The organism is Wolbachia endosymbiont (group A) of Norellia spinipes (assembly GCF_964273535.1).
This window is the reverse complement of the sequence record NZ_OZ187006.1, coordinates 115,343-230,685: the sequence shown is the minus strand read 5'-3', so window position 1 is coordinate 230,685 and position 115,343 is coordinate 115,343. Positions and strand designations below refer to the sequence as shown.

The 115,343-nt window shown below is 34.8% G+C and carries 107 protein-coding genes, 3 tRNA genes and 9 pseudogenes (2 of these 119 running past the window's edge); 75 read left to right on the top strand and 44 right to left on the bottom strand.

What is annotated here, in order from left to right; all coding sequences use genetic code 11:
- The 3 genes in view from ACFZP3_RS01165 to ACFZP3_RS01155 are tightly spaced (at most 16 nt apart) and all read right to left on the bottom strand, a layout consistent with a single transcriptional unit that may run on beyond the window.
- On the bottom strand, nt 1-585 hold the 5' portion of the coding sequence (locus ACFZP3_RS01165) for a TatD family hydrolase (RefSeq protein ID WP_253307176.1). The gene continues 225 nt to the left of window position 1, outside the view; only the first 585 of its 810 coding nucleotides appear in the window; the start codon lies at nt 583-585; its stop codon lies beyond the left edge, outside the window.
- Between the two features lie 16 nt (nt 586-601).
- Nucleotides 602-1,087: an RNA pyrophosphohydrolase gene (locus ACFZP3_RS01160; protein ID WP_253307175.1), complete on the bottom strand. Its 486-nt coding sequence runs from the start codon at nt 1,085-1,087 to the stop codon at nt 602-604.
- The gene (locus tag ACFZP3_RS01155) at nt 1,080-1,697 is read right to left on the bottom strand and encodes an AAA family ATPase (RefSeq protein ID WP_386086657.1); all 618 of its coding nucleotides are present in this window, start codon (nt 1,695-1,697) and stop codon (nt 1,080-1,082) included. The genes ACFZP3_RS01160 and ACFZP3_RS01155 overlap by 8 nt, the downstream gene beginning before the upstream one ends.
- 180 nt (nt 1,698-1,877) lie before the next feature.
- On the opposite strand from ACFZP3_RS01155, the gene rsfS reads away from it, so the two are divergent.
- From rsfS to ACFZP3_RS01135, 4 genes are read left to right on the top strand one after another with little or no spacing between them, the layout of a single operon-like run.
- Nucleotides 1,878-2,204, top strand: coding sequence for a ribosome silencing factor (gene rsfS, locus ACFZP3_RS01150; RefSeq protein WP_253309997.1), 327 nt, complete (start codon nt 1,878-1,880; stop codon nt 2,202-2,204).
- A complete protein-coding gene (locus tag ACFZP3_RS01145) occupies nt 2,195-2,392 on the top strand; it encodes a hypothetical protein (protein ID WP_265017553.1) in 198 nt (65 codons plus the stop codon). Before rsfS ends, ACFZP3_RS01145 begins: the two co-directional genes overlap by 10 nt.
- Before the next feature lie 60 nt (nt 2,393-2,452).
- A complete protein-coding gene (gene tyrS, locus ACFZP3_RS01140; protein ID WP_253307173.1) occupies nt 2,453-3,703 on the top strand; it encodes a tyrosine--tRNA ligase in 1,251 nt (416 codons plus the stop codon).
- Between the two features lie 54 nt (nt 3,704-3,757).
- Nucleotides 3,758-4,318, top strand: coding sequence for a hypothetical protein (locus ACFZP3_RS01135; protein ID WP_253307172.1), 561 nt, complete (start codon nt 3,758-3,760; stop codon nt 4,316-4,318).
- Between the two features lie 98 nt (nt 4,319-4,416).
- On the opposite strand, the gene ACFZP3_RS01130 is transcribed toward ACFZP3_RS01135, so the two are convergent.
- Nucleotides 4,417-4,638 (bottom strand): hypothetical protein, encoded by a 222-nt coding sequence (locus ACFZP3_RS01130; RefSeq protein ID WP_264688003.1) that lies wholly within the window; start codon nt 4,636-4,638, stop codon nt 4,417-4,419.
- A gap of 203 nt (nt 4,639-4,841) precedes the next feature.
- Between ACFZP3_RS01130 and ACFZP3_RS01120 the strand changes: the two genes are divergently transcribed.
- Nucleotides 4,842-5,309, top strand: coding sequence for an SWIM zinc finger domain-containing protein (locus ACFZP3_RS01120; protein WP_253309578.1), 468 nt, complete (start codon nt 4,842-4,844; stop codon nt 5,307-5,309).
- Nucleotides 5,310-6,060: 751 nt separating this feature from the next.
- Here ACFZP3_RS01120 and ACFZP3_RS01115 read toward each other — a convergent pair.
- Together ACFZP3_RS01115 and grxC are read right to left on the bottom strand one after the other, a co-directional pair.
- The gene (locus ACFZP3_RS01115; protein ID WP_264688001.1) at nt 6,061-6,933 is read right to left on the bottom strand and encodes a hypothetical protein; all 873 of its coding nucleotides are present in this window, start codon (nt 6,931-6,933) and stop codon (nt 6,061-6,063) included.
- A 115-nt stretch (nt 6,934-7,048) separates the two neighbouring features.
- On the bottom strand, nt 7,049-7,399 hold the full coding sequence (gene grxC / locus ACFZP3_RS01110) for a glutaredoxin 3 (protein ID WP_164224674.1): 351 nt from the start codon (nt 7,397-7,399) through the stop codon (nt 7,049-7,051).
- Nucleotides 7,400-7,467: 68 nt separating this feature from the next.
- Here grxC and ribF point away from each other — a divergent pair, with 68 nt between their 5' ends.
- Genes ribF through ACFZP3_RS01090 form a run of 4 tightly spaced genes read left to right on the top strand, consistent with a single transcriptional unit; the run spans nt 7,468 to nt 11,540 of the window.
- Nucleotides 7,468-8,400 (top strand): riboflavin biosynthesis protein RibF, encoded by a 933-nt coding sequence (gene ribF / locus ACFZP3_RS01105; RefSeq protein ID WP_264687999.1) that lies wholly within the window; start codon nt 7,468-7,470, stop codon nt 8,398-8,400.
- A complete protein-coding gene (gene lspA / locus ACFZP3_RS01100; RefSeq protein WP_096617753.1) occupies nt 8,397-8,873 on the top strand; it encodes a signal peptidase II in 477 nt (158 codons plus the stop codon). Before ribF ends, lspA begins: the two co-directional genes overlap by 4 nt.
- A gap of 29 nt (nt 8,874-8,902) precedes the next feature.
- Nucleotides 8,903-10,243, top strand: coding sequence for a M16 family metallopeptidase (locus ACFZP3_RS01095; protein ID WP_253309575.1), 1,341 nt, complete (start codon nt 8,903-8,905; stop codon nt 10,241-10,243).
- Entirely contained in the window at nt 10,230-11,540 is a 1,311-nt protein-coding gene (locus ACFZP3_RS01090) for a M16 family metallopeptidase (RefSeq protein ID WP_265016709.1), read from the top strand. The genes ACFZP3_RS01095 and ACFZP3_RS01090 overlap by 14 nt, the downstream gene beginning before the upstream one ends.
- 2 nt (nt 11,541-11,542) lie before the next feature.
- Here the strand turns inward: ACFZP3_RS01090 and purN are convergent, their stop codons facing one another.
- Nucleotides 11,543-12,109 (bottom strand): phosphoribosylglycinamide formyltransferase, encoded by a 567-nt coding sequence (purN, locus tag ACFZP3_RS01085; RefSeq protein ID WP_187297655.1) that lies wholly within the window; start codon nt 12,107-12,109, stop codon nt 11,543-11,545.
- Nucleotides 12,110-13,417: 1,308 nt separating this feature from the next.
- Between purN and ACFZP3_RS01080 the strand changes: the two genes are divergently transcribed.
- A complete protein-coding gene (locus ACFZP3_RS01080) occupies nt 13,418-15,211 on the top strand; it encodes a reverse transcriptase/maturase family protein (protein ID WP_386086651.1) in 1,794 nt (597 codons plus the stop codon).
- A gap of 85 nt (nt 15,212-15,296) precedes the next feature.
- On the opposite strand, the gene ACFZP3_RS01075 is transcribed toward ACFZP3_RS01080, so the two are convergent.
- A protein-coding gene (locus tag ACFZP3_RS01075) for an IS630 family transposase (RefSeq protein WP_386086489.1) occupies nt 15,297-16,158 on the bottom strand; the annotation gives its coding sequence in 2 pieces (ribosomal slippage) (nt 15,297-15,834 and nt 15,833-16,158; 864 coding nt in all).
- A 392-nt stretch (nt 16,159-16,550) separates the two neighbouring features.
- On the opposite strand from ACFZP3_RS01075, the gene ACFZP3_RS01070 reads away from it, so the two are divergent.
- A complete protein-coding gene (locus tag ACFZP3_RS01070) occupies nt 16,551-16,967 on the top strand; it encodes a hypothetical protein (protein ID WP_253309572.1) in 417 nt (138 codons plus the stop codon).
- Here ACFZP3_RS01070 and ACFZP3_RS01065 read toward each other — a convergent pair.
- The gene (locus tag ACFZP3_RS01065; RefSeq protein WP_253302098.1) at nt 16,960-17,481 is read right to left on the bottom strand and encodes a Na+/H+ antiporter subunit E; all 522 of its coding nucleotides are present in this window, start codon (nt 17,479-17,481) and stop codon (nt 16,960-16,962) included. The genes ACFZP3_RS01070 and ACFZP3_RS01065 overlap by 8 nt on opposite strands.
- Nucleotides 17,482-17,579: 98 nt before the next feature.
- Between ACFZP3_RS01065 and smpB the strand changes: the two genes are divergently transcribed.
- The 5 genes from smpB to ACFZP3_RS01040 all read left to right on the top strand — a co-directional run bounded on the left by smpB (nt 17,580) and on the right by ACFZP3_RS01040 (nt 22,350).
- Nucleotides 17,580-18,029, top strand: a complete 450-nt coding sequence (gene smpB / locus ACFZP3_RS01060; RefSeq protein ID WP_253309571.1) for an SsrA-binding protein SmpB — start codon at nt 17,580-17,582, stop codon at nt 18,027-18,029.
- 6 nt (nt 18,030-18,035) lie between these two features.
- Nucleotides 18,036-18,827: a prolipoprotein diacylglyceryl transferase gene (lgt, locus tag ACFZP3_RS01055; protein ID WP_253309570.1), complete on the top strand. Its 792-nt coding sequence runs from the start codon at nt 18,036-18,038 to the stop codon at nt 18,825-18,827.
- A gap of 1,071 nt (nt 18,828-19,898) precedes the next feature.
- Nucleotides 19,899-20,471, top strand: a complete 573-nt coding sequence (gene ruvA, locus ACFZP3_RS01050) for a Holliday junction branch migration protein RuvA (protein ID WP_253309569.1) — start codon at nt 19,899-19,901, stop codon at nt 20,469-20,471.
- Nucleotides 20,468-21,442 (top strand): Holliday junction branch migration DNA helicase RuvB, encoded by a 975-nt coding sequence (ruvB, locus tag ACFZP3_RS01045; RefSeq protein ID WP_386086648.1) that lies wholly within the window; start codon nt 20,468-20,470, stop codon nt 21,440-21,442. Before ruvA ends, ruvB begins: the two co-directional genes overlap by 4 nt.
- A gap of 398 nt (nt 21,443-21,840) precedes the next feature.
- On the top strand, nt 21,841-22,350 hold the full coding sequence (locus ACFZP3_RS01040; protein WP_253309568.1) for a DNA-3-methyladenine glycosylase: 510 nt from the start codon (nt 21,841-21,843) through the stop codon (nt 22,348-22,350).
- Between the two features lie 19 nt (nt 22,351-22,369).
- Here ACFZP3_RS01040 and purF read toward each other — a convergent pair whose 3' ends face one another.
- The 3 genes from purF to ACFZP3_RS01025 are packed head-to-tail and all read right to left on the bottom strand — an operon-like array spanning nt 22,370 to nt 26,396.
- Nucleotides 22,370-23,755, bottom strand: coding sequence for an amidophosphoribosyltransferase (gene purF / locus ACFZP3_RS01035; RefSeq protein WP_265016499.1), 1,386 nt, complete (start codon nt 23,753-23,755; stop codon nt 22,370-22,372).
- A 25-nt stretch (nt 23,756-23,780) separates the two neighbouring features.
- Nucleotides 23,781-24,884 carry a rod shape-determining protein RodA gene (gene rodA / locus ACFZP3_RS01030; RefSeq protein ID WP_253309566.1) on the bottom strand — a complete coding sequence of 368 codons (1,104 nt, stop codon included), beginning with the start codon at nt 24,882-24,884 and terminating at the stop codon, nt 23,781-23,783.
- Nucleotides 24,885-24,929: 45 nt separating this feature from the next.
- On the bottom strand, nt 24,930-26,396 hold the full coding sequence (locus ACFZP3_RS01025) for a proton-conducting transporter membrane subunit (RefSeq protein WP_253309565.1): 1,467 nt from the start codon (nt 26,394-26,396) through the stop codon (nt 24,930-24,932).
- Between the two features lie 64 nt (nt 26,397-26,460).
- Here ACFZP3_RS01025 and ACFZP3_RS01020 point away from each other — a divergent pair, with 64 nt between their 5' ends.
- The 3 genes from ACFZP3_RS01020 to virB9 all read left to right on the top strand — a co-directional run bounded on the left by ACFZP3_RS01020 (nt 26,461) and on the right by virB9 (nt 28,206).
- Entirely contained in the window at nt 26,461-26,775 is a 315-nt protein-coding gene (locus ACFZP3_RS01020) for an NADH-ubiquinone oxidoreductase subunit NDUFA12 family protein (protein WP_253309564.1), read from the top strand.
- Between the two features lie 2 nt (nt 26,776-26,777).
- Nucleotides 26,778-27,233 carry an outer membrane lipid asymmetry maintenance protein MlaD gene (gene mlaD / locus ACFZP3_RS01015; RefSeq protein ID WP_264688362.1) on the top strand — a complete coding sequence of 152 codons (456 nt, stop codon included), beginning with the start codon at nt 26,778-26,780 and terminating at the stop codon, nt 27,231-27,233.
- A 187-nt stretch (nt 27,234-27,420) separates the two neighbouring features.
- The gene (gene virB9, locus ACFZP3_RS01010; RefSeq protein ID WP_386086643.1) at nt 27,421-28,206 is read left to right on the top strand and encodes a P-type conjugative transfer protein VirB9; all 786 of its coding nucleotides are present in this window, start codon (nt 27,421-27,423) and stop codon (nt 28,204-28,206) included.
- A 14-nt stretch (nt 28,207-28,220) separates the two neighbouring features.
- On the opposite strand, the gene ACFZP3_RS01005 is transcribed toward virB9, so the two are convergent.
- The 9 genes from ACFZP3_RS01005 to der form a co-directional block, all read right to left on the bottom strand.
- Nucleotides 28,221-28,817, bottom strand: a complete 597-nt coding sequence (locus ACFZP3_RS01005; RefSeq protein WP_010082329.1) for a ribonuclease HII — start codon at nt 28,815-28,817, stop codon at nt 28,221-28,223.
- A 6-nt stretch (nt 28,818-28,823) separates the two neighbouring features.
- Complete coding sequence (gene mraY, locus ACFZP3_RS01000; protein WP_253309561.1) at nt 28,824-29,804, bottom strand: phospho-N-acetylmuramoyl-pentapeptide-transferase; 981 nt, start codon at nt 29,802-29,804, stop codon at nt 28,824-28,826.
- 114 nt (nt 29,805-29,918) lie between these two features.
- Entirely contained in the window at nt 29,919-31,247 is a 1,329-nt protein-coding gene (locus ACFZP3_RS00995) for a hypothetical protein (protein WP_386086641.1), read from the bottom strand.
- A 4-nt stretch (nt 31,248-31,251) separates the two neighbouring features.
- Nucleotides 31,252-33,744: a hypothetical protein gene (locus tag ACFZP3_RS00990; protein WP_386086639.1), complete on the bottom strand. Its 2,493-nt coding sequence runs from the start codon at nt 33,742-33,744 to the stop codon at nt 31,252-31,254.
- Nucleotides 33,660-35,570 (bottom strand): hypothetical protein, encoded by a 1,911-nt coding sequence (locus ACFZP3_RS00985; protein ID WP_386086637.1) that lies wholly within the window; start codon nt 35,568-35,570, stop codon nt 33,660-33,662. Before ACFZP3_RS00985 ends, ACFZP3_RS00990 begins: the two co-directional genes overlap by 85 nt.
- Complete coding sequence (locus ACFZP3_RS00980; RefSeq protein WP_386086635.1) at nt 35,564-36,136, bottom strand: hypothetical protein; 573 nt, start codon at nt 36,134-36,136, stop codon at nt 35,564-35,566. Before ACFZP3_RS00980 ends, ACFZP3_RS00985 begins: the two co-directional genes overlap by 7 nt.
- Before the next feature lie 195 nt (nt 36,137-36,331).
- Nucleotides 36,332-36,874: a demethoxyubiquinone hydroxylase family protein gene (locus ACFZP3_RS00975; RefSeq protein ID WP_253309557.1), complete on the bottom strand. Its 543-nt coding sequence runs from the start codon at nt 36,872-36,874 to the stop codon at nt 36,332-36,334.
- The gene (locus ACFZP3_RS00970) at nt 36,849-37,379 is read right to left on the bottom strand and encodes a disulfide bond formation protein B (protein WP_253309556.1); all 531 of its coding nucleotides are present in this window, start codon (nt 37,377-37,379) and stop codon (nt 36,849-36,851) included. Before ACFZP3_RS00970 ends, ACFZP3_RS00975 begins: the two co-directional genes overlap by 26 nt.
- Complete coding sequence (gene der / locus ACFZP3_RS00965) at nt 37,376-38,701, bottom strand: ribosome biogenesis GTPase Der (RefSeq protein ID WP_253309555.1); 1,326 nt, start codon at nt 38,699-38,701, stop codon at nt 37,376-37,378. Before der ends, ACFZP3_RS00970 begins: the two co-directional genes overlap by 4 nt.
- A 126-nt stretch (nt 38,702-38,827) precedes the next feature.
- Between der and ACFZP3_RS00960 the strand changes: the two genes are divergently transcribed.
- The 3 genes from ACFZP3_RS00960 to ACFZP3_RS00950 all read left to right on the top strand — a co-directional run bounded on the left by ACFZP3_RS00960 (nt 38,828) and on the right by ACFZP3_RS00950 (nt 41,586).
- A complete protein-coding gene (locus ACFZP3_RS00960; protein WP_386086633.1) occupies nt 38,828-39,073 on the top strand; it encodes a hypothetical protein in 246 nt (81 codons plus the stop codon).
- A gap of 42 nt (nt 39,074-39,115) precedes the next feature.
- Nucleotides 39,116-39,952, top strand: a complete 837-nt coding sequence (locus ACFZP3_RS00955; RefSeq protein ID WP_386087094.1) for a hypothetical protein — start codon at nt 39,116-39,118, stop codon at nt 39,950-39,952.
- Nucleotides 39,953-40,059: 107 nt separating this feature from the next.
- Entirely contained in the window at nt 40,060-41,586 is a 1,527-nt protein-coding gene (locus tag ACFZP3_RS00950) for an acyl-CoA carboxylase subunit beta (protein WP_253309552.1), read from the top strand.
- A 53-nt stretch (nt 41,587-41,639) separates the two neighbouring features.
- Here ACFZP3_RS00950 and ACFZP3_RS00945 read toward each other — a convergent pair.
- Nucleotides 41,640-41,712 (bottom strand) — tRNA-Thr (locus ACFZP3_RS00945).
- 13 nt (nt 41,713-41,725) lie between these two features.
- Here ACFZP3_RS00945 and ACFZP3_RS00940 point away from each other — a divergent pair.
- The 3 genes from ACFZP3_RS00940 to pdxH are packed head-to-tail and all read left to right on the top strand — an operon-like array spanning nt 41,726 to nt 43,396.
- Nucleotides 41,726-41,953, top strand: coding sequence for a hypothetical protein (locus ACFZP3_RS00940; protein WP_386086631.1), 228 nt, complete (start codon nt 41,726-41,728; stop codon nt 41,951-41,953).
- A 17-nt stretch (nt 41,954-41,970) separates the two neighbouring features.
- On the top strand, nt 41,971-42,786 hold the full coding sequence (mutM, locus tag ACFZP3_RS00935) for a bifunctional DNA-formamidopyrimidine glycosylase/DNA-(apurinic or apyrimidinic site) lyase (RefSeq protein ID WP_253309550.1): 816 nt from the start codon (nt 41,971-41,973) through the stop codon (nt 42,784-42,786).
- Nucleotides 42,787-42,802: 16 nt separating this feature from the next.
- Nucleotides 42,803-43,396: a pyridoxamine 5'-phosphate oxidase gene (gene pdxH, locus ACFZP3_RS00930; RefSeq protein WP_253309549.1), complete on the top strand. Its 594-nt coding sequence runs from the start codon at nt 42,803-42,805 to the stop codon at nt 43,394-43,396.
- Between the two features lie 401 nt (nt 43,397-43,797).
- On the opposite strand, the gene ACFZP3_RS00925 is transcribed toward pdxH, so the two are convergent.
- A complete protein-coding gene (locus ACFZP3_RS00925; RefSeq protein WP_253309548.1) occupies nt 43,798-44,517 on the bottom strand; it encodes a helix-turn-helix domain-containing protein in 720 nt (239 codons plus the stop codon).
- A 55-nt stretch (nt 44,518-44,572) separates the two neighbouring features.
- Between ACFZP3_RS00925 and ACFZP3_RS00920 the strand changes: the two genes are divergently transcribed.
- Together ACFZP3_RS00920 and ACFZP3_RS00915 are read left to right on the top strand one after the other, a co-directional pair.
- The gene (locus tag ACFZP3_RS00920) at nt 44,573-45,103 is read left to right on the top strand and encodes a DNA-methyltransferase (protein WP_386086628.1); all 531 of its coding nucleotides are present in this window, start codon (nt 44,573-44,575) and stop codon (nt 45,101-45,103) included.
- Complete coding sequence (locus ACFZP3_RS00915) at nt 45,100-45,594, top strand: DNA methyltransferase (RefSeq protein WP_386086626.1); 495 nt, start codon at nt 45,100-45,102, stop codon at nt 45,592-45,594. Before ACFZP3_RS00920 ends, ACFZP3_RS00915 begins: the two co-directional genes overlap by 4 nt.
- Before the next feature lie 755 nt (nt 45,595-46,349).
- Here the strand turns inward: ACFZP3_RS00915 and ACFZP3_RS00910 are convergent.
- Nucleotides 46,350-46,426, bottom strand: a tRNA-Met gene (locus ACFZP3_RS00910).
- A 59-nt stretch (nt 46,427-46,485) separates the two neighbouring features.
- On the opposite strand from ACFZP3_RS00910, the gene ACFZP3_RS00905 reads away from it, so the two are divergent.
- The 3 genes from ACFZP3_RS00905 to ACFZP3_RS00895 are packed head-to-tail and all read left to right on the top strand — an operon-like array spanning nt 46,486 to nt 51,510.
- Nucleotides 46,486-48,669, top strand: a complete 2,184-nt coding sequence (locus tag ACFZP3_RS00905; RefSeq protein WP_386086624.1) for a ComEC/Rec2 family competence protein — start codon at nt 46,486-46,488, stop codon at nt 48,667-48,669.
- Nucleotides 48,670-48,703: 34 nt separating this feature from the next.
- Nucleotides 48,704-50,554: a hypothetical protein gene (locus ACFZP3_RS00900; protein ID WP_253309546.1), complete on the top strand. Its 1,851-nt coding sequence runs from the start codon at nt 48,704-48,706 to the stop codon at nt 50,552-50,554.
- A complete protein-coding gene (locus tag ACFZP3_RS00895) occupies nt 50,545-51,510 on the top strand; it encodes an RluA family pseudouridine synthase (protein WP_253309973.1) in 966 nt (321 codons plus the stop codon). Before ACFZP3_RS00900 ends, ACFZP3_RS00895 begins: the two co-directional genes overlap by 10 nt.
- A 177-nt stretch (nt 51,511-51,687) precedes the next feature.
- On the opposite strand, the gene ACFZP3_RS00890 is transcribed toward ACFZP3_RS00895, so the two are convergent.
- Complete coding sequence (locus tag ACFZP3_RS00890; RefSeq protein ID WP_353281511.1) at nt 51,688-52,068, bottom strand: EndoU domain-containing protein; 381 nt, start codon at nt 52,066-52,068, stop codon at nt 51,688-51,690.
- A 59-nt stretch (nt 52,069-52,127) separates the two neighbouring features.
- On the opposite strand from ACFZP3_RS00890, the gene ACFZP3_RS00885 reads away from it, so the two are divergent.
- The 9 genes from ACFZP3_RS00885 (at nt 52,128) to ACFZP3_RS00845 (ending at nt 57,906) form a co-directional block, all read left to right on the top strand.
- Complete coding sequence (locus ACFZP3_RS00885) at nt 52,128-52,226, top strand: hypothetical protein (protein ID WP_386086621.1); 99 nt, start codon at nt 52,128-52,130, stop codon at nt 52,224-52,226.
- 109 nt (nt 52,227-52,335) lie between these two features.
- Nucleotides 52,336-52,491, top strand: coding sequence for a hypothetical protein (locus tag ACFZP3_RS00880; RefSeq protein WP_353276151.1), 156 nt, complete (start codon nt 52,336-52,338; stop codon nt 52,489-52,491).
- Between the two features lie 7 nt (nt 52,492-52,498).
- On the top strand, nt 52,499-54,610 hold the full coding sequence (locus ACFZP3_RS00875; protein ID WP_386086619.1) for a phage tail tape measure protein: 2,112 nt from the start codon (nt 52,499-52,501) through the stop codon (nt 54,608-54,610).
- Nucleotides 54,610-54,957 (top strand): phage tail protein, encoded by a 348-nt coding sequence (locus tag ACFZP3_RS00870; RefSeq protein ID WP_039950887.1) that lies wholly within the window; start codon nt 54,610-54,612, stop codon nt 54,955-54,957. Before ACFZP3_RS00875 ends, ACFZP3_RS00870 begins: the two co-directional genes overlap by 1 nt.
- On the top strand, nt 54,954-55,163 hold the full coding sequence (locus ACFZP3_RS00865) for a tail protein X (RefSeq protein ID WP_006015620.1): 210 nt from the start codon (nt 54,954-54,956) through the stop codon (nt 55,161-55,163). The genes ACFZP3_RS00870 and ACFZP3_RS00865 overlap by 4 nt, the downstream gene beginning before the upstream one ends.
- Nucleotides 55,164-56,108 carry a contractile injection system protein, VgrG/Pvc8 family gene (locus tag ACFZP3_RS00860; RefSeq protein WP_108783958.1) on the top strand — a complete coding sequence of 315 codons (945 nt, stop codon included), beginning with the start codon at nt 55,164-55,166 and terminating at the stop codon, nt 56,106-56,108.
- A gap of 52 nt (nt 56,109-56,160) precedes the next feature.
- Nucleotides 56,161-56,694 carry an ankyrin repeat domain-containing protein gene (locus ACFZP3_RS00855; RefSeq protein ID WP_155968672.1) on the top strand — a complete coding sequence of 178 codons (534 nt, stop codon included), beginning with the start codon at nt 56,161-56,163 and terminating at the stop codon, nt 56,692-56,694.
- Nucleotides 56,695-56,761: 67 nt separating this feature from the next.
- Entirely contained in the window at nt 56,762-56,983 is a 222-nt protein-coding gene (locus ACFZP3_RS00850) for a hypothetical protein (RefSeq protein ID WP_108783956.1), read from the top strand.
- 8 nt (nt 56,984-56,991) lie between these two features.
- Entirely contained in the window at nt 56,992-57,906 is a 915-nt protein-coding gene (locus tag ACFZP3_RS00845; RefSeq protein WP_386086614.1) for a patatin-like phospholipase family protein, read from the top strand.
- A 95-nt stretch (nt 57,907-58,001) separates the two neighbouring features.
- On the opposite strand, the pseudogene ACFZP3_RS00840 reads toward ACFZP3_RS00845, so the two are convergent.
- The 4 genes and pseudogenes from ACFZP3_RS00840 to ACFZP3_RS00825 form a co-directional block, all read right to left on the bottom strand.
- Nucleotides 58,002-58,987 (bottom strand): annotated as a pseudogene (locus tag ACFZP3_RS00840) (helix-turn-helix domain-containing protein).
- A 46-nt stretch (nt 58,988-59,033) separates the two neighbouring features.
- Nucleotides 59,034-59,942 carry a helix-turn-helix domain-containing protein gene (locus tag ACFZP3_RS00835; RefSeq protein ID WP_006013992.1) on the bottom strand — a complete coding sequence of 303 codons (909 nt, stop codon included), beginning with the start codon at nt 59,940-59,942 and terminating at the stop codon, nt 59,034-59,036.
- Nucleotides 59,943-60,028: 86 nt separating this feature from the next.
- Nucleotides 60,029-61,225, bottom strand: a complete 1,197-nt coding sequence (locus tag ACFZP3_RS00830; RefSeq protein WP_386086611.1) for a hypothetical protein — start codon at nt 61,223-61,225, stop codon at nt 60,029-60,031.
- Nucleotides 61,226-61,387: 162 nt separating this feature from the next.
- Entirely contained in the window at nt 61,388-62,008 is a 621-nt protein-coding gene (locus ACFZP3_RS00825; RefSeq protein ID WP_386087093.1) for a RadC family protein, read from the bottom strand.
- Between the two features lie 18 nt (nt 62,009-62,026).
- Here ACFZP3_RS00825 and ACFZP3_RS00820 point away from each other — a divergent pair.
- The 11 genes and pseudogenes from ACFZP3_RS00820 to ACFZP3_RS00770 all read left to right on the top strand — a co-directional run.
- Nucleotides 62,027-62,494 (top strand): annotated as a pseudogene (locus tag ACFZP3_RS00820) (ankyrin repeat domain-containing protein); the annotation flags it as partial.
- Nucleotides 62,495-62,527: 33 nt separating this feature from the next.
- The gene (locus ACFZP3_RS00815) at nt 62,528-64,795 is read left to right on the top strand and encodes a tetratricopeptide repeat protein (protein WP_386087092.1); all 2,268 of its coding nucleotides are present in this window, start codon (nt 62,528-62,530) and stop codon (nt 64,793-64,795) included.
- A 120-nt stretch (nt 64,796-64,915) separates the two neighbouring features.
- The gene (locus ACFZP3_RS00810; protein WP_182183378.1) at nt 64,916-65,665 is read left to right on the top strand and encodes an NTP transferase domain-containing protein; all 750 of its coding nucleotides are present in this window, start codon (nt 64,916-64,918) and stop codon (nt 65,663-65,665) included.
- A 125-nt stretch (nt 65,666-65,790) separates the two neighbouring features.
- Complete coding sequence (locus ACFZP3_RS00805; protein ID WP_386086609.1) at nt 65,791-66,744, top strand: NAD-dependent epimerase/dehydratase family protein; 954 nt, start codon at nt 65,791-65,793, stop codon at nt 66,742-66,744.
- Entirely contained in the window at nt 66,701-69,028 is a 2,328-nt protein-coding gene (locus tag ACFZP3_RS00800; protein WP_386086607.1) for a glycosyltransferase, read from the top strand. Before ACFZP3_RS00805 ends, ACFZP3_RS00800 begins: the two co-directional genes overlap by 44 nt.
- Nucleotides 68,989-70,665 (top strand): WG repeat-containing protein, encoded by a 1,677-nt coding sequence (locus ACFZP3_RS00795; protein WP_386086605.1) that lies wholly within the window; start codon nt 68,989-68,991, stop codon nt 70,663-70,665. The genes ACFZP3_RS00800 and ACFZP3_RS00795 overlap by 40 nt, the downstream gene beginning before the upstream one ends.
- Nucleotides 70,666-70,669: 4 nt before the next feature.
- A complete protein-coding gene (locus tag ACFZP3_RS00790; protein WP_264687711.1) occupies nt 70,670-71,659 on the top strand; it encodes a phytanoyl-CoA dioxygenase family protein in 990 nt (329 codons plus the stop codon).
- The gene (locus ACFZP3_RS00785) at nt 71,660-73,435 is read left to right on the top strand and encodes an ABC transporter ATP-binding protein (protein ID WP_264687712.1); all 1,776 of its coding nucleotides are present in this window, start codon (nt 71,660-71,662) and stop codon (nt 73,433-73,435) included.
- Between the two features lies 1 nt (nt 73,436).
- Nucleotides 73,437-74,486: a threonine aldolase family protein gene (locus tag ACFZP3_RS00780; protein WP_264687713.1), complete on the top strand. Its 1,050-nt coding sequence runs from the start codon at nt 73,437-73,439 to the stop codon at nt 74,484-74,486.
- The gene (locus ACFZP3_RS00775; RefSeq protein ID WP_264687714.1) at nt 74,483-75,526 is read left to right on the top strand and encodes a threonine aldolase family protein; all 1,044 of its coding nucleotides are present in this window, start codon (nt 74,483-74,485) and stop codon (nt 75,524-75,526) included. Before ACFZP3_RS00780 ends, ACFZP3_RS00775 begins: the two co-directional genes overlap by 4 nt.
- Before the next feature lie 95 nt (nt 75,527-75,621).
- The gene (locus ACFZP3_RS00770; RefSeq protein ID WP_386086602.1) at nt 75,622-76,812 is read left to right on the top strand and encodes an MFS transporter; all 1,191 of its coding nucleotides are present in this window, start codon (nt 75,622-75,624) and stop codon (nt 76,810-76,812) included.
- A gap of 17 nt (nt 76,813-76,829) precedes the next feature.
- Here ACFZP3_RS00770 and ACFZP3_RS00765 read toward each other — a convergent pair whose 3' ends face one another.
- The 3 genes from ACFZP3_RS00765 to ACFZP3_RS00755 form a co-directional block, all read right to left on the bottom strand.
- Nucleotides 76,830-78,137: a UDP-glucose dehydrogenase family protein gene (locus ACFZP3_RS00765; protein WP_265017298.1), complete on the bottom strand. Its 1,308-nt coding sequence runs from the start codon at nt 78,135-78,137 to the stop codon at nt 76,830-76,832.
- A 47-nt stretch (nt 78,138-78,184) separates the two neighbouring features.
- Nucleotides 78,185-79,084 (bottom strand): DMT family transporter, encoded by a 900-nt coding sequence (locus ACFZP3_RS00760; protein WP_264687717.1) that lies wholly within the window; start codon nt 79,082-79,084, stop codon nt 78,185-78,187.
- A 306-nt stretch (nt 79,085-79,390) separates the two neighbouring features.
- Nucleotides 79,391-79,588, bottom strand: a complete 198-nt coding sequence (locus ACFZP3_RS00755) for a hypothetical protein (RefSeq protein ID WP_155968442.1) — start codon at nt 79,586-79,588, stop codon at nt 79,391-79,393.
- 867 nt (nt 79,589-80,455) lie between these two features.
- Here ACFZP3_RS00755 and ACFZP3_RS00750 point away from each other — a divergent pair.
- Genes ACFZP3_RS00750 through uvrC form a run of 4 tightly spaced genes read left to right on the top strand, consistent with a single transcriptional unit; the run spans nt 80,456 to nt 86,023 of the window.
- Entirely contained in the window at nt 80,456-81,214 is a 759-nt protein-coding gene (locus ACFZP3_RS00750) for a phosphatidylglycerophosphatase (protein WP_253307312.1), read from the top strand.
- Nucleotides 81,215-81,258: 44 nt separating this feature from the next.
- On the top strand, nt 81,259-82,098 hold the full coding sequence (locus ACFZP3_RS00745; protein WP_386086599.1) for a glycine--tRNA ligase subunit alpha: 840 nt from the start codon (nt 81,259-81,261) through the stop codon (nt 82,096-82,098).
- Between the two features lie 3 nt (nt 82,099-82,101).
- Nucleotides 82,102-84,195: a glycine--tRNA ligase subunit beta gene (gene glyS, locus ACFZP3_RS00740; RefSeq protein ID WP_253307314.1), complete on the top strand. Its 2,094-nt coding sequence runs from the start codon at nt 82,102-82,104 to the stop codon at nt 84,193-84,195.
- A 7-nt stretch (nt 84,196-84,202) separates the two neighbouring features.
- Complete coding sequence (uvrC, locus tag ACFZP3_RS00735; protein WP_253307315.1) at nt 84,203-86,023, top strand: excinuclease ABC subunit UvrC; 1,821 nt, start codon at nt 84,203-84,205, stop codon at nt 86,021-86,023.
- Between the two features lie 50 nt (nt 86,024-86,073).
- On the opposite strand, the gene ACFZP3_RS00730 is transcribed toward uvrC, so the two are convergent.
- From ACFZP3_RS00730 to ACFZP3_RS00720, 3 genes are all read right to left on the bottom strand, one after another.
- Nucleotides 86,074-86,679 (bottom strand): CvpA family protein, encoded by a 606-nt coding sequence (locus ACFZP3_RS00730; RefSeq protein ID WP_253307316.1) that lies wholly within the window; start codon nt 86,677-86,679, stop codon nt 86,074-86,076.
- Nucleotides 86,680-86,736: 57 nt separating this feature from the next.
- Entirely contained in the window at nt 86,737-87,333 is a 597-nt protein-coding gene (locus ACFZP3_RS00725) for a riboflavin synthase (protein ID WP_264687809.1), read from the bottom strand.
- 201 nt (nt 87,334-87,534) lie between these two features.
- Nucleotides 87,535-89,361 carry a hypothetical protein gene (locus ACFZP3_RS00720; protein WP_386086595.1) on the bottom strand — a complete coding sequence of 609 codons (1,827 nt, stop codon included), beginning with the start codon at nt 89,359-89,361 and terminating at the stop codon, nt 87,535-87,537.
- 145 nt (nt 89,362-89,506) lie between these two features.
- On the opposite strand from ACFZP3_RS00720, the gene pheS reads away from it, so the two are divergent.
- The 11 genes from pheS (at nt 89,507) to ruvC (ending at nt 97,481) form a co-directional block, all read left to right on the top strand.
- Complete coding sequence (pheS, locus tag ACFZP3_RS00715) at nt 89,507-90,550, top strand: phenylalanine--tRNA ligase subunit alpha (RefSeq protein WP_386086593.1); 1,044 nt, start codon at nt 89,507-89,509, stop codon at nt 90,548-90,550.
- The gene (gene glmU / locus ACFZP3_RS00710) at nt 90,551-91,843 is read left to right on the top strand and encodes a bifunctional UDP-N-acetylglucosamine diphosphorylase/glucosamine-1-phosphate N-acetyltransferase GlmU (protein ID WP_386086591.1); all 1,293 of its coding nucleotides are present in this window, start codon (nt 90,551-90,553) and stop codon (nt 91,841-91,843) included.
- A 71-nt stretch (nt 91,844-91,914) separates the two neighbouring features.
- On the top strand, nt 91,915-92,382 hold the full coding sequence (locus tag ACFZP3_RS00705; RefSeq protein WP_264687812.1) for a P44/Msp2 family outer membrane protein: 468 nt from the start codon (nt 91,915-91,917) through the stop codon (nt 92,380-92,382).
- 330 nt (nt 92,383-92,712) lie between these two features.
- Complete coding sequence (rplU, locus tag ACFZP3_RS00700; RefSeq protein ID WP_096617066.1) at nt 92,713-93,015, top strand: 50S ribosomal protein L21; 303 nt, start codon at nt 92,713-92,715, stop codon at nt 93,013-93,015.
- 10 nt (nt 93,016-93,025) lie between these two features.
- The gene (gene rpmA, locus ACFZP3_RS00695) at nt 93,026-93,295 is read left to right on the top strand and encodes a 50S ribosomal protein L27 (RefSeq protein WP_386086589.1); all 270 of its coding nucleotides are present in this window, start codon (nt 93,026-93,028) and stop codon (nt 93,293-93,295) included.
- A 9-nt stretch (nt 93,296-93,304) separates the two neighbouring features.
- Nucleotides 93,305-93,381 (top strand) — tRNA-Ile (locus tag ACFZP3_RS00690).
- Nucleotides 93,382-93,444: 63 nt separating this feature from the next.
- Nucleotides 93,445-94,617, top strand: a complete 1,173-nt coding sequence (gene metK, locus ACFZP3_RS00685; RefSeq protein WP_265016733.1) for a methionine adenosyltransferase — start codon at nt 93,445-93,447, stop codon at nt 94,615-94,617.
- 125 nt (nt 94,618-94,742) lie between these two features.
- Nucleotides 94,743-95,417: a TenA family transcriptional regulator gene (locus tag ACFZP3_RS00680; protein WP_264687814.1), complete on the top strand. Its 675-nt coding sequence runs from the start codon at nt 94,743-94,745 to the stop codon at nt 95,415-95,417.
- Nucleotides 95,418-95,457: 40 nt separating this feature from the next.
- The gene (locus tag ACFZP3_RS00675; protein WP_386086586.1) at nt 95,458-96,117 is read left to right on the top strand and encodes a TenA family transcriptional regulator; all 660 of its coding nucleotides are present in this window, start codon (nt 95,458-95,460) and stop codon (nt 96,115-96,117) included.
- A gap of 47 nt (nt 96,118-96,164) precedes the next feature.
- The gene (locus tag ACFZP3_RS00670; protein ID WP_265017353.1) at nt 96,165-96,992 is read left to right on the top strand and encodes a cytochrome c oxidase subunit 3; all 828 of its coding nucleotides are present in this window, start codon (nt 96,165-96,167) and stop codon (nt 96,990-96,992) included.
- Entirely contained in the window at nt 96,993-97,481 is a 489-nt protein-coding gene (ruvC, locus tag ACFZP3_RS00665) for a crossover junction endodeoxyribonuclease RuvC (RefSeq protein WP_253309367.1), read from the top strand.
- Between the two features lie 44 nt (nt 97,482-97,525).
- Here the strand turns inward: ruvC and ruvX are convergent, their stop codons facing one another.
- Nucleotides 97,526-97,993, bottom strand: coding sequence for a Holliday junction resolvase RuvX (gene ruvX, locus ACFZP3_RS00660; protein ID WP_253309368.1), 468 nt, complete (start codon nt 97,991-97,993; stop codon nt 97,526-97,528).
- Nucleotides 97,994-98,367: 374 nt separating this feature from the next.
- Between ruvX and gatB the strand changes: the two genes are divergently transcribed.
- Both gatB and ACFZP3_RS00650 read left to right on the top strand, forming a co-directional pair.
- Nucleotides 98,368-99,792: an Asp-tRNA(Asn)/Glu-tRNA(Gln) amidotransferase subunit GatB gene (gene gatB, locus ACFZP3_RS00655; protein ID WP_264687817.1), complete on the top strand. Its 1,425-nt coding sequence runs from the start codon at nt 98,368-98,370 to the stop codon at nt 99,790-99,792.
- 132 nt (nt 99,793-99,924) lie between these two features.
- Nucleotides 99,925-101,451, top strand: a complete 1,527-nt coding sequence (locus tag ACFZP3_RS00650; RefSeq protein WP_386086583.1) for a hypothetical protein — start codon at nt 99,925-99,927, stop codon at nt 101,449-101,451.
- Nucleotides 101,452-101,640: 189 nt separating this feature from the next.
- Here the strand turns inward: ACFZP3_RS00650 and ACFZP3_RS00645 are convergent.
- Nucleotides 101,641-102,656, bottom strand: a pseudogene (locus ACFZP3_RS00645) (IS110 family transposase).
- A 223-nt stretch (nt 102,657-102,879) separates the two neighbouring features.
- Here ACFZP3_RS00645 and ACFZP3_RS00640 point away from each other — a divergent pair.
- Nucleotides 102,880-103,425, top strand: a pseudogene (locus ACFZP3_RS00640) (IS256-like element ISWpi15 family transposase); the annotation flags it as partial.
- 200 nt (nt 103,426-103,625) lie between these two features.
- Here ACFZP3_RS00640 and ACFZP3_RS00635 read toward each other — a convergent pair.
- Nucleotides 103,626-104,009 (bottom strand): annotated as a pseudogene (locus ACFZP3_RS00635) (transposase); the annotation flags it as partial.
- A gap of 419 nt (nt 104,010-104,428) precedes the next feature.
- Between ACFZP3_RS00635 and ACFZP3_RS00630 the strand changes: the two are divergent.
- The 4 genes and pseudogenes from ACFZP3_RS00630 (at nt 104,429) to ACFZP3_RS00615 (ending at nt 106,847) form a co-directional block, all read left to right on the top strand.
- Nucleotides 104,429-104,983, top strand: coding sequence for an AAA family ATPase (locus ACFZP3_RS00630; RefSeq protein ID WP_386086581.1), 555 nt, complete (start codon nt 104,429-104,431; stop codon nt 104,981-104,983).
- Nucleotides 104,984-105,004: 21 nt separating this feature from the next.
- Complete coding sequence (locus ACFZP3_RS00625; RefSeq protein WP_264687725.1) at nt 105,005-105,307, top strand: hypothetical protein; 303 nt, start codon at nt 105,005-105,007, stop codon at nt 105,305-105,307.
- 31 nt (nt 105,308-105,338) lie between these two features.
- A pseudogene (locus ACFZP3_RS00620) lies at nt 105,339-105,936 on the top strand (hypothetical protein); the annotation flags it as partial.
- Nucleotides 105,937-105,985: 49 nt separating this feature from the next.
- A protein-coding gene (locus tag ACFZP3_RS00615; RefSeq protein WP_386086489.1) for an IS630 family transposase occupies nt 105,986-106,847 on the top strand; the annotation gives its coding sequence in 2 pieces (ribosomal slippage) (nt 105,986-106,311 and nt 106,310-106,847; 864 coding nt in all).
- Between the two features lie 107 nt (nt 106,848-106,954).
- On the opposite strand, the pseudogene ACFZP3_RS00610 reads toward ACFZP3_RS00615, so the two are convergent.
- The 3 genes and pseudogenes from ACFZP3_RS00610 to ACFZP3_RS00600 form a co-directional block, all read right to left on the bottom strand.
- Nucleotides 106,955-107,171 (bottom strand): annotated as a pseudogene (locus ACFZP3_RS00610) (transposase); the annotation flags it as partial.
- A 63-nt stretch (nt 107,172-107,234) separates the two neighbouring features.
- A pseudogene (locus tag ACFZP3_RS00605) lies at nt 107,235-108,060 on the bottom strand (transposase family protein).
- Between the two features lie 85 nt (nt 108,061-108,145).
- On the bottom strand, nt 108,146-109,129 hold the full coding sequence (locus ACFZP3_RS00600; protein WP_386086579.1) for an IS481 family transposase: 984 nt from the start codon (nt 109,127-109,129) through the stop codon (nt 108,146-108,148).
- Between the two features lie 25 nt (nt 109,130-109,154).
- Here ACFZP3_RS00600 and ACFZP3_RS00595 point away from each other — a divergent pair.
- Nucleotides 109,155-109,738, top strand: a pseudogene (locus ACFZP3_RS00595) (transposase); the annotation flags it as partial.
- A gap of 433 nt (nt 109,739-110,171) precedes the next feature.
- Here ACFZP3_RS00595 and purD read toward each other — a convergent pair.
- Complete coding sequence (gene purD, locus ACFZP3_RS00590) at nt 110,172-111,443, bottom strand: phosphoribosylamine--glycine ligase (RefSeq protein WP_386086577.1); 1,272 nt, start codon at nt 111,441-111,443, stop codon at nt 110,172-110,174.
- Nucleotides 111,444-111,477: 34 nt separating this feature from the next.
- The gene (gene serS / locus ACFZP3_RS00585) at nt 111,478-112,755 is read right to left on the bottom strand and encodes a serine--tRNA ligase (RefSeq protein WP_264687727.1); all 1,278 of its coding nucleotides are present in this window, start codon (nt 112,753-112,755) and stop codon (nt 111,478-111,480) included.
- Nucleotides 112,756-112,898: 143 nt separating this feature from the next.
- Between serS and ACFZP3_RS00580 the strand changes: the two genes are divergently transcribed.
- Both ACFZP3_RS00580 and dusB read left to right on the top strand, forming a co-directional pair.
- The gene (locus ACFZP3_RS00580; protein ID WP_386086575.1) at nt 112,899-114,179 is read left to right on the top strand and encodes a hypothetical protein; all 1,281 of its coding nucleotides are present in this window, start codon (nt 112,899-112,901) and stop codon (nt 114,177-114,179) included.
- Between the two features lie 28 nt (nt 114,180-114,207).
- Nucleotides 114,208-115,170 (top strand): tRNA dihydrouridine synthase DusB, encoded by a 963-nt coding sequence (gene dusB / locus ACFZP3_RS00575; protein WP_264735904.1) that lies wholly within the window; start codon nt 114,208-114,210, stop codon nt 115,168-115,170.
- 6 nt (nt 115,171-115,176) lie between these two features.
- On the opposite strand, the gene ACFZP3_RS00570 is transcribed toward dusB, so the two are convergent.
- A protein-coding gene (locus tag ACFZP3_RS00570; protein WP_386086572.1) for a DNA-directed RNA polymerase subunit beta/beta' crosses the window boundary here: on the bottom strand, nt 115,177-115,343 show its end. It continues 8,347 nt past the right edge of the window; 167 of the gene's 8,514 nt are visible here — the last part of the coding sequence; its start codon lies beyond the right edge, outside the window; its stop codon occupies nt 115,177-115,179.

Sequence of the window (115,343 nt, the reverse complement as noted above, 5' to 3'; positions counted from 1 at the left end):
TGGTACACCTTGTGCAATTCCTCTGAGTAAGCTCGCATTTTTAAAAGTAATGATTCCAGAAAATGAAATATATAACCCTAAATCTATAGATTGATAAGCAAGCTCTTTAGAGGAAGCAAAGCAGTGCATTACTCCACTAAAAGCACAGGTTTTCATTTCTGACTTTAACATATCGATCATCTCACTATCAGCACTCCTAGTGTGAATAACTAAAGGTAACCCTGTTATTCTTGCTGCTTCTATGTGTGATGCAAAACTTTTTTTCTGATTGTCTTTGTTGTCAGATTTATAAAAATCTAACCCGGTTTCACCGATACTAATTACCTTTTGATTCTTAGTAAATTCAACTAATTCATCAGCATGTATACACTCACCGTTTTCTATAGCAGCATCAAGTGGATGTATACCAACAGAGAAGTAGACTTGATCGTAGGATGAAGAAATTTTTAATAATTTAGGGATATCATCAATGCTTACGCATATGTTATGCAAAATTTTTACACCATTTTGCTCTGCCCTTGAAATTACTTTTGGTATTTCATCATCGGAAAAATAAATCAAGTGGCAATGAGAATCTACTATCATGAGCTTATTGTAAATTTTACTCAATAATAGAGGTTTTTATTATAGAAGAAAACTCTTCTATCACTGTCTTATAAACTTCTTTTTTAAATGATATAGCATTGGCTACTAAATCATCTATACTTTGCCAACGCCACTCTTTGAACTCTGGATGATCAGTATAATTAATATCAATATCCTTATCCTCTCCATAAAATTTCATTAAGAACCACCTTTGCTTTTGACCAGAATATTTCCCATTCCAGCACTTTGGTATAACTTCTTCAGGCAAGTTGTAGTATATCCAATCCTTGCTTTTAGTTATAACCTTTACTTTATTAGTACCAACTTCCTCTAGCAACTCACGTAACGCTGCTTGTTCCAGTTCCTCACCATCATCAACACCTCCTTGTGGCATCTGCCAGTAAGAGTCGCTATCAAAGCGTTTTCCAATAAAGGCATGTCCTTGTCTGTTAAATAGCATTATGCCAACACAAGGACGATACTTATCTTTCTGCTCAACCACGAGTACGCTCTGTTTTTAAATGATTTGTTACAGAAGTTTTAATTAATTTTCCATTTTTTTCTTCCTTCATCTCTTCAACAATTTTCTTTGCAACTTCCTTTGCACTTAAGTTTGAGTTATCAATTTCAAGTGTACCTTCCGGTATAAATAGCCTTTTCCCTTCAATTCTTTTCATAACAAAATCCGAATCAATAATTTTATTTTTCCGGCATCTCTCCTTTGAGTGAATACGCCTTGCTAGTTCTTCGTCATTACAATATAACACTACAGGAAGAATTTCCATATCCATTTTTTTACTTAAATTTACCACAGAGTTGTATATTCTCTGATCATAGGGGTCACCCTCTATCAATTCATTTGTAAATATATAATGTTTTGATTTTATGTAGTGTTTTTCTAGTATTGCTAATATATTTTCCCTAACTGCAAAAATTTTTTCCCATAGTTCATCTGGAACTTCAGCATCCTGCAATTTAACAATATCAAATATAATATTATTGAATAGATTATTGCTTACTATTACTGCATCAATGATTTTACACAGTTCCTTTGCAGTAGTAAACTTACCACTGCCTGGAAAGCCGATTAAGTAGATGAGAGTCTTGTCCATAATGAATACTAGTAGAAAGCTATTTTCAATTATATATAAAAGTATATCATTGTACATGCTAAAAACATGATGATAAAATAGATGCAGGTAATACCTTTTTAACGAACAGTCGCGTTGAAAATAGTTCATATTTAGAGATTTTGAGTGTATAATTATAAGTAAATTAAATAATTTAAGATGATGACTAATGTATCCAGTGATACAGAATCAATAAAAAGCATGATTGTAAGTATAATAGATCAAAATAAAGGTCACGATATAGTTACTCTCGATGTGCAGAATAGAACCATTATTGCAAAATATATGATTATTGCATCTGGTGATTCAAGTCGCCATGTGAAAGCGTTAGCTGAACACGTAATAAAAAGTCTCGAGCGACATGATAAAATAGATGTAGAAGGTATGGATGAAGGCAATTGGGTGATTTTGAATTTTCAAGGCATAATGGTTCACATATTCAGGTCAGAAGTAAGGGAGTATTATAAAATAGAAGAGTTATGGAACTGATTGCCTGGATAGCTGGTGCACAACTGCACAAACGTTGTAATTTTGAAGGCAACTCCTGCACAGGTAGTGGTGTCATGAAAGTAGCTGACACTGGAATCCAGTTTTTCATGCAATTTCATCGAAAACGTTGTATAGTGTGCTTGTTTATAATTAAGTTTTCTGGATCCCAGTGTTGGCTACTTGGATGACATCTTTCCCTATTAGGGTTACCTTCGGCATTAATGACAGGATAGACTGGGGTTTATAAAATGAAACACAAGTCCGAGTTTTTAAATTTTATCCAAGAAAGAGGGTACCTATACCAATGTACAAATATTGAAGAGTTAGATCAGCTATTATCCGAAAATAATCATATAGTCGCATACATTGGGTTTGATTGCACAGCACCAAGTCTTCATGCTGGTCACCTAATTCAGATTATGATGCTCCGTCACCTGCAGAAATTTGGTTATAAGCCGATAGTCTTACTTGGAGGTGGCACAACAAAAATTGGTGACCCATCCTTCAAAGATAAAGCAAGAAGCATCTTGCCCGTAGAGAACATCAATCAAAATACATCCAGCATAAGGAGAATATTAGAGAAAATGGTGTCTTTTAATGACAGCAAGACTGGTGCAATGATAGTAAATAACGCAGATTGGTTGGATAACATAAAATACATAGATTTTTTGCGTGATATAGGAGCTTATTTTTCTGTAAATCGTATGCTAAGTTTTGATAGTGTGAAAACCAGGCTGGATAGAGAGCAAACCTTAAGCTTTCTGGAATTTAATTACATGCTATTGCAGGCTTATGATTTTGTTGAGTTGAATAAAAAGCATGGCTGTCGTCTGCAGATTGGAGGGTCAGACCAGTGGGGAAATATAGTAAACGGAATTGAGCTTGGAAAAAAGTTGAATTTACCTGAGCTGTTTGGCCTTACTGCCCCTCTTTTATTGAATGCTCAAGGGGTAAAAATGGGCAAAACTGAAAGTGGAGCAGTGTGGCTTGATGATAATATGCTAAAGCCTTACGACTACTGGCAATATTTTCGCAACGTTGATGATCAAGATGTTGGACGTTTTTTGAGATTGCTCACTGATGTGTCAATTGATGAGATCAAAAAGTTAGAATCCTTAAAAGATCAGGAAATAAATGAAGCAAAAAAAGTTTTAGCAACAGAGGTGACAAAAATATGTCATGGTGACAAAGAAGCGGAACTTGCACTATCTGCTGCAGTCTCTGCTTTTGAGAATGAAGATAGCTCACTACTTCCTGATTACATCATAAAAAAAGCACAAGTTGCAAGCGGCATATCCTTAGTAAACCTACTGCGTGACACCGGTTTTGAACCTTCAAAAGGCGCAGCAAAGCGTTTAATACAGGGCAACGGGTGCAAAGTTAATGATAATATTATAAATGACGTTAACTATATAATAAATTTCGAGAGCTTTAAAGGTCAGCCATTTATAAAATTATCTGCAGGAAAGAAGCGCCATATTAAAGTTGTGGTAGATTAGGTCTCGAAGTAAGAAAACAAATTTTATACAAGTGAGAAATTAGATAATGATGATATGAATGACTTAAATCAAATATATTTATCTAATCATAAGCCTATATCGAATCTCTTTTTAAATTTGGATATTATTACGTTACGTGAAGCATTAGAATATGTACATGAGCTGCCTTATGGACGCAATTTTGACCGCACAGATTGTATATCAGTATTCAATGAAAGACGAGGAACGTGTAGTACAAAACATGCTCTGATTTATAAGTTAGGTTGCGAATGTGAAATCGACATAACGCTACACATAGCTGTCTTTATGATGAATAAAGTGAACACTCCGAAAGCTTCTGCAATTCTAAATGAGTATAACTTACTACACATTCCAGAAATGCATTGCTATCTTCGTTACGAAAGCCGAATTATTGACATAACTTTTCCAGGAAATAACATGTTATTAAAACTGACAGAGGAAGAAAAAATTGAGCCAGAACACCTTGGAAGCTATAAAATAGAAAAGCATAAACAATTTATTGAGAGCTGGCTGATCAGTAACCCAACCATACCGTATAACATGGAGCAAATTTTCAAAATTCGAGAATTATGTATAAAGCGATTGGAAAGATAGTAGAAAGCGAAATTCTATTATATATAGCTAAAGTGGCTTAGGTTTACCTACAATTTGAAAAACAACAAATTCGTCATTCCGCTACTCGTTAGCGGAATCTATGCTGAGATACCGCGAATGAATCCATAGCTGTACGAACATTCATTTTTGAAGGTAAATTGCACAGCAAATGGTGTCATTCCAGTGCTTGACACTGGAATCCAGGAATTTTGCTTATAACTGAGCTGATGAGCTAAAGGTAGTTGTCTTACGCTAAAACAAACGTTTTTAATTAAGTTGCATAGAAGCTGGATCCCAGTGTCTGGGCACTGGGATGACACCCCACTAGTGGCCCAAACTACAACGTTCGTACAGTTGTGGAATGAATCGCGGTATGACGTAGGGAAACCTTTCTTGAGTTAGCTATAGCACTATAAAGTTGTCCGCAGGGCCATATAAAAGTTGTGGTGGGTTAATAAATTTTTATGGAAGAAAGGATATATTAGAAAATTGAGGGCTTTATATATGAAATAAGGAGGCAAAAATGAGACTGTATTATAAAGATATCACAGGTCTTATCAAAGAACCCTACCTCTCTAGCGGAAGAGATTATTTTAACAAAGGAAAGGTACAGATTATATCTGTTAATGAATCTCAAGCTAAATCAAAGGTAGTTGGATCAAATGTATATCGAGTAACACTAAAGCACGATGGTCCTCTTTTCAGTGGAACATGTTCCTGCCCTGCATTCTGTTACTTTGGTCCATGTAAGCATATGGCTGCAACAGGTTTTGCTTTGATTGATCTTGACAGAGAGGAGTATCGGTCGTCTGCGCGCCCAGATGAACAGACTCTCTTTGAAAGGTTTTTACTTAAAAAAACAAAGCAAGAGCTAATTTCAATAATTACTCGTTCCAGTGAACATTATCCTGAGATTTTTGAAGAACTAGAGGATAAAGAATATGAGCAATTCACTCAAAGTAAGTTTTCAAAATCCGAGAATTATGTATAAAGTGATTGGAAAGATGGTGAGATCAGGTAATCTATAGCTGATCCAAGGAAGACATCATACCGCCGCGGCGCTAACAAGTAGCGGGATGACGAGGTTATCGTCATGCCACCGCGAACCGTCATACCGCCGCGGTATCTCTTAGCCGCTAACACGTAGCGGGATGACGGTTGTCGTTTAGCCATAAATGTTTAAGAAATTTACCAAACGAAAAAAAAGGCAAAAGAAGCCTTAGTCATTGTCTATTTTCAGTATTGGCGTTTTTTAAGTCTTAAACACTGCAATTTAGCTGCTTTTAAATGCAACTCACCTTTGTTTAAATGTTTAAGAAATTTACTAAGCAGAAAAAAAGGCAAAAGAAACCCCGTGTTAGCTAGTTGTCACTTTCTAATCCTGCAAATTGGCGTTCTCTACTGTCTTAAACGCTTTGTAAGCGCGTTTCGGCTTATATAGCTAGAAATGTTGTGAAGACATAAGGTGCACATAGTGCGAAAAATTAAAAATAAGACGCCAAGTACGTTGTTTTTTTGCTGTTTAATCTGCACAGATGAAGATAACTGAATACCTTCAGTACCATGATAAGGGGGCTGGCGAAGGGTGTCAAGTAAGTTTTTTCGTTTCTGAGGGCTACTGAATAACGGCTACAATGTTTGTACAGCTATGTACATAGTGCTGGAACCAAAAAAAGAACCAAGTAGCTTGGCTACTTGGATGACAAAAGGTAATACAAGAAATCTATTGGCTCTCGTATACCTTAGTGAAACTTAACAAGTTTATCTATAGTTTTAGTGATGATTCTTGGAGTATCCGGAGAAACTGCTGAGCTCAGCCTATTTAACCGTTCTATAGCAAACTCGCTGTTCTCATTTGCTATGAAATCACATAAAATATTTTCTATATCCTTAGTAACACTTTCATGCTTCCTCAGAGGATGATTATGTGGATACCTATTGATGGTTCTGATGCTAGAATACTCAACAAAAGCTTGATCCTTAAAAGCAAGTTGTCTCAATTTCTCTTTGAATTTTCCTTCTTCCTCTTTTGCTAAAAGGCGGGACTTTATCAGTGATTTTATAATCAAATTTATAGCTTGATGTATTTCAGAATGCACTATAACTTTAATAGTATTTTCCTCTACTATACAATCATAAATACTTTTTTCGCTCTTTAATGACTCTATAAGCGTTCTGCTATTTTGTGAATTCAATTCCAAATTCTCTTCACTCATAGGAGTTATTATAAAGGTATTCTTATTTACTCTGATGTTAAATTGTGGAGAGCCTTCAGAAAAAGAAAATGCTACATTCTTAGATTCAAGTGCGTGATTGTATGCAGCAAAAAGGGTATGTGCTATAACACTGCTGGGCACCTTCATTTCATGTTTACTCAGGTGGTTCAATACATTTTCAACCTCATGATATGTAAAGTCTGTATCTTTTAGCAATTCAACAACTTCTCCGCCGTTGTGCTGTTTATACTCTATTCTCACTTCTTCTGTAAAAAGTGTTTTAGCTGCTATATGTTTATCAAGCACTGTGAAAATCTTGATGAAATTCTCTAAATCTTGTTTGTTAACTAATTCGATACTAATTAAGTTTCTGCTAATAATTGAAATATTTTTTGTCATTTTTTCCCACTAAAAAAACTCACTAAATGAATTGTATTTTTAATTCATTAAGAATTGTTTAAAGTGAGCATACTAGTTTTCATTTACGTATTACACGACAAAACAAGATAAAAAGTTACATAAAATCATCATGTGGTATAACACACTCTCCACATTCATCATTGCTGTTTGTGTAGGTTGTGACATCAGTGTGATTGTCATTATTATTTAGCATATCATCCAACTTTCCTTCTTTTTCAAGATCCATCAATTTGTCACACCCCCCAATGTGCTTATCGTTAATAAAGATCTGTGGAACTGTTCTAACGTTATACTTTGATTTTATGTCGTTAAATAGATCTGAGTTTTTGAGCACATCGATTTCTTCATATTTCACCCCTTTTTTATCCAGTAACTCTTTTGCTTTTTTGCAGAATGGGCAGTGATGCTTTACATATATTATAACTTTTCCTTTAGTATTTTTCACAATTTATCTCCGTAGCTTGCTAAAATATAGTTATTATATATAAGAAACATGTAAAAACATCAAATTGTATGAAAATTATTTATAATTGTGAGCAAGGGATAGAAAATAATATAGCACTAACCTTCGGAAATTTCGATGGCATTCATTTAGGACATGAATTTGCAATTTCCACTCTAAAGAAGGTAGCACAAGAAAGAGGATTACCCTCTGCAGTTTTAACTTTTGAGCCTCACCCATCAACTGTTTTATTTGGTAGAAACAATTTTAGGTTAATAGACCAAGAACAAAAAAAGGAACTAATCAGCAGCTATGGTATAGATTACTTGTATATTATTAATTTTAGTAGAGGTTTTTCTGAGGTTAGCTGCGATGACTTTATCAGTGAGATTTTAATAGATAAATATGGCGCTAAACACATAATTGTCGGAGAAAATTGTACTTTTGGTCATAAACGATTGGGTGATATATTAACTCTAGAGAAATATTCTGAAACATATGGATACTCTTTGACTAAATTAGAGCCATTAATAATTGACGGCAAAATTTGCTCTTCTTCTTCAATCAGAGAGTATGTACAGAAAGGTGAAATAGACATTGCTAATAAATTACTTGGTAGACCTTATCAAGTTTCTGGTGTTGTGACAAAGGGTGCGTGTAGAGGTAGAGAAATAGGATTCCCAACCATAAATATTCCTATAGAAGATTGCATGATAAAACCAAAATTTGGTACATATTACGCTAAAGTGATGTTTTCTTATAATAACCCAAACTGGTTATATGGAGTAGTCAATATTGGTATGAGACCTACATTTAAGGATCTGAAAAAGCCTATAATAGAAATGCACATATTCGATTTTGATGAAGACTTATATAATCATAAAGTTAATATACAACTTTTAAAATTCATAAGGTCAGAAAAAAAATTCCATAGTATTGAGGAGTTAACAAAACAGATAAATTATGATATACTTAAAATTTATAGGTTAAAGGCAAATTTATGAAAAAGTTATGCTTAATTGTTATATTAATTATAGTATTGATTGACCAAACGAGCAAATTGTACATAAACTCATTGATTGATGAGGGAGAATCAATTGAGATCGCTAGCTTTATAAAGCTAGTTGAAGTTTGGAATTCAGGCATTAGTTTTGGAATGTGTAGCGCTTTACCGCATGGCGGTTTCTTTTTTTCAGCATTTTCAATACTAATAATTGGTATACTTGCATACTTGATATACAAGTCTGATGATCAGTCAACTTACCTTGGGTTTTCTCTGATGATTGGTGGAGCAATCGGAAACGTAGTTGATAGGATTTATTGGGGAGCTGTATATGATTTCATATATTTTCATATTGATGATTGGTATTGGCCAGCTTTTAATTTAGCGGATTTATCTATAGTTTGTGGAATGTTTACATTGTTATATAAGTGGTATATATACGATATGTTTATTTCCAAACAAAATGAGGAATAAAATAATTGTTTTTATATTAGGTCGAAATAATGCTTCATAAGTTTTTTAGTTTTCTTATACTACCTGCACTCTTTTTTACTTACCCAATTTCTTTGAAGGCTTTAAGCATAGAGCACGACATAAAACATGCTAAACTCAGTAACGGACTAGATGTCTATGTTGTTCCTAATCATCGGATTCCAGCCGTTTTACATGCAGTAATATACAAAGTTGGGGGAATGGATGATCCAATTGGCAAAGCAGGATTGGCTCACTACTTTGAACATTTAATGTTTGAAACTACAGGGAAGTTCACAGATATAGAAGCCACTATGAGTAGCATTGGGGCCCAGTTTAATGCGTTTACTACTAAGGAATATACCTGTTACTACGAATTAGCCCTTAAAAATGACTTACCACTGGCAATGGAAGTTGAAGCAGACAGAATGGGCAATTTTAATGTTACTCAAGATAAAATAGAAAGAGAAAAAAACATTGTACTGGAAGAGAGGAAGATGAGATTTGATAATCATCCTAACAACTTATTACGGGAAGAAATGAATAGTGCATTTTACCGTAATGGCTATGGTAGATCTGTTATTGGCTGGGAGAGCGATATTAAAACTTACAATCAGGATGACATAGTGAGGTTTCATAATAACTATTATCACCCCGGCAATGCAATATTATTGATTGTTGGTGATGTGGAATTTGATGAAGTTGTGAAGCTAGCAGAAGAAAAATATGGTGACATTAAGTCTAAGGCAGTAATTAGGCATTATCCAAATCAGGATCCAGTGCATAATGCAGGCTTATCGGTGATTTTAGAGAGCACTGAAGTAAAAGAACCAGTTTTATATTTTCGTTATCGTGTTCCCTTATTTGATCACATAAATGAAGCCTCTGCTGCTCATTTAGCGGTTGACATTTTAGGTGGCGGCAAATCCAGCAAACTGTATAAAGATTTGGTTCTAGATAAAGATGTGGCAGTATCAGTATCTGCTTATTACAATAGTTTAACTTTTAGTGATGGCTATATTGATATTCAGGTCATTCCAAAAAGTGGGGTTAATTTAGGCACTGTTGAAAGAGAATTAGAAAATTCTATTAATAATTTTATGTCCACAGGAATAACAAGCGAGGAATTGCAAAACTCGAAGTATAGGTACAAGGCAGCACAGTTTGACAATTTATCCAGTTTAAATAGTATAGCATTTTTTTATGGCTCACACTTAGCGCTTGGTATTCCACTTGATGAAATAGATATTTCATATAGCAAGATTAATGATGTCAATCTAGAGGATGTAAATAATAAAATCTGTGCTATTTTTTCTGCTAATAAGTTAATTGGTCGTTTGTTGCCAAAAGGAGATGATAATGAGAATAAGTAAATTTGTACTCCTATTTTTTTTCTGTCTAGGCTTTAATTTACAAGCAAGTGGTAACCTAAATATAGAGGAGGTCACTACCCGTAAAGGATTTAAGTTTCTATTTGTTGAAAACCACGATTTACCAAAAATTTCACTTAATATATCATTCAAAGATGCAGGTTATGCATATGAAAATGTAGAAAAACAAGGACTTACCTGGTTTACTTCTCTTATAATTCAAGAAGGGGCAGGAAAAAATGATGCCAAAGATTTTGCAAAAAGGCTAGAAGATAAAGGGATTAGTTTAAATTTTATTGCTGGTTTAGAAGCATTTAGAGTTTCATTAGATGCTTTATCAGAAAATCTTGAAGAAGGTATTTCATTATTGAGCGACGCTATAATGCGTCCTAAAGTTGACCCTGAAGGGTTGAATAGAGTTTTCGAGAAAGCCAAAGTTGATTTTAATAATCTTGAAAAAAATCCTTTTTTTGTTGCTGGAAAAGAATTGAATACATTATTGTTTAAAAAACATCCTTACTCAAAAAGTGAATATGGAACTCTTGACACTGTAATGAGCATTACTAGAGATGATGTTTTAACATACATAAAGCGTAATTTTGCTAAAGATAACATAGTTATCAGTGTTGCTGGTTGTGCAAAAAAAGAAGAAATTATTACATTATTAGATAAATATTTATCTAAATTGCCGTCAAAAAGATCAAAAGTTAGAAAAATACCTGTGAAAAATGATTTTGGTCCTGCAGAGAATAAAAACATTTTTATGGATATACCACAGAGTGTAATATTTTTTGCTCAAAAAGGCATAGCTTATGAAGATCCAGACTACTATAATGCTCAAGTCTTGATTAATGCGCTTGGCAGCATGGGGCTGAATTCAATATTAATGAAAGAACTGAGGCAAAACTTAGGCATTACTTATGGTGTTTATGCGAGTATTATTCTCAATAAACATGGGAACATTATGATTGGAAGTCTTAGTACTGATAGTTCTACTGCCAGTCAATCAATATCAGCGGTAAAAGATACATTTAGCAGGATAAAAAAGGAAGGAATTGATGAGCAGTTGTTTCGGGATACAAAAATTAGTATGGTAAATTCCTATGTTTTCTCTATGTTTAATAATAACAACATAGTTGCAAAACTAAATAATATTCAGACAAACAACCGCGATATTAACCATATAAATGATTTTGTGAGCTATATTAATGACGTTAAATTAGAGAAAGTAAACGAACTGGCAAGCTCTTTACTGGAACCCGAAAATTTATTTTTTGTTGAAGTTGGGAGAAACACTTAAGGTCAATAATTAATATTTTCTGCTATTGATCTTACTGCTTCTACATAACACTTATGCTCCTCAGCTAGAATGCGTTCTGAGAGGCTTTGAATATCATCAGCTGGTAACACTGGCACAGCAACTTGAGCAATTATGGCTCCAGCATCAATTTCAGGAGTGACGTAATGTACAGTACAGCCTGCGATTTTTACTCCTGCTTTTAGAGCTTGCTCTTGAGCATTTAGGCCCTTAAAGGACGGAAGTAGAGAGGGATGAATATTTATCACCTTGTTATTCCATTTACTGAGAAAATTAGCTTGCAGGATTCTCATAAACCCTGCAAGGCAAATTAAATCAACCTTATGTTGAACAAATATTTCGTGAATTTTATCAGCATCAAGTGGTTTATCTCTAACAATAAACGCTGGCACTCCTGCTTGTTCTGCTATTTTTAGGCCAGCAGCTTCGCTATTATTTGTGATAGCGCACACAACTTCTGCAGGAAAATTACGATTTTGACATGCCTCTATCAAGGCCTGCATATTTGATCCCCTGCCTGAAATTAGTATCCCAAGTTTCACCTTTTTCATTTTGTGCAATTGATTTAGTGTAATAATTAATGTTAACAAAATAACTCAAAAAGTAAATCTATACCTAAAGTGACTTAGGTTTACCAACGATTTGAAAAACAACAAATTCGTCATTCCGCTACTCGTTAGCGGAATCTATCCTTGGCGGTATGACGTAGGAAAACCTTTCTTGGGTTAGGTGTGCCGTAGAGACACAAAGAATGTTCAAGTAAGAGCAAACTAAGTGCAAAAGCTACGCAATAGATGAGGGTGGGCCCCTCGGAGCCGGTTTACAAGAGCAGGCTTCAAACAACTATAAGCTGCTTTGGCAAGGTAGTGAGCGTTATGGAAAAGGCACAATTATATGTCATGTAAGGAATGGAGAGATGAACGAAAGTGAACCACTGATGAAGTGTCGAAACCTTTTAAATGACGTCAAAACCAGGGGTCTAACTTAACCTGGGATAAATCTATCGGGAGCTTGTTTACCGGATAGGTGGCGTCCGGCATAGAGGTGGCGTGAATCTATTTTGGGCTATTGCGTGGAACTGCGGGAACCTGTCGTTTCGATGATAAGGGAGAAATCCAAGGAGCTAAACTCCAAGGGTGAGAGTACCGATGCGAAAAACAGGGGCGCGTAGTAGTGAAGAAGTCTCTGTAATGGAAATGGAGCGAAGGGATTTAGTTTTAATTGTTTTGTCAACCAGAAATGGGATGAGCAATTGATTAAAACAGAGTCCTTGATTATGCTATAATTAGTAGCAAGGGCCGAATAATGGGAGCTGTGTGAGTCGAGAGTGTGCGCCGTGGTACGCATTAAGAAATACTTAGCAGAGCTAAGCGGGGTTCAGAATAAATGGCCTCGAGGTGAACAACTAACTTTAACCCGAAAGGGAAGGAGGACAAGAGCATGTATGTAAAGCGAGAGTTATCTGAAGATGTGTAAGATAACGGCTTGCAACACCTGATCAATATGGTTAAAGCTAAACTGCTTGAATTCTAATCTTCAGGGGTGGGACTTCACATCCATGGGTATCGCATTTAAAACCCCATGTCTACGGTAAGCACAGATTAAACTTTCGTTTGTGTGACATTCTGGCTGTAGAACGATAAGTAGTGAACTTATTTAAGAGGATGAATGGAAAACCTAAGTTGATCTAGAACAGTTCTTAGTGACGGAACATGGGATGACCTAAGGAACGCGAGTTCTATGGTTACGGAGTCATCGTAGTAGTCGTGAAAGTAACGAATCACCGGGGAGCGTGGGAAAGCCACATACAGGGCAAAGGGTGACAGATAATTGAATGTTGAAATTGGGAGGTACGCAAGATGCGGAAAGCTGAAACAATACTTAACATTATACGTGAACGTGGACAAAGAAATTTGCCGGTTAAAAACGTATATCGCCTACTTTATCAGCGTGATCTTTACCTTCGAGCGTATGGCAAACTTTGTCGTAATAAAGGTGCTATGACAGAAGGTGTGACAACTGAAACAGTTGATGGTATGTCTTTGGAGAAAATCGATAAAATCATAGAGGATTTACGCTATGAGCGATATCGGTGGACACCAGTAAAACGTATCTATATTTTAAAGAAGAGTGGTAAACGCAGGCCGTTAGGATTGCCAACATGGTCAAATAAGTTACTTCAAGAAGTAATCCGATTAATATTGGAAGCCTACTATGAGCCTAAATTTAGTGAATGTTCACATGGATTTCGACCAAAGCGTGGATGCCACACTGCATTAAGAGCAGTAATGCAAAAAGGCAGAGGTACAAAATGGTTTATAGAGGGAGATCTCAGTGCATGTTATGACTCAATTGATCATACTATGTTGTTGAAAATACTGAGTGAAAGCTTCCAAGATAACCGTTTTATTCAGCTAATCAATCGACTGCTAAAAGCAGGATATATGGAAAATTGGAAGTACAATAAGAGTCATAGTGGGGTACCACAAGGTTCTATTATTGGTCCAATTTTGAGTAACATATTACTCGATCGGTTAGATAAACATGTGGAACATATACTAATACCATCAAATAACCGAGGTAAGCGAAGAAAGACAAATCCAAAATATTTAAGGTTAACCATGCAAGTATCGATGATGAGAAAACAAGGGAACTGGGATCAAGCAAAACAACTGCGTCAATTAGTGCAGGGTATGCCATCTAAGGATTCTTGTGATCTAAATTATCGACGTCTTTGGTATGTTAGGTATGCTGATGATATTCTGGTAGGGTTTGCAGGACCAAAAAATGAAGCTGAACAAATTAAAAATGAGATTGCTAAATTCCTCAATGAGGAGCTCAAACTTATGCTTAATGAAGATAAAACGCTTATTACACACGCGTGTGATAGCAAAGCCAATTTTTTAGGTTATAAAATACACGTCTTGCATGCAGATGATAAACATGATCATCGGACACAACGATGTATTAATGGTAGTATTGGGTTACGTGTACCACATCATATAAAGCAGAAAAAGTGTTCTGAATATATGCGTTGTGGAAAGCCTATACATTTACCTCAACGTACACTTGATACAGCTTACAGTATTGTTGCTCAGTATCAAACTGAATATCGAGGAATTGTACAATATTACAAAATGGCCTACAACCTTCACACACTAAGTTATTTGAAGTATGTGATGGAAGTATCATTAGTAAAGACTTTAGCATCTAAATACAAAACAACTTGCAGGAAAATTTATAGAAAATTTGGTGCAATGATTGAAAACGACGAAGGTGAAAAACGAAAAGTCATCCAAGTCAGAGTAGATCGTTTACCATCAAAGATACCATTAATTACACACTTTGGTGCTGTGTCACTAAAATGGAATAAATGGGTAAGTATAAGTGATAACCTTATACCAATATGGAATAAGCGTAGTGAAATAGAGCAAAGACTATTGGCACAAACTTGTGAATTATGTAAATCACAAGAGCAGATTGAAGTACATCACGTACGTAAACTTGCTGATTTGCTAGGTAAACGTAATACTGAGCTACCGAAATGGAAAAAGAGAATGATTGAACGACAGAGGAAGACTCTTGTTGTTTGTCATGAATGCCATAAGAAAATCCAATATGGAAAATATGATGGTGACTCCTTAAAACGTTAGATTATTGGAGAGCCACGTGATACGGAAACGATCATGCGTGGTTCGGAGAGGGGTTGTTGGAAAAGTATAGCTCTTCTCATAATAGTCAGAATAAAAAAGCAGAATCAACAGCTTGACGGAAAGACTTAAAAATAGGGATATTTTTTCTAGCTCTATTCTTTATAGCAAACCAATTATGCTCAATTTCGTTAAAGTCTGGAGAATATGGAGGAAGATAAAGAATTTCAGCACCAACTCCTCTAGCAAGATTATCTATTTTTTTAGATTTATGGAATGTAGCGTTATCAAGAATTACAGTTTGGCCAGACCTTAAAATTGGAGTTAAAAACTGCTCAAACCAAGCCTCGAAAACATCCTTATTGCAGTATCCTTCAAAGGTCAATGGAGCAATGATCTTCCTTTTATTTAGAGCTGCAATCATACTGACACGCTGAGTTTTTTTACCTGATTTTAATGAATGAAACCTCTCTCCTTTTCTGCAATATCCGTATGGGTAGTCTTCTGTATTATCTATTCCAGATTCATCAATATATACAAGATTTTCATGACGTTTTGTTGCTATAACCTTTAAAAATTGAGCTCGCTTTCCTTCATTTCTTTCTTTATATCCGTAGGTCTTTTTTTCTTGTAAATCCAATATTTTTAAGTGCGCGGTGAATCGTTTGTCGACTGATATTACCCCAGAGTTTAGCCATCTCTGACTGAGTTTTGCCACCATGGTTTTTTGCAAATTTGGTAAAAACATTCCAGTCAGTAATTTTATGGTTATATCCTACGCTTCCAGGCTTTTTTGACTGAAAATCTCCCGTTTCCTTACGCCTTTTCTGCCACTCATATAGAGTCGTTTTTCCAATTTTAAATCTCTCTGCAACAGTTGCTCTACTTTCTCCTTCATCCAATGCCTCCATTGCTTTTTTCCTTAAATCGTAACTATACGCTGCTGGCATACAAACCCCACTACCATAAATCCATATCTTAACTTGTTTGGATTATTATGAGAAGAGCTATACTTAACAAGTAACTCGCTGGCTGCCCACTCTACTTCATGCACAGTTCTGTGAGAGGCTGGCGGGGAAGGTCCGCCGGTCTACTCTCCCTATATTTCAGAGTGCTCCTGTTATGAGCTGATGTCCAACTGTCATTTTACAGCTTAGCTTGCTTAGGTAATGCAGAAATAAGAGGTGCCCAATATAAACCAGCCTAAATCAACTTTAATGTCTGGATATCGTACTATTTTACATAACATGCCATTATGAATATATATTTTTATGATTGCGTTATCATTTATTTAACAAAGTATTAGTATAATCTATCTACTGGATTAAATGGAGAAAGTTGAATGAGTAAATTACCGAACAATGCAAAAATAGGTAAATCCCAGGTTACTCAGTGGGAGGTAATAAAAAATTGTGAATATGCTGATAATTGCTTATCAAAAATAGTAACTTTATACGTTATTAGAATAACTCAGCTATCAGATTTTTATACAAATGACGAACCTGAAATTAACACTGTTTTAGCAAGAATAAGCGTGACAAGTGAAAATGTATTTTTAAACAAGGCTACTACTATTGAAGTTATGGAAGGTATTTTTCCGTATAAATTCAACAGCAAGAAGAGAAATAACATACTAAGGTTAGAAGATTTACATAATTATTTATGTTCTATTGTTAACAATAGCCTTCCAAAAGAGATGCTTGAAAGTCTTGTAAGGGAATATAAGGATGCTGTTAACTTATTTAAAGCAATTACTTAACTGAACGTAGTATTTTTAAGATTTTATTTTCTATTTCAGAAATGCCGCTTTCAAGATCTTTATCTATCAGATACATGGTAGAGAAATATGTTTTCTGCTTACTTTCAACATTGATAGTTAAAGTTCCAGGAGTGATTGTAACCGAATTGGCAAATAACGCAATGCTTTCATCATTATGCCCTTTGCATTTTCTTAGGATAATGATTGGCTCAAGCTTAGATTTGAGTCGTAGCACCTTTTTTGTTACATAAACACTTGATAAAATGATTTGGTACATTAACCATGGTATATAACTTACTAACTTATAAAACGACAGTCTACTCGTACCATTTAAAATCTGGCTAAGAGCTCTTTCAGCGTTTATCAACCTTCTAAAGATAAATAATGTGAATATAGAGGAAAACACTCCACAAAAAATAAAAAATGGCTCAAAATAACCAGACAATACAGTCCATAGAGAAAATAAAATTACAAATGATAGAGAAAAAAACTTGATTTTTTGCCTAAGGTTCATGGTTTGCAGTATAACTTAAATGATTTTTTAAGGAAAGATATATTATGAATTAAGTCAAAAACTCTGTAATATATTGAAGCTTAAAGATATCTTTAGATATGGAAGTTATTGCAGAAAATAGGAAAGCAAGGTTTGAATATTTCATCTTAGAAGAATTTGAAGCGGGTATGGTCTTATTAAGCAGTGAAGTTAAATCGCTAAGAGAAAGAAAAGTAAATATTTCCGACGCCTACGTTATCGAAAAGAATAGCGAAATATGGCTGCACAATATGCATATTGCAGAATATAAAGCTGCAAACCGAAAAAATCATAAACCAAAAAGGGAACGTAAACTGCTTTTACATAAAAAAGAGATAAACAAACTAATTGGTCAAATCAAAACCGCTGGGATAACTGTTGTGCCGCTTTCGATCTATTTTAATGATAAAGGATTTGCAAAAACTAAAATTGCCATTGTAAAAGGAAAAAAACTCTACGATAAGAGAGCAACCATAAAACAGAGAGAGTGGGATCGTGAAAAAAGTAGATTGTCTAAGAATAATTTATAGCAAAATATGTCTTTAAATCCAGTAATTTTCAGCATCGGTCCTGTTTCTATATATTGGTATTCCTTAGCTTACGTTTTGGGTATAGTGTCTGCATATTGGTATTTACACAAGCTAGACGACCAAAAAATATTTACTAAGAATTTTTACGATTCATTATTAACAGCCACTATTGTAGGCATTATCCTTGGAGGTAGACTTGGCTACGTATTGATATATGATCCAGTTCTTTATATAAGCAACCCTATCGAGATATTGAAGACCTGGGAAGGAGGAATGTCATTTCATGGTGGTGCTATAGGAGTTTTGCTTGCAGTAATAATTTCGTGTAAAAGACATAACATTCCTATATTTTATGCACTGGACCTAGTTTCTTGCGGAGTTCCCATAGGTTTATTTTTAGGTCGCATAGGCAATTTTATAAACGGAGAGTTATTTGGCAGAGTTACAACTATGCCATGGGGTATGGTATTTCCAGAAAGTGGTGATAATTTGCTGCGTCATCCAAGCCAGCTTTATGAGGCACTTTTTGAAGGACTGCTACTTTTTGCAGTTGCAAATTCACTGTTTTTCTTGACTAGAATAAGACTGTATCACGGTGCGTTAACTGGTATTGCAGTTATGTGGTATGGAGTAGCACGTTTTTTCGTTGAGTTTTTTCGCGAACCAGACTATCAAATTGGCTATTTGTGGCTTGATTTAACTATGGGGCAGTTGCTTTCTATACCTATGGTTTTGCTAGGAATGCTTGTATATCTAGGCGCATTAAATTTAAAATTTAATACGAAATCTGTTACATAGAGGAAAGGTGAGTTTAATAGAAAAATGTAGCCAGAAACCCTACATCATGCACAATTGTACGAATTTTCTGCGTTGCAGTAGAATGAATGTGAGATCCGGTGTCATTCCAGCGTGTGACGCTAGGCCATAAAACTTGCTTGACAAACTCCGCCAGCCCCCTTATTATGACAATAAGGGTATTTATGACTCAAAACTTGTTTTTGACCTGCAGGCTCAATGACAAAATTCAGTAAAAAACTCAGGGTATTTTTTGGCGGATTACATAAAATTATAGCGGCTGCATGTCTTTTTTATTTTTTCTACATTCAGCCAAATCGCGCTTATTTTAAGCGTTAGAACATTATTACAGCGCCACTTACAGTAATATAGAGTCAAAACTCGCACCACGGGGCTTCTTTTGCCTTTTTTTCCATTTGGTAAATTTCTTAATGTTTGTAGCTAAAGCAATTTAAGAGACCGAAAATGGTGTCATTCCAGCGCGTGACGCTGTAATCTAGTCTTTATTATGCAGCCACTTATTTAAAGTTAAGTTTTCTGGATCCAAGTAGTCAAGCTACTCGGATGACACCTTGACGATTTGAAGAATCGTCATCCCGCTACGTGTTAGCGGGATCTCTTGTTAGCGGATGAGATACCGCGGCGGTATGACGGTCTGCGGCGGTATGACAATTAAGCAATTCGTCATCCCGCTACTTATTAGCGGGATCTATGCCAAGAGATACCGTGAATAAATCACGGTATGACGTCTCGCTTGCAACCTATAGCCTTGTCATTCCAGTGCTCCTTTTTTTGTCATCCCAGCGTCACGCGCTGGTTTCAACATTATATCATGGACAAAATAAACTTTCTAAAATTCATTGAACTGTGCTTTCAAACGGTGGTACCGGGGTGTGAGTATAATGATTATCAGTATATAAAAGTCATAGCAGACAGACTTGAAGCGGCAAATGTTGGCAAAATGTGTCAAGGAAGTTTTTCGTTTCTATGATCTACTTGGCTCTCTGTTATAATGTTCGTTTGCTTGACCTAAGATCCAGGAGTATTTAAACTGAACCCTATACAGTGCTAAAAATGATAGGAAATCTAAGCGGAATAGTTGATGAAGTGCGCAGTGATCACATAATCCTGAATGTGAATGATGTTGGCTATATGGTGTATCTCTCAGCCAAAACTTTAAATGCATGTTCCATCGGAAGTAGAGTTAAATTACTTATCGAAACCTATGCAAATAACAGAGAAAATGTCGCTCAGCTATATGGTTTTATAAGCAAAGAAGAACAGCAGTGCTTGAGGTTGCTTGTTAAAGTAAGTGGTGTTAGCTATAAAACTGCAATGTCAATTTTGAGTAAATTAACTCCAGAACAGCTGTTTTTGGCAATTATGAATGAAGATAAAGTAGCACTCAAGATGAGTGGACTTGGCATGAAACTCATAAATCGAATCATCACTGAATTAAGTGGCAAAGTGAGTAAATTAGAAATAAATAACAATAATTTTCATCCAATCAATGAAGATGCCCTTTCAGCATTGATCAATCTTGGGTATGAAAAAATGAAAGCTTATGATACGATAAAAAAAATACAAGACGAATCGTCAAATCTGGACACCAAGGATATTATTCGCATGGCGCTTAAAACATTATGAAATCAATATCGTGCGATAAAGAATATACTGAAGATGTGCGCAATATCAACATCAGACCTGAACAACTTGATGATTTTGTCGGGCAAAAAGACTTAATACAAAATTTAAAAGTGTTTATAAATGCTGCACAGACAAGAACTGAAGCCTTAGATCACGTTTTATTGTATGGTCCCCCAGGACTTGGCAAAACAACTTTAGCACAAATTGTTTCTAAAGAATTAAGGGTCAGCTTCCGCGCAACTTCTGGTCCTTTACTTAGTAAAGCTGGGGACTTGGCTGCAGTGCTTACCACTTTAAATGCAAAAGATGTTCTATTTATCGACGAAATCCATAGATTAAATCGCAGCATCGAAGAAGTTTTATATACTGCTATGGAAGATTTTTGCTTGGACATATTAGTAGGTGAAGGTCCATCTACTCGCACTTTAAGGATAGATCTACCACCATTTACGTTAATCGGAGCAACTACACGGCTTGGATTACTTTCTGCGCCACTCAGAGATCGTTTTGGCATTCCCTTGCATCTTGAGTTTTATTCTTTTGAAGAACTGGTTAATATTATAAAAAGAGGCACAAGAGTTCTTTCTACTGAAATTGAAGAAAATGCAGCACGGGAAATTGCCTGCCGTGCACGTGGCACTCCAAGAATTGCTTTGAGGTTACTCAGAAGAATAAGGGATTTTGTTGAAGTGAAAGATGATAAAAAAATCACTTATGAAGTCGCTGATTCTGTATTGCTAAAATTGGGTGTAGACAAAATGGGACTCAATAAACTTGATATGCATTATCTAAGATTTTTATTCAACACCTCAGGACCTGTTGGAATTGACACCATATCTATTGCGCTATCCGAGGATGTTGGCAATATTGAAGAAACAGTAGAACCTTATTTAATCAAAATTAGTTTTGTAAAGCGCACACCAAGGGGGCGCGTTCTAACTGATCAAGCAAAGGAGTATTTGAGCCTTTAATATTAGAGAGCTTTTTTACCATAATTCAATTATATATTGATTGGCATAATATCATATACTGGCATTTTTGTGTATAAAGGCATATATGTTAAATAGCACTGAAACTGTAGTTCAAATTAAAACTTCTCCATTTCGTATTCGCTAGTTATGCTATTCTAACTAATTAAGCTATGGTTTGTGGTAATAGGAAAAAACTGGATTCCAGCGTCACGGGCTACCCTATGAGTGCTGCTTGCGTATATTCTCTCTTTCACCATCTCAGTGTTTCTTTCTTATTATGCCAGTACCATTTTCTTGTCATTCAAGTAGCTCCCCTTCTTGTCATCCCAGTGCTTGACACTGGGATCCAGAAATTCTTAAACTGAATTCTATATAGAACCTCAGAACAAAAATAAAAAATGGGTAGCACAATACTACCAAGAAATTTCTACGAGCGGCCGACCTTAACTGTAGCTGGAGAGTTATTGGGAAAAGTCCTCAAATTTTCTAACTTTAGTGGAATAATAACCGAAGTTGAAGCCTATATAGGAATGAATGACCCAGCTTGTCACGCGGCAAGAGGCTATACTAACCGAACCTCAGTAATGTTTGGTATGCCGGGGTTTTCATACGTGTATTTTATATATGGAATGTATTACTGTTTAAATATTGTAACAGAAGCAGAAGGGTTCCCAGCAGCAGTGTTAATACGGGGATTAAAGCTCATTGAACCGCTTGAAGCAAACTTAGGCGGACCAGGAATATTGTGCAAAAGATTAAACATTACAAAAGAACACAATAAACTGGACCTTACTATAAGCCACAAATTTTGTGTTTATGAATCTCATCTCAACCCGGATTATGTGTGCACTCCAAGAATCGGAATTAGTAAAGGCCAAGAGAAATTTTGGCGGTTTAAGATTTTCTAAACTTAAGATCTTGCGTAGACTATTTGCCAATCGGATAATCACCAGTGAAACAAGCATCGCAATATTGTGGTGTAGCATTGTTACGCACCTCTCCTTTAACAGCCTGATATAGTCCATCAATACTCAAGAAGGCTAGGCTATCTACTCCTATAACTTCCTTAATTTCCTCTACAGATTTATTTGCAGCAATTAAATCTTTGCACTCTGGCGTATCTATTCCATAAAAACAAGAATGCTTAATTGGTGGGCTTGAAATTTTGAGGTGAATCTCTTTTACTCCTGCATCCTTTAGCATAACTATTATATTTCTGAGCGTACTACCACGCACTATACTATCATCTATTAAAATTATGTTTTTACCTTTCAAAGTATGCTTATTAGCATTGAATTTTAATTTTATTCTAACTTTACGTACTTCAGCGGTTGGTTGTATAAAAGTTCTTCCTATGTAATGATTACGAATTATCCCCAGTTCCATAGGTAATCCTGAATGCTTTGCATATCCAATAGCTGCAGGTATTCCAGAATCAGGTATTGGTACAACCATATTTACATTGTTTTTTGGTGGGCTCTCTTCTGCAAGTATTCTTCCTATTTCTTTTCTTATATCATATATGGACCTATTCTCCATTATGCTGTCTGGTCTCGAAAAGTAAACGTATTCAAAAATACAAAAACTTGATTTTTGCTGTGGGAAAGGAAACATTGAGGCTAGCTTACTATCCGAACTGATGGTAACTAATTCGCCTGGTTCTATTTCTCTAACAAACTCTGCATTTATTATATCAAGAGCACAAGTTTCAGATGCAAGAACGTAAGAACCGTTTAACTTTCCTAAAACAAGAGGCCTGATTCCAGATGGATCACGTACTCCAATAACTACTTCTTGATTGATTGCCACAAAAGAATAAGCACCTTGTATTTGCTTTAATGCATATATAAAACTCTCTAAAAAGCTATCTTTTTCACCGCTTGCTGTCAGATGCACTACTACTTCTGTATCAATATCTGACTGAAAAACGCACTCTTGTTTAATTAATTGTTCGCGTATCGGAGAAATATTAATTAAATTACCATTATGTGCTATGGCAAAATCCCCAAATTTGCCACTTTTGCCAAGCATGGGCTGCACTCCAAATTTACTACCACTTGTTGAGTATCGAACGTGACCTATTGCACAATCTCCAGGTAAGGATTTCTTTATTTCATCTATATCATCAAATACGCTGCTCACTTGACCTTGAAAGTGATAAGAGTGCAGCTTATCGTTGTTACTGGTTACTACGCCAAAAGACTCTTGACCTCTATGCTGCAAAGCGTGGAGAGCAAGTATAGAGTTAAATGCAGCATCGTTATTGCAGCTTATACCAAATACTCCACATTCCTCACGCATTTCATCTAGCATAAAAACTATTAAGTAAAGTTTAATTTTACTTTAGCATAGGTGAAATACAAGCATTTTGTTGTTCATCTGCTTTTATTGCCAGCAATAATCCTATGCATATCAAGCTTGCAGCAGTTGTACTTCCTCCATAGGAAAGAAATGGCAGTGGATCGCCTATCACAGGCAAGAGGCCTATTGACATTCCAATGTTTATAAAAAAATGAGCGCCAAAAAAAGCAAAAATCCCGATAGATACTAACTTAGAAAAATAATTTTTCGACCTATAAGCGATAGAGAAAATTATGCCAAGTAATGAGGTATAAAGCAAAATTAAAGCCATGCTACCTAAAAAGCCCCACTCCTCACTCAGCACTGCAAAAGCAAAATCCGTACGTTTCTCCGGCAAAAATCCAAGTTGAGTTTGACTTCCGTTAACAAAGCCCTTACCAAGCAAACCTCCTGAACCAATAGCTATCTGAGATTGCTGCGCATTATAACCTATTCCAAGTGGATCCACTGATGAATCCAAAAACGACAATATCCTTTGCTTGTGATAAGGACGTAAAAAAGGCCAAATAGCCGGTACTGCAAAAATGCCAAGCGTCCCACAAATTACTAAATGAGCTCTTTTTATTACTGCTGTGAATATAATTGATGCTCCTATAAACAACATTATCACAGCTGTGCCTAAATTAGGTTGCTTTAACACCAAGAATACAGGCAAGAAAATAATTATTACCGCCTTAAGCAATCTTTTAAATTCCATCATTTTATACACACTTTGCTTATCAAAATAACGAGCAAGCGCAAGTATTAAGCCTACTTTTGCAAATTCTGATGGTTGCAGACTAATTGACCCAATTCTTATCCACCTCGTCGCACCCATTATGTGCGAGCCAAAAAAATTTACTGCTAATAGCGAAATCGCTGCTGCTATATAAAAAAAGTAGGCGTGCTTCAAATAAAAATCTAGCTCTATGAATGACATAGCTATAGCGAGTAGGAAAAAGAAGGAAAATATGACTATTTGGTGAATTGCAAATGGTACCCACTTTCCTCCAGCAGAAGAGTATTGAACAGCAATGCCAACGCAAAACAGCACTATCACGTTAATGACTAATAACCAATGAATCTTCTTCAGCCTATCCACACTTATAACCTTAAAGTATAGTAAAATATGAAACAAAGATAAAAATCAAAAAACCAACTTCTCAACTACTAACCGAATTGGAGTGCTATATATTCCAGTTACTATTGTTAAAGCTGCCATAAACAATAGACAGAAAAGCATAGGAAATGGCACATCATTAATTTTGCCTAGTGTCATTCCAGCGCTTGATGCTGCACTATTTTCAAAATACATTTTCTCTACCATCTTCCACATGTATATTAGTGCAAGAAAAGAACCGGCAGCAAAAGCTATCAGGGAAATCCACGCGCGAGATTCTATAACTGCTTTCATTATATACCATTTGCTTACAAAGCCATTTGTTAGCGGCACACCGACTAATGCTAAACTAAGTAGAGTAAACGCAAGTGCTGTATAAGGCATTGATTTCTTGAGTCCCGATAAATTCTCTATTTTTGTTGTATCAAATTTGTAAGAAATACATCCTGCAGCCATGAATAAAGATGTTTTTATTATGCTGTGGTTTACTATGTGAAGAATTGCTGCAAATACACCTGTTTTTGAGTTAAAACTCAGTGCTAAAATTATATAACCAATTTGGCTGACACTAGAATTAGCAAGCAGTCTTCTTATATCTTTTGCAGTTATTGCAGATATTGACCCAAATATAACAGCGCAAAGTGCGAGGATAATTATCACGTTGCTTAGTGATGGTTTAAATAAGAAGAAATTCTGATGGAAAACAGTATAGAAGATCCTAATGAAAACATATATCATCACTTTTGTCACTGTGCCTGAAAAGAATATGCTAATGAAACTTGGCGCCTCGCTATATGCATTAATCAGCCACCTGCTTAATGGAAACAGTGCCATTTTAATTGAGAGACCAACAAAAATGAACAATGTGCCAAGTTTTATGATGTTGTTATCGTATAATGGAACTATTCTTTCAGCCATGTCAGACATATTGAGCGTTCCTGTCATGGAGTACAAAAGCCCAACACCAAACAAGTAAAACGTTGCCCCTATAGTGCCACTAATTAGATATTCAAATGCTGCAACCAAGGCTTTTTTATCCCTTCCCATTGAAACTAATACATAAGAAGAAAGAGATGAAATTTCCAAAAAAACATAAAGATTGAATATGTCGTTTGTTACTAGAATTCCGAGCAGTCCGCTTAAGCACAGTAGAAATAGAGAGTAAAAACCAGTGATTTTGTTTTTGCTAATTTCTTTTTCGTTAATATAAAAGCTATAAAGCACACTTATCAGCGCTATAAAATTCACCAAAGTTAGAATCAAGGAGTTTAACACGTCGATTCTTAACTCTATGCCGTACGGAGGAGCCCAGTCTCCAAGGTGATAAGTTATAATCTCGCCTTTATATGTTTTAACGAGTAGTATCGATGAAATGATAAGAGTGATTGTTGTTGCAATAAAAGAAATAAACCAAGATACCTTGTGTTTCTTGGTAAGAAAGCAAAACATTGATGCAATTATTGGTATAATAACTTGTAAAATTGGTAATTGCATTAAATTGTTGTTAATATATCGTTAAAGTATTAGTATATATAATACTTTTTGTTTTAATACTCTTATGTTATCTAAAATTTGTAACGCAATAAAACGCCTATTACGAAGAGAAGATAAATTTGTAGGAAGAGATGAAAATGGAAATTCTTATTATGAATCAAGTAAAGGAAAAAGGTGGGTTATGTATAGCAGTGTTTCTGAGCCTACAACAGTGTCTCCGGAATGGCATATATGGCTTCACTATACTGATAATGTAGTACCAGTTAATAATAAAAAAAGAAAAGTAAAACATACTCCTAATTTAACGGGTACAAAAGATGCATACTATCCAAACCAAAAAGTGAAAAATTACTATAAAAGCTGGAGTCCTGATAACTAAAGATGCGAAGGTCAAATATACTTGAAATAACCGCTGGATTATTTGTATTAATTTTCACTATTTTTCTGGTTTTCTTTGCTATTGATAAGCTATCTTACATAAAGAAAAACTACAAGGATTGCTATAAAATATATGGTCTTTTTGCTAACGCTAACGGTATAGGAGTTGGTGATAGTGTCAAGATCTCTGGTGTGGACGTTGGAAGCATAACTGGTGTATCACTTGACAAAGCTACCTACGTAGCACGAATCGACATGTGTATAAGCAGAGACATAAAATTGCCAATTGATAGTTCAGCTCTGATCACTAGCAGTGGAGTTGTTGGCAGTAAATTTGTTAATATATCACCTGGATCAGATATTAAACTAATCTTGCACGGTGGTAAAATAGAGTATACTCAAGCTGAAGCAAATATGGGTGGAATAATGGACAGAATTCTTGGTATGTTTACGAAGTGAAAATGGCAGGATTCCAAGTATATCCGTTCAGGTGAAGCCTCCTGTAGTTCTAAAGTATTTAAGGAGTTTGCCTTATTTCTTGCCTTTTCTACCCCTTGCTAACCTATAATTGGGGTTTATAGTACAGCTTAACAGTTGCAGTGCATGTCTATCAATGATAAAATAAAGATTAATTTATTTTGATATTATGATTGGTTTACTGTTTGCCGTACTGTTGTTTTTTTGTGGTAGTGATGCACTTGCAAAACAGGAGCCACGTTCAATAGCTGGAGATAATCACATAAAGGTAATAAATTATAACCCACAAGCTATACATAAGTATACGGGTTTTTATGGTTATCAATCCAGCATATTGTTTGAACCAGGGGAGGTAATACAAAACCTTTCAATGGGTGATTCAACTGGTTGGCAACTCCTTCCTCAAGGTAACAGATTGTTTATTAAGCCTATAGATGATATTGCCGATACTAACGCAACTATAATTACCAATAAAAGAGTTTATTACTTTGAACTTCATGCTGAAGAAGCAACTGGACTAGATGATCCAAAATTAGCATATGAAGTAAGGTTTCTTTATCCATTATTTAGCAGTGATGAGATTTACACAACAAATAACGGCGATATCTTCGAACAAGCTAGTCATACCATTATTCCTGATATAAACGACATTGAAGTTGTAAAGAAGGGCTTAAATTTTAATTATTCCATCTCGCACGTTAAAGGCAGTCAGTCAATAATACCAATTAAGGTTTTTGATGACGGAAAATTTACATATCTACAACTCAATAAAATAAACTCTGATTTCCCGGCAGTTTTTATGGTTGATTCTGCAGGGTATGAGTCTTTAGTAAACTTCCGTACAGCTGACAACTACCTGATAATCGAAAGGGTGAGTTCAGTGTTTACCTTAAGGAATGGATCAAGTACAGTTTGCCTATTTAATGAAAACATGCCTTTCAAAAAAGGTAAGTGATTACTATCTAAAGGCTATAATGCCCGAGATATGGGTGCAAAGTTTTTTCTATGATGTTCTGTAATTCCATAAAGGCCAATAGCGTTAAGGTGCTCTTTTGTCCCATATCCTTTATTTTTATACCAATTATATTCAGGATGCTTATTGTGCAATTCTTGCATAAGCCGATCTCTCGTAACTTTTGCAACGATTGAAGCTGCTGCAATTGATGTACTCAAATTATCACCATTTACTATGGATTTCACTTGCCATTTCACTTCAGGTGGTTGATTACCATCAACTAGCACATAATCTAATTCTAGGTCCAGGTCTATCAACGCACGTTTCATTGAAAGTTTTGTTGCTTGCAAGATATTGTATGAATTTATTTCTTCTACGCTTGCCATTCCTATACCAAATTTTGCAACGGATGTTATTTTTTCATATAGGACTTGCCTACATTGAGGAGTCAACTTTTTCGAGTCGTTGATTCCATCAATAATTGTATTTCTATCAATAAACACTACGGCTGCGGATATTACTGGACCAGCTAGCGGACCTCTTCCAACTTCATCCACTCCTGCTATCACTCCTGATAATTTATTTTCTAATGTAAAGTCTGGGTATTTCATAGGTTTTTATAATAAGAAAGTTATAGTAAAAACTGAACAGATAATAGAAATTATCCAAAATTTCATAACGATTACATTTTCTGACCATCCCTTCTTCTCAAAGTGATGATGTATTGGTGCCATAAGAAAAACTCTTTTTCCTTCTCCATATTTAAACTTTGTATATTTAAAATATGATATCTGAATAATCACAGATAGAGTCTCTATTACAAAGATTATTCCAATAACGGCAAAAAGCATTTCTCTCTTCATTAAAACGCTAGTTAACCCTAAAGCTGCACCAATTGACAGGCTTCCAACATCACCCATAAATATTTTTGCTGGATGTGTGTTAAACCACAAGAAACTTAAAATAGCTCCTATAAATGCAATGCAGAATAAAGTAATATTCATATCTGCTTGAGTTATATATGCAATTAGCCCCAAAAAAGCAAAGGAAGTGATGACTTGAGTTGCAGCAAGGCCATCCAAACCATCTGTGAGATTCACAGCATTAGCAGAGCCGACAATTACAAACGCAGCAAACGGAACATATAGATAGCCAAAGTCGATTATTACTCCTTTAAATAGAGACGTTTTTGTAAAACCTTCAGCAGAGTATAGCTTAAGTATAGACATACTAACCAGAGTTACAATAAACTGAATAAGTATTTTGGTTTTTGCACTTAAACCTCGATAGTGATTTGTCTTCAATTTTAAATAATCATCAATAAATCCAAGTAGAGCAAAAAATAGAGTTATCAATATCAGCAGCAAAATTTCTAGTGTTAACTGAGCCCAGAGTAAAATTGGTAATAAAGAAGAAATCAGTATTATTATTCCGCCCATAGGTGGTACATTCTTTTTTGTTATTAAATGACTTTCTGGTCCACATGATCTAATTGGTTGCCCATCTTTACTTATTTTTTTTAGAAGCTTTATAAAATAGGGAAAAAGAATAAACCCAAAAACAAATGAGGTAAAAAATACTTTTGTAGCTAAGATCATCTGCTTACTTAAATTGACTAAGTATCATACCACCTATAGCTAATAAAGCCAACTTCTGTCATCCTATAACCTATCCCTCTTTCGCTTCATTCTTCCTTAATTTGGTGCGCATAATTACAATAACTCTGGAATAGTATGAAGAATTATATTGTTATCTTCTGCAAAACAAAATTCGCTATTTTTATCTGTCCATTTATACATTTCTTTTAGATTAATCTCAGAAGAATCATAAGTATCATATTCCGTTTTTTTATGATAATCATAATAGTGAAACTTATTATTTTTATCAAAATAACCAAATTCATCAGTCAATGTAGCCTTTTTTTCACCCTTTCCACTATTTATTACTTCGAACACTACAGCTTGATGGTTACCTAGAGAATCTGGTTCAGCAATTCCTTCTGTAATAAAAAACGATGGCCGATGGCTAAGTAACTCACCAAGATTTAGGTTACGTTTTTCTTTCATATAACTCAAACTTATGAATTTATATTCATCTGAAACGTTCGAATACTGTGGATCGTATTTTTTATATTCAAAGAATTCATTACCTAAAAAATTACAAAACGTTAATTTATAATCATCATTATTAAATTTAACAACTTTTAAATAGTGAAAATCCCTTGGGACAATTACCTCCTCTTTCGTAACATGATTACGCATGACCAATTGATCATCGAGCATGTAGTAACCTATTTTTGGTAAAGTAGCTATGGGCTTATCATTCAAGGCAACATTTGCTTCATAGATGTTATCCGATAACTCTTCCCCTTTTTGCAAAGTGAATTTCTGCTTTTCGTTGTTAGTCTCGGTTAAATTGCCTATTATTGTTGATACATCACTTATTGTTAATACACCACATTTATCTTTTGTGTATTGATACTTATAGCAGCTGTCATCTTTACACACTGGAAGACACTTTCCATTTTTGTCTGATATATAGATATTGTCATCTTTTATTGTAAAATAAAGTCCACCATTTTCTCCTTTGATCTTCTGTAGTACTGGATCATTTTCATCATTAAAATTGATGAAGTTTAGTACTTCAGTTGTTGTACTGTGTCTAGAAATGGGTAATTTGGCACCAAAATATGGAATGTCTTCTATGTGGTAAAGCGAAATCTCTATTGGTTTTGATCTAAGCTTTTCTATAATATTGTCCCTGTTTGCACTTATGATATCTTCTTGCTCTATAATAAGATTCTCTTCTTCACCATCTTTATTTTTCACTTTCAGAGGTGATTTTCCCTTATATAAAACTATTTTATCACCCAGCTTCTGTAACTTTAAATCACTAATAGTATCACCCAACTCAGCCGTACCAATGTGTGAACGAATAGTATACTTGTTGTTATTAATCTCTAACCTGTAATATGCAGTAGGAAGTTTAATCAGCTTCTTATAGAGCGGATCTTTATTATCTATTCTAAATGTATTTCCCATACTATTAACTTAAACAATTAACAGCCTTCAGATCAATCGCCTTGAAACTACTTGGAGGAGTGACATCGCTCATAAAACTCCTTGGCTGCTCGTTATCTGTTGCTGTTTTCTCAATATTAACAAACCCCCTTTGTTGCTCATTGTTTTCTAATGTTCTTTCCATACGATCTTTGAAAGTAGTCAAAAATCTATCAGTTTGTTTGTAATTTGGACATGATTTTTTTGCAGATAAATATAAGAGTTTTAACAGCTCGTTACGACTTTCATCATTAAATAATGACCTATCTAGAATGGTTGACTGTAGTTTTACTGGATCAAAATTTAGGCTTTTCTTTGGAATGCCGCATTTTGAAGCTGTTTCTTCTAATACTTTTTCAAATTTTATAGCAATATCTGCTGCATCCATTACTTTTGCCACTTGATTAAGCTCTTGTATTTTATTCTCTATTTTATATTCATCTTGTTTTACAAAAGGATAAAAGAAATTTATTACTTGAGATATAAATGAAGTTGGTCTACCTGCTCCACTTGTCACTGGCAGATTGTCTGAATTTTTAATTTCCCTCTTCTTTATACGTGCAGTACAAACTTGATCTGTAGGTTTTGTTTTACAAAATATATCCTTTACCTTACTATAAAGTGCTTGAGTATTTTGTTCTGATCGAAATGCTTTATCAACAAAATTGTCAGCCTCTTCTTTAAAATCTTTAGCTTCTTTGGCAGATTTTTCAGAAGCGCTTTTAGCTACCTCTGCTGCTTTCTGAGCGTTCTGAATTTCAATTTTTGTTTGATTCATCTTGCGCAGAAACTGATCAGCAACTGCAGCACCTATTCCATCTTCTCCCTTTGAGCCTTTAGGACCAGGCGCTCCTGTGTTGCCTTTAGGACCTACTAGACCTTGAGCACCTTTATTTCCTTGAGGGCCTCTTGGACCTGCATTTCCTTGGTCACCTTTTTCTCCAGGCATTCCTGGCAACCCAGTATCCCCTTTATCACCCATATCGCCTTTTGGACCAGCATCCCCTTTATTACCAGACACACCTGGCGCTCCATCTACTCCTTTGTCACCTTTTAATCCAGCCGTACCCGGCGCTCCGGTATCTCCTTTATCACCCATATCGCCTTTAGGACCTATGTCTCCCTGATCACCTTTTATTCCAGGCATCCCTGGTAATCCATCTACTCCTTTGTCACCTTTTAATCCAGCCGTACCCGGCGCTCCGGTATCTCCTTTATCACCCATATCGCCTTTAGGACCAGCATCCCCTTTATTACCAGACACACCTGGCGCTCCATCTGTACCTGAAGCACCATCTACTCCTTGAGGACCTATATCTCCCTGATTACCTTTTATTCCAGGCATCCCTGGTAATCCATCTACTCCTTTGTCACCTTTTAATCCAGCCGTACCCGGCGCTCCGGTATCTCCTTTATCACCCATATCGCCTTTAGGACCAGCATCCCCTTTATTACCAGACACACCTGGCGCTCCATCTACTCCTTGAGGACCTACTGGACCTGAATCTCCTTTATCACCTTTAGGACCTACTAGACCTTGAGCACCTTTTTCTCCTTGCGTGCCATTAAAGCCTTGTAGACCTGGCAATCCATCTACTCCTTTTGCACCCATATCCCCTTGATCACCTCTAGGACCTACTAGACCTTGAGGACCTGTATCTCCCTTTGCTCCCGGCAATCCATCTGTTCCTGGTGCTCCAAATTCACCTTTATCCCCTTTTAGACCCTGAGAACCTTTCTCCCCTTGCGTACCATTAAAGCCTTGAGAACCTTGTATACCTTCGTCACCTTTTTCTCCAGGTATTCCTGGCGCTCCATCTGCTCCTTTATCTCCCTTACCACCTTTTGGTCCTTGAACTTTTCCTGGATTTTTCCTTAATTCTTCTGAAATGCTTTTTGTTAGCTCAGTACTGTTTGCAAGTTTCTCTACCAATGTATCATTGTCAGCACTACTTAGTAACGCGTCTGCTAAATCTTGAGCTCTGTCATCAATTAGTTTAGTAGCTATTCCTTCGTGAATATTTTCATCATAAAGTCTTCCTATAATCTGTTGCTCTAGCAGTAAATTTCCACCTTTATCACGATATTCAAGTACTTTATTCGCAATGGTTTCATTGTCAATTAATTTTTGTGCAACCCCAGTATGCAGACTTGAACTGCCTGCAAGTTCTTCCATTAACATTTTTCCACTGGAATCAGTGAAGTTAAGCATCATCTCCTTAAACCCAGTGGCTCTAGTAGTGACTAGCTTATCTGCAACTTCTTCAGGATTTGCATCCATGCCACTATGCCCTTGTTCACCCTTTGCGCCTCTTGAAACAGAGAGGCCCTTGAAACCTCTAGGACCTTGTATACCCTGTTCTCCTTTATCTCCCTTGAAACCTTGTGGACCTACTAAACCTTGATCACCTTTATTTCCTTGAGGGCCTCTTGGACCTGCATTTCCTTGGTCACCTTTTTCTCCAGGCATTCCTGGCAACCTAGTATCCCCTTTATACCAGATACACCTGGCGCTCCAGCAACTCCTTGAGGACCTACTGGACCTGAATCTCCTTTATCACCTTTAGGACCTACTAGACCTTGAGCACCTTTTTCTCCTTGCGTGCCATTAAAGCCTTGTAGACCTGGCAATCCATCCATTCCTGGTGCTCCAATTTCACCTCTATCTCCCTTGAGACCAAGATCACCTTTTTCTCCTTGTACACCTTGCGTACCATTAAAGCCTCTTGGACCTACTGGACCTCTAAGACCTTGAGCTCCATCTGCTCCTTTAGAACCCGGGGTTCCATCTTTACCAGCTTTACCTTGCGCTCCTTCTTTACCTTGCAAACCAGATTCACCTTTCCAACCTCTCAGCCCTTTAGGACCACTACTACCTTCATTACCTTTCTCTCCCTTCGCTCCACTTGGGCCTTGTGGCCCTATAAGCCCTAAATCACCTTGTTTGCCTTTAGGGCCTTGTGGCCCTATATCCCCCTTTGAGCCTTTCAATCCCGTTTCTCCACGATCTCCTTTTGGACTCGTTATACTCAACCCTGGCATTCCCTTTTCTCCCTTTGGACCTTGTGGGCCACCAGCTTCTCCTTTTTCACCTTTTGGTCCTCCAGGCATTCCATCTAGTCCTGGTGATCCAGGTGCACCTGGATCACCCTTTTGGCTTGGATAGCCGTAACCCGAATAACCTTGATCACCCTTGTCACCTTTCTCTCCAGGCAACCCGTTTAGACCTGGATGACCTTGATCCCCTTTAGGACCTGGCTTTCCTGTTAGTCCTGAGACTGCATAAAACTCGCCTTTTTGGCCCTTTTCTCCAGGTATGCCTGGCAGCTCATCGAGACCACGTGGTCTTGGTTCGCCTCCTTGACCTGGCAAACCTCTTGGCCCAGGAGGTCCATCTAGTCCTTTAGGACCAGGGGTTCCGTCTCTACCATCTTGACCTGGATAACCTTTCTCACCTCTTAGACCTTGAGGACCTGGATAACCTGGCTCACCTTTAGGACCTACTGGACCTGGAGAACCAACTTCTCCTCTTAATCCTTGATCGCCCTTTTCACCCTTTATACTTTTTTTTAAGTTTTTATTATTTGCAATTTCCTTCGGCAGGTCTTGAGTAACATAGTTATTAAGTGTTTTACCTTTTAATTCAGTTATAGGTGTATTAAACAGCGCTTTTTCGAATCTTTCTAGTTCACTTGATAATAAAATAGCTGCCACATTCTCGGGCTTTGCATCTCTTCCTGGCTCACCTTTAGGACCTGGATAACCTTTTCCACCTGGAAGACCTGAATGATCTCTAAAGCCTGGCGACCCAGGCTCGCCCTGTCTACCTTTTTCACCTGGAATACCTGGAATACCTCTAGGACCTGGAAAACCTTCATAACCTCTTAGACCTTTATCACCTGGAGGACCTCGATAACCTGGAAGTCTAGGCATTCCTTCTACTTGTTCTGTATGTCTTAATTGCTTAATTTGCTCTTTTAAATGTTGAACTTCTGCTTTTAAGTCTTCAAATTCTCTAGTATTCACCACATCAACCTCCAAAAAGTTACCAAAATTTTCTAAGTTATAATAATAAGGATATAAATCTAAGTTATGGCTGTAGTTATATCCTACAAAATCAGGTTTTAAACCATAAAAATTCTTACATTCGCTATTTTCATCTGATATGCAGCCAACATAATTATTACCTAATTTTTCTGTTGCGAAATAGCTATTTTTCACATTCAATCTCTTTATTCCATGAAAAGGAAATAATTTGAAATCATCACTTCTCCGATCGAATATTGGAACAACATTATTCAACATACCAACCTTACTACCAGTGGAATTATATACCTCAACACTCCTGTAAGATTGGTATAATTGATTTTCCGATCCCTTAAAAAATTGTCTCCAATTCGTATATCAAGTCTATTGCCAATAAGACTCATATTTTTACTACTTATTACATCTTTTGGATCTATTAAAACCTTACTACTTTCAAGTGGTTTAAATTTTATAGAACGTGTATCATAATCATATACATGAACATATTCACCATTCTTGCGGGATTGAGGTATAAAATCAATAGTAGCTATATTAATAATATTGCCATCATGGTAATAATAGTAATATTCACCTGAGTCAGTAACCAAAGCTAACTTGTTGTCATCTCCTACTTTTTCTAGCTTTAGTTGTAGTCCTTGAGATAAACCATTCAGCACCTTTTGTGTTCCACAGCTATAGTCAATCACAATAAGGCGCTGACCTCTAGGCTCATCAATAATAACGTAAGATGTAGTAGGTAGACTAACTGTTGTTTCGTTATTTACTCTTACTTTAGTAGTTATCACATAACGAGTTGCGTTACTACAGTCTTTACCTTGGGGCATCTTCCTTTTCTAGTTTAAAACGCATTTTCCCTTCCTTTGTGGTCTATGTTTTAGACACAGTTAATTTACAAACACTAATTATTGATTAATAATGGTGATATGTAAATATAGTTATAAAATAATTGTTACACTTGAATTCCTTCCTGGTTTCTGTTGTCATCATAACATTAAAAACACTTTAAGAAAGCTGCTTAGTTAAATTAACTTGGACAAGTAAATAGCAGTTTTGCAGCCTGTTTTTATGAATGAAGATAAAATGTTGTAGCCAAATGCGCTTTCAGCATTGTGCTGAATTGCAATATCTTTGTGCTCTAACTCCTCGTCGCGAAATTTACTTATAGTTTCTCTTAATTCCCCATCTTCTAAATGTGAAACTTGCTCTTTGTAGTGCTCCCCTATAACTTCTTCAACTGCAGCAGTGCAAGCCATAGCAGCTTTTTTGCCCATAATGGCAGTTGCAACGCCAAGTGACACTCCTAAAACACGCCAAACTGGCAACAAAACAGTAGGACGAACTTTTTGCTCTTTGATTTTCTCATTAAAATAGTGAAAATGCTTTTTTTCCTGCTCTTCCATTTCAATTATTTCATTGATTATAGAAGATTTTTTAAGAATAAATTTTTGACCAGAATAAATGCAAATAGCTCCATATTCCCCAGCATGATTTACTCTAATTGCCTGTTGCAAGAACTGATTGTTGCTGTACCTTAAATTATTTAGATTTCTTTCTTTCTCCACAATACACCTTACCTGATACGAACAGAGCTGCTATGAGATAAATTAAATTCCATGTTGCTAAGGAAACACCTAGAACGTAATGAGGTCTGTCACAAGATGGAGAGTAATTAGGATTTAGTAGATTATTTCTGAGCTCTTCTATACTAACGTTACCACTTGCTTGCTCTGTACAACCTAAAACATCATGAAATAAGTGGAGTTCAAGACCTACATGATAAAAAGATATTACTGCACCTATGAGGTAGCTGCAAAACGTTGCATAGATTAGAATTTTGTTGTCTTTAAGCATGCATACTACTGCAAGTAACCCTGCAACATAGTAAACTACCCGCTCGTATGTACATAACTTGCATGGCAGCATGTTGAAAAAATATTCTAGCACATATGCAAAAATTAGAGCAAAAGCACTTGATAGCAGAAAGATTGTAGGAATTCTGGAGTTATTACACACGACTTTAAGTAAATTATTATAAAGACCCCTGAAAGTATAAAGCAGAGTATTCATTTTGCATAGGGATTTTTATTTTTTTTCAAAAGTAATCTGACTGGCACACCATCTACGAAGAAATTTTTTCTAAGATCATTAATTAAATAGCGTTTATAACTTTCATCAACACTTTCAGGTATGTTACATATCAAAGAAAAAGCTGGAGGTTTAGTACCAATTTGAGCGATATACTTCATTTTAACTGCTTTACCTTTTACAAGCGGGTGAGAGTGCCTATCTAAAGCATCAATTAGCCACTTATTCAGTTTTGCAGTGCTAACTTTCTTGTTCAAAGATTCACTCACTTCAAGACACTTATCTATCACATCGCCGCAGCGCATGCCTTTCAATGCAGAAATTGTTACAGTTGGCACTTCCAAGAATAACCGAGTCACTTCCTGTTGTTTGACAAATTTTATTAACTTACTTCTGTCATCCTTACCTATTAAATCCCACTTATTTAAAACAACAATAATCCCTTTCCCTCCCTTAATTGCAGCTTCACCAATTGATAAATCCTGCTGCTCAATACCAACTAGGGAGTCTAGCATTAAAACTACCACATGAGAGCGCTTGATTGATTCTAAGCTTTTTTCAACAAATCTTGATTCTAAGTCATCTATAACATTCGCCTTTCTGCGGATTCCTGCAGTATCAATGAGAGTAATTAGCTCCCCATTATGATCATATACAATATCTACAGAATCACGTGTGGTGCCTGGCTCTGAATTCACTATTACTCTGTTTTCTGTAAGTAGGCTGTTTAAAAAAGTTGATTTTCCGACATTTGGGCGACCGATGATTGCAATTCTAAGTTTACTGGACTCATTGCCCAATAGATCAGTGTTTTCGTTCAAATTTTCAATAACATCAGCTAATGCATCATAAAGATCAACCATGCCAAGATTATGTTCGGCAGAGATATACACCGGGCCAAGAAAATCAAAAAACTGCAAATAATCAACATTTTCAGACTTATGACTCTCGCATTTATTTGCTATCAGTATCACAGGTTTATTTATTTTTCTCTTCAGCCACTTTGCAAATTCTTTGTTTTGCTCATTTTGCACTTTTGCATCAACAAGAAAGAAAATGATGTTTGAATTGGATAGAGAAAATTTTATTTGTTCAATAACTTGTAGTGAAAAATTAGTTTGGTCGTTCCATCCTCCTGTATCTATAACTTTAAACTCTAAATCGCTAATTCTGCCTATTCCTTCTCTTCTATCTCGTGTAACCCCTGGAATATTGCTGACCACCGCTGCTTTTCTTCCCACCAATCTATTAAAAAGAGTTGATTTACCAGCATTTGGTAGGCCTACTATAGCGATTTTTAGCATAATTTAAGAGCACCTTCTATACACAGTAAATTATAACCGAAATCTTGCAATTTAACTATTGACTTTATAGATCACGCGAGCATAATACAACTAGAATTTCTTGTTTTATGTCAAGTAGGGGGATATATGGTAGGGCAAGATATAAATGAACAGCTTAGTTCTCTAGATGATGGCAGGCATTTTGAAGATGAGGCTATGGATGAGTCTGAGGATGAAGATACGCCTGAATTTAGGGCATCGTGTGAAAAACTCGAAGAAGAAATGAACCGTCCAGAAGTGATGTCGGAATTTCAATTAGATGGAGCAATATATGAACAAGTTGATGAACGTATGAAAGAAAATATCTCGAATGTATTGGAAGCTATACGTTAAGCTTTTAGGTTATGTGGTGAGAAGCGACTGACTGTGGGACAAATGATAAAGAAATGGATAAAATCTGTAGAACTTGGAGAAAGTCAAAAGATCAGGTTTGGCATGCCGTACTATGTGTTCTTCGAAGAATTATCAATAATAGATTATCTGATATCTAATGTGCACTTGCTAAAGAAGTTCGAGTTGTCCATTCATGAAAAACATCAACTAGATCTTCTTTCGTTAAAAATATCCGACCTAGTTTCAACAGGCACTTATGTGAGTGAGAAAGTTTTGGAGTTATTGCCAACAAGTCTACTGGAAAAACATAACAGCTATTTATCAAATCTAAAACAAATTGTATGTGAGGGCATTGAAAAAGATGGAGAAGAAAATGTGATAAAAGATGTTATAGTAGAAAGAGATAATAAATTTTATTGTATACAGTGTCCAGAAGCAAGCATTGTGATTCCTGCAAAATTCCTGAGTAATCCAGAATTTCAAAATTTAGATGGAGCATTAAAGATTGGGGAAGGAGATAATGTAATACGAATACAAGATGGAAAATATCATGATATAAAGGGCAGATTACAGATGACTTTTCCAATAAGCAACAGTGAAAAGATTGTAATGACTCTATCTTCTGAAAAGGCTGACAAACCAGAAAATGCCTCAAGCTTTGGCAAAATAATAGTACATATTGATGATAAAAGTTGTGAAATCTTCTCAAAGTACCTAAAAGAGCTAGAAAAAGAACCTCGTATAAGCAAGGTTGTTGAAGCTGCTAAAAGTTTTGCACAAACGAAAAGCAGTAAAGTTAGTTTACCTTCTTCTGTTCTAGAAAACGTTAGTCAACCACAACATTCTCAAAGTAGTGGCCAGGAATTACCAGCGCATTAACAATTATCATACATACACTGTTGCATATAGCAATAGTGTATGTGTATAGTTAATAGGGTTTGTAAACTTAATAAAGTCTACAACTAATTTGAAAACTACTTTATTGTATGCAAGACTTTGAAATACTAGAAAATCTAAAAACCAAAGCACTAGAAGCTGAAAAAGGAGGCGGTTCTAACAGAATCAATAAACAACACGAAAAAGGGAAATTAACTGCTAGAGAAAGGCTCAGTGTATTACTCGATGAAAATTCGTTCGAAGAATACGATAAATTCGTGAAGCATCACGCAACTGATTTTGGCATGCAAAATGCTAATTTTTTAGGTGATGGAGTAGTGATTGGTCATGGTACTATTTATGGCAGAAAAGTTTTCGTTTACTCGCAAGATTTTACTGTCTTTGGTGGGTCACTTGGTGCGTCACATGCAAAAAAAATATGCAAAATTATGGATATGGCAATTAATGCCAGGGTTCCAATTATCGGACTAAATGATTCTGGTGGAGCCAGAATTCAAGAAGGAGTAAATTCCCTTGCTGGTTATGGAGAAATTTTCCAAAGAAACGTAAATGCATCGGGCGTTATACCACAAATCTCTTTAATTATGGGTCCATGTGCAGGAGGGGCTGTTTATTCTCCAGCATTAACTGACTTTACTTTCATGGTAAAGAATAGTTCATACATGTTTATAACCGGACCAGATGTAGTAAAAAAGGTTACCTATGAAGATGTAAGCTTCGAAGACCTCGGTGGAGCAAAAATTCATACAAGCAAAACAGGAGTGGCAGATTTTGCATTCAATAATGATGTTGAGATGCTACTCAAAATGCGTGAATTCCTTACCTTTTTACCAGCAAATAATCAAGAATCACCGAAATCTGTACCAACCTGTAATGATGTTAATGAGATTGATGAATCCTTAAACACTCTAGTTCCTACCAATCCTAACACTCCTTATGATATGTATGAACTCATTGAAAAAGTTTGTGATGAGAAGAAATTCTTTGAACTAAAACCTGATTTTGCTCGTAATATTATAATTGGCTTTAGTAGAATTGGAGGAAATACTGTTGGTATTGTTGCAAATCAACCCATGCACCTTGCAGGATGTTTGGATATTGATTCTTCAAGAAAAGCTGCAAGATTTGTAAGGTTTTGTGACGCATTTAACATTCCGATCATCACACTTATTGATGTTCCGGGGTTTTTACCTGGTACAAACCAAGAATACAATAATATAATACAACACGGAGCGAAACTGCTTTACGCTTACGCTGAAGCAACTGTGCCGAAAATTAGCCTTATTACTAGAAAAGCGTATGGTGGTGCATATATCGTTATGAACTCGAAACATTTAAAAGGTGACATAAATTATGCTTGGCCAACTGCTGAAATAGCTGTAATGGGCCCTGAAAGTGCAGTTGAAATTATATTTAGGCATGAAAAAGATCAGCAAACGTTAATCAAAGAATATAAAGAGAAATTTGCTAATCCATTTTTTGCTGCATCACATGGATACATTGATGACATTATAGTGCCAAGTAAAACAAGGCATCACTTTCACAAAGCATTAGAGCTACTCAAAAACAAGAAAGTAGAAAGGATATGGAAAAAGCATGACAACTTACCTCTGTAACTTTCTTTTAGGCCTTGCTTGCAAGTTATGCAATATTATAAGTGTAATCAGTGTGCCGTTACCAAGACTCGAACTTGGGACCTCGTCATTACCAATGACGTACTCTACCACCTGAGCTACAACGGCAAGTTTATACATTATGATAATGAATAATACAAAAAAGAATAAGGAAAAAGAAGAGGAGAAAAAAAGATTAGCGAAAGCTTTAAAGCAAAATATTTTGAAAAGAAAAAAGCAGCAACAGAGTAGACAAAGCAGACCCCTTTCAAAATTTGTTTGTGGTGAGGAATTTTTAGGAAGAAGCGCCGCAGAATACCCAAACGTATTTGAGGAAGCTTTAACGACAAAATTACCATCAGAAACTTAAGTTTTGAAGGAGGTATCATGCCAGAACTACCAGAAGTAGAAGTAATCTCTAACTTTTTGCTTGATAAAATTAAAAACAAGCAAATTAGCAATGTTATAGTTAATAATTGGAATTTACGTGCCCCAATAACAAAAAATATTGATGATATGCTAAAGGGCAAAGTCATACGCAACATCAAGCGTAGAGGTAAGTATACGATCTGGAATACAGATGGTAGTATGGCTGTAATCATACATCTTGGCATGAGCGGAAAGCTTATATATGCTGACCATGATCAAGTGCGGAATAAGCACGATCACGTGGTATTTTTATTTTCCGATAATACTTCAATAATCTTTAATGATCCAAGAAGATTTGGATTAGTTATTATTTTAAGCAAAGAACAAGAAATAAATTTTTTTGATGGTTTTGGAATAGAGCCCCTCACGGATGAATTCAGTGGAGACTATTTACAGGAGTTGCTGAAAAACAAAAAAGTGAATATCAAATCAGCATTAATGGACAATAAATTAATAGTTGGCGTAGGCAATATATATGCTTCTGAAAGTTTGTTTAGAGCCCGCATATCACCACTCAGGTCAGCAAAAGACTTGACCTATAGAGAGTGCGAAAAACTTGCTGCTGAAATAAAAAATACTCTGAGTGATGCAATTGCTGCAGGCGGTTCAACACTGAAAGATTATGCACAGCCATCTGGATCTGCTGGATACTTTCAAAATAACTTTTACGTATATGGTAAAGTTCAAAAACCTTGCAAAATCTGCAACAATATCATAACACTTATACGACAAAATGGCCGTAGCACTTATTTCTGCAACGTATGTCAGAATTAAGATTTTATTTTTGAATATGACATTTTTACCTGAAAAAGATCCGATTAACTTGTTTTCAAAGTGGTATGAAGAAGTACTTAATTCTCCGTGTAAACAACCAACTGCAATGACGCTAGCAACTTGTAGCAAAGACTGCATTCCATCTGCAAGAGTAGTATTACTAAAGGAATATAGTAAAGAAGGTTTTGTGTTCTTCACTAACATAAATAGTAGAAAAGGAAAAGAACTGACCGAGAACCCTAAAGCTGCATTAGTGTTTCACTGGATAGAATTTGCTAGGCAAGTGCGAATTGAAGGAGATGTTAAACTTCTAAACGATGAAAGAACTGACAAATACTTCTCTTCTCGAGCGCGCGATAGTCAAATTAGCGCATGGTGCTCAAAACAATCGAGCATTCTGAAAGATTGGCAAGATTTTGAGCAAGCTATAAAATTGAAGGAGAAAGAATTTTACAATACACAAGTTTCTCGTCCTGACTTTTGGGTGGGATTTTGCGTAATCCCAAAAGTAATTGAATTTTGGCAAGAAGGTGAATATAGGAGACACACTAGGTTTAGATATACTCTTGTTGAGGGAAGCAATTGGAAAATAGAGCAATTATATCCCTAGCTACATTCGTTGTTGCAGACCCTTCTTAATTTACCATTGAGAATTGGATGACACCCTACTAATCCGAATTCTGGATTAAGGATAAAAAAGAGCAAATAACTTATAATTTTATAGCTAAAGTGACTTAGGTTTACCGATAATTTGAAAAACAACAAATTCGTCATTCCGCTACTTGTTAGCGGAATCTATCCTTGGCGGTATGACGTAGGGAAACCTTTCTTGGGTTAGTTATAGAAGGTTAAGAATTTTTCATTGGACAGGCTTCTTATACTTTTGGTGAGGTTAAATTTTGAAGTGAAAATTTTAATAAACAGCAAATAAACAAGTTTATCAAAAAAAGAGTTAAATGTTAGGGTTTTCAGCATTCCGGACAATTTAAAATCAACCTGGGATGGAGGAAGTTAGTGGCGGTCACATACTCTTTCATCACAATGATAAAGAAGCTTACCTTTATCTCTGACGTATTTTAAAGGAATTTTGGGATTATTGATGTCTTTACCACCAGTATCATGCCATTTCTTTTCCCATGTAATATAATATGGTTCAAGGTCTTGCGGCGTTAATTTATATATTTCTTTTAGCTCTATTCCTTCATAAATAGCAAATACCCAATCCACCTTTCGGTATTTTGCAATTATTGTAGGATTCATATGATGATGAGTAGAAAAGCTTTTTGTAAGAAGAGCATTTACTGATTTAAGCTCATATTCATTACCATACTCATCAATGACATCATTTCCCTCGCGTGCTGGAAGAATAGTGAGTCCAGTTAGTAATAAGACTTGTAGGATTTTTCCGCCGTTATCCTGAAAGATATCATTTATACCATGCTTAACAGCAAACTCCTGATACTTCCGTATATGAGGAAATATATCTTTCAGACATTTTCTGTCTTGATCCTGATTTAGAAGTGCAGTAGGTTCAACACCAAGGGCATCTGCTATGCGCTCAACATTATCTATAGAGATATTTCTCTCACCACGTTCAACGGAGCCTATATATGTTCTGTGTAATTCACATAAATCAGCAAGAGTTTCTTGGGAAAGCCCTTTTATATTTCTTATCTTTCGTATATTCTGGGAAAGAAGTAACCGCAAAGATTGTTTTTTTATTTTTGTCATCTTTGTAAGATAATAGTTGACAATTATAAGTCTACAGACTATAAGTATCTTTCATATGGTGCACATATTGGAAAAATTTAAATTTAATAGTAAACCCACATATATTACAGATAGGGGAGCTGCATATTGTGGAGACTCTCTTAACCTATTGCCACAATTACCAGACAATAGCTTAGACCTCGTAATAACCAGTCCACCGTTTGCTTTGCAAAGAAAAAAAGAATACGGAAATGAATCCCAAGCCGAATATGTTGCCTGGCTTAGTCGATTTGCAAAATTAGTACATAGCAAACTCAAAGATACAGGCAGTTTTGTACTTGATTTAGGTGGGGCTTATGAAAAAGGCGTGCCATCCAGAAGTTTATATAATTTTAGAGTGCTTATACATTTCTGTGATGACATAGGCTTCTTCCTTGCAGAAGATTTCTATTGGTATAATCCTTCTAAATTGCCAAGTCCAATTGAATGGGTAAATAAGAGAAAAATCAGAGCAAAAGATTCTGTTAATACAGTATGGTGGTTCAGCAAAACTGAGTGGCCTAAAGCAGATGTCACAAAGGTGCTAGGGAATACAGTGGCCGCATGAAAAAACTTATCGAGAACCCAAAGGCTTATTATACTCCAAAAGAACGACCATCAGGACATAATATTGGTAGTAGCTTTGGTAAAGATAATGGAGGAGCTATTCCATCAAATCTTTTGCAGATTCCCAATTCAGAATCTAACAGCCAGTATCTTGCTGCATGTAAGGAACTAGGTGTAAAAGAGCATCCAGCTCGATTCCCTGCTAAATTACCTCAATTTTTTATTCAGTTTCTAACACAACCAGGAGATGTTGTTTTAGATATTTTTGCTGGTTCTAACACAACAGGTTTTGTATGTGAGCAAGAAGACCGTTACTGGTTAGCATTTGAAGAAAATAGAGAATATCTTGCTGCATCTGCTTTTAGGTTCTTAAAAAAAGAATGCTCAAAAGAAACTATTTATCAACGCATTGTTCATGGTGAAGAGCAAGTGTTAAAGGCTAAGCAGTCTGTATTGGATCCTAAGTTCACTCAGCAGTCATTAGTAGTTTAGTTATGCTCTTTGTTCGTATCCGTTCAGCGGAGCGGCAAAATAAGGTAGACAAGGTAGTATAAAAAGATAACCATAGAGTAAAAGTGAGTTTACAACAAATGCCAGTGCGTGACACTGGGATGACAAAAAAGGGGCTACTCGGATGACAAAAAAAGGAGCACTGGAATGACAGCAGCCCTACGTCATACCGCCGCGGTATCTCTTAACATAGATCCCGCTAACAAGTAGCGGGATACTTGACCTTTACAGGGATGACGGTTGTCGGTAGGCCTAAATTACTTTAGCTATAAACATTAAGAAATTTACCAAATGAAAAAAAAGGCAAAAGAAGCCCTAGTCACTGTCTATTTTCTGTATTGGCGTTTTTTAAGTCTTAAACACTGCAATTTAGCTGCTTTTAAGTGCAACTCACCTTATCTTAAATGTTTAAGAAATTTACTAAGCAGAAAAAAAAGGCAAAGAAATCCCGTGTTAGCTAGTTGTCACTCTCTAATCCTGCAAATCGGCGTTCTATACTGTCTTAAACGACTTATAAGCGCGTTTCAGCTTGTGTAGGTAAAAACCCAGAAATGTTGTGAAGACATAAGGTGCACATAGTGCAAAAAATTAAAAATAAGACGCCAACTACGTTGTTTTTTGCTGTTTAATCTGCACAGATGAAGATAACTGAATACCTTCAGTATTATGATAAGGGGACTGGGGGAATTTGTCAAGTAGTTTCTACCTGAAACCAGAATATTCGCACAGTTGGAAAATGGTTGCGGGAGTAGGATTTGAACCTACGGCCTTCAGGTTATGAGCCTGACGAGCTACCGAGCTGCTCCATCCCGCGTCGTTGTTTATTTAGCTATTATACTTGCAATTATAGGATATACAAGGATAAAATCCGCTATGGGTCGTATATTAGTATATTTATTAACTTTTTTTGACATAATAGTTAGCTATATACGTCATAACCTACGTAATGAAAAATATAACTTGATACTGTGGTTTCCTGTGTGTCAGTGTGTAGGGATTTTAACCTATTTTTCCCTAAGTTTTGAACCAAGCTGCATTTTCACTATATCTATTTTTCTTTTGCTTCCACCTACACTAACTCTGATTGCGATACTGCACAAAAGGTACACAATACTATGCATTGCTTTAATTGCAGTGCTCATAGGATTTACAGCTAGTAAATTAAGAACAGCTTTAGTTGATACTCAAATTCTTGATAAAGAGAGATACGTAAAAGATATAATTGCCACAGTGAAGGACATTAATGACAGGGGCTCATACAAACAATTTCTGCTTTCTGTCTCTACTATCTCAAAATCCTCTCCTGTCATCCCAGCACCCCCTTTTGTCATCCCAGTACTTGATACTGGGATCCAGAAAAAAAAGATATGGATTCCAGCGTTACGCGCTGGAATGACACCGGATAGAGCTCTAGATAACATCAGAATATCAGTTAGAACCAAAGTGGAAAAAGGCATTAAAATAGGCGATCAAGTAAAATTATCAGCAAAACTCTTCCCTCTAAAGATTGCGCCCTCGGAGCATGCATATGATTTTGCAAGAATAGCATATTATCAGAAAATAAGTGCAACAGGTTTTGCAACAAGCAAAATAGCTTTGCACAAAAAGGCTGAAGCAAGGAAATTTCAAGAATATATAGAATCTTTCCGTCAATACATTTATGAAAACCTGCAGCAAAATATTAAAAAACCACATGCAGACATAATTTCTGCATTACTAATCGGCAAAAAGGACGGAATAGACCAAAAAACTATGGATGCGATAAGAGATTCAGGTATAGCACATTTGTTTGCCATATCTGGTTTGCATTTATCATTTGTTGCTGGCCTGTTTTTTATAGTGTTTCGTAATTTATTCGCAATATCTGAAACTTTGACTCTTAAGTATAACACCAAGAAAATATCTGCATTCCTTACTATCTTGCCAACCACGTTTTATTTGTTGATTACCGGTATGCAAATTTCTGCTCAGCGTGCCTACATCATGGTGATTTTAGTACTCGTTGCAATAATGATAGAGAGAAAATATCGAGGGTTAATAGCAATTGCGTTTGCTGCTGCAGTGATACTCTCAGTAGAACCAGAAGCAATTTTAAAGCCAGGCTTTCAGATGTCATTTTCTGCGGTTTTGGCACTGGTTGCCAGTTATCAAATTAATGCTAATAAATTGTTCAAAATAAAAATAATGAAATATTTTGTGTCGATAATGATCAGCTCAGTAATAGCAAGTTTAGCAACTGTTCCGTACATGATATACAATTTTAATTATTTTTCAATTAGTGGTATTATCACAAATTTAGTTGCTATACCAATAGTTACATTAATTATTATTCCACTTGGAATAATTTATGTCTTATTGATTCCTTTAGGTATTGAATGGATTATAGCGCCATTTATAGAGCGCCCAATTGACAGTATCTTGTATATAACAAATGCAATCGCTAGTCTTCAGTATTTGGTTATTCCCATTCGTACTTTTCCTGCCTCATCAATTATTATCATAACACTTGGTTTATTGTGGCTGTGCTTGTGGGAAAGAAATTGGCGTTTCTTCGGAATTTTCTTTATTGTACTAGGTATTTGCTTTAGCACCGCATATAAAACCCCCGACATCCTAATAAATGCTGATAATGTTGCTGCAAAGGAGAGTGATAACTTACTATATTCTCTCACCAGAAAAAATAGGAACTTTGTTGTCAAAACATGGGCGAAACAAAATGGGCAGAACCAAATTTTGAATCATACAAAATATAGCAATCCAGATAAAAGACTAAAGTGCAACGATTATGGCTGTATATATAATAAAGGAAATAATAAATCAGTACTGCTTGCTTATAAAAAAGAAGATATTTCAGAAAATTGTGATAAAGTTGATTTAATAATTCAATTAAGTGAATTCGACTATTCAGTTTGTAATACTAGAACTATTAAATACACCAATCTAAAAACATATGGCACACATTCAATTTGGTTAACAAATCGTTACGTAAAGATTAATAAAGTGCGCTCTAACCGGCCTTGGCATAAGTTAAAAAGCTTGATTTTAAAGTGTTGTTAACAATAATTAATTAAATTTAAATGTAAGGAAATTTATGTATTTAGGTACTCAAGAAGGAAATTCTTTAAACCTCAACCTAACTCATGATCATAATGTAGCCAGAATAAATGATGCCATTGGTTTTCTCCCTAAAGCATGGCATGCAGCAAAAAAATATTCTGTAAATAATACCCTACCTATAGCAGTTGTGAACACTTGGCTTCAATTTTCTCTAGCCTACATAACTGCAATGGTAATAACCCTTAACGATTTAAGCTTTATTGCTACTTTTAACCCAACATTAATGCCAACTTACTTTCTGGTTTCTGTTATTTTTGGAGTAGTTTTATTAACCTCTCTTGCTCTAAGATATATATACAAGCAAGAAATAAAAGATGAGAAATCAAAAGATGGTGATAGCCCAATAGATATAAAGATTAGAGGTGGAAAAAGTGATGAAATAAATGAGATTGCTCAAAATGCATTAACAATAGAAATTGTTCCTGATTTGGTCGATAAAAAGCAAGGTTTTTCAATAATTTTACCAATCTCTGAAAAACAGGGAGAAATATTAGAAAACAAAAGACAAGAGAATAGAAATAAAGTTATTTTGCTTACTGTGCCATATGTGCTGAGCGGTCTAATTGTAGCTGGTGCATTGATACAAAATAAATTTAGCTTTGCCAATGTTCATGGTTGGGAAGAATGGGGTTTCATTGCATTCGTGAGTGCTGTCTTCATTGTTGGAATATGTATAGCATTGAGTAAATTAAAAAGTAATGAAGTAAATAACGCATGCAATATTGTTAAAAAATTCGATAATGTGGATATTTTACTCCCATGGAGAAAAGGTAGTGTTGTATCAGTAATGGAGAATAAATTTAAGAGTGAAGAGGAGAATGATCCGATATCTCGATTGGGAAGATTAGTTAATAGACACCTAACTGACTTTATTGATAAAATTTGCTGTTTATTTAAGAACGATCTTTTAAAGCCTGCAAATATTAACATTAAAGAAACGCTTGGCAGTATAGGGAAGGATCTCAAAGCTTTACTTGATAAATTAGAAAAAGATATAAAGAAAAATGTGGATGAGGTGAAAACAACTGCTAGTAAAGAAATAACTGACTGCCTGAAAAATATTAGTAAAAGTGTGGATGTTCTGTGTAAAGAAGTTAGCGGAGACGTAAAAGGTAAACTGAGTGAAGTGGACGTAGAAAAGGTAATGAGTTTAGTAAACAACTTGAGTAATCTAGCAGAGACTTTAGAAGATAGAATATCTAGACTTAAACCTGGAGCCCGTATGGGATTATCCGGAGCGACTTTTGCAGATGAAAGATTACCTAACGCACCTAATAACCCCAACCCTCAACAAAATGGGCAAGGAAGCAGTAGTCAATCTAATACTGATCGATCTGCAAATAAAGATATGCAAACTAGTACTAATGAATCTGCAGATCAAGAGATACAGACACAGTTATTAGAAGAACACAACCGACCAAGTGAGCCTGATAATGAAGATAATACTGATCAATTAGTAGATGAAGAGAAGAAGCTACAAGAAAAAATGGCAGTCTTAGAAAAACAAGACAGAGTAAGGCAGCTGAAAAAAGATTTATTTGAACGAGAAAAAACAGATGAATGGAAAGAAAAAATCAACGGCAAACCAAGTGACTTTCTATATTATTTATTAGAATCTATTAAGCTGGAAGAAAAAGATAATAAAGAAGAAAAGGTTGAGGCAACACTACGGGATTTTGATAACAAGATAATAATTCACTGGAAAGATGGCTCTCAAACAACTTGCCATATTAAAAAACAAGGTGATCTTCCTAGTACAAAAGTTGATTTCGTAAATCAAAATATTCAAGCAGCATGGGAAATGGCGCGGGGTAAATCACTATAGATCACTCAGTAATAACCTTAAGTGTTAATAATGATAAGGAGAAATTAAGGCTAGATATCTACGTAGCTGAAAAGTGCAACATATCACGCAGTAAAGCTCAAAGATTGATACAAAATGAGCAGGTGAAATTACTTGGCATACCGATAATTAATAATGATCACATAGTAAAACCAGGTGAAGAGTATGTGGTGCATCTCGTTCAACCTGACATATCCACATCAATTGAGCCTAATTATGACATAAAACTTGATATCGTCTATGAAGATGAGGACATTATAGTTCTGAGTAAACAAAGTGGATTAACAGTGCACCCTGGTGCTGGGACAAACAATGATACGCTCTTGAACGCAGTTATCGCTCACCTTGATGTAAGACCAAGAATTGTTCATAGACTCGATAAAGATACCAGTGGGCTGATGGTAATTGCAAAAAATGAGGAAGCCCATAGTTTTTTGTCTGAGTTGTTATCAAATCGTAAAGTAAAGCGGGAATACTTAGCAGTAGTTTGGGGAACATTGTCTACTCAACAAGGAACGATAAAGACTAACATTGCTCCAAAGCGTGGTAATAAAGAAATGATGTGTGTAACAAAAATCACAGGCAAATTAGCAATCACTCACTATTTAGTGCAGAAAGTTATAGGACAAGTAAGCCTGGTTAAATGCACTTTAGAGACAGGTAGAACACACCAAATTCGAGTCCACATGAGCCACATAGGACATTCCATAGTTGGTGATCAAGTTTACGGAAAAAATAGTAGTAAAAGCACAAAATATGCTAAAAACTCTAGTTTCATTCATAATTTCAATAGGCAAGCACTACATGCTTATACACTGGGCTTATACCACCCAAAAAGTAAGGAATACATGGAATTTGTCTCTGATTTACCGCAAGATATAAAAACTTTAATTGGTGAGTTTGAAAATATACCTAAGAAAGGTTTACCTGATTTTTGAAGTAACGGCATCATTGCTGGTATAGCTAACCCAAGAAAGGTTTCCCTACGTCATACCGCGATTCATTCGCGGTATCTCTAGATCCCGCTAACGAGCAGCGGGATGACGAATTTTTGTTTTTCAAATTGTAGGTAAACCTAAGCCACTTTAGCTATATATATCTTTGGCTGAAATAAATTAAGATTTACTGCAGCTACAATAAGTACTCTTATCATCACATTTTGGTGTTAAGTCGGGATAGAACGTGAGTATAGCATCATTCTTTCTTACAAACACTGATTGATAATTGTCATCTTCCATTTCATATAGGCACATTCCATCTTTTCCTAATTCCTTGAACGCCTTAGTTGCAGAAATTAAAATATCATCGGCATGAAGGTTATATGCGTATCCATTTGGGCATTTAACTTTCACTTCCCCATCCTTACCCAAATATTTCATTCCAAATGTATAAACTGGTGGCTTAATATCTGATTTATTGCATAGGGACTTATCATTCCAAATTGCACCTGCCCATTTATCTTCTTGAGCTTCAACATATCTACCTACAAAATGCATACCACCTAAATGGTAGTGATTTAAGTAAAGAAGTCACTCTGACAGCGAACTTAACATCAGTGGCAAAAGAATCAATTGAGGAGTTAGATATTGCTGATTATGTTAAAGTACAAGAGGTGCTCAAGGATTTTTTTTCACCAGTTATTCAAAGAACTTGAGGTCAGAAGTATTAATGTTCAGCTCTGTTGTAGGAGGAGGAGTTGAACAAATACTTGATATGGAGATTAGTGAATTTATTTTATGGAGCAAATTAGCTAGGGAGTTCAAATGTCAGTATTATCGATAAAAATAGGTGCAGTACTTGATGGCAGTTTTAATACTGTAATAAAGGGCAGTAGTAGTCAACTTACTCATCTTGGTGAGAACATAAGAAAGCTTGACTCATCTTTAAAATCAGTATCAAAATTTAAGCAGTTGGGGTAGTGATGTTTTGACTAGCAGGAGGTCGTGGAAGGGCTTTGAAGATCAAGTAAAATCTTTAGCTAAACAAATGAAAGCAATAGAGAAACCGAGCAAAACTTTAAAAGCTGAATTTGATAAAGCTAAGTTTTCTGCAACAAAAGCAAAAGAAGCATATTTGAAAAAGAGAGATGCTTTGCATTCATTTAATGAAGAAGTAAGGAAAAGTGGAAGAAATATTAAGTCATTAGTAAGTGATCAATATAAACTTGGTTCTTCTATTGAAGTGCTAAAAGGTAAGTATGGTAAGCTTGGGTCTGCAATACGTAGTCACCAAAGTTTTTTAGCAAGCAAAGCACATTTTAAGTCACAAATTATAGAGACTATTGGGCTAGGGCTAACGCTTGCAGCTCCAGTTAAAGTTGCGATTGACTTTGAAAGTGCTATGGCTGATGTTACAAAAGTGGTAGATTTTAAAAAAGGAACGGATGAAGCAACTAAATTTGCAAAGAAGTTAAAAGAGATGTCACGCACTATACCATTATCAGCCGCAGAACTGGCACAAATAGCTGCAAGTGGTGGTCAACTTGGTATCAAGAAAGAAGATCTTTTTATGTTTACAGAAACAGTGGCAAAAATGTCTACAGCATTTGATATGTCTGCAGAGCAAGCAGGTGATTCTATAGCTAAACTCTCTAACGTTTATGGCATTGATGTTAGTAAAATGGAACATGTTGGTAATGTGATCAACCACTTATCAGATAACACTGCTGCTAAAGCAAGAGATATGGTTGAAACTCTAGCAATAGTTGGTGGTACTGCAAAGCAGTTTGGTTTGGATATCGAGAAAACAAGTAGTTTAGCAAATGCTTTCATTAGCTTAGGTAAAACACCTGAAAAAGCTGCAACTGCTATAAATGCTCTACTTAGTAAACTTCAGACTGCTGAAGAACAAGGAGGGGATTTTAAAGCAGCATTAGAGCAAATGGGAATAACTGCAGAAGAAATAGTACAAAGAATAAGCGAAAACGGCGAAGAAGCATTACTCTATTTTTTTCAAACTCTAAAGAAAATGGATAACCAGGAACGTTCTACAATCCTTATGAAACTTTTTGGTCAGGAATATCAAGATGATATTGCATTATTAGCTGGAAGTTTTAATAAGTATGAGGATGCAATAAAGTTATTGGCTAATACAGAAAAGTACAAGAGCTCTCTACAAGAAGAATTCAAAAATCGTGCAGACACTACAGCTAATAAATTACGACTTCTTCGAAATGCAATAGCTGAAGTTGGTATGAACCTGGGCTCAGTGATGTTGCCTACTTTAAAATCTATAGCTGAATTTTTACAAGAAAAAACTAGATATATAGCAGAGTTTGCAGAAAAATATCCAACTTTAACCACGGCGATCATGGGTACTGTAGCATCCTTGATAAGTTTAAAAATTGTAGCAGTAGGACTAGGATACGGATTTACATTGCTAGGAAGTACGATTTTTAGTCTGAAAGCAAACCTACTTGGAGTATTTTCATTTTTATCAGCTACAGTTTTTCCTGCAGTAGTAACAGGACTAAGAGCAATAACACTCGCTAACCCTATAGGACTTTTAGTTGCTGGACTTGTTACTGGTGCAGCTCTTGTTATAGCTAACTGGCAAAAGGTGAAAGACTTTTTCTCTAGCTTGTGGAAATCACTCATTGAACCTATAGGAAAAGCTTTTTCATGGATAGGGGAAAGTGTATTTGGAAAAGTATTGGAAAATAGCCCACTGAAAGAATTTGAAAAAAGAAAAACTGAAATAAAAGCAGTCCATACTCCCATAAAGAGTAATATTCTCAACAGTGGAAATCCTGTGCTAGGTAACAGTATAATTAAAGAATTTTCAAAGAGAAATAAAAATAGCTTCAGAGTCAAAAGCCTTATTGAGGAGAAAAAGTTTACAGAGAGCAATAAGATATTTGCAAGGAGTAAGTTTGAAAATAAAGAACAAAATAAAACTCAGAACATCACTAATAATTACACTATCAGCATTAAAGCAGAACCTAACCAAGATGTTCGTAGTCTTGCAGATGAAGTAATAAAAAGGATAAGAGAAAAGTCACGTGATGTTTTATTTGATACGGTAGAGACATTTTATTGATGCTATCTCTTGGTCCGTATAAGTTTGCTCCCACAAGTTTAAAGTATAGCAAAGAAAATCGTTGGAGCACGATTGAGTGTATTGAAAATATGCCACTATTACAAAATATCGGTCAAGGTGTAGAAAATATAGATTTAGAAGGAATGATTTATCTGCATAATCTCAACGGGCTAAATCAATTAAAGAGTGTGAAAGAAGCTGAAAAACCACATATTTTAGTAGATAGTTTAGGTAATATTTTAGGACAATTCGTAATTACTAGGTTAGAAGAAAAGCAGATGTATTTTTTACCTAATGGACTACCAAGAAAAGTTGAATTTAGTTTGAGTTTAAAAAGCTATAGATGACTGTATACTATGTGAGTAAAGAAAATGAGATGTTAGATCTGATTTGCTGGAAACATTACGGATTTACTGATGGAGTAGTGGAATTAGTACTAGCAGAGAACTTAGGTTTGGCAGAATACGGAAGCTTTTTGCCTGCAGGATTAAAGATAAAGCTTCCTACTATTAAGAAAATAGTACAAAAGTCAAAATTAAAGGTCTGGGAATAAATGCAGCCAGATTTTATAATAGATAAATGTGAATCAATTAAAGATAGAGTTATATCATTGCACCTTACAGATGAATCAGGAATAATAGATGATGTAGTTGAAGTGTGTGTTAATTACAGGGATGAAGACATAGATATTCCGAATGAATTGAACATAGCACTAGGTTATAAGGAATTTGGAATCTTTCCAATGGGTATATATACAGTCAACGAAGTGACTATACAGGGTCCACCTAAGACTCTACTAATCAAAGCTCATGCAACAAATTTAAGAATATCTTTGAAGGCAAAAGTATCAAAAGAATGGCGCCAAATTACCATAGAAAACTTAGTAAAAGAAATAGCCCAAAAACATGGATATGGATACAAAGTCGCTAAGGAATTTAAGAATGTATTGATACCCCATATTAATCAGGCAGATGAAAGTGATATAAGTCTGTTAACAAAGATCGCAACAGAGCGTGAAGCAATGGCAAAATTAGCTGGTGGGTATATATTGTTTATTTCAAAGAATATGGCAAAATCAGCCACAGGAAAAGCTTTAGGAACAACGACTATTAGACCTCAAGATACAATTAACTGGAAAGTACATTTTACCGTACGTGATAAGTATAATTCAGTAGTGGCAAAGTGGCATAGCTATGAAAAGGGCGAAACTATTAAAGAAACAGTTGGTAGTAGCGAGCCAAGTTATATTATGCTGGAACTTTACTCTAATGCAGAGTCAGCGCTGAGTGCAGCAAATGCCAAGTTGAAACAATTGAAGCGTAACAATGAAGCTTTAGATATAACTATGCCTGGTAATCCTCAAATTTTTGCAGAAGCTAAACTTAATCTTATAGACTTTAACCAAGCGGTAGATGGTGAATGGATAGTTAATAGAGCGGAGCATACTTTAAATAGCTCAGGTTACCTTACTATGTTGTCAGCATCTTTGAGTAAGTAATGTTAATAAAAAATGAGTAAATGATCTATTTAATATTAAAAAGATGTTGAATATGGATAAATTGGGTCAAGATACAAAAAACAAGCTGCATTTTTGGTGGCTTATAACAGTAATAGTATGTATTATTGCTACCTATTCCTACATGAAGGCAAAGGCTGCAGATAATTATAAAACGATATTACGCATTGCTTCTCAAAATTGTAACTTAGAGACTGTAAAATTCTTAGTAGAAAATCTATTAGATATTAATGTGCAGATCCCTAAATTAACAGCACTACATTATGCTGCAGAAGAGGGATGTGCAGAGGTTGTAAAATTCCTAGTAGAAAAAGGAGTTGATATAAATGCTACGAAATATGAAAGATGGACACCTTTACATGCAGCTACATATGAAGGCAAATTGGAGATAATTAGATTTTTATTAGACAAAGGTTCAGACCCTACCATTAGAGATACAGATGGAAAAACACCAAGGAAAATTGCTGTATTAAGATCACGGCATAATAAGGACAAACCTTATGATGAAATCATTAAGCTACTTGCAGAAGCAGAGGACCGATACGAATCAACAAAAAGTAATCACTAAAGCTGTAAGTTTTCTATAATCTGCATATAAATTTCCAAAACTATCCATAACAAGTTAATATTTTCACATGAAAAAGCAAAAAATCCCAATAGCGGTAATAATAACAATAGTTGTACAGACTGTAGGGTTAATCTGGTGGTTGGCAAAACTCGACCTACGTGTACATATCCATGATAAATTTGTAGAAAAAAACCAAGAACTAATCGAAATAGTCTATCGACTTGAAGAGAGAGTGAAAAACCTCACTGAAGAAGTCAACGAACTTGAAGCTATTCACAAACACAAATAAATTTTACAGTGACAAAGTACATTTTATCTGTAGATGGAGGTGGCATTAGAGGGATAATACCTGCCATTATTCTAGCAGAAATTGAATCTAGGACAAAAAAGCCAATTTCCCAGATTTTTGATTTAATGGCAGGAACCTCAACCGGTGGGATTATTGTTGCTGGACTTTGTAAAAGCAATAAACTTCAATACTCTGCCAATGATTTGGTTGAACTTTACCAAGAGTATGGAGCATATATCTTTCAATCATCATTTTGGAGAAAATCAATTGCTTCTTGGCTGAGTGGTTCTCAGTACTCATATAGAAATATGGAATTTATTCTCAACAAATACTTTGGTGAAAGTACTATGGCCGATGTTGCGAGTAATCTACTACTCACCAGTTATGACATTCACAATAGTTGTGAATTTTTCTTCAAAAGTTGGAAAGAAAAAAACATTAAGTTGAAAGATGCACTCAGAGCTACAACAGCTGCTCCAACGTACTTCACACCAAAACGTCTGAAAATTAGCCAAACAGAGAGAGTATTGATAGATGGTGGAGTGTTTGCAAATAATCCAGCGGCTTGTGCATATGCAAGTGGTAAGAGGTTATTTCCAAATGATGAGATTATACTGCTATCAATAGGCACTGGTGGAACAGGTAGAAGTATAAAGTATGCTAACTCAAGGAAATTTGGCAAAATAGGGTGGATCAAGCCACTACTGAATGTGATGTTTGCTTCTGGATTGGATTGCGTTGATTATCAACTAGAACAAGTAATAGACGATAAATATATAAGAATACAATCGCAATTGAAAGTAGCATCGACTGAGATGGACAATATTACACTCAAAAATATCAAATCTCTTCAGCAAGAGGCAAATGCAATGATAGAGGACAACCAGAAATTAATAGATAAACTTTGCGATTTCATATCTTAATTTATACCAAGCAAAATTCAACTGAGCCAAAAAAGTTGGTTAGCAAATTCTGCTGGTTAAATCATTAACTAACTTTACTTATATCTTAAACACATTCAATTTTCACACTCACCCAACTCATCAGCAGTTAGGCCACTTGCTCGCACAATAATATCAATAGCAACACCTTCCTTAACTAGATCTTTTGCAATCTTGATTTTCTCTGCTTTTTTAACCTTTTCTTTACCAGTTTGCATTCCTTCAGATAAAGATCTGGCTACCGTATCCAGTAATTCTTGATCCTCAATTTTTTCGCATTTACCTATAAACCCAAAAACTGGCTCATTTTCATATTCTGTTAGTCCAAGAGCTTTAATGTTAACTGATAATGTCTTTGCTATCTTATATAATATTTCAATTGGAATGTTTGTATATCCTCGTTCATAGTCGTGTATTTCTTTAGGTGTTGAACCGATTTTATTTGCCAAGTCCTCCTGAGTGTATTCCCGTATTAATCTCTGCTCTTTTATCCTTTTCCCCACTTTGTAGAGTATAGAATCAGTACAAATTTCTTTCTCTATATCATCATATTCATAAGTAGATAAGCGAGTCACTTGGGAAATAATATCAACTGAAACTCCTTCTTTCACTAGATTCTTTGCTACTTCTATTTTCGCTTCTTCTTGGCTAATTTTCTCGCTAATATATACAAACCTTACTAATGGATACAGCTTCTTGCGTAATTCCTGATCCTTAATTTCTCTATGTATTTTTGTTAGATAGACTATTTCTTTATCCTCATCTTCATACCAACTGTTTTCTCTTAGTACTGTTGGTCCTGGAAGTAGATCTATAACATTAACTGACAATGCTCCGCTATTATATACGATTCTTTGATTGTAATAGCCTTGCACCCTAGTTCAAAGTTATGTATTTCCTTATATGTTAAACCAATTTTGCTTGCTAATTTTGCCTGAGTATACCCTTGTACTATCCTACAACCTTCTATTTTTTTCCCCAGCTCGTAGCTTACTGAGCCAATATGCTCTGAATTATCATAGATAAATCCTCTAAAAGCTGTTTTTCCTACAGAAGCAAACATATATTCTATCACAAAAAAATCCACTATTGGCTAAGTTTCTATGAAATCACAAAAATTTCTCAATCATATAATTTGATAAGCCTGTCGTTTGCAAGATAATATCAACAGAAATTCCTTCTTTCACTAAATTCCTTGCAACTTCAATCTTCTTTTCCTCTCTGACCTTTTCTCTATAAACATGTATACCTTCAAATAAAGACTTGATTAGCATATCGCGTAATTCCCGACTCTCAATCTTTTTGTATTCTTCTATCAACTTTGATAGCTTTTCTTCCGCTTCACTATCCTCATCTGATTCGGGAAGTAGATCTATGATACTGATTGATAATACCTTTGCTATTTCATCTAACATTTCAAGTGAGACAGCAGCTCTCCCTTGTTCATATTCGTATATTCCTTGATTTGTTATGCCAACTTTATTCGCTAAATCTTTTTGTGTATATCCTCGTATCAATCTCCACTCTTTTATCCTTTGCCCTACTTTGTATGGAACCGGAATTTTGTTCTCCTCATACTCACCAATAGATAAGTTAGTTGTTCGAGAGATAACATGAGCAGAAACTCCTACTTTCATCAAACCCCTTGCTACTTCTATTTTTACCGCTTTTCTGCTTCTTTCCTCACTCAAACGAATAAATTTGGTTAATAAATAAAATACCTCGCTTAATTCTTTATCTTTATAACCCTTTACTAAATTTAATATTTCTTCATCTTCAAAATATCTTTTTTCATTTGGTAGCGTCTCTCCACACACTAGACCTTTAACATTTACTGATAATGCTTCTGCTATAGCATATAATTTCTTAATTGGAATTTTACGACTCCCTTTTTCATATTGCAGTATTGCCCAGTACTTTACACCAACCTTCTCCGCTAAATCCTTCTGAGTATACCCTCTCTCTAACCTCCAATTTTTTACTTTTTGCCCTACCTCACAGTCTAGACTTTTTTCCATACAAAGAACCATACATATAATATTTTCTACTATAGCTCAAAGGCTCCAGATATAATGGTAGACTCTGGAACCTTAAAATAAATGAATTAAAGCCCCCTAAAAGTTTCTTTACTATTTTCACGTACTTTATCTACCCATGAAGACAATTTTTCACTTGGGCTATCAACCTCCTTCATAAGCTGCTTGCTATTCCATATGCCACATCTCATAAAACTTCCCTTTTCTACTGCTTCTTTAAGTTTTACTCCAGCAAAAAGACAATTTTTTCCTATTTCTTCGCCTCTTTCTTGTAATTTAGACCACATTTCCTTATTTTCTACTCTGACTTGTACTTGATCATATTTTTTTACATCGTGGTACAATATAATATCTAGCTTACCAATGCTTGTAGGAAATTCTAATATAATAGAGCTTCCATCTGACATATCGATATAGTTTCTTATACCTCCCTTCTCACTTTTAACCTCAACTGCATCATTGCCAATTTTTAAAATATTACTTCCTAGCTCTCTTTTTGCTTCCAGTATTTTGGCTACCTCTACCTTGCTATCCCCAGAAAATTCTATATACGATGTTGTATTATCTATTTCAACATCTATTAATTCTCCTTCTTGCACAGCACTTTCGCCAGCTTTCTCTAGTTCTTCTAGTCTCTCATCTATATGTGGCTGAACTTCTGGTTGTAGCTCATTATAGATTTCACCTATCAATTTATTCTCCAATAAAGTATCATGAAACTCTGCACCGTTTAGAATTAATTTACGTATTAGCTTTTTACGATCAGCCTTATCAAATTTATGAAAATGTGTGCCCAGTATCACATATTCCGCGAGGCTCCACTCTCCATCATTACATGCATTTAGCCTTGCTCCAGCAGCTAGTGCTTCGTCTACAACCTTGTGCAGTTCATTTGGACTTTTTGCTCTTACCACAGCACTCTTAAACCAGCTCAACTTTTCTGCACTTGGCTTTATTTTTTTCAAAGCTGAAGCAAATGGATTTTTATCTTCTTGATCACTTACAGGTTTTGTGCCATAAACATAGTCAAATCCTTTCCCATAGTTGATTTTGTTTTCGCGAACTTCTCTACCAGGGAAAGGTGCTATTTCTTCAGACTTTTTAGCCTTATTAATTTTGCTTACAAAGGTGGATTGCTCCTTAGTACGACCAATTCCTACAATAGCATTTAACACCTCACCTTTTGATAATCTATCAAGATCAATGTTTAACTCGTAAGTACCTCCTTCTTGATCATCAAAAGGTACAATTATTTTATTAACCATATTAGCCTCCGCTATTAAATATACTTTACTAAGTCTATAACCTACTTTATTATTAATTCAATATATACTTTCTCATTAATTATAAGCAATGATTAATGTGATTGCAAATACTTTCTTCATTCAAGTAGTTAAACAACTCATGAAAATCTTCAAACATCTGCTTTATAACAGTCCTTGCTCTTTAAAGCTAAAATACCCAACACTTGTGATGATAATGTGATCCAGCAACCTAATCCCTATAGTCTGACAAGCTTTAGCCAAGTCTTTAGTTACAGCTTCATCCTCATCAGATGGCTTTAACCTTCCTTCTGGGTGGTTATGCGATATTATTATTGACGTCGCTTTTCTTATTAATGCCTTTCTTGTTACTTCTCTTATGTAAAAAGGTACCTTATCCACTGTACCAGTGAACACTTCTTCCCCCTTTAAACGGCACTTTTGATCAAAATATATTATTTTCATCTTTTCCTCCTCTGAATAACCAATACTCACCCTCAAATATTTTACTATGGTTTCCAAGTTATCCATTACAGGTCCTTTCTTTAACTCTTCTCTTGGTACTCTCTTTGCAGCTTCCTTTAGGCATAAAATTACTGCTACTGTAGAGTCAGTTATCCCTTCTATAGTTTTCAAGTCATCTATTTCCTGGCCTAAAACTCCTCCTATTCCAAAACTATCTATTAGCTTTCTAGCAATAATTCGAGCTTCTTCCCTGTCATGCACTGCACTTAGAAACGTTTCTATTACTTCACGATCAAGTAGTGCTTTAATGTTAAGGACAATAAGAGCAGAACACCTTTAGAATTAGCAGTTGCACATGGTCATTTGCAAGTGGTTAAAATGTTACTGCAGTATAAAAAAGTAGATATGAATGCTAAAGGCAATGATGATTGGACTATACTGCACATTGCTTCACAGGAAAGTAATTTGGAAATGGTAAAATGTCTAGTAGATGAAGGGTCTAATATTAATGCTAAAAATGCCTCTGGATCAAAGCCTATACACATTGCAGCTAGAGAAGGTTATAAAGATACCGTAGAGTTTTTCCTTAGCAAGGGGTTGAGTATTAATGAGCTTGGTACAGCTAACCAGACATTACTACACTATGCTGCAATGAAAGGTCGGTTAGAAGTTGTAAAGTATTTGATAGCACAAGGTGCTGACGTTAATGCTAAAGATACTAATGGCTTAACCCCTATGCATATTGCTGCTAATTTTGGTTATAAAGACGTTATTGAAGTTTTATTAAAAAATGGTGCAGTTTATAACGCTGTTGACAAGCTTTGTAGAAGACCATTAGAAATGACTAACGATAAAGACGTTATCAATCTATTAGCATCAACTGAGAAATTATTTGAGGCTGTAAAACGTAATAGCTCTTCAGAGGTTGAGAATTACATTAAAGCAGGAGCGTTTGTTAATGCCAAAAATGCTGATAGTGTAACACCATTATATTATGCTGCATGGAAGGGCTATGATGGAGTTGTCAATATTCTATTACAAAATAAAGCTAATCCTAATGTGGTTGGTAACAAGGGGTTTACTCCTCTGCATTATGCTGCTAAGTTCTCTCACTTAAAAGTTGTAAAGGCCCTATTATCTAATGGTGCAGTATACAATGCTGTCTCTGACAGTGGGAAAACACCATCAGATTTTACTGTGGATAAAAGTATAACTAGCTTATTTAAACTAGTCAGTGAATCATTTAAAAAGGTTAAAGATGGTAATGCTCAAGTTATTAATGACCTAAATAAGATAAAGGATATTGATACAGTAAAAGCAGTGATGAGTGCTCGTAATAGAGAGAACAAAACGTTAGTAGTTGCTGCAGTACATAGTAACTTTTCAAAAGTCGAGCAGTTGAAGCAGATATCGCAAAGTGACGTATCCGCTCAGATTGATACAGCTTTAGTGCTCTTGAATCAAGGCAATTACCAAAAAGCCTTAAGTATTTTCAGAAGCGCATTTGAAAGAAGAAAAGAAATACTAGGACCAGACAATCCTGGTACTTTAGATATTCAGACATATATAGCCAAAGTGCTATATAAGCAAGGAATTTACCAAGAAGCTTTAAATATGCTTAAAGAGATTTTTCAGAAACAAAAAGAAATGCTGGATTTAAACGATAAGGATACTTTAAGTACAAGAAGTACAATCGCTTTAGTGCTGCATAGACAGGGGAAAGATGAAGAAGCTTTTAATATTTATCAAGAAGTCTATCAGAGACAAAAGGAAATACTAGGGTCAAATCATTCAGATACCTTAAATACTCAGTTTCACATGGCATTAGTATTAGATAAACAGGGAAAATATGAAGAAGCGTTAAATATCAATAGGGCAGTTTTTGAAAAGAGGAAAGAAACACTAGGTACACATGATCTAGCCACTGTGAGTGCCAAAAATAATATAGCAATGGTACTAGCTAACCAAGGTAAATACGAAGAGTCCTTAAAAATCTATAAAGAGGTTTTTGAAAAGAAGAAAATAATTTTAGGTATTAATCATGCTGATACCTTGAGAACGTTACATAACATTGCTGGGGTACTCTTCAATCAAAATAAATATCATGAAGCCTTGAAAGCTTTTCAAGAGGTTTTAAATATCCAGAAAAAAGCTTTACAACAAAATCACCCAGAAACCTTGAATACTCAATACAACATAGCAAATGTACTTTTTGCTCAAGGGAAATGGATCAGCGCACTTAAAGTCTACAGAGAAAGTTTTGATCAAAGAAAAGCTGTTTTTGGACCAAGTCATCCGAGTGTTTTAGATATTTTAAAAAAGATAGAGATGATTAATTTTAGATTTAAGCTTGAGGGTAGCGAAGCATCAGAGGTTCTCCAGCATCTGCAGAAAGATATCAACATTGCTGCTAGTAAAGGTGATATACGAACTGTTCAGCGTCTGTTAAAAGATGGAGCTGATGCCAACGATAAAGATATTGATGGAAGAACACCGTTGCATTACGCTGTTAGCAATGGACACATAGATATTGTAAACATCTTACTAACAAATGGAGCTAATGTTAGTCAAGTTACTAATAAAGGTAATACACCATTACACACTGCTACTTCCAAATGTTACAAAGAAATTGTTGAGGTTCTGTTACAACATATCAGTCGTGATAAATTAAATGACTTTGTTAATGCTAAAACTACTTCTAGTGGTACTACATCACTTCATGTTGCAGCTAAAGGTGGCTCCTTGGAAGTTGTAAAATCTTTATTAAAACATGGTGCAATTTATAACATCAAGAATAAAGAAGGTAAAGCACCACTTGATCTTTCTCGAGACCAAAATATTACTAACCTATTGAAATTAGTAGAAGAGCTGTTTGAGAATGCAAAAAATGGTAATGTTGAAATTATCAGTAAGCTGAAAGCAATAAAACCCGATGAGCGCGTAGCTGTAACAAATGCTCGTGATGATCAAGGCAAGTCATTAGTCCAGGTTGCAGTAATCAATAAACACTTAAACCTTGCAAGTAGATTATTAGAAATATTAAAAAGTCCAGATCAGAGTTTACAAGATGTCAGCGTAGAAAATAGAGTAAAGAGTTTGAATTTATAGCTCTCTTAAATGAAACTCTAATGAGGGTGCCAAGATCTAGATCATTTAGAAAATTATAGTGGGCTTTACATCTTATTAATTATAAATTAACTTACTATCTAATCAATCCCTAAGTCATGTATGAGTAACATTTTGATAATATTAGCAGCAGGAAAGAGCAGTAGAATGAATTCTGAATATTCAAAAGCGTTGCACCAAGTGGGAAATCTTACTCTTTTAGAACATATAATTTCTAATGCAAAATTGCTGAGTCTAAAAAGCTTATCAATTGTTGTTAACAACTCCCTTCTAAAAGATTTAGAAAAGTTTGATACCCTAAAAAGTATAATCGATCAATACAATATAAAACTAATAATTCAAGAAGATATTACAGGTACTGGCACTGCAGTTAAAATTGCTCTAGAAAATCTGGAGGAGTTATCTGATCAAGACATAGTTTTAATACAGTATGGAGACACTCCCTTTATATCTAGTGATACAGTTATGAAAATGACTGATTGTTTAAAGTATAATAATTTAGTTCTTCTTGGATTCAATAGTCAAGATGAACAATATGGAAGATTAGTAATTGATAATTACGGAAATGTTCAAAAAATCCTAAAAAATGGAGATAAAATGCTTCTTGCAAACTCTGGAATAATAGTTTCATATGCTAAAGATCTTTTTACCTTAGTAAAAGAAATAAAATTTAATAATTCGACCAATGAATATTGTCTTAATGATATAGTACCCATTGCAGCAAACAATAACTTGAGTGTAGGTTATGTAGTTTCTGATGAAAGAGAAGCAATGGGAGTAAATAATAAAGAGGATTTGATTAAAGCCGAACACTATTTTCAAAAAAAAAGGCGGCCAACTTTTCTTTCATAACTACATTTTCTTATTCATTAATTTAAGTTGACATTTGTTTTATACTGGTTTTATAATAGCTTTTGATTCTTACTTGTAAGATAATTGGTACGACAAATTTTCCTAGTTGTAGTGAGAGGGTATACATGGGGATATTAATAACAGGTGCTGAAGGTTTGATAGGGTCAACCTTGGTGAAAAAGTTAGAAAACCAGGGCCATGAAGTAATAAGCTGTGATATTAGGTTTCACAACAATCCACTCAGTTTTTTTTCAGAAGATATAGTACCACTACTTGCTAAGTGTACAGGAATTATTCATCTGGCTGCAATTTCTCGAGTTATACATGGTGAACTTTATCCTGAACTGTGTAGAAAAATTAATGTTGATGGTACAATGCAGTTTTTAGGGTTATGTAAGTCACTTTCAAATAAACCATGGTTTATATATGCAAGTAGTAGGGAAGTCTATGGAGAGCAGAAGGAACTGCCAGTTACAGAATCTGCTAGTATCGATCCAATAAATAATTATGCCAAAGGTAAAGCATTTATTGAGGAACAAATAACAAGTTCAAAAGATTTTAATGTAGCAATATTACGCTTTTCAAATGTATACGGTGGTTTACTAGATCATAACAGTAGAGTAATTCCTGCACTCTGTATTAATGCATTAAGAGGTGATCCAATTAAAATAGAAGGTAAAGAATGTGTTTTTGATTTTACCTATTTGGATGATGTTATAGAGGGTATATGCTTAACTGTTAAATATTTACAAAGCGAAAAATCTTCTCTTCCTGCTATTCATCTTACTACTAATAGCCCATGTACTTTAGAAAACTTAGCAAAAACAATATTAAAAGTCACGAAAAGTGATTCTAGAATTGATTTTTATCCTCCAAGAAATTTTGACGTAACTAAGTTCTATGGTGATTTTACTAGAGCTAAAGAGCTACTTGGTTGGTCTCCAAAACATTCATTAGAAGTAGGATTAAGTAAATTTATAAAAAGTCTACAAAACAATACACAAGAATATCCTAACAATATAGATATGGTAATATATGAAAATATTAAAAGTTATTCATGGTTACCCTCCTTATTATAGTGCTGGTTCAGAGGTTTATAGCCAAACTCTTGCTCATGAACTAGCAAATAACAATGAGGTACAAGTATTTACTAGGTATGAAAATAGCTTTTTACCTGATTTTTATTACACTACAGTCCTAGATCGTAGTGATTCTCGAATCTTACTGCATTTAATTAATATACCCATAGCTAAATATCGTTACAAATTTATCAATGAAGAAGTAGATATACAATTTAAAAGAGTAATAGATAACTTTCAGCCAGATCTTATACATTTTGGTCATCTTAATCATCTATCAATTACTTTACCAGAAATTGCTTTTAAAGAAAATATACCTACAATTTTTACGCTACATGACTTTTGGTTAATGTGTCCAAGAGGAAGGTTTATTCAACGCAATTCTGAAGATTTGTTACGGCTTTGTGATGGACAAAAGGATCAAAAATGTGCAACCCAATGTTACAAAGGATATTTTACAGGAGATAAAGAATTCCTGAATTTAGACATAAATTATTGGGAACAATGGGTTGCAACTAGAATGAAGCACACAAGGAAAATAATAGACTATATAGATTACTTTATTTCCCCATCGAAATTCTTGATGGATAAATTTACTCAGGATTTTAATGTTCCGATAAACAAAATTTCTTATCTTGATTATGGTTTTGATCTCAATCGTCTTAAGAATAGAAATAGAGCACAAGAAAAAGAGTTTATTTTCGGTTATATTGGTACTCATACTCCCGAAAAAGGTATTGATCTATTATTGAAAGCTTTTTCTCACTTATCATCTAAAGTAAAACTTAGAATTTGGGGAGCAGCAAGAGAAGAAACTAAAGCCTTAAAAGCGATTGCCAATCAGTTTTCACCTGTTGTTAAAGAAAGAATAGAGTGGATGGGAAGTTATGATAATAAGAATATAGTTACTGACGTATTTAATAAAGTTGATGCAATAGTCGTTCCTTCAATTTGGGGTGAAAATTCACCGTTAGTAATACATGAAGCACAGCAACTTAGAATACCAGTTATAACAGCCGATTATGGTGGCATGGCAGAATATGTAAGAGATGGACTATTGTTTAAGCACAGAGATGCAAGTAGTTTATCAGAAAAAATGCAAGTCCTATCTACAAATCAGGAGTTATACAATAAACTTACCCAAAAAGGCTATCCTTATACTAAAAATGGAAATATACCTTCTATAAGTGAGCATACTGAAAAACTTAACAAGATTTACCGTAATGCTATTGAAAAGAAAGGCAAATCAGTAGCTGTTAAACCCGGTCCTTGGAGAATTACTTTTGATACTAATCCAGATTACTGCAATTTTTCTTGTATAATGTGCGAATGTTTTTCACCATACAGTAAAGTTAAAGAAGAGAAGAAAGCTAAAGGAATAAAACCTAAGATACTATCAATAGAAACTATCAGAAAAGTAATTAAAGAAGCAGCTGGTACACCTTTAAGGGAAATCATTCCTTCTACTATGGGTGAGCCTTTAATGTACAAAAGCTTTGATGAAATAATCAATTTGTGCCATGAGTTCGGCCTGAAGCTTAACCTCACGACCAATGGTTCTTTTCCCATTAAAGGAGCTAGAAAATGGGCTGAACTATTGGTACCAATTTTATCTGATGTTAAGATTTCCTGGAATGGGGCAACTAAAGAAACTCATGAAAGAATCATGAAAGGTTCAAAATGGGAAGTAGTGACAGAAAACTTAAAAACTTTCCTTGAAGTTAGAGATAAATACTTTAGCGATACAGGTGAAAGGTGTACCGTTACTTTACAATTAACATTTTTGGAAAGTAATTTACATGAACTCTATGACATAGTTAAGATGGCCATAAAAAATGGCATAGATAGAGTTAAAGGACATCATCTTTGGGCACATTTTGAGGAAATTAAGGATCTATCTATGAGAAGAGATGAGTTAGCAATTAGTAGATGGAACACGGAGGTGAGAAGGTTATACGAACTTAGAGATAATATGCTATTGCCAAATGGTAAAAAGATAAAATTAGAAAATTTCACAATCCTTTCTCAAGAAGGTATTAAGGATTTGGCTCCAGGTGGTCAATGCCCATTTTTAGGTAAAGAAGCATGGATAAACAATGAAGGAAAGTTTAGTCCTTGCTGTGCTCCAGATGAACTCCGTAAGACATTAGGAAATTTTGGTAATGTTAATGAGGTTAAACTCGAGGAAATATGGCAGAGTAGTGAGTACCTAAGCTTACAAAAGAATTATTTAAATTATAAATTATGCAAAACATGCAACATGAGAAAACCTTTGATCAATTAATCAAAGATAATCTTAAATCTATTAAAATTTCACCGTGTGAGAGTTTTCACGAATTACTAGGAAATCCTTTGTATGAAAATAGGTTTATAAAGGCTGGTAAATTTCATGAGCCCGGTCTTGCACCGGTTTATGATCAGACAGGTGCTTATCATATCAATGTAAGAGGAGAAGCAGTTTATCATCATAGATTTCTAAAAACTTTTGGATTCTACTTCAATAGAGCAGCCGTAGAAGATGATACAGGGTGTTACCATATTGATTCATCTGGATGTAGAGTATATAAACAGTCGTATCAATGGGTTGGAAATTATCAGGAAGATGCTTGTATAGTTAGAAGACATGATAAATGTTTTCATATTAATTTAAATGGCAACAGGATTTATCAGGAGGAATATGATTATGTTGGAGATTTTAAGGATGGTATCGCTGTAGTCTATAAGGATGGTAAAGCTACACATATTAATCATCATGGAAAGTTAGTACATAATAAATGGTATAAAAAACTTAATGTTTTTCATAAAGGATATTCTATTGCAGAAGATCAACATGGTTGGTTTCATATAGATATTAATGGTAATCCTGTTTACCAGCAGAGATTTAAAATGGTAGAAGCATTCTATAATGGCATGGCAAAAGTTGAAACTTTTGAAGGTGTGTTAGGACAAATCGATATTACCGGAAATGTAAAGTTTAGTATTTTTGATTTAGGTAAAGAATCTCAAGTGCATAGGATTTCTGCAGAACTTTCAGCCTTTTGGAAAACGTACCTAACAAGCGTTGCTATTGAACTTGATTTGTTAAATATTTTACCTGCAACTATGCCGGTTTTATCTAAAAAGTTAAACATTATCGTACCAAATCTAGAAAGGCTGTTAAGGGCGTTGTGGGAAGTAGGGTTTATTGATTATGATAAGAACAACGACTTGTGGCAACTATCATTAAAAGGTAAGTGTTTTAAGGAAATACCATTTTTGCCAAAAGCATCAATAATGTGGGCGAGAGTTGCCGCTGAAAAGAATTGGTTAAAGATTGCCGATATACTAAAACAGAAGTCAATCTCTTCATTTGAATCTTTTAAGGAAAGAGAAGCATCAGAAGATAAGAAAATAGCGTTTTACCAAGCATTGCTAGGATATTCTAGGTTTGATACTAAAGAGTTTAATTCTAGGATTAATATAGATGGTGCTAAGAATATATTGCTATTTGGTGTACACTCTTTATTTCTTGCTTATTCTGATATACACAATAAAGGTTCCATAGGCCTATATAACGAACATAAAGTGCCAAGACAGTTAGTAGAAAATTTAAAAGTCAAACTTATAACTCAGGAAGAACTATCAGCTACAAATTATGAATTAGGTGTCTTTTGCCGCTTTCTACAGCATTATGATGATGATAAAGTATTATCTTATTTAAAATTGGTCAAAGGAATATCTCGTATTTTATTGATAGAAACTATTTTAGATTACCGCTCTCCAGCTGGAGGCTCTGTAGATATTAATGTAATGGTTGAAACAGGAGGTAAACTAAGAACATTAAGCGATTGGGAAAAAATACTCAAACAAGTAAAAGGATTCAAAATTTTTGCTGTTATACCTTTAGCAGATTACTTATCAGTTATTGATGTCAGGTGTTAATCATATGGAAACATTACAAAAAAATGGTTTTTTTATTATCAAAAATCTGGTTCCTTTAGAGCTAATAACTCAGTCTTTAAGTGATATAACAAATAAGATATCAAAGCTATCCCAAGAACTAAGTGTTTCAACTTCTGACTACTTAAACTGTACCGGCAGATGGGGCACGTCATCTCAAGTAACTAGAATTATCTCTCAAGCATTAGATAAAATTATTAAAAATTACCTTGAAAAATCACTTCAGTGTCAGATACTGCAGAAAAAATCAAATGTTATATGTAAAACTGCTGATTTAATAGATGCAGTTCCCTTCCATCAAGACATCTCCTATAGTTTTAATGATCCTTACCACTTTTCCGTTTGGTTAGCTTTGAATAATGTCAGTGAAACTTCAGGTGCACTACAAATTATAGAAAACAGTCATAAATGGGAAATACAGCCTTTAGTTGATTTTTGGTACCCATATTTTTTTGATCAGCACTCAAATAACCGAGAAAATTACAAAATTAAGTCACTACCTATTTCAGCAGGAGATGCAATAGTTTTTGATTCCCGGTTATGGCATGGTAGTGATAAGAATACAGATGCTAAAGATAGATTTGCTTATGTAACAAGGTGGATTATAAAAGATCAAGACCTTCCCTATGTGCCAAAACCTCAGCCTTCAGTTTTTGGTATACTCAATTGTGGTGAGTTAACAGAATCTATACTGAGAGAATGCTTGTCATTGTTTGGCTACCAGGAAAGTATAAAAGCAAAAAACATGGAAGAACTTATCAAGAGCTGGTTAGCCTTTATTGCAGACACAACTAAAAATATCTCTGAGATCGACACTACTGAGGCTAAGCGAGATTTATATAAGCTGCTTATTCTAAATCAAGCATCAGCACTACATGATGCTGGAGACATCTCAGGAAAAATATACAAAAATTTATGGTTTTCACTACTTGTATTTCTCAATAAAAAAGTCAAAGTAGTGGAGCTAGCATTGTAAATGAACAGAAGTAGAGTTGATAGCTTCAAATGTGTATTGATGTTCATCTTGAATATAGTATCTAAATTCAAGCTTAATGTACTTATAATGTCTTTAGTTGCTCTGGTGGTAGCTGTTGATTTGTCTTTTAGAAAGTATTTAGTAAAAAATATTCTAGATACAGCTGTAAAATATCAGGAAGGTAATGTAATTGAAAATCTTTTATTACCTGTAAGCGCTTATCTTGGCATGGCATTACTTATCACTACTGCTTTTAGATTCTATGGCTATTTTGTTGACATTCGAATGTTTACCTTAATGCGTCAAAAAATAGCTGATATATCTTTTTGTAGGCTACTCCAACAAGACCATTCCTATTATCAGAACAATTTATCTGGAAGCTTAGTACATAAGGTCAGTAGCTTAATGGATAGTGTGATAGAGTTAATAAGATTGCTTATAGATTGTTTTTTCGGTTACAGTATAGCATTAGTCTTAGCTATTTATACCTTATCATTAGTAAACATAAAGTTTGCAATCGCTACATTCACTTGGGTAAGCATTTTTATTTTAGTCTCGATTTTCAGCTTTCGTGTACTTACTGAACTAGCTGATAATTACTCTAAACAAAATTCAAAAGTAATAGCTAGTATAGCAGATAGTATTTTAAATGTTATATCAGTAAGGTTATTTTCTCAGCAAGCACATGAGAGACACAAATTTTTTCAAATATGCAAGAAAAGAACTATTGCAGAGAGAAAATTACAATGGGCATACTTTTGGCTTTGGTTTATATATGGCTATTCATTTGATATACTCCAAGCAGTAAACTTGTATTTTTTAATTCATGATTATCAATTGAACAAGATCGCAATAGGAGATATTGCCCTTGTACTTGGAATTAATATATCGATTATAGAGTTTCTTAACCATCTAACTAGAAATCTTACCCAATTTTCTACTCATTTCGGCAAAGTTTCAGATGCATTGCCAATCTTGAATACCGTACCAGAAATTCAAGATAAGGAAAATGCTAAAGAATTAAATTTATTAAGTGGAAGAATAACGTTTAACAATGTTTCTTTTTCTTATGAAGGTCAGGAGCCATTATTTCAAGATTTCTCAGTTACCATTAATCCTTGCGAAAAGGTAGGTCTAGTTGGTTATTCTGGAGGTGGTAAATCTACTTTTATAAACTTAATCCTAAGGCTATTTGATGTTAAAAAAGGTAATATAGAGATTGATAATCAAATAGTATCAGAAGTTACACAGAGTTCTTTGAGGCAACAAATATCTGTAATACCTCAAGACCCATTGTTATTTCATGATACTATTTTAGCAAACATCATATATGGTAGACTTCAATCTACTATCGAAGAAATAATGAGAGCTGCAAAGCTGGCTGGTATTCACGATTTCATTATGACTCTACCAGATCAATATGGAACTACAGTCGGAGAAAAAGGCATCAAACTATCTGGAGGAGAAAGACAAAGAATAATAATAGCAAGGGCATTTTTAAAAAACGCTCCAATATTATTTCTTGATGAACCAACTAGTCAGTTAGATTCTATAACAGAAAAAACAATTCAAATGAGTTTATTTAAACTGATGCAAAATAAAACTACGATTACTATAGCACACCGTATTTCTACACTTTTACACATGGACCGAATTCTAGTATTTAACAAAGGAAAAATTGTCCAAGATGGTAAACATGCTGAACTAGTTTCTAAGCAAGGTCTTTACAAGGAACTTTGGAATGCTCAAATTGGTTGTTTGAATGGCAAAAAATAAGATGGAAAAAATTATTGATCTGAGAAGTGACACTACAACTCTGCAGAGCTCCAACGTTATACATGCAATAAGTAATGCAACTGTTGGAGATTTTGCTTATGGTGAAGACAAAAGCTGTAATGACTTATCAGAATATTGCAAACAATTATTCAAAGTAGAAGAGGCATTATTTGTAACCAGCGGTATGCTTGCAAATAGATTAGCCATTGCCAGTCAAACAAGTCCTGGTGATGAACTAATAACTCATTATAATTATCACGTTAATTTTTTCGATAGTGCAGGCAATGCAAAAGTAAATAATATCGTATTTAATTGTATTAGAAATAATAGCGGAATCTTAGATGTTGCTGAAGTAGAATGTGCTATTAATTCTAAGCCGAGGTATAAAATTTTTGCTCAGGTGAGTCTTGTTTCTATAGAAAATAGTATAAATGGGTTTAATGGTAAAATTTATCCTTTTGAAAAACAAGTCGAGTTATATCACTTTTTAAAAGCTCACAATGTAAATCTTCATTTAGACGGTGCAAGAATATTTAATGCTCATATCGAAACAAATATTGCTTTAGCAGATTATGCTAAATATGTGGATACAATGAGCTTTTCTTTTACTAAAGGACTTGGCGCTCCTTTTGGTTCAATGCTTATGGGTAAAAGAGAGATAATTGAAAGGGCTAAAAAGCTACAGGTTTGGCTAGGTAGTGGTTATCATCAGATAGGGTATTGTGCTAATGCAGCAAAGTATGTACTACAGAACAATATTTCTAGGCTTAAAGAAGACAATAAACTCGCCAAACTGTTTGCAGACAAGATTAAGGAAATTCCACACATAAAACTGGTACTACCTTATCCAGAAACTAATATAGTAAGCTTTAGTATAAAAGCACTAAATGTAACTAATGAGGTTTTCTTGAGTAAGTGCCAAGCTTATGGTTTATTACTTTTTCCTTGGCTCGAGTCTCATATAAGAGCAGTTACCCATCTTGGCACAAAGGAAACAGACATCATGAAAGCTGCTGAAATTATAAAGGAGGTTGTGTTAAATTTAATATGAGAATAAAAATAGATTTCTTTAGCGATTCAAACACTGACCCTTCAGCTAAAATGAGGGAAGCGATGGCTAAAGCAAAAGTTGGAAACGAAGCTGCATGTGAAGATCCAACTGTGAACGAATTAGTGGCAACCGCATGTAAAATATTAGGTAAACCTGCAGGAATCTTTTTGATTTCAGGAACAATGTCCAATGTAATTGCTTATAAAGTACACATTCAAAGACCTGGTGATTACTTGCTGCTTGATGAAACTTCACATCCGCTCATAGTACAATCTGGCTTGATCGCAGCCCAGGCACATGCCACTCCTTTGCCAATCAAAGGTACGAGAGGAATATTTACTGGAGAACAAATTGTTGAGTTTATTACTCGTCCTAGTTTAAGAAATATTCCGAGAGTTGGGCTTGTTTCTATCGAACAAACGACAAATTTTGGTGGTGGAGCTGTGTGGCCTTTAGAATATATTCAAGAGATCTCAAGTCTCTGCAAAGAGAATGACGTATTCACTCATTTAGATGGAGCAAGACTGTTCAACGCTTGTGCTCATACTAAAATATCTCCAAAAGAGTATGCAAGTTATTTTGATTCGGTATTCATTGATTTTAGTAAAGGATTAGGTGCTCCAATGGGCGCAATATTGCTTGGAAGTGAAGAGTTTATTGAAAAAGCTTGGTACTATAAGTTTCAAATTGGCGGAGGTATGCACCAAGCTGGCATTATTTCAGCTGCATGTTTATATGCTCTACGTAATAATGTAAATTCTTTAGAAGAAGATCATAAAAAAATGCAGCACCTTATAGAAGGCCTAGACTCCATAGATCAAGTTATAATTGATATTGACCTATACAAAACTAATATAGCGTATTTCTCATTACGTAATAATTGTATATCTACTCAAGAATTAATAAACGTACTAATAACAAATTATGGAATTAGAATGGCTAACATCAAAGGTAAAATCAGAGCTATAACACATAGAGATATAAGCTATGAAGATATTAATATTACTGTATCTGCTATAAGAAAGATACTAAGTAAGTAATTTTCTGCACTAATTGTTTGCAAACTTCTTGTCAAATAATATTATACCAATATAGTATTATGCTGGCATCTGCATAGAGCTATTTGGGAATAGGTGTGAACTTTGTCTTCTTTCAATATTTACTATTCTTCTTTGGATATATGCTGCTTTATTTATCAAGACAAAGTATACCAATTGCTCTACCACTGTTAATAGATACTGACCATGTAAAATTAAGCTATTTTTTTGCCTGCTTTTCTTTTTTTTATGGAGTATCAAAATTCGTTAATGGAATAGTCATGGACTCCAAAAATAATCCACTATTTATGTTTGGGCTATGCAATATTGCAACTGGATTATTAACCATTGGTATAACTTTATCATATAATAATCTAACTTTATTACTGTTAACATTAATATTATTAGCTTGGACACAAGGGTTAGGTTGGCCAGCTATTACCAAGTTTATGGTTACAAACTCTAGCCTCTCTTCAATTGCATCATCATGGGGAGTTATGAGCGCATCTCAGCAACTTGGTTCTTGTATTACTTTAATTGTATTACCAAGTATAATAAAAATGTATGATGCAAAGAGTGCATTTTTGTACTCTGGTCTCTTATGCTTACTTTTTGGAATTTATATAATATTAAAAGCATATTACAAAGAAAGTGCCAACTTTACTACCTATTATAAAGTGCATAAATCTCAAATAGGTATCAAGGTAACAAGTTCCATATGGTTTCTATGTTGTGCTACTTTTTTTGCTTATATTATAAAAATGGGAATCTTCTTTTGGTTTCCTATAATTTTAAGGGATAAATTACAAATTTCTCTTGTACAATCCTCACTAATAACAGGTGTATATGATTTAGGTGGAATCCTTGGAACTTTAATCACAGGAAGAATTAGTGATATGTACTTCTTTCAAAATAGAAGCTTGCTGGCATTACTTTACATGTTGGGTATAGCACTCACTTTTATTGCAATGAACTTTGGTCAAAACATAATTCTTATGAACCTTGGTGCAATCTTATCAGGATTCTTTATATTTGGAGTTCAAGTACTGACAGGTGTTATAGCTGTAGAAATTGCTTCACAAAATAATGTATGTGCAATTGTAAGCTTAACAGGATTATTTGGGTATATTGCAAGTTCAATATTTTCATGCGTGCTCTTAGGAGTACTTGTTAAGCACTGTGGTAACAGTATTATGTTTTCATTTTTTTCCATTTGCTCTGTTGTTGCACTCGTTTGCTTTTCCATATTATCAAGCAAAGACCTTAAAAAACTAAGTAAAGCGGTGTAAAAAATATTTCTCAACAGTTAAACTTTATAGATAGATTTTTTACCCAAGGAATAAACATGGTAACCATATCTTAGTAACAGCTCGCTATCTAATAAATTACGGAAATCAAAAACATTAGGTGCAGTCATAATACTCTTTAAACTTGCAAAATCTTGATTTTTAAATTCTTTCCACTCCGTTAACAATAACAAGGCTTCCGCGTCCCTTGCAGCCCCTATAGCATTGTCCGCGTACTCTATATCCTTTAGAACTTGCCTAGCATTATCCATCCCCATTGGGTCATATGCAGTAATTTTAGCCTTGTTATTCACTAACAATTGTGCAATATCTATAGCTGGGCTATTTCTTACATCATCAGTACCAGACTTAAAAGTTAGCCCCCATATTGCTATTTTTTTATTTTGGACTCCATTTAATAGATATTCTACCTTTTTAGCAATGTTTGTTATATGATTATAGTTAGATTCCTTAACTGAATTTAAAATTTGTAGCTTGACATTGTGATCTTCAGCAAGCCTTATTAAGGCCGATAAATCTTTAGGAAAACATGATCCTCCAAATCCTGGACCAGCTTTGAGAAACTCCTTACCTATTCTATGGTCCATTCCCATACTGTTAGCTAAAAGGTCAATGTCTGCTCCTAATAGCTCACATAAACCTGCCATCTCATTGATAAAAGCAACCTTTGTTGCTAGAAAAGCATTAGAAGCATATTTAATCATTTCAGCAGTAACTGTATCAGTGACCATTAACGGAATATTCTTATCTATAAATGATTTATATATAACTTCTAGTTTTGCCCTAGCTAGCTTAGTTTTTACTCCTATTATTATCCTATCTGGGTATAAAAAATCTGATACTGCAGAGCCTTGCTTGAGAAACTCTGGATTAACCCCCAAATCAAAGTTATAGCCCTTATTAGATAAATAATTATATATATTTTCTGCAGTACCAGGAGGAACAGTTGACTTTATCACTATTAAGCAATCTTGATTAACTCTCTCAGAAACTTCACTTACTGCATTATATACATTCTTTAAATTTGCATTTCCTAGGGAGTCTGATGGAGTATCTACAGTTATAAATACTACTTCTGTATTGGGATTTATTTGAAAATACGAATCGAAAAATCTTATCCTTTGTGACTTTATATTATTCTCTAAATAATCTGCTAATCCAGGTTCATATAGAGGAATGTTCCCTGATTTCAAAAGTTCAATCTTCTCAGTATTTATGTCAATGCAATCAACTTTATGGCCCTGCTCCGATAACATTGTACCAGATACTAATCCTACATACCCTACTCCTATAATAGTTATGTGCATTTTATTATCACCTTAAAAATATAGCTTAGCATCTAAAATAAATACCATTAACAATTATAAACTTTTGTTGTTACACTATTTTTCTTAATTGCCTTACCTTCCGAATAAGCTATAAATAAGGTTGATGGTATTAATATCAAAGTACCATATAAAGCACTTTTATCAGGTAATTCATTAAATATAACGTATGCTACTATTGCAGAAATTATTAGCTCTATGTACCTATAAGGTGCAAGTGCAGTAGCATCAGTAAGAGTAAAAGCTTTTAACATAAAGAGCAAAATTAGATTTGAATTAATTCCCAAAATCAGCAGTAATACTAATTCCAACAAGGAAGGCATATGCCAATAAAATAACAAAGGTGGAGTAGAAAAAACAGTTGTCATTAGAGCTGAATAAAATAACATACTTATTACTGACTCTTTTATCACAAGTTTCTTATTAAGTATGTCTAATATAGCAAAGATTAATGCAGATACAATAAAAATAAGAATTTTAGGATTAAAGTCTTCACTATGAGCTTTGATAGTAATAGCAATACCAACAAAACCAATAATAGTTACTATCCATCTTTGCCAAATTATATTTTCGTTTAGTAAAGGGATTGCAAGAAATATAACAAATAATGGTATAGAAAAACTTATAATCGTTGCAGTTACTATGGGGAAAGTACTCAATCCATAGGTCCATAAGACCATTCCACAAAACAACAGTGTTCCTCTAGTTATTTGAATAGATATTTGACTTGTTTTAAAAGCTTCTATTCCATAGTAAAACATAAAAGGTACAAGGGTAATAGTGGTAAACAGAAAGCGGAAAAAAATTATTTCAAAACTCTGAAGATGTAAACTTAGATATTTTGATATAGTATCATTAGCTACACTACTAAGTAAGCTAAGTATAAACCAGATAACCCCAAACAAATAAGCTCTCAATCTGTAATCCATAAAGCTTCTGATTTAATAGATACGATGTACTCATATAATTTTACTACAAAACTAATAATATAAAAGTTTTCTGATGTACGTCCCCAGAATGTGATCGTAAGGGTCCATTATAAATAATTCGGGAAATTTCGTCTCTGTAGACATATTAAGAACTACGTAACGAATGTTTATATTTGTGAGTAATAGTAAGGTTCAAGGTAAGGAAAATGCTAGTGAGGTAAAGTAGAATAACGTTGATTTGATAATTTAAGCTCATCTTCCCTCTTGCTACATCTCTCTTTAAATATCTCCTCTTTTGCAGCAGGTCTATAGAATTATACAGAGTATTTTATCTTCCAATACAGGCAATCTTGACGTTCTTCCATGGCATTTCTTCTGTTCTTGAACTTTTTCCCACTCTGGGCGCACTTTTTCTACAACCTTTTCGAATTCTTCTATTTTCAAACCTGTTACATCTCGAAAATTTCTCGGATGTTCTTTTAGATTATGGTAGTTTAAGCTCATCTTCCCTCTCTATTCTCTTGCTATACCTCCCTATTTTATAACCATTCCTACTCTTTTGCAGCAGGTTTAAAGAAATACTAAAGGCAAAAGATACGCTTGCGTAGTTCGAAAGCTTTCTATAGGATAAGTCTCACCTGATTTACAAATAGAATTGTTATGTTAGATGTTTGCTATTTATTCTTAAGCTCATTTTAACAGCATTTTGCTTTTTTTAGTATGCAGGGGTTTTCTAGGAATTATCCTATTGAATTCTATGATATTATTTTTTGTAACATTGTTATACATATCATGAAACTGAAGGTATTTTATTATCTTCAATCTGTGCAGATTAAACGACAACAGTATTACGTGATTGGCGTCTTATTTTTAATTTTTTGCACTATGTGCACCTTATGTCTTCACAACCTTTCTGGGTTTTTACCCATATAAGCTGAAACGCGCTTACAAAGCGTTTAAGACAGTATAGAACGCCGATTTGCAGGATTAGAGAGTGACAACTAGCTAACACGGGATATCTTTTGCCTTTTTTTCTGCTTAGTAAATTTCTTAAATATTAAAGCTAAGGTTAGTTGCACTTAAAAGCAGCTAAATTGCAGTGTTTAAGACTTAAAAAAACGCCAATACTGAAAATAAACAGTGACCGGGGTTTCTTTTGCCTTTTTTTTATTTGCTTGATATTTATAATAGACCCACACCATCACACTCTGGGACCATACAAGAGAAGGCTACTCGGATGACAGGGAGGAACGGTTGTCGGTAAACTTAGAGCTATAATAACTATTTGCCTTTTTTCTATGCAAGAAGTCTATTGATAAGTCCGTTACAATACAGTATTATAAATAATATAAACCAAGTGTTACTTAGAGCATGGGGATTTTTTTTGAATTTTTGGGAAAGATGCTAGGTAAGGTTTTTCCTGCCAAAACAGTAAGCTCTTTTTTGGGAATAGGATATTTACCAGGTTGGCAGAACTATTGGTCTTCTTTTTTAATATTATTTATTGTCGATGTTATATTGATTTTTACATATGGAGGCGAATATTTACTATATAAAATGCCAAATTCAGGAATAGTTGTAGCTGCTGTTTTTACAAAATTGGCAATAGTTATGTTAGTAATACAATTAATTGGAATATTTATTTTTCATGCTCAGGACCCTTCAGCAAACAGTGGTGAAGAAATAGTAATACAAATAGCGTCAGGGCAAGTATTGACTGTAGCACTTTCAATGCCAGCAATAATGTCAATTTATTATACTGTAAGTAAACTCTATGGGAGTATATGTAAGCAGATGTTTCAATGCCCATTTTGGTTTAATGATTTTATGCACTTTTTCTTTTTTCTTATGATACCTTACGTATTTTTTAATGTCGTAGAAGTGATAAAACCATGGCCAATAAGTTCAATACAACTCAGCTATAATAATGCAATTTCAATTACATTTGAGGGGATTTTTCACACATTTTATGCGGTGATTTTACTGTATTTAACAGCATTTATATTCTGCGATTTAACTATGCATGATGCAATTGTCCTAAATAAAAGCATAATTCAGTATGTGAGGGAAAGTTCAGCAGTTTTAGGTGATTATTTACATAGTGCTGCAAAAAAAATAAATATTGAATAGTACTTATTTATTTATATATTTAGTATAAAAAGTGTGCAATTTGTGTGAATTTACAAAGTATAATAAAAGAGTTGCAAGATTTTTGGGCTGGTGAAGGGTGCGTTATACTTCACCCATACACATCTGAAGTTGGTGCTGGTACATTACATCCTGCAACAATTATGTCTGCAATTGATACAAAACCGACAAAAATTGCATATCTACAACCAGTAATTAGGCCAGCAGATGGACGCTATAGTGATAATCCTAATCGCTTGTATCAACATCACCAATATCAAGTTATAATAAAGCCATCTGGTAATAATTTACAAAACGTCTATTTAGATAGCTTAAAAGCTCTTGGCATATCTACAGAAAAATATGATATTAAGTTTATTGAAGATGATTGGGAAAACCCAAGTGTTGGTGCATCAGGACTTGGATGGGAAGTTACATGCAATGGAATGGAAGTAACACAGCTTACTTATATACAGCAAGTTGGAGGGATTGACTGCAAGATGATTCCTGGTGAGGTGGCATATGGGTTGGAACGTTTAGCAATGTGCATACAAGGTGTAGATAATGTTTACGATATAACTTGGAACGATAACGGTGTAACTTACGGAGATATTTTTAAACAAAGAGAATATGAATTTTCTTATTTAGCGTTAGATTATTATGATACTAAAGTGGTACAGCAGCAATTTGAAGATACGGAAAAATTATGTAAGTTCCTTATTGAAAAGGAGCTACCAATTGCAGCTTATGACCAATGTATTAAAACTAGTCACCTACTTAATCTGCTTGATGCAAGAGGTGTGCTTGGTGTCAATGAACGTACAGCGCATATTGGTAGAGTTAGAGAGCTGACAAAAAAATGTTGCGAATTGTACATGAGTAAATAGCGTATGTCGTTGCAGTTGTTATTTGAGTGCCTTTCAGAAGAAATACCATCGAGAATGCAGAATGTAGCTGCAACTCAAGTTAAGAGCTGTATTGCCAATGTTTTTAACAAAAATAATGTAAAATTTACATCAATGGAGGTTTTTGTAACGGCACGTCGCATTACCCTATTTGTTGACAACATAAATGCTTTGGAGCTAAAGGATTCCAATAACGAAGTTAAGGGACCAAACATTAACGCACCAAAAAGTGCTATCGAAGGTTTTTTAAGAAAATATCAGAAAAATGAAGAAGATTTGCTCGTTCGAAAAGTAAATAATGAGGATTTTTACTTCATTAAAAGAGAAAGCTGCTCATTTAACATCAGAGAATTCCTCAAAAATCAACTGGAGGAAATGCTCAAAAACTTTTCTTGGTTGAAGAGCATGAGATGGGGCGAAGGAAAAGAAAGGTGGGTTAGGCCAATTAAAAACATTTTATGCATTTTAAATGACGAAATAATACCTGTGTCTTTTGCAGGGATCACAGCATCTAACACAACATATGGCCATCGATTTCTCTCAAGTGATGCGACGTTAACTATTAAAGCACCTAAAGACTATTTTGAATTGCTAGAAAAAAACAGCGTAATTCTCCAGCTGGACAAAAGAAAGCAATTTATACTAGATCAGATTAATAAATTCACAAAAGAGCAGAATTTACAACTTGAGAAAAATGATTATTTACTAAATGAATTGACAGGGCTTATAGAGTGGCCAATCGTACTGTTTGGTGAAGTGAATCAAGAAAAGTCATTTGGATTACCGAAGGAAGTAATTCTTAGTATAATTAATACGCAGCAAAAATATCTTGCTTTAAGTAATGGAAAGAGAATTTCACACTTTGTCACTGTTGTCAACGTCAACAATGGTGAAGTTGTTAAAGGACACGAAAGAATATTAGAAGCACGTCTTGCTGATGCACAATTTTTGATATCTCAGGACAAAAAGGAAGATCTGGATCATTATGTCAAAAAATTGGGTTCGATATTATTTCATGCTTTTCTTGGCAGCGTGGGGGAAAAGGTGAAGCGTATTACGTCTCTGTCAAAGTATATAGCTATATTTATTCCACATGCTTCGCTGATAAAAGTTGAACGTGCTGCATATTTGGCAAAAGCTGATTTGGCAACATCGATAGTAAGAGAGTTTCCAGAATTACAAGGAGTAATGGGTGGATATTATGCTTCTTATTTTCAAGAAGATAGAGAAATAGTGGAAGCTATAACTGAACACTATAAGCCAATCGGGCCAGAGCAGGAGTGTCCTAAATCCCCTTCAGCAATTGCTGTGTCAATTGCAGACAAAGTGGATAGCTTAGTTGGTTTAATTGCAGCAGGTGAGAAAATCTCTGGTTCGTATGATCAGTTTGGTTTGCGGAGAATGACAATTAGTATAATTAGAACAATACTTGAAAATAATTTGCATATTCCAATTAGGCTATTGATAGATAAGTCAGTATCTTTATATTCAAGGCTTCTATTTAATGAAAATACAACGTCAGTTGATAAGCCAAATAGAAAACAAATTTCAGAACTAGTATTTAGATTCTGCTTAGAAAGATTCAAGGTTATTTTAAAAAATAGAGATATAAGGCAAGATGTCGTAGATTCAATACTATATAAAATCGATATTAATGATCTGCTGACAGCAGAAAAGCAAACTGTTATATTGGATCGTTATCTTAGTACGCCAGAAGGTGAACAGATTCTAAGCACTTACAAAAGAGTCAGTAACATGATGAGCAAAGTAAGGAAAAGTGATGGCACTACTTATAGTGCATCTTACGGTAAGAGATTTTTGATTGAAAATGAAGAAATTGCGCTATCAAATTGTGCTATAACTGCTTGTAAAAACATAAAACAAGCGATAAAAAATAACCACTTTAATGCAGCGCTTGATGAACTTGCTGGTTTTGCTCCGTTTATCAATCAGTTTATGGACAGTGTAAAGATTAACTGTGATTCTGATAAGCTGAGAAGAAACAGATTATCTTTGCTTGAAAATGTAGTTTCCGTCTTTCATTTAGTAGCAGATTTTAACCTCATACAAGTCAAGTAATGGATAAATGTTCAAGCAATATAAAGAACAGATAAAATTATCTCCGCAGTCTTGTGGTGTGTATAAGATGATTGGAGATAAGGATAAAGTTTTATACATTGGTAAAGCAAAAAACTTGAAATCGAGATTATCTGACTACCTTCAATTCGAAAACCTTTCTGAACGAATTAGAGTTATGCTCTCACAGGTTGTTAAGGTTGAAATATTCATCACTGAGAATGAAATCGAAGCACTGCTTCTTGAAGCACAGTTAATAAAATCATTGAAACCACTTTATAATATTGTGCTCAAGGATGGAAAATTTTATCCTTATATAACAATTTCCAAGCACGATTATCCAAGAATAGCAAAATATAGAGGCAAATTTAAGAAGAATGAGTTTCATTATTATGGTCCCTTTACATCTGCCGCTGCTGTTAAGCAAACTATATTGTCATTGCAAAAAGCTTTTCTCCTAAGAGTATGTTCAGATCAATACTTTTCCTCAACAAAAAGACCATGTATTGAATATCAAATTAAGCGCTGCTCAGCACCATGCATAAACAAAATCACAAAAGACGACTACTGCCAATCAGTAAAACAGGCACGAAATACATTGCTTGGAAGAAATAAGGAAGTGAAAGAACAGTTACTTTTCACAATGAGAAAGTGCAGCAGTGAAGAAAACTATGAGCTTGCTGCTATATATAGAGATCGGGTAAAGTTTCTTGAGCAAATTCAAATACAGCACACGGATTTTTCTTTTGAAAAAGATGCAGATTTCTTCAGTATTGTACGTGAAGAGGATCTAGCATGTATTAGTGTGTTATCGTTCAGAAATAAAGACAACTACGGCAGCACTCCTTACTTTGCCGAGAACTGTGGTGATCACTCAAATGATGAAATTTTATCCACCTTTTTGGTCAATTTTTATAATTCAGCTAACATACCTCCAATACAAATTTACGTTCCAGATTCTATTGTGGATAAGGAAATTATAGAACAAGCACTATATAAGGTTGCTCAAAAGCCAGTAAAAGTTCTGCATGCAAAGAATAAAAAAGAGCGTGATTTATTGAAATTTGTTTATGATAACTCTCAGCATAGCTTAGAGCAGAAGCTTATCGATTATAGAAATAACCTAGAAAAGCTTGAGGAGCTTAGCAAAATCTTCTTGTTACCAAACATTCCAAAGCGTATTGAGGTTTATGACAATAGCCATATATTTGGAAATCAACAAATTGGTGTAATGGTTGTTGCAGGGCAGGAGGGTTTTTTAAAAAGTGAGTACAGAAAATTTACTATAAAGGAAAAATTTTCAGGCGATGACTATAAAATGATGAGGGAAGTGCTAACCAGACGTTTCTCCGGCAATATAAAAGGCATAATACCTGATTTTTTACTGATTGATGGTGGACCAGGACATGTTTCCATAGTACAGAATGTACTGGAAGTATTGAATATAAACGTTCCTTTTGCTTGTATGGCAAAAGGTCCTGATCGTAACGCAGGAAATGAAACATTTTATATGCTGGGCAGGGAAGAATTCAGTCTGGCAAATGACAGCAAAGTCATGCTTTACTTACAATTGCTGCGTAATGAAGCCCACCGTTTTGCGATAACTTCACATAGAAAAAAACGCGATAAACAGTTTATAGTTTCACAATTAAGCAAAATACCCGGCATTGGCAACAAAAGGAAAAAGGCGTTGATGTCTTATTTTGGTTCAGTGAAAAATATAAGCAAAGCTTCTCTGGCTGAAATTCAAAACGTACATGGAATTAGTAAAGGTTTAGCAGAAGTCATTCTTAAATACGTGAATTATAAGAGAGGAGTGCTCTTAACCTGACACATATGGCTTTTTGAATACTCCTAATGAACATATTTATAAATAAATATTTACTCTTCTTTTTTATTGTTTTTGGGTTTTTCTTGATCAACCATTTCTCCACCGATCTCTTTTATTTTTAGTATCAACGACTCTGGTACATACATGTCAATTACTTCTTCTGCTGTCACAAATAAAGCCTGATAAGAGTGTGAATTTATTATCCAATTAGGCAATATGTCTTCTGCTTTTATTTCAGAATGTTCCTCTTTTTTGCCATATTCTTTTTTGTCATATACTGTGTAGCAATATAAGTGCACAGCAAAAAATAATACATAAGAGAGCAATATTCCTTTAAGCACTCCGAGAAAGATTCCAGTAACTCTATCGATAAACCCCAACCTTATGGGTGATAATATGTACATTAGCCAGTTGTTTATTATCATGAATATAAGATTAAGTATAATAAATACAGAGATTGTAGAAAGTATGTTTAGTATAACTTTAGAATCAAAATATTTACTATAATTTGGAGTGAAAAAATCATAGTGATTAGCTGTCAGAAAAATTGATAAAAATAGAAACATCAATGCGCATAGCTCTTTTATAAAACCTCTAGTTACCGAGATTATTACGCATAGAACAACAATGAAGATAATTAGGCTATCGAAAAGCATATTTTATATCTATATGGTTTTCAAGATATAATAGTTGTAAATAACAAGGTTGTAAAATTAATTGTATTTATGCTGCATCAATTGATCTAAATACCTAGCGATCATGTCAATTTCTAAATTCAGATAATCATTTATTTTGTTGTACTGAAAAGTTGTATTTTCCCATGTATAGGGAATTATATTTACTATAAATTCCTGATTAATAACTGAATTCACTGTAAGGGAAACCCCGTCTAGTGTAACGGAGCCTTTTTTTGCAACAAATTTAATTAATTCTTGTGGGCACGATAGTTTGATTTCATGAGAATCTAAATTTCGCTCAATTGTTAAAATTTTTACTATCCCATCAACATGACCCTGAACCAAGTGGCCATCGATTCTGTCGCTTAGCCGCATTGCTTGTTCTAGGTTTATTTTTTTTCCTATTCTCCACGTATTTAAGTTAGCAACCTTCATAGTTTCTTGAGACACTTGAACTGTGAATACATCGTTCAGTATGTTCACAACAGTTAAACATACACCAGAGCAAGCTATTGAATCTCCTTTGTTTATAGAGGGTAAATTTTGTGTTTTGATATGGAAAATTTGATCAGAGTTGGAGTGAGTGGTAGTATCAGTTATAGTCCCGATATCCGTGATAATTCCTTTAAACATATGGTGAAAATAAATAATTTTACCATGAAAATTTTTTTACAACAACTTACTTCTATTTTGTTATAGCTAAAGTAATTCTGGTTTACCAACGATTTAAAAAATGACAAATTCGTCATTCCGCTGCTTGCTAGTGGGATCTATGTGAGATACCGTGACGGTATGACGTAGGACTGCTGTCATCCCGCTGCTTGTTAGCGGGATCTATCCGCGGCGGTATGACGTAGGAAAACTGAGCCTGCAATAGCTATAGGCGCGAGAAAGGGGATCGTTTTCACTTACTTGCTTAACAGATTCTATAGAATATTCAGAATATATAAAGTAAGCTAAACTCAAAACACATAATGTAATCAATGTCGGTAACCCTATGTTCAATGCTAACCCAATATTTTCTCTTTTTTCTGGTGGCACTAATTCTTTTAACATTGACACTTTTCCTAATGGAAAATGCCATAAGCAAAGTGTTGATGCAGATGCTACTATTATAAATAGACAAAAATAAGCCTTTTTTGAGGAAAATACAGTTTTTAACGGTGATTTGAGTGTAATGTTAGTAGGTGGTAGAGTTTTAGCTTCATTTGTTGCTGGTGAAGGATCTTTAGATTTATTTATTGGTAAAGGGTTTGTAGATTTATGAGGAGTATTTTCATGTTGCGTAGGAGGTTGTTGTATATAAACACCTGAAACTAATTTGAGCAATTGCTCTTTTTTTTTATATACTTGCTTATGTAAATACTCTTTTGGAAAAGAAGACTTGCCAGCTGGTTGTGGTATTTCTAGTATTTCTAATACTTCTGATATCTCACCTGACTCCAATATTTCATGTAATTGTTTATCTTGAAAATAAACAATATTGAATATTGAGTTAAAAACATTGCGAAATGTTTCTGGATCTTGATTTTTGTATCCATTCATCACTTCAATAAATATTTCATCGAGTTTTTTTCCCCTGCGCTCAATCTGGTTATCTAACATAGCTACTCTAGCATCATTTTGTGCTTGTTTTATGGCTAATTGTTTTTCTTTCTCTGATAGTTCTTTGGTCTGCTTTTTTGACTTCTTTTTTCTGTTAGCCTTAAAATACTCTGTGTGCGAAGTAGTTTGACCTACATTCTGTTCTGCTCCTTGAGGTATTGGATTTCCTATACTACTTGTCATCCAAGTAGCTGACACTGGGGTCCATTTTTCTTTTTTTTTCTGGATTCCAGCGTCAAGCGCTGGAATGACACCAAATGGTATATTGTTGCTCTGTATAGAAGGTTTTGGTGTTCTTAAAAGGGATAACCTTATTACATCATTAAAAAAATTGGATAAGGGAAGGAAGATTCTATATTTTGGTATATTAGCTTTTATTGCAGCAGTAACCACTGGAGCTTTACAATTTACTTTGCTTGCTACGTTAAAGCCAAACGAGCCTGTAAATGGTACAATTTGTCTATTTTGTGCGTTTTTTTGCTTAGTTTCACTCTGTTCTTGTCTGTCTTTATTTTCTGCTTCTTTTACTTGTAGTGTAACTTGACTCTGTTCCTCATTTTCAGTTTTTTCTGCATGTTTTAGCCTTTCATTTAAAAATGACCCTATTTGGTGCAAATTATCTAAGTTAATGTCTTTAACATTTGTTTGTAGTATGATTGTTATTCCTTGCAGAAGGATTTGAGGCGGAGCATTATTTACGAATTCTTCTACAGTTTTATCACTACTAGTTTTACAGTAGTTATTATATAATTCACTGCTTTCTTTTGGTACTTTTATGTTGACTGTAAAATTTTTTTCCCGAGAAAGGCAGATTTTAAAAAAATCAATTAAAGATTTTATTTGAAATGGTCTTGTATTAAAGGTGTCTTTACCTGTTGCTGTTAGCTCAAATGAAAATTCTTGTATATTACTTTCAATACTTCTCGAGCGAATGGTACTGATCTTAATTATTTTGCTAGAAAATGCTTTACTTATGTTTTTGGATCTTTCCTTAAAGAACTTAGGTAAATCCTCTATTTTGTACTTATTATCAGTTTCAGTGTCACTGTTGTGCATGGTTGATACAGCAAATTCATCAACGCAAAGGTAAATAAAAAAAACTAATTGGTCAATAAATTAATAATCAAAATGGGACAGTTTTTAGATTGTTGATGCTATTCAAGATTTTACTATAATTAAAGTTTAAGCCAGCGTTTCTAAGATGAATAAAGAGCTACTGAATGAAATACCTTCACTTGAAGATAAAGCGGTCTCTGAAATTGAGAATGCTTCTTCTTTACAAGATTTAGAAAAAGTCAGGCTATCATATTTGGGAAAAAAGGGTGTAATTAAAGCTTATTTTGACAACTTAAAAGAGATAGAAGACGCAGGAAAAAAGCGCAATTTAGGCGAAGTTATCAACGTTTTACGTAATAAGCTAGATCAGCTTATAATGAATAAGGAAAATGCACTAAAAGCCGAAGAAGTTAACTTTAAATTGCAGAACGAGGCGGTTGATATCACGTTGCCCGTTAGACCAGAAAAAATGGGCAAGGTCCATCCACTCAGTAAGGTTCTAAATGAAGTAAAGCTTATTTTTGCACATATGGGTTTTAAAGCAGTTGATGGCCCTGACATTGAAGATGAATTTCATGTATTTGATGCACTGAATACTCCAAGTCACCACCCTGCGCGGGAGGAGCAAGATACCTTCTACTTAAAGAATAAAATAAACGACAAAAGAATGGTGCTGCGCACTCATACCTCATCTGTGGAGATCAGAACTATGGAAAAAGCGAAAACTTTTCCGATTAAAATCGTATCTCCTGGTAGAGTATACAGAAACGACTTTGATGTAACTCACACCCCTATGTTCCATCAAATAGAGGGGTTATATGTCAATGAGAATGTCAATATGGGCCAGTTAAAATTTACTATTCATCACTTCCTTAATAAGTTTTTTGGAGATAAAGGGCTGAAGATACGTTTTCGTAATAGTTTTTTCCCTTTTACCGAGCCTTCTGCAGAAGTGGACATAAGTTATAAAGGTAGTAAATGGATAGAAGTACTGGGATGCGGTATGACGCATCCAAATGTATTTCAAAATGTTGGAATAGATCACACTAAATACAGCGGTTTTGCGTTTGGCATTGGTATAGAAAGGCTTGCAATGCTAAAATATCAAATTAGCGACTTAAGGAGCTTTTATGACAACAAAATCAGATGGCTTGATCATTACGGTTTTCATTTTTCATCTTTAAGATAAGTGATAAGTAAAACTCATACGTTCGTTATACTTGCTGCAGGGCATGGCAGGCGGATGAATTCAGATTTGCCTAAGGTCCTACACAAAATAGGCAGTTTTTCCATGCTCCAGCATGTCATTTACAATGCAAAACAGTTAAATCCTGAAAATATTGCTGTTGTAGTTGATCTGCCTTTAATTGAAAGACTAAAGTGCTTTAAGGATATACAGTTAATTACACAAGAATTAACACTTGGCACGGGAGATGCAGTCAAAACTGCGATGAGAAACCTGAAAGAATTGCCAGATTCGAGAATAATTATTGTGCAGTATGGAGATACCCCACTCATAAAAAGCAGCACAATAACTAAAATGGTTAGTTGCTTAGAAGGCAAGGCTCTAGTTTGCCTAGGTTTTAGGACAAGCAATAAAGAATACGGTAGGTTAATTATTGAGAATGGTTCCTTAAGAGAAATCGTAGAAGCAAAGAGTGATAAAAATAATCATGAAGAGTTTCTTGCAAATGCTGGAATAATGGTTGCATGTGCAAAGAATTTACGTGAATTGGTGGAGAAAATAGAGTGCAATAGCTCAACTCATGAATATTATTTGACCGATATAGTTTCCATTGCAGTGAAGAGTAATTTAAATGTCGGTTACGTTATTACCGGTGGAGAAGAGGCAACGGGAATAAATAACAGAAATGACCTTATAAAAGCTGAATTTTACTTTCAAGAAAACAAAAGAAAATTTTTTACCAACTCTGGAGTAACGCTTGTTGCTCCAGAGACTGTTTTCTTTTCTCTTGATACGCAAATTGCCAGAGATTCAGTTATTTACCCATATGTTTTTTTCGGTACTGGAGTGAAAATAAAGTCTGGTGCGAAAATACTGCCATTTTCGCATTTAAAAAACTGCTTAATTAAAAGTAATGCTGAGGTCGGTCCATTTACCAGAATACGCGGAAACACAACAATTGGTAATAAGGCAAAAATAGGAAATTTTGTGGAAGTGAAAACAAGTGAAGTTGGTCAAAACACTAGAATAAAACACTTAAGTTATATAGGAAATGCTAAAGTAGGGCAGAGGAGTAATATAGGAGCAGGTACTATTGTTTGTAATTATGATGGGAAAAAGAAACATAAAACGAACATAGGAAGCAATTGCTTTATTGGTGCCAATAGCTCACTCATTGCACCGCTTAATGTTCATGATGACTCTGTAATTGCGGCAGGTAGTGTTATAGTGGAAGATGTACCAGAAAAAAGCCTTGCAATAGCAAGAGAAAAGCAGGTGATTAAGAGAATAAAGTAATTCGCTGTAATTATATTATTTTTAATGCTTATATTTGTATACATGCGTATATCAATATTTGGAGGGTAAAAATGAAAAAATTACTTACCTTAGTAGCTATATTGCCTGCTGTTTCTTTGTCAGTACCATGTTTTGGAGTTGATTGGGTTAGAGATAGGATCTATACTTCTTCGTCATACAGTTCTGGCAATTTTAGTCATAGTATCGGTTATCACTACACAAACAGCGTAAAAATTTCAGTTGAGCCTATGATTTCAGTTGCAAATATTTTTAAATACAGACTGCAAGGAGGAATTTTAGCAAATTTACGTTATCATTACGAGTTTACAAACACGGATATCACTCCGTATGTCAATGTTGGTATAGGTGCTGCTATCGATTTTATTGGACAGTCAAAGTTTGGTTTCTCATATAAAATAAGCTCTGGTCTTGATTTTCCGCTTTCTTCAAGGACAAGTGCTTTTGCTGGTTATAGTCTATTGAAAGCATTTGAAGATTATAATCATGGATTTGAGCTTGGAATAAATTATAACTTATAAAACCCCAGCTGAATAGCAACAGGTTGTACTTTTTTCAAATTGAAGCTGAATTTTTGCTAGATAATTAATAAGCCATATTATGGAGTTTTAATTAGAGACCTACCGCAAAAGCAAAGTGAGGGAGATTAAAAATGATCAAGTTTTGCTTCTGTTCAAAACAAGATTTTTTGAGAATTAATTATTGTCTGAGAAAAAGCAGATAACAAGGTGAAAAAAGATAGAAGTATTTAAGTAGCTCAGAAGGAGCATTAAGTCATGTTTTTTATTTATATTGACAGCATATATGACATCGTTTACGATTAAAGTTAATAACAATAATTTATATTTATCATGTTTGCAGTAATTGAGACTGGTGGAAAACAATATTTAGTAAAAGAAGGCAGTATAATAAAAGTAGAGAAGTTAGAAGTTGAAGAAAAAAAAGAGGTAGAAATCAATAAGGTGATTTGTATTTCAAATAATGGCTTATCTTATTCATCTAATGCTACTGTTAAAGCTGAAGTATTGGAGCAGTGTAGAGGAGAAAAAATTATAATCTTTAAGAAGAAAAGAAGAAAAAATTACCGTAGAAAGACTGGTCATAGGCAGTATATAACTGTTCTTCGTATCAATGAAATTAATCTTCAAAAGTAAGAGGTAAGATATGGCAACTAAAAAATCAGGTGGTAGTTCCTGTAATGGTAGAGATTCAGCAGGTCGTAGGTTAGGAATAAAGAAGAATGGGAAGGTTATTCCTGGTAACATAATTGTGCTCCAAAGAGGCACAAAATTCCATCCTGGGAAGAATGTTGGTATAGGTAAAGATCATACGATTTTTGCCAAAGTAGAAGGCTGGGTCAGCTTTAGAAGGTCAGCAAATAAAAAGACTTTTATTGATATCTTGCCTACAGATAATATGAAAGCTTCAGCTTGAATAAATCAGGGGTCTGTAGCTCAGGTGGTTAGAGCGCACGCCTGATAAGCGTGAGGTCGGAGGTTCAACTCTTCCCAGGCCCACCATTTAGTAATTACTAACTGTGTTTTTATAGCGGTTTTGGTATTGTATAAGCAGAAACCTAAAGCATGAGTTTATATAAAAATTTAGTAACCAGTGAGTCAGTGGCGGCTGGTCATCCAGATAAAGTAGCAGATCAAATTTCAGATGCAATACTTGATGAATACCTTTTCACTGATCCTTTTGCGCGAGCTGCAATAGAGACTTTAGTCACCAAAGATAACGTTATTATAGCTGGGGAAGTATTCGGACCTAACATCAAAAATAGCAGGATTGAAAGTATTGTACGGAATACAATAAAAGATATTGGTTATGAGCATGATGGTTTCCACTGGAGAAAAGTGAAGGTAAATATACTGCTGCATGAGCAATCAAATGACATTGCAATAGGGTTGGATCAAGGTGCTGGCGATCAGGGCATAATGTATGGCTATGCAACAACAGAGACAGAAAACCTTATGCCAGCACCCATTTTTTATGCACACTCGATTCTGAAAAATATCATGAGCGCAGTTAAAGAAGCAAAGCTTGGTCCGGATGCAAAATCACAAATCACTTTGGCATATGAGAATAACCTCCCGGTACGTGCTGAAAGTATCATTGTCTCAATACAGCACCCTGAGGATTTGGATCAATCAAAAGTAAAAGAAATAATTTATCCTTACATAGTTTCATCTTTACCTAAAGGGTGGATATGTCCTGAGGAAAATCTCTTAGTCAATCCAACTGGTAGATTTGTTATTGGTGGACCGGTTAGTGATTGTGGATTAACCGGACGAAAAATTATGGTTGATACCTATGGAGGTTATATTCCACACGGTGGAGGGGCATTTTCCGGAAAAGATGCAACCAAAGTTGATAGATCTGCAGCTTATATGGCAAGATACCTTGCTAAAAATATTGTCTTTGCAGGTTTAGCTGAACGTTGTCTTGTGCAGCTTTCTTATGCAATTGGTGTATCAAAACCTACTTCATTCTATATTGATACATTTGGTACGAATGCGGTGGAGGAAAGAGTAATTAAAGAGTTTATCGAGAATAGTATAGATTTATCAACAAAAGGCATAATCAAGCATTTATCGCTTAATCGCCCTATATATAAACGTACAGCCTGTTATGGACATTTTGGTAAAGAGTCAGAAAATGACGGTGGATTTTCTTGGGAAAGCATGAACTTGTCTGCTGATCTTTGTAGAGAATTCAATATAGAAGGTAATAGTAAAATTTCTTTAGATTGCTAAAATTTTTGATTTACAGCCTCATATTTATATACTAGCTTATTGTTGAAGTATAATTGCTTTTTCATAATAATTATACTATATTAGTGATAATTATTATATTCAGTTTTTATTATGAGGCTCATAAAGTGTATAACGAAATAGAAGGAGAACTGTACAACGTAATTGTAAAAGAGCTTTCCGATCTTATTGATAGGATGAAAGAACATCCTTTTTATGTTGAATTGATGAATGGTACTTTAGATTATAAAAGATTTAAATTTTACCTTCAGCAGGATTTTCTAGGTTCTGTAGATTGTGCTCGTGCTCATTTAGTTGTTGCAGCTAAAGTTAATGATGTTGAAACAATAAGTAGGTTAATTGATATAGCAAAAGGAGCATTTGATTTTCGAGAACAATATAAAAAATATTTCGAGGATTGTGATCTATCTGATAATCATAAAAAGTCAAGAGCTTGTTCTGCCTGTGTTGACCTTTTCATGAGTACTGCGTATCACAATTCTGTTACTGAGACCTTAGTATTGTCTTATTCTTCCTTTAATGTATACCAAATTGTTATATGCCATATGGCAAATGAGATAACAACTAAGGGGATTAAAAATAACAAATACAAAAAGTGGATTGATATCTGTAATAGCAAAGGAATGGACGCGGTGGTTGAGGAGGTTAGTGATATTACAAGTAGGCTATACAAAAGAGCTAGTGACTGTGAAAAGGAAAAGATATATGAGCTTTGTAGGAAAGGACTGGAGCTAGAGATAATGTTTTTGGATGAGGCATATTGCTCTAATATACCTCAATAAAAACGCATTAGCACAAGTTGTTTACGTTGGCAGTATTGTAGTGTTCAGTGGTATAATTAAGAGTTGTTATGGATCAAATCTTTTAAAGGATATAATTAAGCATCCTTTTAATGTTGAATTGGAGAATAAAACTCTAAGTATAGAAAGTTTCAGATTCTATATTCAACAAGGTACATTACTCTTGAGTGATTATATTCGTACCGTCTTAATTACTGCATCCAGGGTAGAAGGCTGTAACAATGTTGTTTCACTTATTAGGGTGGCTCGAGGGGCAATTGCTATTGAGAGAATTTTGCATAACCACTACTTTGCTATATATGCTATAAGTCGTGGAGAGAAATCTCTTGAGTGCTTAAATTTTACTAATTTTCTTTTGTCTACCTCATATAGCAACACTTATGAAGCCATAACAGTTTTGTATTCTTATATGTTTATATACAAGACTATCGTTGATAGTATGAAGAATAGATTCAAGAAAAATAATAGATATAAGGATTGGTTTGATTATTATAGCGGTAGTTTTATAGAATCTGGATGCATTATTTTGGAAAATATTGTTGATGAATATTGCAGCAGGGCAAGAGAAAATGAAAAGAGCAGGATGCTTAAGTTATTTAGAATAAGCGCCCAATTCATGTTAGATTTTTTGAATGGTGCATATAATTTTTCAAGATTCAATCAATTTCCTAAGGAACATTGACAATTTTAAGCTAATTTGTATCCTTAGTAAGTATTTTTTAAAATGCTATGAAAAGTAAAGAACATGATTTTCATTTAGTGGACCCAAGTCCTTGGCCAATTGCTATATCAGCAGCAATTCTTATTCTTGCACTTGGATTAGTTGGCGCGCTTCATAAACAAATTTTCGGAATGTTTTGTTTAGTTCTGGGAATCTCCGCAGTATCAGGGGTGCTGTTCTATTGGTGGAGAGATGTAATAAGGGAGGCCATTTATGATAAATGTCATACTACCATTGTAAAACATGGACTCAAATTTGCAATGTACTTATTTATTCTCTCGGAGGTCGTATTTTTTATAGTGTTCTTTTGTTCATTCTTTAAAGCCTGGCTTGATCCAGTTTTTTTATTTGAGGCGTTTTCTCCTGCAAAAAAAGTTGAATGGCCCCCTGAGGGAATTTTGCCACCTGATCCGTGGTCACTACCATTCATGAATACATTAATATTATTGCTTTCTGGTACAACAATTACTTGGGCAAATCACTCTTTACTTGAAAATGATAAAAAGAGCACGATTAAAATGCTGTCCATAACTATATTGCTTGGGGTTTTTTTTATAATAGTGCAAGCAATAGAGTATCATGAAGCGAGTTTTTCTCTACAAGAAACAGGAGAAAAGCTTATTTATACATCCAATTTTTATATGATTACCGGTTTTCACTGCGCACACGTTATAATAGGAATAATATTTTTATCAGTGTGTTTATTTAGAGCGCGGAAAGGCCAGTTTACACCTCAGGACCATTTGTGCTTTGAGTTTGCCTCCTGGTATTGGCACTTTGTAGATGTAGTCTGGATGTTTTTATTTTTGTTTGTCTATTGGTTAAGCGTTTATTAAGTGGTTAAAATAATAGGTCTAGATCCAGGGATAAGCAAGACTGGTTGGGCCATTATCAGCCTGAACGAGAAAAATAATATTGAATTTTTGGGCGGCGGTACCATATCAACTGATGGAAAATTGGGTACAGGTGAACGCTTACATATAATTTTTGAACAATTAAAGAAAGTAATATTTCAATATTCTCCGAATGAAGCTGCAGTAGAAAAAATTTTTGTTAATAAAAATCCTAAATCTTCACTAACTTTAGGATATGCAAGAGGGGTTGTAATTTTAGCGTTAAAAATAACAAAGCTAACTATGAATGAATATGATGCAAACTATGTAAAAAAAAGCATTACCGGAAATGGCCATGCTGATAAGGATCAGATTATATTTATGGTGAAGCAAATAGTTAAAAATTTGAGTATAAAATGTCACCATGCTGCTGATGCTCTTGCTGTAGCAATTTGTCATGCTTATACGAAAGGTTCTTGTTTTGTTGAGTAACTTTTATATGAGATTCAGTTTGAAGATTTCCAGATCTGAAAAAACTATTTGATTGTATTTATTTTGTCTAACGTTCGTTGCAAAATAATACATGCGGAGATTTTATCATCTATTTTTTTTGATTTTGTGATTGATATTCCAGTGATTTTTAGTGTATGAGTTGCGATAGATGTTGAGAAGCTTTCGTCTTGTAAGTATATATGTACTTTATATTTTTTTATTATTTTATTTGCGAATTGGATTATGGTTTTACACCATTTAGTTTCTTGCTCGTCCATTTTTAATGGTAGTCCTATTACCATTGATCCAGCTTCATTTTCTTTGAATATTCTATGCAGATAACCTAAATCTTTGCTCATATTTTTCCTATAATATACACTATGAGCTGTGGCTATAAGCTGTGTTTTATCGCTAAATGCTATACCTATTTGCTTTTCTCCCATGTCAAGGCACATTATGCGCTTATCTTTTGGAATAGACTTTAGAAACTCATCTGGATTTCTATGTAGCATCTATTAGACTTCCTTTAAAGTGACCTTACCCAGAAAAAGTAGAGAGAAAGTCAAGAAAATTTTTTACAAAAAGAATAATGAATCAAATTGCTCAGAAATGCAATAATTAATAGCAGAATGTCTACGCTGTTTAATACACAGCTTCTAATTAAAACTCAACTGTATATTCTCTTCTTTTTGTCATTACTACTCTTTTTGAAAAAACATTTTTATTATAAAAAAACGCCTTTTCTTTCTCTTCACTCTTTCTGGGTAAGGTCATATTTTAATTACTATAGGTTAAAAAGTTAAGACAAAAAATAAAAATGTGGGTTTTGTTTTGACTTTTTATGTTAATTTTGCAGAATATTAAGATTATCATTTAAATAAAATACATGACGAAAGAGGATTGGGAAGCGGTAATTGGGCTTGAGGTGCACGCTCAAGTTTCTTCTAATACGAAGCTATTTTCTAGCTCATCAACGGAGTTTGGTGCTGAGCATAACACTCAAGTTTCTCTAGTTGATGCAGCAATGCCAGGTACGCTGCCAATACTAAATTATTACTGCATAGAGCAAGCAATACGCACCGGTCTTGCAATTTCTGCAGAAATTAATAAGTGTTCTTACTTTGATCGGAAAAATTATTTTTATCCTGATTTACCGCAAGGTTACCAGATAACCCAGTTTTTTGAGCCAATAGTTAAAAATGGTAGAGTATTTATCAACGACAATGAAAAGGAAATAAGAATTGCGAGAATTCATTTAGAGCAAGACGCAGGAAAGAGCGTTCATGAGGAAAGCAAAACTTATGTGGATTTAAATCGTGCAGGGGTTGCTTTAATGGAAATTGTTTCAGAACCAGATCTCCGTTCATCTGCGGAAGCTGCAGAATGCATGAAAAAATTGAGGCAGATTTTGCGTTACATTGGTTCATGTGATGGTGATATGGAAAAGGGATCACTTCGTTGTGATGCAAATGTTTCTGTCCGCCTAAAAGGCAGTAGCACATTTGGCACTCGTTGTGAGATAAAAAATCTGAACTCGATACGTTATATTGTGCAAGCTATAGACTATGAAATACAAAGACAAATTGAAATTTTAGAAGGTGGGGAAGAAATAAGTCAAGATACCTTATTGTTTGACGTTGCTTCGGGAAAAACAAAAGTGATGCGAAACAAAGAAGATGCAAGCGACTATAGATACTTCCCTGAGCCTGATTTATTACCTGTTGAGGTAAGCCAGGAGAAAATTGATTTAATTCAATCATCTTTGCCTGAGTTGCCAGAGCAGAAAAAGCAGCGATACATTGAAAAATTAGGTATCAACGAATACGATGCAAATGTCATTACTTCCGATAAGGCGATTGCTGATTACTTTGAGGAATTGATAAAAAAACATGATTCAAAGCTCGCGGTCACCTGGTTAACTGTAGAGCTTTTCGGTCGTTTAAATAAAGCAAATATTGATATTGTGAGCTCCCCAATCAAAGCAAATGCTTTGTCAGAACTCTTAGATTTTATCGTTGATGGAACGATCTCTGCTAAACTTGGTAAACAAGTTTTTGATATTATGTTTGAAACTGGAAAGCCTGCATCCCTTATTATAGAAGAGCAGGATCTCAAGCAAATAACTGACAAATGTCAAATTTCAGAGGTAATAGATAAAATCATCAATGACAACCAAGATAAAGTTCAAGAATACAAAAGCGGTAAAACAAAATTATATGGTTTCTTTGTTGGTGAAGTCATGAAATTCACCAAGGGAAAAGCCAGCCCTGATGTTGTGAATTCAATTTTGAGTGAAAGATTAAGTAATTAGTCACATTTTTTTATTTACATAACAGCACATCTCGTAGATATTCCAAGGTCTTTGTTACGATATCTGTATATCATGACATATAACTTTTTTACCATTTATGGGTACTATTTATAAAATTATGTGAGGTTGAGGATGCCTGAAACTTATCCTGCTGGAGGGAGAAAACGCTCTTTTCATGGTGATATTTACCAATTGAAGTGGCTAATGCTGTTTCTCAAACGTGCAGTAGATAGAGAATATTCTTTCCCCTTAGCCACAGAAATGGAATCAGCTGCAGGTTTTGATGATATTGTTTTTCGATATAGGCAAAATGGAACAACAGTACATAGGTTTGTACAAATCAAACACAAGCAAAATGAATGCGAAAAAATCGGTGTAGGCAAATTGCTTTCAAAAGATAAAAGTGGTGAATTTAGCTTGGCAAAATATTTTGTTCCCTACCTAAAGACTAAAAATAATCAAGATTTTGCAGATGGTGACCTGGAGGACTTTATTATCTGTACTAATATCGGTTTCGATCTAGCTCAAAGTACAACACAAAATACAATAAAAAAGTTGAAAGTAAAAACTTCGGGACCAAACAAGGGAATAGAAATTGCAGTTGAAGTAATAAGCACTAGTGATATTTTTTTTAAATACGGCGGTACGAGATACAAGTTCTCTTATACTCACGATAACATGATTTCAATAGTGCAACCGGCATTTAAGAGTGCTGTAAAAGAAGCAATAGAAGAATTGGAAAAGGAGATAAAAGAACTTCAAGGTAAATCAGATCAAAACTCAAAAAGAAAATTGGAAAGAAATCAGGTATGGCAACGTGAGTTTGAGCGAATGACAAATGAAGGCAGGTTAGAAGAGAATATAAGGGAATTTTTTGATAAATTAGTATTTGCAGTAAATCAACCTAACGAGATAAAACTAGCGGAAATCATTGAGAATGAGTTAGGCAAAGAATTTAATAATATCGATAAAAAGAACGTTTATGGTCGCTTTCTGGTAGAAGTTCTGGATTGGATGAAAGCAAGAGAGGGAAAGTTTCTATCACATGAAGAAATAAATGAGTTTTTTGAAAAAATAAGAGAGGAAATTTTAGGAGCGATTTGGTTTGGCATAATAGAGCCAGTGGCATCTTTTACTGGTAGAAGTATTGAATTAAAAGCCTTACATGACGCACTACAAAGGAGCACGGGCAGGCAAGCGGTGATATCGCAGGTTGCTACTATTAGTGGTCTTGGAGGAGTGGGAAAAAGTGAGTTAGCTAGGAAATATGCTTACAAGTATGGAAAGTATTATGGTGGCAATGTTATATGGATAAGTGCTGAAAACTCTAAGACTATGGAAAGTTCTTTTCTGGACTTAGCTAAAGATGATAAACTAGGCATTTCTCCCCAGGATAAGTACGGAAATGACAAGATGATAGAAACTATTGTTAAAGAAACATATGCTTTTTTTGCAAGAAGGGGAAGGAGAAGCCTGTTCATTTTTGATAATGCTGAGGGATATAAAGGTATTAAAAGGTTTTTACCTTCATCTTTACATCCTAGGCATAAAAAACCTTATGTTTTAATTACTTCTCGTGACTGTAAGTGGAATGTGAGAGGAGATACCGTCTTGTTAGTCAACAAAAAAATTATAAAAATTTCCCAAGTTGCATCATAAAATCAAAAAATACTTCCAATTGTGTAACAGTACACAGATTATAGTTAGTGGATATGTTGATAAGTAAATTAGTTTTATACGCACAAAACAGATGAAGTTTACTTATCAACATATCCACTAACCAACAACATTCAATAAATTTGTGTAAGATACCACTTTACATAAGATAGATAGGAAGCATTTTTGATTTTAAAGTACTAAACCTTCAGTCAACCTCCTAGCCCTGTAGTTTTTGATATGGTTAGGATCAAAAGCACTTTTGGATGTCAGAATACCGAAAATGATATGGAGTAGCTTACGCATTGCAGCACCAACGATGGCCATATTATGCTTACCCTTTTCCTTTAATCTTTGGCAAAAGCTCATAATGATAGGATTGTGATTCTTAGCTACTATGGCAGGAAAGAAAAGTGCCTTACGTAATGTTTGTGAACCGGATTTACTTAATCTGGGTTTGGCATATACAGAGGAACCTGACGTCATATTTCGTGGTATAACTCCTGTATATGCTGCCAATTGCCTGGCATCTCTAAAAACCTCTATATCAGAAACTTCAGCTAAAATAGCTATTGCTGATTCTTCTCCTATGCCTGGAATAGTCAATAGAAGTTGAAAATTTTCCAACAATTCTTTGTGTTGATTTAATAGTTCACGTACGGAGTTTTTTATTGTTTCTATTTTTTGAGCTATATTCATTGCAAGGTCTTCCCAAGCATTTGCAACTTCTTTAGGCAGTCTCTCTTTTTTTTCTAAGTGGTTATTTACTAATGTTAACTCATCTTTTAACGCAACTGAGCAACGATAAAGATGTTTTAATTTTTTCATTTCAGGAGAAGGTGGTGTCCAACTAGAAGGTTCCTGTCTTTGGCAATAATCAGCAATAACTTCTGCATCGGTCTGATCATTCTTTTGTCGTATCAGCTTACTCCTTGCATAAGATTTTATGCAATAAGGATTTACAACACTTACAAAATGTCCAGCATTGTGTAGAAATTCAGCCAGTGCTTCGCTATAACAACCAGTAGATTCCATGCAGGTTTTTACTTTTTCTACATTATGTTTGTGTAGAAAATTCAGTAGACTTTGAAACCATCGTTCTTAAAGCTTCTTTTTCTAGTTTCACGCTTTCCTTTTTTGCTTATAAATGAGAGAAAAACATCAAAGCGATCTTTTGATATATCTATGCCCAAAAAGTTGTTGATCATATATAACCCCATACGTTACCATTAAAAATGAAAAGTAAGGCTAGTCTTGTGAATACAGAATTAGAACCATTCAGGTCTTTCTACGATACCTTCCAGCCTATACTTTTGAGAAGGGAATTCTTATCTCCTCTACAGATTTTATATCTAAGAAGAAGCACAGAGTTCCTCCCTTCTCCACCTAATGCTTAAGCTTAAAACATTAGATGCTTTTGACAAGATACAAGTAGAAGATATCCTTATTGCCTGCGTTGATGGGCTGAAAAGCTTTCCTGCAGCTATAAACAGTGTCTTTCCTAATGCGGAAGTGCAGATGTGTATAGTGCATCAGATACGCAACTCACTGAAGTATGTGGCCAGTAAAGATGCGAAGAGTTTTTTGAGCGATTTAAAGAAGGTATATCAAGCTTCAAGCAAGGAAATTGCCGAGAATTATCTGTTGGAATTGGATGAAAAATGGGGCACAAAGTACCCTATGGTTATAAAATCTTGGCAGAATAATTGGGAAAACTTGTCTGGTTATTTTAAGTATTCTGGTCCAGTTAGGAGGATAATCTACACCACCAATCCCATAGAGGGGCTACATAGGCAAATTAGGAAATTCACTAAGACCAAAGGCTCATTTACCAGCATAAATGCCTTGTATAAGCAGGTATATTGTGCTATAAAGAAGGCAGAGGAAAAGTGGACGATGCCTGTACATGATTGGGCATTAACTATCTCTCAACTTGGTGTTTTCTTTCCTGGCAGATTGAAAATTGAGTTGAACTAAAAATGCGGTTTGACATAGTTTATTTAATACTCCCTTCACGTATCGAGAGTTTTTTCCTTAGGCTCAAAAAAACATTTGGTTTTAGTTTTAAGAATAAATCTGAGGTAAATCGCTCTCAAGAGGTGCTTTTAAAATGCTATTTGATTAACAACTTTACTGATATAGGTATGCCTATTTTCGAATTTGCCTCGTAAATTCCTTCCATTAATCCTTCTCATTCCTAGCCATGCAACAAAGCCAGCAGTATCTGTGTTTTTAACACTTTGAGCATCAATTATACAGAAACTGTTTCCGACCATTGTTGATACGGATCTCTCTAACTAATTTTTTTTAAAACTAATTCCAATAAACTTGGTTCTTCTCCATTCTTTTTATTCCACATTTGAAAATAGTAATATACGCTTTCCCACCTTGGAAAATCTTTTGCTCCACTGGCAACCACTTTTTAGGACGTATAACACTGTACGAAATACATCATACAAATCAAGTTTTCTTGGTCTCGTTTTCTTCCTGCCACTCTCTAGTATTGGTCTGATTTTTTCAAATTGCTCTCGACTTATATCACTTGGATAATTTTTACGCATAGATATACCTCATTCTTAATCTACGCCTATTTTACCTCATCTCTCCGAGATTTTAAACAGGTTCTTACATTTTATCATACCATCACACTCTGGGACCATACATCTAACATAACTTTGGTTTAAATCTACGATTTTATACAAATTTAGAAAAATTATCATTGTATACTACAAAAAAATTAGTATACTTACAGTATATAGTTGTTGTGAAGTCTATCATATATAAAAGGTATTTTAAATTTATTTTTTTATGTTTAGCAATTGCTGCCTTTGCTATCTTGATTTCTTATCTTGTGTTGTATTTATCTTTCGGTAGCGGTATCTCTTTAGTACCTATCGTTCTGGAGTCTTTTGTAAAAACATCCACAGTATTGTTCACTGTGTTTTCTTTTGTATCTTTACTTCTTGTTTTTGGCTTAATGATGGCACAAGCGAAACCCAAACAACCAGAAAAGGGAAGTGAAACATTTGATGATATTATATTAGAAGAAGGAGTTGAAAAAGTGCTGAAGCAAATTTCCAATGATATAAAGGATATGGCAATTGATCCAGCACCAGGATATATTTTCTATGGACCACCAGGGAATGGTAAAACCTTCGCTGCCCGTATAATTGCAAATGAGTCTGGTGTTTCATTTTTCAATTATTCTGCATCTGATATTATCAGTAATGTTCCTTCTATGACTGCAGTAAACCTGCGTAAGATTTTTGAAGATGCGAGGAAGCACTCTCCTTGTATAGTTTTTATAGATGAAATAGATGGTCTTCTTACTAGCAAAGGCATTTTTGGTGCGTTGACTGGTAGATCGGCTGAGGAAGCTGAATTATTGTATCAAATGGATGGCTTTAATTCCAATAAGCGTGTGATAGTAATTGGTGCAACTAACAATCCAGGAGTTTTTAAAGGAGCATTGTCTAGACCTGGTCGTTTCTCTGAAAAAATTCGATTTTCTCCACCAGAAACTCCTCAGTTATAGAAGAAGATATTGGAAAGTCATATGAAGAAAGAGGATTTATCATTTGAAGGAGTAGATGTTGATAAAATTTTAGGAAAAACTCAAGGTTTTTCAGGGGCAGGACTGAAAGATTTGGTACGTGCTACACATGCTGGTTCCATACGTCGTGGCAGTGGCAAGAGCATTACAACTGCTGATTTTATAACAAGAATTGCAGAAATCAAATCCAATGATGATGGCTTTAACAAAGAATGTGATCCACTGTTGTCTGACCCAATGTCTCAATTTACGGGAATTTTTTCTCAGTTCAGCAAAGTGGCAGAATCAGGTGGTAAGGTGATCTAAAAAGATAATCATAGAGAAAACATTAGGTAACATGGTAAATCTTTTAGAACTTTGCAGAGATTTACAGCAAAAATAGAAAGGTTGGAAGCAAGGATAGAGGAGCTAGAAGCAGAAAATAAGGCTTTAAAGATAGAGAACGCTGAGTTAAAGGAAAGGCTTAGTTTAAACTCGAAAAATTCATCTCTACCAAGCTCAAAACAATTATACAAAAAGGAAAAGCGAAAGAAAGATTGGTGGTCAAGTTGGGCATAAAGGTAATTATCGCGCTAAAATGGAAGCAGATGAGGTGATAAAGATAGAGTTGTCATCTGCTTGCGAATGCGGAGAGAATATAGTAATATGCGAAAAACCTTATATCCATCAGAAAGTAGATCTTCCGGAGATTAAGGCTTATGTAATGGAATATCATACCAAGTCTCATTAATAATAAGACAAATTAAAAATAGCCCTTTTGCCTGTAATTGCGGAGTTTAAGCAAATTTATAATATGTCCTATTTGTCTTCCCAATAACGAAGTTTGGTATCAGATGGAACATGGCCGTTGTCGAAAATGTGGAAAAAGAAAAAGCAGCAAATTATCAGAAGGTGTTACGTCAAATACATTTGGTCGAAAAGTTATAGCTCTTCTCATAATAATCCAAACAAGTTAAGATATGGATTTATGGTAGTGGGGTTTGTATGCCAGCAGCGTATAGTTACGATTTAAGGAAAAAAGCAATGGAGGCATTGGATGAAGGAGAAAGTAGAGCAACTGTTGCAGAGAGATTTAAAATTGGAAAAACGACTCTATATGAGTGGCAGAAAAGGCGTAAGGAAACGGGAGATTTTCAGTCAAAAAAGCCTGGAAGCGTAGGATATAACCATAAAATTACTGACTGGAATGTTTTTACCAAATTTGCAAAAAACCATGGTGGCAAAACTCAGTCAGAGATGGCTAAACTCTGGGGTAATATCAGTCGACAAACGATTCACCGCGCACTTAAAAATATTGGATTTACAAGAAAAAAAGACCTACGGATATAAAGAAAGAAATGAAGGAAAGCGAGCTCAATTTTTAAAGGTTATAGCAACAAAACGTCATGAAAATCTTGTATATATTGATGAATCTGGAATAGATAATACAGAAGACTACCCATACGGATATTGCAGAAAAGGAGAGAGGTTTCATTCATTAAAATCAGGTAAAAAAACTCAGCGTGTCAGTATGATTGCAGCTCTAAATAAAAGGAAGATCATTGCTCCATTGACCTTTGAAGGATACTGCAATAAGGATGTTTTCGAGGCTTGGTTTGAGCAGTTTTTAACTCCAATTTTAAGGTCTGGCCAAACTGTAATTCTTGATAACGCTACATTCCATAAATCTAAAAAAATAGATAATCTTGCTAGAGGAGTTGGTGCTGAAATTCTTTATCTTCCTCCATATTCTCCAGACTTTAACGAAATTGAGCATAATTGGTTTGCTATAAAGAATAGAGCTAGAAAAAATATCCCTATTTTTAAGTCTTTCCGTCAAGCTGTTGATTCTGCTTTTTTATTCTGACTATTATGAGAAGAGCTATAAATCGATAATTGCAGCGTTCAGCGGATTTTATAAAAACTCAAAGCGCGAAGTAGCTATAGCTAACCCAAGAAAGGTTTACCTAAACACTAAAAGACAAAATCAATAGCAGAATTAATATCTGGCCAAAAGTTTGGCAGAGCTTTTCTTATGGAGCGTTTAATAGGGAACCAAAATTTCTCAATTGGATTCAAATCAGGCGAATATGGTGGCAAAAATAAGATTTTACACTTCCCACTTTCTATTAATTTCCTTGTTTTTTTTGGACTTATGAAAACTTGCGTTGTCAAGAATTACTAAACCCCCTGCGAAACAAGTGGAAGCGGGTTGTCCGATAAAATCGGTAAGAAATCCCAAACCCAAAAGATGTTAAAACCCATGCCTCAAATTCACAATACCTGCAATAATATTAAATCTCATGTTATATTTTTTCTGAAAATTACGGTAAACATGCGACATAATCTTAAATATCTTTATCTCACGGATCTTATTTTCTACTCTCATTCTAAATGATGCTAATCTTCTATTATGCTCTTTCTGCTCTGGAGTTAATGGCTTTTTACGATACTTTTTATATGGAATTATGACATTGCTCTGCAGCTTTTGCCAGCCCTGATAGCCAGAATCGGCGTATTTTATGCTATCCGTGGGAAGAAGTTTTTCCTTTTTCCTTATCTTAAAATCGTGCTCGATGCAACTTTGAAATCGACAAAATTTGCCCATTTTCTTCGATCACAATTTCGGTTTTTATCGTGGTCGTTTTCTTTTTTCCGGAATAACTTTTCTTGCGTTTTTTGTTGTCTTTCGGACGCTGCACAGGCTGCTCTGTTACATCTGCTAAAATCTTCAAAATCCCGTCTGTAGTCATCGTTCTATCCTTTTTTATAGTAATTTTTTTGGCCAATAATGGCTCCATTTTCTTCAAAAGTCGGCAAATATTTGAGTTATGCAAATTAAACAAAAAGCCCAAAAATGGGTGTGTTATGTATGTTCGACAATAAATTAATATACATAAAATCTTGTCTTCTAACGTCTCAATGTGCGATTTTCTTCCTTGGCATTTCTTTTGTTTTTCAACTTTTTTCCATTCTGGCCTAACTTTTTCTACTGTTTTTTCAAATTCTTCTTTTGTCAGACCAGTTAATTGCCTCAAAACATACGGGGTTTTTGCAACTTTTGCGTAACTTATTGCCATTGCCAAATTTGCTATTTTATACACTTTTTAGTGTTTTTTATCCATTTTTTACCTTTTCGCAGGGAGTCTAATGTTTGTCCAGGTCTTAGATGTATGGTCCCAGAGTGTGGTGGTGTTGGTTTAGTATAAATAATTCTGGAGACTGTGTCCACTGATAACATATAAATTCATAAGGAGTAAGACCCTTAAGAGTTTTGAGTCTCTTTGCATAATTATAAGCGATAACAAAGTTATAAAGGTGTTCTTTAAGTTGCTGATGCGATTGATAGTAATACTTCTTAACTGTAGTATCCTTTAAAGTTTTATTCATACGTTCAACTTGCCCATTTGTCCAAGGATAGCTAACTTTTGTCAAACGATGTTCAATAACATTCTCTTCGCAAACTCTATCAAATATGTGTTGGAAAGCATACTTATGACGCTTCTGGTTTGTAAATTGTATACCGTTATCTGTCAAAATAGTATGGATTTTATACGGTAAAATTCTAATTAAATTACGTAAGAACTCAGCAGCTATGGGTTTTGTAGCACTGTTATGCAACTCAACATAGGTGAATTTGGATGTCCTATCAATAGCAACAAACAAATGTAATTTGCCCTCCTCAGTTCTAACTTCAGCAATATCAATATGAAAGTAACCGATAGGATATTGTTTGAATTTCTTTTTTGACTTAACTTCTCCATCAACAGTTGGTAATCTGCTAATGTTGTGTCTTTGTAAACAACGATGCAAGCTAGAGCGAGTCAAACGCGGAATTGTAGACTGCAGAGCGTAAAGGCAATCATCTAGTGGCAGTAGTGTATACTTGCGAAATGTAACTATTATAGCTTCCTCTTCTAGCGTTAAAACAGTCGATCTTGGATGCTTTGGACCCATATCAGCATCTTTCGTAAATGAACGTTTTCTCCACTTAATAATAGTTTTTGGATTAAGGTTATAATGCTTGGAGAGTTTTGCTATGCTCTCTTTTCTATTTTGTATTGCTCTACGAATCGTCTGTGTTGTTTTGGCGCACCCATGTAACCATAACTCCTCCTTTGATGGTATTTTTTTCTCATATTTTATCATACCATCACACTCTGGGACCATACATAGGTCAAAAATGGAAAGAAACGAGGAGCCAAGTGCTTGTATAGTGGATAGCCAATCTATAAAGACAACAGAAAAAGGGGGTCAAAGGTTACGATGGAGGCAAGAAAGTCAAAGGTAGAAAGAGGCATATAATCACAGATACTCAAGGGTTTATACTCAGTTGCTATGTCGGAGCTGCCAATGAAAATGACAGAGATGGCGTGAAAATAGCATTAGATAACATGAAGAAAAAATATAGTAAAATTAGAAAAATGTGGGCTGATATGGGGTATCAAGAAAAAGATTTAAAGGATCATATAAAGAAAGAATATGGAATAGACATTGAAATTGTTAAGAGGCCTCCGTGCAGATTTTGGGTGCATCAAGACACGCCACCAGAACTATTGCCTCAACGAGATCCAGGATTTAAAGTGCAGCCCAGAAGGTGGGTTGTAGAAAGAACTTTTGCTTGGATCAATAGGAATAGAAGGCTATCAAAGGAGGAATAGAAGGCTATCAAAGGAGTATGATTTGCTTACAACATCTACTGAAAATTTTATATATTTAGCTATGAGTAAGGTTATGTTGCAGAGGGAATATTCTTGAATTTACTGGTTTGCGGACAAGTTCTTATACCAAACTTCGTTATTGGGAAGACAAATAGAATATACGATAAATTCACTTAAACCTCCATTTATAGGCGGAAAGCACTCTTTTTCATTTGTCTCATTATTATTGAGAATTGGTATTATACAGCTCGACAAGACTAATTAACAGTTGAAACATCTAGCTCTACAATTGCTACCAAATATTTTGCATTATTATCACTTTAATATATTCTTTCACTTATTTTTTTTCTTTGCCACTTCCCTTAACGGATACATTTTTCTTCGCTGTTTCCTGACGAATCAATGTTAATTTAGCATTGAATACTACTAAAAACTTAAATAATACAACCATTTTCAGCAACAAAAATCAGCTAGCGTGAGGGGTGTTCGTTTTGGAATCGGTTGGTCTACCTGCTAACCGACAGCTAACATTAACTACCAATATCGTATCTGAAGAAGCCCCCTGGCCATTCTAAAAAATTTAATGCTGAGTACACCTTACTTTTGGCTTCCTCTATAGTGCTCCCTTCTGCTACTATATTTAGCACTCTTCCGCCATCTGAAACCCAATTACCACTCTCATCTAATTTAGTACCAGCGTGAAATACCAATATACCAGGAATGCTTTCAATTTTATCTAATCCCTTAATTACTTCTCCCTTTTGATAATCACCCGGATAGCCTTTACTTGCAACAACTACACAAACTGTAGATTTGTTGTTAAGTTCCACCATTTTGACATTTAACTTTCCTTCTGCAATTGACAACATCAATTTTAACAAATCGCAATTTGAATCAAATCTAGGTAATATAGATTGCGTTTCTGGATCACCGAATCTAACGTTATACTCGAGAAGTTTTGGGCCATCTCTGCAAATCATTAAACCAGCAAAGAGTACTCCCTTATAAGGCGTACCCATGTTAACCAATGCTTGAGCTGTAGGGTATATTATTTTTTGGATGATTTTTTGCTCCATGTCCTTACTTATAATTGAAGGTGATGAGTACGATCCCATACCCCCAGTATTTTGGCCTTCATTATTTTCATTCACTCTCTTATAATCTTTTGCGCACCCAAGAGTTACTACTTTCAACCCATCAACAAGAGCAAAAAAGCTTACTTCTTCTCCAATTAAAAATTCTTCTATGATTATTTCTTCACCTGATTCACCAAATTCTTTCTCCACTAGCATTGAATCTATTGCTGAAAAAGCTTCGTTTTCTGCGCAACATATCATCACGCCTTTCCCTGCCGCAATTCCATTTGCTTTCACTACAAGTGGAAACTTTATTTTATTGCTACGTACAAAATCTTTAGCTAATCCTTCATCAACAAAACACTCGTACTTGGCAGTTGGTATGCCATATCGCTTGCATAGTCCTTTGGTGAAAGACTTTGATCCCTCAAGTTTTGCAGTTGCTTGACTCGGAGCAAAAACATTTATTCCCTCTGCAACTAAATCATCAGCAAGTCCATCAATTATTGGTTGTTCTGGACCAATAACAACCAACTCTATATTTTCTCTCTTGCAAAATTGTGTAACATCCACTGAATTTTGAATATTTACATCCACAAGAGTCCCAAGATCTTTCATAGCTTGGCGACCAGGAGTTACATATAACTCAGTCAAGATAGGAGATTTTTTTAGAGCCCAAAGTAGAGCGTGCTCACGTCCACCAGAACCTATAACCAGAACCTTCATCTTTATTTCCTCGCTTTTCTATATGTCAAAATTATTATTTGCTTATAACAGTATCATTACTCATGTATTTTTGCAACACGTTTGGTATTGCAATCGACCCGTCAGAATTTTGATGATTCTCCATTATGGCAACAATCGTTCTTCCTATAGCTAAAGCTGAGCCGTTTAAAGTGTGAACATATTTTTTTATCTTTTTATCAGTTTCTGAAGAGTATTTAGCGTTCATCCTTCTTGCTTGAAATGCACCACAATTTGAGCAGCTTGATATTTCTCTATATTTATTTTGCTCAGGTAACCATACCTCTATGTCATAAGTCCTTTGTGCAGCAAAACCCATATCACCACTACACAGTAGCATTACTCTATACGGTAATTCTAGTTTTTTTAATATCTCTTCAACAACACTCGTCATGCGCTCAAGTTCATCATTTGATTGGTCTTCAGTTGTAATACTCACCAACTCCACTTTACCAAATTGGTGTTGCCTTATCATGCCTCTCGTGTCTCGCCCTGCGCTGCCTGCTTCTTTACGAAAACACTCTGAATACGCAGTAAAACGAATAGGCAGTTCTTTTTCCTCTACTATTTTATCAGCAACCAAATTTGTTAAAAACACTTCACTTGTGGGAATCAACCTCAATTCGTCGGTAGTTAAATACGAATCGTCAGAAAATTTTGGTAGCTGACCAACGTTATACATAGCTTCGTTTTTCACCAAAGCTGGGTGGTACACCTCAGTATAGCCAAATTCATTAACATGCATTTCAAGCATAAAATTTATTAGCGCTCGTCCAAGCTTAGCTAACTGTCCTTTTAATATCGCAAATCTTGATCCGGAAATTTTCGCCGCTTGTTCGAAGTCCATTAAACCTAATTTTTCTCCGAGTTCATAATGAGATTCTGGTACAAAATCAAACTGTCTTTTTCCTCCATATCTTCTCACCTCTAAATTAGAGTTCTCATCTGCGCCTATTGGCACATCTTGCGCAGGAATATTCGGCAAGTTAGATAAAACATTCACTAACTTATCCTTTTCTGCTTGTTCCTTTAAGCTAATTGCCTCTATCTCATTCGTGATGTCTTTTGACAACTCTATTTGCTCTTCACAAGGGCTCTTGCTCATTTTAAGCTTCTTTATTTCCTCTGTGATTTCATTGCGCTGCCTATTTAAATCTTGCAATTTAGTGGTTAATGACCTTTTCTCGTGATCAATTTCTAATATCTCTTTTGCAGTAAACTCTCTTATCCCCCTGCTTTTCATTGCCTTTTCAAATCCTTCAGGGTTTTTGCGTATATATTCTATATCGTGCATATATTGTGCTATTACTAACACTGTTACTGTACTTCAAAAGCTCTTAATATTCAATATTTTCTCATACTACTAAAATTATTATGGTTGATTTTTTTGTTAGAATTTGTTAAAATTTAATTAACTTAGCATTCATAGGATGTAGTATGGGCATCACAGAAAAATATAATCAATTTAAAGAGAGCACTTACTTTGCTGGTGGGAAATTCGTTATCTACGCTACTTGCGTATGCCTAGCAGCCACATTTGCTGTTGGCTGTTTGGGGTTGATAATAGGATTTCCTCTATTGACCTTTCCACTTGCTATGCTAATTTCTCATCCTGTGATTTGGATTATAATGGGAGTAGTCCTTACAGCAGCATACAAAATGATTGTTAAACCTTTATTTCACTTGGTAAAAGGTTATGTTAATGGAAAAGGAGCAGGTCAAGGTGAGCAAAAAACTCAAGATGGAGATAGTGGTGTTGTACCAGGCAGTGAACCCGATTCAAGGAACAGTAGTCATAGAAGCTCTTTGGATAGTGGTTTGGGTGGTAAAGAGTTTCATGAAAATTTGGACACTCTTGTGCATCAAACAAATAGAAAGAATTACGCTTACTGGTTGCAGCAACATGATATTGCTAATATTGCAAGAATTAAATATAAGTATTCAGAAGATTTTACGGATGGTGTATTCTTCTGTATTCCTGGTAATCTTGAAACCTTGAGTGAAAGGTTGGGAAAATATAAAAATAAAGCAGAACGAGAGAGTTCGAAAAGGATATTTACTTCAGTTATTAATTTGGGTGGTAATCATTGGGTAACGCTAGTTGTTGCATACAACTCGGATAATAAACAATTTAGAGCTTATTATTGTGATTCTTTTAGTGCTGATTTACCAAGTCCTGGTAGTCAACGTAAGAAAATAGAACTTGCAAATGCAATTAAAGAATTGGTTACACCTCTTACTGATCAAGCTAGTGAGTTGAATGCGCAAGGAAAAAAAGAAATGAGTAAAGATGTCAAAGAGACAGCACAAACGTGTCGGAACAAGAAAAATGAATTAATTAATGTCCCAATAAATACTGATAATATAGTGAGCGCACTGGAAGCAGTTTTGGAAATAGAGAACTGTAATATAAGAAGCTCCGGAGCCAAACAACAAAGCGATGGACATAATTGTGGAATATTTGCATTGGAAAACGCTCATAGGATTACGCAAATGCTCAACGAAGGTAAATCATTTGATGAAATTGACGCAGAGTTATCGGAATACAAGCCTAATCCAGAACAATTGCAAAAGAAAAGAAGAGAGTTTACAAAAGCGCTTATGGAAGATGAAAAATGGAAGGAAGATCTAGAAAACGGGCTTTTATGCGATCTTCCACCAGGAACGGACACCTCTCTTACCTCAAGGGTGCAGAATACAGCTCAGTTTGCTATATAGTTTACAATGAAGGATTACCATTAACCTTATGCCCCTCCAAATAGGAAGTTTGACGATTGATTCTTCAGTTATTTTAGCTCCAATGTCAGGGGTAACTGATTATCCGTTTAGAAGTATTGTAAAGAAGCTAGGTGCAAGTTTGTTAGTTTCAGAAATGATTGCAAGCAGAGCCATGATTATGCAAACTCGCCAGAGTCTGCAAAAAGCAAAAGTCGATGAATTAACTGCTGTGCAGCTTGCTGGATGCGAGCCGGATGTAATGGCAGAGGCTGCAAAGCTCAACGAGGATATGGGTGCAAAAATAATAGATATAAATTTCGGTTGTCCTGTTAAAAAAGTTGTAAACGGTTATGCAGGATCAGCACTAATGCGCGATGAGAAAAAAGCCGCTGAGATAATTGAGGCCGTGGTCAAAGCAGTGAATGTGCCAGTTACGGTAAAAATGCGCACTGGATGGAACGATGAAAATCGCAATGCACCGAGGCTTGCGAAAATTGCCGAAGACTTAGGAGCAAAAATGATCACTGTGCATGGAAGAACGAGGGCACAGCTCTATAACGGCCAAGCAGATTGGAAATTCGTTAGAAATGTTAAGGAGCAAGTGAAAATTCCAGTTATAGTAAATGGCGATATTAAAAATTTAAATGATATTCAGAATGCTCTCAAAGAATCTGGAGCAGACGGAGTGATGATAGGTCGTGGTGCCTACGGTAAACCTTGGCTGATTAATCAAGCAATGAACTTTCTCAGTGGAAGTGAAACTTCTGAGCCAACAGCTTCAGAGAGATTAAGCATCATACTCGAGCATTACGACAATATTCTTGAGTACTATGGAAATAACACAGGAATAAAGATGGCCCGCAAACACATAGGTTGGTACAGTAGCGGGCTTCAAAGCTCATCTGAATTTCGCATGAGAGTAAATAACATGACAGATAGCACAGAAGTGAAAGAAAATATTATTGGCTTTTTTGGTCAAGAGACACACTAGCTGTACTCAATTCGACTGATCATATGCCACTACGCTCTCTTCCTCACCAGAGTGTAAATGACAATTATTATCCATAAACCATTTCTCGTCATAAGTTTCAATATCAAAATATTTTTCATATTTATCTATATTATCACAAAGTGAAAGTGCTCTGATCTTATTCATAATCAAAC

Excerpts from the sequence above, each read along its gene's own strand:
- ACFZP3_RS00765 (WP_265017298.1), bottom strand. The coding sequence starts at position 78,137 with ATGCACATAACTATTATAGGAGTAGGGTATGTAGGATTAGTATCTGGT.
- ACFZP3_RS00890 (WP_353281511.1), bottom strand. The coding sequence starts at position 52,068 with ATGCATTTTGTAGGTAGATATGTTGAAGCTCAAGAAGATAAATGGGCA.
- ACFZP3_RS00625 (WP_264687725.1), top strand. The coding sequence starts at position 105,005 with ATGAAGAAAGAGGATTTATCATTTGAAGGAGTAGATGTTGATAAAATT.
- ACFZP3_RS01115 (WP_264688001.1), bottom strand. The coding sequence starts at position 6,933 with ATGACAAAAAATATTTCAATTATTAGCAGAAACTTAATTAGTATCGAA.
- ACFZP3_RS00985 (WP_386086637.1), bottom strand. The coding sequence starts at position 35,570 with ATGTTGAATAATGTTGTTCCAATATTCGATCGGAGAAGTGATGATTTC.
- ACFZP3_RS00650 (WP_386086583.1), top strand. The coding sequence starts at position 99,925 with ATGCCTGAAACTTATCCTGCTGGAGGGAGAAAACGCTCTTTTCATGGT.
- ACFZP3_RS01005 (WP_010082329.1), bottom strand. The coding sequence starts at position 28,817 with ATGAAATACCCAGACTTTACATTAGAAAATAAATTATCAGGAGTGATA.
- ACFZP3_RS00950 (WP_253309552.1), top strand. The coding sequence starts at position 40,060 with ATGCAAGACTTTGAAATACTAGAAAATCTAAAAACCAAAGCACTAGAA.
- ACFZP3_RS01020 (WP_253309564.1), top strand. The coding sequence starts at position 26,461 with ATGTTATCTAAAATTTGTAACGCAATAAAACGCCTATTACGAAGAGAA.
- mlaD (WP_264688362.1), top strand. The coding sequence starts at position 26,778 with ATGCGAAGGTCAAATATACTTGAAATAACCGCTGGATTATTTGTATTA.
- ACFZP3_RS00750 (WP_253307312.1), top strand. The coding sequence starts at position 80,456 with ATGGGGATTTTTTTTGAATTTTTGGGAAAGATGCTAGGTAAGGTTTTT.
- ACFZP3_RS00805 (WP_386086609.1), top strand. The coding sequence starts at position 65,791 with ATGGGGATATTAATAACAGGTGCTGAAGGTTTGATAGGGTCAACCTTG.
- ACFZP3_RS00970 (WP_253309556.1), bottom strand. The coding sequence starts at position 37,379 with ATGAATACTCTGCTTTATACTTTCAGGGGTCTTTATAATAATTTACTT.
- ACFZP3_RS00940 (WP_386086631.1), top strand. The coding sequence starts at position 41,726 with ATGATAATGAATAATACAAAAAAGAATAAGGAAAAAGAAGAGGAGAAA.
- purF (WP_265016499.1), bottom strand. The coding sequence starts at position 23,755 with ATGCTAGATGAAATGCGTGAGGAATGTGGAGTATTTGGTATAAGCTGC.
- ACFZP3_RS00925 (WP_253309548.1), bottom strand. The coding sequence starts at position 44,517 with ATGACAAAAATAAAAAAACAATCTTTGCGGTTACTTCTTTCCCAGAAT.
- ACFZP3_RS00880 (WP_353276151.1), top strand. The coding sequence starts at position 52,336 with ATGTCAGTATTATCGATAAAAATAGGTGCAGTACTTGATGGCAGTTTT.
- der (WP_253309555.1), bottom strand. The coding sequence starts at position 38,701 with ATGCTAAAAATCGCTATAGTAGGCCTACCAAATGCTGGTAAATCAACT.
- ACFZP3_RS00600 (WP_386086579.1), bottom strand. The coding sequence starts at position 109,129 with ATGATAAAATATGAGAAAAAAATACCATCAAAGGAGGAGTTATGGTTA.
- ACFZP3_RS00980 (WP_386086635.1), bottom strand. The coding sequence starts at position 36,136 with ATGCCCCAAGGTAAAGACTGTAGTAACGCAACTCGTTATGTGATAACT.
- ACFZP3_RS00705 (WP_264687812.1), top strand. The coding sequence starts at position 91,915 with ATGAAAAAATTACTTACCTTAGTAGCTATATTGCCTGCTGTTTCTTTG.
- ACFZP3_RS00850 (WP_108783956.1), top strand. The coding sequence starts at position 56,762 with ATGAAAAAGCAAAAAATCCCAATAGCGGTAATAATAACAATAGTTGTA.
- mutM (WP_253309550.1), top strand. The coding sequence starts at position 41,971 with ATGCCAGAACTACCAGAAGTAGAAGTAATCTCTAACTTTTTGCTTGAT.
- virB9 (WP_386086643.1), top strand. The coding sequence starts at position 27,421 with ATGATTGGTTTACTGTTTGCCGTACTGTTGTTTTTTTGTGGTAGTGAT.
- uvrC (WP_253307315.1), top strand. The coding sequence starts at position 84,203 with ATGTTCAAGCAATATAAAGAACAGATAAAATTATCTCCGCAGTCTTGT.
- serS (WP_264687727.1), bottom strand. The coding sequence starts at position 112,755 with ATGCACGATATAGAATATATACGCAAAAACCCTGAAGGATTTGAAAAG.
- ACFZP3_RS01070 (WP_253309572.1), top strand. The coding sequence starts at position 16,551 with ATGAGTAAATTACCGAACAATGCAAAAATAGGTAAATCCCAGGTTACT.
- ACFZP3_RS00630 (WP_386086581.1), top strand. The coding sequence starts at position 104,429 with ATGGCACAAGCGAAACCCAAACAACCAGAAAAGGGAAGTGAAACATTT.
- ACFZP3_RS01145 (WP_265017553.1), top strand. The coding sequence starts at position 2,195 with ATGGAACTGATTGCCTGGATAGCTGGTGCACAACTGCACAAACGTTGT.
- rpmA (WP_386086589.1), top strand. The coding sequence starts at position 93,026 with ATGGCAACTAAAAAATCAGGTGGTAGTTCCTGTAATGGTAGAGATTCA.
- ACFZP3_RS00810 (WP_182183378.1), top strand. The coding sequence starts at position 64,916 with ATGAGTAACATTTTGATAATATTAGCAGCAGGAAAGAGCAGTAGAATG.
- ACFZP3_RS01040 (WP_253309568.1), top strand. The coding sequence starts at position 21,841 with ATGGGTAGCACAATACTACCAAGAAATTTCTACGAGCGGCCGACCTTA.
- ACFZP3_RS00905 (WP_386086624.1), top strand. The coding sequence starts at position 46,486 with ATGGGTCGTATATTAGTATATTTATTAACTTTTTTTGACATAATAGTT.
- ribF (WP_264687999.1), top strand. The coding sequence starts at position 7,468 with ATGAAAATTATTTATAATTGTGAGCAAGGGATAGAAAATAATATAGCA.
- pheS (WP_386086593.1), top strand. The coding sequence starts at position 89,507 with ATGAATAAAGAGCTACTGAATGAAATACCTTCACTTGAAGATAAAGCG.
- dusB (WP_264735904.1), top strand. The coding sequence starts at position 114,208 with ATGCCCCTCCAAATAGGAAGTTTGACGATTGATTCTTCAGTTATTTTA.
- ACFZP3_RS01025 (WP_253309565.1), bottom strand. The coding sequence starts at position 26,396 with ATGCAATTACCAATTTTACAAGTTATTATACCAATAATTGCATCAATG.
- ACFZP3_RS00960 (WP_386086633.1), top strand. The coding sequence starts at position 38,828 with ATGGTAGGGCAAGATATAAATGAACAGCTTAGTTCTCTAGATGATGGC.
- ACFZP3_RS00795 (WP_386086605.1), top strand. The coding sequence starts at position 68,989 with ATGCAAAACATGCAACATGAGAAAACCTTTGATCAATTAATCAAAGAT.
- ACFZP3_RS01120 (WP_253309578.1), top strand. The coding sequence starts at position 4,842 with ATGAGACTGTATTATAAAGATATCACAGGTCTTATCAAAGAACCCTAC.
- ACFZP3_RS00785 (WP_264687712.1), top strand. The coding sequence starts at position 71,660 with ATGAACAGAAGTAGAGTTGATAGCTTCAAATGTGTATTGATGTTCATC.
- ACFZP3_RS00720 (WP_386086595.1), bottom strand. The coding sequence starts at position 89,361 with ATGCACAACAGTGACACTGAAACTGATAATAAGTACAAAATAGAGGAT.
- ACFZP3_RS00830 (WP_386086611.1), bottom strand. The coding sequence starts at position 61,225 with ATGGTTAATAAAATAATTGTACCTTTTGATGATCAAGAAGGAGGTACT.
- ACFZP3_RS00755 (WP_155968442.1), bottom strand. The coding sequence starts at position 79,588 with ATGAGCTTAAACTACCATAATCTAAAAGAACATCCGAGAAATTTTCGA.
- pdxH (WP_253309549.1), top strand. The coding sequence starts at position 42,803 with ATGACATTTTTACCTGAAAAAGATCCGATTAACTTGTTTTCAAAGTGG.
- ACFZP3_RS00855 (WP_155968672.1), top strand. The coding sequence starts at position 56,161 with ATGGATAAATTGGGTCAAGATACAAAAAACAAGCTGCATTTTTGGTGG.
- rplU (WP_096617066.1), top strand. The coding sequence starts at position 92,713 with ATGTTTGCAGTAATTGAGACTGGTGGAAAACAATATTTAGTAAAAGAA.
- tyrS (WP_253307173.1), top strand. The coding sequence starts at position 2,453 with ATGAAACACAAGTCCGAGTTTTTAAATTTTATCCAAGAAAGAGGGTAC.
- ACFZP3_RS00835 (WP_006013992.1), bottom strand. The coding sequence starts at position 59,942 with ATGGAAAAAAGTCTAGACTGTGAGGTAGGGCAAAAAGTAAAAAATTGG.
- mraY (WP_253309561.1), bottom strand. The coding sequence starts at position 29,804 with ATGATCTTAGCTACAAAAGTATTTTTTACCTCATTTGTTTTTGGGTTT.
- metK (WP_265016733.1), top strand. The coding sequence starts at position 93,445 with ATGAGTTTATATAAAAATTTAGTAACCAGTGAGTCAGTGGCGGCTGGT.
- ACFZP3_RS01095 (WP_253309575.1), top strand. The coding sequence starts at position 8,903 with ATGCTTCATAAGTTTTTTAGTTTTCTTATACTACCTGCACTCTTTTTT.
- ACFZP3_RS00815 (WP_386087092.1), top strand. The coding sequence starts at position 62,528 with ATGACTAACGATAAAGACGTTATCAATCTATTAGCATCAACTGAGAAA.
- ACFZP3_RS01090 (WP_265016709.1), top strand. The coding sequence starts at position 10,230 with ATGAGAATAAGTAAATTTGTACTCCTATTTTTTTTCTGTCTAGGCTTT.
- ruvB (WP_386086648.1), top strand. The coding sequence starts at position 20,468 with ATGAAATCAATATCGTGCGATAAAGAATATACTGAAGATGTGCGCAAT.
- purD (WP_386086577.1), bottom strand. The coding sequence starts at position 111,443 with ATGAAGGTTCTGGTTATAGGTTCTGGTGGACGTGAGCACGCTCTACTT.
- ACFZP3_RS00780 (WP_264687713.1), top strand. The coding sequence starts at position 73,437 with ATGGAAAAAATTATTGATCTGAGAAGTGACACTACAACTCTGCAGAGC.
- ACFZP3_RS00915 (WP_386086626.1), top strand. The coding sequence starts at position 45,100 with ATGAAAAAACTTATCGAGAACCCAAAGGCTTATTATACTCCAAAAGAA.
- ACFZP3_RS00790 (WP_264687711.1), top strand. The coding sequence starts at position 70,670 with ATGGAAACATTACAAAAAAATGGTTTTTTTATTATCAAAAATCTGGTT.
- ACFZP3_RS00865 (WP_006015620.1), top strand. The coding sequence starts at position 54,954 with ATGACTGTATACTATGTGAGTAAAGAAAATGAGATGTTAGATCTGATT.
- smpB (WP_253309571.1), top strand. The coding sequence starts at position 17,580 with ATGGAAGTTATTGCAGAAAATAGGAAAGCAAGGTTTGAATATTTCATC.
- ACFZP3_RS00995 (WP_386086641.1), bottom strand. The coding sequence starts at position 31,247 with ATGGGAAATACATTTAGAATAGATAATAAAGATCCGCTCTATAAGAAG.
- ruvA (WP_253309569.1), top strand. The coding sequence starts at position 19,899 with ATGATAGGAAATCTAAGCGGAATAGTTGATGAAGTGCGCAGTGATCAC.
- ACFZP3_RS01155 (WP_386086657.1), bottom strand. The coding sequence starts at position 1,697 with ATGGACAAGACTCTCATCTACTTAATCGGCTTTCCAGGCAGTGGTAAG.
- gatB (WP_264687817.1), top strand. The coding sequence starts at position 98,368 with ATGACGAAAGAGGATTGGGAAGCGGTAATTGGGCTTGAGGTGCACGCT.
- ACFZP3_RS00955 (WP_386087094.1), top strand. The coding sequence starts at position 39,116 with ATGATAAAGAAATGGATAAAATCTGTAGAACTTGGAGAAAGTCAAAAG.
- ACFZP3_RS00725 (WP_264687809.1), bottom strand. The coding sequence starts at position 87,333 with ATGTTTAAAGGAATTATCACGGATATCGGGACTATAACTGATACTACC.
- ACFZP3_RS00900 (WP_253309546.1), top strand. The coding sequence starts at position 48,704 with ATGTATTTAGGTACTCAAGAAGGAAATTCTTTAAACCTCAACCTAACT.
- ACFZP3_RS00760 (WP_264687717.1), bottom strand. The coding sequence starts at position 79,084 with ATGGATTACAGATTGAGAGCTTATTTGTTTGGGGTTATCTGGTTTATA.
- ACFZP3_RS01065 (WP_253302098.1), bottom strand. The coding sequence starts at position 17,481 with ATGAACCTTAGGCAAAAAATCAAGTTTTTTTCTCTATCATTTGTAATT.
- ACFZP3_RS00730 (WP_253307316.1), bottom strand. The coding sequence starts at position 86,679 with ATGCTTTTCGATAGCCTAATTATCTTCATTGTTGTTCTATGCGTAATA.
- ACFZP3_RS00860 (WP_108783958.1), top strand. The coding sequence starts at position 55,164 with ATGCAGCCAGATTTTATAATAGATAAATGTGAATCAATTAAAGATAGA.
- ruvX (WP_253309368.1), bottom strand. The coding sequence starts at position 97,993 with ATGCTACATAGAAATCCAGATGAGTTTCTAAAGTCTATTCCAAAAGAT.
- lgt (WP_253309570.1), top strand. The coding sequence starts at position 18,036 with ATGTCTTTAAATCCAGTAATTTTCAGCATCGGTCCTGTTTCTATATAT.
- ACFZP3_RS01080 (WP_386086651.1), top strand. The coding sequence starts at position 13,418 with ATGCGGAAAGCTGAAACAATACTTAACATTATACGTGAACGTGGACAA.
- glyS (WP_253307314.1), top strand. The coding sequence starts at position 82,102 with ATGTCGTTGCAGTTGTTATTTGAGTGCCTTTCAGAAGAAATACCATCG.
- ACFZP3_RS00670 (WP_265017353.1), top strand. The coding sequence starts at position 96,165 with ATGAAAAGTAAAGAACATGATTTTCATTTAGTGGACCCAAGTCCTTGG.
- purN (WP_187297655.1), bottom strand. The coding sequence starts at position 12,109 with ATGAAAAAGGTGAAACTTGGGATACTAATTTCAGGCAGGGGATCAAAT.
- ACFZP3_RS01135 (WP_253307172.1), top strand. The coding sequence starts at position 3,758 with ATGAATGACTTAAATCAAATATATTTATCTAATCATAAGCCTATATCG.
- ACFZP3_RS00800 (WP_386086607.1), top strand. The coding sequence starts at position 66,701 with ATGAAAATATTAAAAGTTATTCATGGTTACCCTCCTTATTATAGTGCT.
- rsfS (WP_253309997.1), top strand. The coding sequence starts at position 1,878 with ATGACTAATGTATCCAGTGATACAGAATCAATAAAAAGCATGATTGTA.
- ACFZP3_RS00775 (WP_264687714.1), top strand. The coding sequence starts at position 74,483 with ATGAGAATAAAAATAGATTTCTTTAGCGATTCAAACACTGACCCTTCA.
- ACFZP3_RS00580 (WP_386086575.1), top strand. The coding sequence starts at position 112,899 with ATGGGCATCACAGAAAAATATAATCAATTTAAAGAGAGCACTTACTTT.
- lspA (WP_096617753.1), top strand. The coding sequence starts at position 8,397 with ATGAAAAAGTTATGCTTAATTGTTATATTAATTATAGTATTGATTGAC.
- ACFZP3_RS00920 (WP_386086628.1), top strand. The coding sequence starts at position 44,573 with ATGGTGCACATATTGGAAAAATTTAAATTTAATAGTAAACCCACATAT.
- ACFZP3_RS00870 (WP_039950887.1), top strand. The coding sequence starts at position 54,610 with ATGCTATCTCTTGGTCCGTATAAGTTTGCTCCCACAAGTTTAAAGTAT.